Annotated in this window: 97 protein-coding genes, 5 tRNA genes and 8 pseudogenes (1 of these 110 cut by a window edge); 68 read left to right on the top strand and 42 right to left on the bottom strand. The window is 62.9% G+C overall.

The genetic code is table 11. The features are described 5' to 3' along the window. Positions 1–494, top strand: partial view of a histidine phosphatase family protein gene (locus ACF8MI_RS19970; protein ID WP_060498400.1) — the 3' portion only. The gene continues 46 nt to the left of window position 1, outside the view; the window shows 494 of its 540 coding nt (coding positions 47–540); the start codon falls outside the window, past its left edge; the stop codon is at positions 492–494. Positions 495–497: 3 nt separating this feature from the next. Here the strand turns inward: ACF8MI_RS19970 and ACF8MI_RS19965 are convergent, their stop codons facing one another. Further along, entirely contained in the window at positions 498–1,283 is a 786-nt protein-coding gene (locus tag ACF8MI_RS19965) for a sulfite exporter TauE/SafE family protein (RefSeq protein ID WP_012271535.1), read from the bottom strand. Between the two features lie 105 nt (positions 1,284–1,388). Next, entirely contained in the window at positions 1,389–1,982 is a 594-nt protein-coding gene (locus ACF8MI_RS19960; RefSeq protein WP_016714792.1) for a helix-turn-helix domain-containing protein, read from the bottom strand. A gap of 115 nt (positions 1,983–2,097) precedes the next feature. On the opposite strand from ACF8MI_RS19960, the gene ACF8MI_RS19955 reads away from it, so the two are divergent. The 3 genes from ACF8MI_RS19955 (at position 2,098) to ACF8MI_RS19945 (ending at position 4,760) form a co-directional block, all read left to right on the top strand. Continuing rightward, complete coding sequence (locus tag ACF8MI_RS19955; protein ID WP_060498399.1) at positions 2,098–3,234, top strand: FAD-binding oxidoreductase; 1,137 nt, start codon at positions 2,098–2,100, stop codon at positions 3,232–3,234. 12 nt (positions 3,235–3,246) lie between these two features. Next, positions 3,247–3,624: a RidA family protein gene (locus tag ACF8MI_RS19950; protein WP_060498398.1), complete on the top strand. Its 378-nt coding sequence runs from the start codon at positions 3,247–3,249 to the stop codon at positions 3,622–3,624. A 71-nt stretch (positions 3,625–3,695) separates the two neighbouring features. Continuing rightward, the gene (locus ACF8MI_RS19945) at positions 3,696–4,760 is read left to right on the top strand and encodes a hypothetical protein (RefSeq protein WP_060498397.1); all 1,065 of its coding nucleotides are present in this window, start codon (positions 3,696–3,698) and stop codon (positions 4,758–4,760) included. Positions 4,761–4,793: 33 nt separating this feature from the next. Here ACF8MI_RS19945 and mcpA (ACF8MI_RS19940) read toward each other — a convergent pair. From mcpA (ACF8MI_RS19940) to ACF8MI_RS19930, 3 genes and pseudogenes are all read right to left on the bottom strand, one after another. Further along, a pseudogene (mcpA, locus tag ACF8MI_RS19940) lies at positions 4,794–5,390 on the bottom strand (methyl-accepting chemotaxis protein McpA); the annotation flags it as partial. A gap of 258 nt (positions 5,391–5,648) precedes the next feature. Then, positions 5,649–6,680 (bottom strand): annotated as a pseudogene (gene mcpA / locus ACF8MI_RS19935) (methyl-accepting chemotaxis protein McpA); the annotation flags it as partial. Positions 6,681–6,822: 142 nt separating this feature from the next. Next, positions 6,823–7,701, bottom strand: coding sequence for a LysR family transcriptional regulator (locus tag ACF8MI_RS19930; RefSeq protein WP_060498395.1), 879 nt, complete (start codon positions 7,699–7,701; stop codon positions 6,823–6,825). A gap of 102 nt (positions 7,702–7,803) precedes the next feature. On the opposite strand from ACF8MI_RS19930, the gene ACF8MI_RS19925 reads away from it, so the two are divergent. Next, complete coding sequence (locus ACF8MI_RS19925) at positions 7,804–8,232, top strand: PACE efflux transporter (protein WP_060498394.1); 429 nt, start codon at positions 7,804–7,806, stop codon at positions 8,230–8,232. A gap of 19 nt (positions 8,233–8,251) precedes the next feature. Here the strand turns inward: ACF8MI_RS19925 and ACF8MI_RS19920 are convergent, their stop codons facing one another. The 5 genes from ACF8MI_RS19920 to ACF8MI_RS19900 form a co-directional block, all read right to left on the bottom strand. Continuing rightward, positions 8,252–9,313 (bottom strand): hypothetical protein, encoded by a 1,062-nt coding sequence (locus tag ACF8MI_RS19920; protein ID WP_200929243.1) that lies wholly within the window; start codon positions 9,311–9,313, stop codon positions 8,252–8,254. A 219-nt stretch (positions 9,314–9,532) separates the two neighbouring features. After that, entirely contained in the window at positions 9,533–10,201 is a 669-nt protein-coding gene (locus ACF8MI_RS19915) for a GntR family transcriptional regulator (protein WP_060498392.1), read from the bottom strand. Positions 10,202–10,217: 16 nt separating this feature from the next. Then, positions 10,218–10,922, bottom strand: coding sequence for a FadR/GntR family transcriptional regulator (locus ACF8MI_RS19910; RefSeq protein WP_104835180.1), 705 nt, complete (start codon positions 10,920–10,922; stop codon positions 10,218–10,220). A 44-nt stretch (positions 10,923–10,966) separates the two neighbouring features. After that, a complete protein-coding gene (locus ACF8MI_RS19905) occupies positions 10,967–12,280 on the bottom strand; it encodes a C4-dicarboxylate transporter DctA (RefSeq protein ID WP_016714783.1) in 1,314 nt (437 codons plus the stop codon). 228 nt (positions 12,281–12,508) lie between these two features. Next, on the bottom strand, positions 12,509–12,823 hold the full coding sequence (locus tag ACF8MI_RS19900; RefSeq protein WP_028699651.1) for a helix-turn-helix domain-containing protein: 315 nt from the start codon (positions 12,821–12,823) through the stop codon (positions 12,509–12,511). Between the two features lie 143 nt (positions 12,824–12,966). Between ACF8MI_RS19900 and ACF8MI_RS19895 the strand changes: the two are divergent. The 3 genes and pseudogenes from ACF8MI_RS19895 to ACF8MI_RS19885 form a co-directional block, all read left to right on the top strand. Beyond that, a pseudogene (locus tag ACF8MI_RS19895) lies at positions 12,967–13,371 on the top strand (PAS domain-containing protein); the annotation flags it as partial. Between the two features lie 789 nt (positions 13,372–14,160). Beyond that, a pseudogene (locus tag ACF8MI_RS19890) lies at positions 14,161–14,655 on the top strand (methyl-accepting chemotaxis protein); the annotation flags it as partial. Between the two features lie 13 nt (positions 14,656–14,668). Continuing rightward, positions 14,669–16,357, top strand: a complete 1,689-nt coding sequence (locus tag ACF8MI_RS19885; protein WP_200929244.1) for a bifunctional diguanylate cyclase/phosphodiesterase — start codon at positions 14,669–14,671, stop codon at positions 16,355–16,357. A gap of 22 nt (positions 16,358–16,379) precedes the next feature. Here the strand turns inward: ACF8MI_RS19885 and ACF8MI_RS19880 are convergent, their stop codons facing one another. Next, complete coding sequence (locus ACF8MI_RS19880) at positions 16,380–18,128, bottom strand: sigma-54-dependent Fis family transcriptional regulator (protein ID WP_200929245.1); 1,749 nt, start codon at positions 18,126–18,128, stop codon at positions 16,380–16,382. Between the two features lie 223 nt (positions 18,129–18,351). Here ACF8MI_RS19880 and ACF8MI_RS19875 point away from each other — a divergent pair, with 223 nt between their 5' ends. Genes ACF8MI_RS19875 through ACF8MI_RS19850 form a run of 6 tightly spaced genes read left to right on the top strand, consistent with a single transcriptional unit; the run spans position 18,352 to position 24,271 of the window. Beyond that, positions 18,352–19,446 (top strand): ABC transporter ATP-binding protein, encoded by a 1,095-nt coding sequence (locus ACF8MI_RS19875; RefSeq protein WP_200929246.1) that lies wholly within the window; start codon positions 18,352–18,354, stop codon positions 19,444–19,446. Further along, positions 19,446–20,543 (top strand): ABC transporter ATP-binding protein, encoded by a 1,098-nt coding sequence (locus ACF8MI_RS19870; protein WP_060498386.1) that lies wholly within the window; start codon positions 19,446–19,448, stop codon positions 20,541–20,543. Before ACF8MI_RS19875 ends, ACF8MI_RS19870 begins: the two co-directional genes overlap by 1 nt. Continuing rightward, positions 20,540–21,403, top strand: coding sequence for a carbohydrate ABC transporter permease (locus ACF8MI_RS19865; protein WP_016714776.1), 864 nt, complete (start codon positions 20,540–20,542; stop codon positions 21,401–21,403). Before ACF8MI_RS19870 ends, ACF8MI_RS19865 begins: the two co-directional genes overlap by 4 nt. Before the next feature lie 3 nt (positions 21,404–21,406). Further along, complete coding sequence (locus tag ACF8MI_RS19860; protein ID WP_392517730.1) at positions 21,407–22,207, top strand: carbohydrate ABC transporter permease; 801 nt, start codon at positions 21,407–21,409, stop codon at positions 22,205–22,207. Between the two features lie 12 nt (positions 22,208–22,219). Further along, positions 22,220–22,492 (top strand): DUF2160 domain-containing protein, encoded by a 273-nt coding sequence (locus ACF8MI_RS19855; protein WP_060498385.1) that lies wholly within the window; start codon positions 22,220–22,222, stop codon positions 22,490–22,492. A 39-nt stretch (positions 22,493–22,531) separates the two neighbouring features. Then, positions 22,532–24,271 (top strand): ABC transporter substrate-binding protein, encoded by a 1,740-nt coding sequence (locus ACF8MI_RS19850; RefSeq protein WP_060498384.1) that lies wholly within the window; start codon positions 22,532–22,534, stop codon positions 24,269–24,271. A gap of 184 nt (positions 24,272–24,455) precedes the next feature. On the opposite strand, the gene folD is transcribed toward ACF8MI_RS19850, so the two are convergent. After that, complete coding sequence (gene folD, locus ACF8MI_RS19845; protein ID WP_060498383.1) at positions 24,456–25,310, bottom strand: bifunctional methylenetetrahydrofolate dehydrogenase/methenyltetrahydrofolate cyclohydrolase FolD; 855 nt, start codon at positions 25,308–25,310, stop codon at positions 24,456–24,458. Between the two features lie 270 nt (positions 25,311–25,580). Here folD and ACF8MI_RS19840 point away from each other — a divergent pair. The 11 genes from ACF8MI_RS19840 (at position 25,581) to ACF8MI_RS19790 (ending at position 35,297) form a co-directional block, all read left to right on the top strand. Further along, positions 25,581–25,657: transfer RNA gene (locus tag ACF8MI_RS19840), tRNA-Arg, on the top strand. A gap of 40 nt (positions 25,658–25,697) precedes the next feature. Next, positions 25,698–25,773, top strand: a tRNA-His gene (locus tag ACF8MI_RS19835). 52 nt (positions 25,774–25,825) lie between these two features. Then, a tRNA-Leu gene (locus ACF8MI_RS19830) sits at positions 25,826–25,910 on the top strand. Positions 25,911–25,954: 44 nt separating this feature from the next. Further along, a tRNA-His gene (locus ACF8MI_RS19825) sits at positions 25,955–26,030 on the top strand. Positions 26,031–26,272: 242 nt separating this feature from the next. Beyond that, on the top strand, positions 26,273–26,572 hold the full coding sequence (locus tag ACF8MI_RS19820; protein WP_060498382.1) for a DUF6388 family protein: 300 nt from the start codon (positions 26,273–26,275) through the stop codon (positions 26,570–26,572). 247 nt (positions 26,573–26,819) lie between these two features. After that, complete coding sequence (gene tig / locus ACF8MI_RS19815) at positions 26,820–28,133, top strand: trigger factor (protein ID WP_104835176.1); 1,314 nt, start codon at positions 26,820–26,822, stop codon at positions 28,131–28,133. A gap of 91 nt (positions 28,134–28,224) precedes the next feature. Then, positions 28,225–28,866, top strand: coding sequence for an ATP-dependent Clp endopeptidase proteolytic subunit ClpP (gene clpP / locus ACF8MI_RS19810; protein WP_003259400.1), 642 nt, complete (start codon positions 28,225–28,227; stop codon positions 28,864–28,866). 108 nt (positions 28,867–28,974) lie between these two features. After that, positions 28,975–30,258, top strand: a complete 1,284-nt coding sequence (clpX, locus tag ACF8MI_RS19805) for an ATP-dependent Clp protease ATP-binding subunit ClpX (protein WP_003250242.1) — start codon at positions 28,975–28,977, stop codon at positions 30,256–30,258. Positions 30,259–30,422: 164 nt separating this feature from the next. After that, a complete protein-coding gene (gene lon / locus ACF8MI_RS19800) occupies positions 30,423–32,819 on the top strand; it encodes an endopeptidase La (RefSeq protein WP_025754403.1) in 2,397 nt (798 codons plus the stop codon). 152 nt (positions 32,820–32,971) lie between these two features. After that, positions 32,972–33,244, top strand: a complete 273-nt coding sequence (hupB, locus tag ACF8MI_RS19795; RefSeq protein WP_003250246.1) for a nucleoid-associated protein HU-beta — start codon at positions 32,972–32,974, stop codon at positions 33,242–33,244. A 181-nt stretch (positions 33,245–33,425) separates the two neighbouring features. Then, positions 33,426–35,297 carry a SurA N-terminal domain-containing protein gene (locus tag ACF8MI_RS19790; protein WP_200929248.1) on the top strand — a complete coding sequence of 624 codons (1,872 nt, stop codon included), beginning with the start codon at positions 33,426–33,428 and terminating at the stop codon, positions 35,295–35,297. A gap of 176 nt (positions 35,298–35,473) precedes the next feature. Here the strand turns inward: ACF8MI_RS19790 and ACF8MI_RS19785 are convergent, their stop codons facing one another. Next, the gene (locus ACF8MI_RS19785) at positions 35,474–36,514 is read right to left on the bottom strand and encodes a patatin-like phospholipase family protein (protein ID WP_060498379.1); all 1,041 of its coding nucleotides are present in this window, start codon (positions 36,512–36,514) and stop codon (positions 35,474–35,476) included. 180 nt (positions 36,515–36,694) lie between these two features. Between ACF8MI_RS19785 and ACF8MI_RS19780 the strand changes: the two genes are divergently transcribed. From ACF8MI_RS19780 to ACF8MI_RS19770, 3 genes are all read left to right on the top strand, one after another. Next, positions 36,695–36,973, top strand: a complete 279-nt coding sequence (locus ACF8MI_RS19780) for a lipoprotein (protein ID WP_003250254.1) — start codon at positions 36,695–36,697, stop codon at positions 36,971–36,973. A 14-nt stretch (positions 36,974–36,987) separates the two neighbouring features. Next, entirely contained in the window at positions 36,988–37,755 is a 768-nt protein-coding gene (locus ACF8MI_RS19775; RefSeq protein ID WP_060498378.1) for a CHAD domain-containing protein, read from the top strand. A gap of 86 nt (positions 37,756–37,841) precedes the next feature. Further along, complete coding sequence (locus ACF8MI_RS19770) at positions 37,842–38,639, top strand: acyl-CoA thioesterase II (protein WP_060498377.1); 798 nt, start codon at positions 37,842–37,844, stop codon at positions 38,637–38,639. A 118-nt stretch (positions 38,640–38,757) separates the two neighbouring features. On the opposite strand, the gene ACF8MI_RS19765 is transcribed toward ACF8MI_RS19770, so the two are convergent. The 3 genes from ACF8MI_RS19765 to ACF8MI_RS19755 form a co-directional block, all read right to left on the bottom strand. Further along, positions 38,758–39,126, bottom strand: a complete 369-nt coding sequence (locus ACF8MI_RS19765) for an Mpo1-like protein (protein WP_060498376.1) — start codon at positions 39,124–39,126, stop codon at positions 38,758–38,760. Positions 39,127–39,201: 75 nt separating this feature from the next. Further along, complete coding sequence (locus ACF8MI_RS19760) at positions 39,202–40,680, bottom strand: methyl-accepting chemotaxis protein (protein WP_060498375.1); 1,479 nt, start codon at positions 40,678–40,680, stop codon at positions 39,202–39,204. Between the two features lie 109 nt (positions 40,681–40,789). Continuing rightward, positions 40,790–41,587 (bottom strand): TatD family hydrolase, encoded by a 798-nt coding sequence (locus ACF8MI_RS19755; protein WP_060498374.1) that lies wholly within the window; start codon positions 41,585–41,587, stop codon positions 40,790–40,792. A gap of 157 nt (positions 41,588–41,744) precedes the next feature. Here ACF8MI_RS19755 and ACF8MI_RS19750 point away from each other — a divergent pair. From ACF8MI_RS19750 to greB, 4 genes and pseudogenes are all read left to right on the top strand, one after another. After that, positions 41,745–43,170: pseudogene (locus tag ACF8MI_RS19750) on the top strand (transglycosylase SLT domain-containing protein). A 113-nt stretch (positions 43,171–43,283) separates the two neighbouring features. Beyond that, the gene (locus ACF8MI_RS19745; RefSeq protein WP_019097176.1) at positions 43,284–43,721 is read left to right on the top strand and encodes a DoxX family protein; all 438 of its coding nucleotides are present in this window, start codon (positions 43,284–43,286) and stop codon (positions 43,719–43,721) included. A gap of 247 nt (positions 43,722–43,968) precedes the next feature. Continuing rightward, positions 43,969–44,277, top strand: coding sequence for a hypothetical protein (locus tag ACF8MI_RS19740; protein WP_060498372.1), 309 nt, complete (start codon positions 43,969–43,971; stop codon positions 44,275–44,277). 11 nt (positions 44,278–44,288) lie between these two features. After that, the gene (gene greB, locus ACF8MI_RS19735) at positions 44,289–44,762 is read left to right on the top strand and encodes a transcription elongation factor GreB (protein WP_060498371.1); all 474 of its coding nucleotides are present in this window, start codon (positions 44,289–44,291) and stop codon (positions 44,760–44,762) included. Positions 44,763–44,800: 38 nt separating this feature from the next. Here greB and ACF8MI_RS19730 read toward each other — a convergent pair whose 3' ends face one another. Both ACF8MI_RS19730 and ACF8MI_RS19725 read right to left on the bottom strand, forming a co-directional pair. Then, the gene (locus ACF8MI_RS19730) at positions 44,801–47,308 is read right to left on the bottom strand and encodes an ABC transporter permease (protein ID WP_156867201.1); all 2,508 of its coding nucleotides are present in this window, start codon (positions 47,306–47,308) and stop codon (positions 44,801–44,803) included. Then, entirely contained in the window at positions 47,308–47,991 is a 684-nt protein-coding gene (locus ACF8MI_RS19725) for an ABC transporter ATP-binding protein (protein ID WP_060498369.1), read from the bottom strand. Before ACF8MI_RS19725 ends, ACF8MI_RS19730 begins: the two co-directional genes overlap by 1 nt. A 10-nt stretch (positions 47,992–48,001) precedes the next feature. On the opposite strand from ACF8MI_RS19725, the gene ACF8MI_RS19720 reads away from it, so the two are divergent. The 3 genes from ACF8MI_RS19720 (at position 48,002) to ACF8MI_RS19710 (ending at position 50,048) form a co-directional block, all read left to right on the top strand. Next, complete coding sequence (locus ACF8MI_RS19720) at positions 48,002–48,607, top strand: arylesterase (RefSeq protein ID WP_060498368.1); 606 nt, start codon at positions 48,002–48,004, stop codon at positions 48,605–48,607. Between the two features lie 58 nt (positions 48,608–48,665). Further along, complete coding sequence (locus ACF8MI_RS19715) at positions 48,666–48,956, top strand: hypothetical protein (RefSeq protein WP_016714754.1); 291 nt, start codon at positions 48,666–48,668, stop codon at positions 48,954–48,956. Between the two features lie 114 nt (positions 48,957–49,070). Further along, positions 49,071–50,048, top strand: a complete 978-nt coding sequence (locus ACF8MI_RS19710; protein WP_060498367.1) for a L,D-transpeptidase family protein — start codon at positions 49,071–49,073, stop codon at positions 50,046–50,048. Between the two features lie 132 nt (positions 50,049–50,180). On the opposite strand, the gene oprI is transcribed toward ACF8MI_RS19710, so the two are convergent. Beyond that, positions 50,181–50,432: an outer membrane lipoprotei OprI gene (gene oprI, locus ACF8MI_RS19705; protein ID WP_003259780.1), complete on the bottom strand. Its 252-nt coding sequence runs from the start codon at positions 50,430–50,432 to the stop codon at positions 50,181–50,183. A 508-nt stretch (positions 50,433–50,940) separates the two neighbouring features. Between oprI and ACF8MI_RS19700 the strand changes: the two genes are divergently transcribed. Next, positions 50,941–51,222, top strand: a complete 282-nt coding sequence (locus ACF8MI_RS19700; RefSeq protein ID WP_016714752.1) for a GNAT family N-acetyltransferase — start codon at positions 50,941–50,943, stop codon at positions 51,220–51,222. 64 nt (positions 51,223–51,286) lie between these two features. On the opposite strand, the gene ACF8MI_RS19695 is transcribed toward ACF8MI_RS19700, so the two are convergent. Next, entirely contained in the window at positions 51,287–52,363 is a 1,077-nt protein-coding gene (locus ACF8MI_RS19695) for a 3-deoxy-7-phosphoheptulonate synthase (RefSeq protein WP_019097589.1), read from the bottom strand. Between the two features lie 232 nt (positions 52,364–52,595). Between ACF8MI_RS19695 and ACF8MI_RS19690 the strand changes: the two genes are divergently transcribed. The 3 genes from ACF8MI_RS19690 (at position 52,596) to cysB (ending at position 55,269) form a co-directional block, all read left to right on the top strand. Continuing rightward, positions 52,596–53,543: a putative 2-dehydropantoate 2-reductase gene (locus ACF8MI_RS19690; protein WP_060498366.1), complete on the top strand. Its 948-nt coding sequence runs from the start codon at positions 52,596–52,598 to the stop codon at positions 53,541–53,543. A gap of 124 nt (positions 53,544–53,667) precedes the next feature. Next, on the top strand, positions 53,668–54,165 hold the full coding sequence (locus ACF8MI_RS19685) for a universal stress protein (protein WP_104835167.1): 498 nt from the start codon (positions 53,668–53,670) through the stop codon (positions 54,163–54,165). A gap of 129 nt (positions 54,166–54,294) precedes the next feature. After that, positions 54,295–55,269: an HTH-type transcriptional regulator CysB gene (cysB, locus tag ACF8MI_RS19680; protein WP_010953293.1), complete on the top strand. Its 975-nt coding sequence runs from the start codon at positions 54,295–54,297 to the stop codon at positions 55,267–55,269. 100 nt (positions 55,270–55,369) lie between these two features. On the opposite strand, the gene ACF8MI_RS19675 is transcribed toward cysB, so the two are convergent. The 5 genes from ACF8MI_RS19675 to ACF8MI_RS19655 form a co-directional block, all read right to left on the bottom strand. Beyond that, positions 55,370–56,104, bottom strand: a complete 735-nt coding sequence (locus tag ACF8MI_RS19675; protein ID WP_060498365.1) for a phosphoadenylyl-sulfate reductase — start codon at positions 56,102–56,104, stop codon at positions 55,370–55,372. 78 nt (positions 56,105–56,182) lie between these two features. Next, positions 56,183–57,526, bottom strand: coding sequence for an aminodeoxychorismate synthase component I (gene pabB / locus ACF8MI_RS19670; RefSeq protein WP_200929250.1), 1,344 nt, complete (start codon positions 57,524–57,526; stop codon positions 56,183–56,185). Positions 57,527–57,650: 124 nt separating this feature from the next. Further along, positions 57,651–58,631 (bottom strand): alpha-L-glutamate ligase-like protein, encoded by a 981-nt coding sequence (locus tag ACF8MI_RS19665; RefSeq protein WP_060498363.1) that lies wholly within the window; start codon positions 58,629–58,631, stop codon positions 57,651–57,653. Further along, a complete protein-coding gene (locus ACF8MI_RS19660; protein ID WP_016714745.1) occupies positions 58,631–60,166 on the bottom strand; it encodes an inactive transglutaminase family protein in 1,536 nt (511 codons plus the stop codon). The genes ACF8MI_RS19665 and ACF8MI_RS19660 overlap by 1 nt, the downstream gene beginning before the upstream one ends. Positions 60,167–60,171: 5 nt before the next feature. Next, complete coding sequence (locus tag ACF8MI_RS19655) at positions 60,172–60,708, bottom strand: ATP-dependent zinc protease (RefSeq protein WP_060498362.1); 537 nt, start codon at positions 60,706–60,708, stop codon at positions 60,172–60,174. Between the two features lie 305 nt (positions 60,709–61,013). Here ACF8MI_RS19655 and ACF8MI_RS19650 point away from each other — a divergent pair, with 305 nt between their 5' ends. From ACF8MI_RS19650 to prpD, 6 genes are all read left to right on the top strand, one after another. After that, positions 61,014–61,730, top strand: a complete 717-nt coding sequence (locus ACF8MI_RS19650; RefSeq protein ID WP_016714744.1) for a GntR family transcriptional regulator — start codon at positions 61,014–61,016, stop codon at positions 61,728–61,730. Further along, the gene (gene prpB, locus ACF8MI_RS19645) at positions 61,727–62,617 is read left to right on the top strand and encodes a methylisocitrate lyase (RefSeq protein WP_016714743.1); all 891 of its coding nucleotides are present in this window, start codon (positions 61,727–61,729) and stop codon (positions 62,615–62,617) included. Before ACF8MI_RS19650 ends, prpB begins: the two co-directional genes overlap by 4 nt. Before the next feature lie 58 nt (positions 62,618–62,675). Further along, positions 62,676–63,803, top strand: a complete 1,128-nt coding sequence (gene prpC / locus ACF8MI_RS19640; protein ID WP_060498361.1) for a 2-methylcitrate synthase — start codon at positions 62,676–62,678, stop codon at positions 63,801–63,803. 159 nt (positions 63,804–63,962) lie between these two features. Next, a complete protein-coding gene (acnD, locus tag ACF8MI_RS19635; RefSeq protein WP_060498360.1) occupies positions 63,963–66,551 on the top strand; it encodes a Fe/S-dependent 2-methylisocitrate dehydratase AcnD in 2,589 nt (862 codons plus the stop codon). 13 nt (positions 66,552–66,564) lie between these two features. Continuing rightward, positions 66,565–67,755 carry a 2-methylaconitate cis-trans isomerase PrpF gene (prpF, locus tag ACF8MI_RS19630; protein ID WP_200929251.1) on the top strand — a complete coding sequence of 397 codons (1,191 nt, stop codon included), beginning with the start codon at positions 66,565–66,567 and terminating at the stop codon, positions 67,753–67,755. A 63-nt stretch (positions 67,756–67,818) separates the two neighbouring features. Beyond that, positions 67,819–69,303, top strand: coding sequence for a 2-methylcitrate dehydratase (gene prpD / locus ACF8MI_RS19625; RefSeq protein WP_200929252.1), 1,485 nt, complete (start codon positions 67,819–67,821; stop codon positions 69,301–69,303). 73 nt (positions 69,304–69,376) lie between these two features. On the opposite strand, the gene acnB is transcribed toward prpD, so the two are convergent. Next, positions 69,377–71,986 (bottom strand): bifunctional aconitate hydratase 2/2-methylisocitrate dehydratase, encoded by a 2,610-nt coding sequence (gene acnB, locus ACF8MI_RS19620; RefSeq protein WP_060498357.1) that lies wholly within the window; start codon positions 71,984–71,986, stop codon positions 69,377–69,379. A gap of 406 nt (positions 71,987–72,392) precedes the next feature. Between acnB and ACF8MI_RS19615 the strand changes: the two genes are divergently transcribed. Further along, a complete protein-coding gene (locus ACF8MI_RS19615; RefSeq protein ID WP_177337094.1) occupies positions 72,393–72,872 on the top strand; it encodes a DUF1289 domain-containing protein in 480 nt (159 codons plus the stop codon). Between the two features lie 128 nt (positions 72,873–73,000). Here the strand turns inward: ACF8MI_RS19615 and queD are convergent, their stop codons facing one another. After that, positions 73,001–73,357: a 6-carboxytetrahydropterin synthase QueD gene (gene queD, locus ACF8MI_RS19610; protein WP_060498355.1), complete on the bottom strand. Its 357-nt coding sequence runs from the start codon at positions 73,355–73,357 to the stop codon at positions 73,001–73,003. A 203-nt stretch (positions 73,358–73,560) separates the two neighbouring features. Here queD and ACF8MI_RS19605 point away from each other — a divergent pair, with 203 nt between their 5' ends. The 5 genes from ACF8MI_RS19605 to ACF8MI_RS19585 all read left to right on the top strand — a co-directional run bounded on the left by ACF8MI_RS19605 (position 73,561) and on the right by ACF8MI_RS19585 (position 77,575). Next, a complete protein-coding gene (locus ACF8MI_RS19605) occupies positions 73,561–73,869 on the top strand; it encodes a PepSY domain-containing protein (RefSeq protein WP_016714736.1) in 309 nt (102 codons plus the stop codon). Continuing rightward, entirely contained in the window at positions 73,869–74,183 is a 315-nt protein-coding gene (locus ACF8MI_RS19600; RefSeq protein ID WP_019097599.1) for a PepSY domain-containing protein, read from the top strand. Before ACF8MI_RS19605 ends, ACF8MI_RS19600 begins: the two co-directional genes overlap by 1 nt. Then, positions 74,184–74,852: a response regulator transcription factor gene (locus ACF8MI_RS19595; protein ID WP_019097600.1), complete on the top strand. Its 669-nt coding sequence runs from the start codon at positions 74,184–74,186 to the stop codon at positions 74,850–74,852. After that, positions 74,849–76,168 carry a sensor histidine kinase gene (locus tag ACF8MI_RS19590; protein WP_060498285.1) on the top strand — a complete coding sequence of 440 codons (1,320 nt, stop codon included), beginning with the start codon at positions 74,849–74,851 and terminating at the stop codon, positions 76,166–76,168. The genes ACF8MI_RS19595 and ACF8MI_RS19590 overlap by 4 nt, the downstream gene beginning before the upstream one ends. 252 nt (positions 76,169–76,420) lie before the next feature. Continuing rightward, a complete protein-coding gene (locus ACF8MI_RS19585; protein WP_060498284.1) occupies positions 76,421–77,575 on the top strand; it encodes an HPP family protein in 1,155 nt (384 codons plus the stop codon). Here the strand turns inward: ACF8MI_RS19585 and ACF8MI_RS19580 are convergent. Then, complete coding sequence (locus tag ACF8MI_RS19580) at positions 77,549–78,415, bottom strand: LysR family transcriptional regulator (RefSeq protein ID WP_060498283.1); 867 nt, start codon at positions 78,413–78,415, stop codon at positions 77,549–77,551. The genes ACF8MI_RS19585 and ACF8MI_RS19580 overlap by 27 nt on opposite strands. 178 nt (positions 78,416–78,593) lie before the next feature. Between ACF8MI_RS19580 and ACF8MI_RS19575 the strand changes: the two genes are divergently transcribed. After that, positions 78,594–80,483, top strand: coding sequence for a propionyl-CoA synthetase (locus ACF8MI_RS19575; RefSeq protein WP_104835159.1), 1,890 nt, complete (start codon positions 78,594–78,596; stop codon positions 80,481–80,483). A 65-nt stretch (positions 80,484–80,548) separates the two neighbouring features. Here the strand turns inward: ACF8MI_RS19575 and zapE are convergent, their stop codons facing one another. Beyond that, complete coding sequence (zapE, locus tag ACF8MI_RS19570) at positions 80,549–81,619, bottom strand: cell division protein ZapE (protein WP_156867152.1); 1,071 nt, start codon at positions 81,617–81,619, stop codon at positions 80,549–80,551. A 275-nt stretch (positions 81,620–81,894) separates the two neighbouring features. Here zapE and ACF8MI_RS19565 point away from each other — a divergent pair. Continuing rightward, a tRNA-Gln gene (locus ACF8MI_RS19565) sits at positions 81,895–81,969 on the top strand. Between the two features lie 111 nt (positions 81,970–82,080). Here the strand turns inward: ACF8MI_RS19565 and ACF8MI_RS19560 are convergent. Genes ACF8MI_RS19560 through ACF8MI_RS19550 form a run of 3 tightly spaced genes read right to left on the bottom strand, consistent with a single transcriptional unit; the run spans position 82,081 to position 87,208 of the window. Further along, positions 82,081–84,468, bottom strand: coding sequence for a response regulator (locus ACF8MI_RS19560; protein ID WP_104835156.1), 2,388 nt, complete (start codon positions 84,466–84,468; stop codon positions 82,081–82,083). 13 nt (positions 84,469–84,481) lie between these two features. Further along, a complete protein-coding gene (locus ACF8MI_RS19555; RefSeq protein ID WP_104835155.1) occupies positions 84,482–84,943 on the bottom strand; it encodes a response regulator in 462 nt (153 codons plus the stop codon). A 15-nt stretch (positions 84,944–84,958) separates the two neighbouring features. Beyond that, positions 84,959–87,208, bottom strand: coding sequence for an ATP-binding protein (locus ACF8MI_RS19550; RefSeq protein ID WP_164524368.1), 2,250 nt, complete (start codon positions 87,206–87,208; stop codon positions 84,959–84,961). Positions 87,209–87,462: 254 nt separating this feature from the next. On the opposite strand from ACF8MI_RS19550, the gene ACF8MI_RS19545 reads away from it, so the two are divergent. The 7 genes from ACF8MI_RS19545 to ACF8MI_RS19515 all read left to right on the top strand — a co-directional run bounded on the left by ACF8MI_RS19545 (position 87,463) and on the right by ACF8MI_RS19515 (position 93,804). Further along, complete coding sequence (locus tag ACF8MI_RS19545) at positions 87,463–87,990, top strand: spore coat U domain-containing protein (protein WP_060498277.1); 528 nt, start codon at positions 87,463–87,465, stop codon at positions 87,988–87,990. A 30-nt stretch (positions 87,991–88,020) separates the two neighbouring features. Continuing rightward, positions 88,021–88,557, top strand: a complete 537-nt coding sequence (locus ACF8MI_RS19540; RefSeq protein ID WP_060498276.1) for a spore coat U domain-containing protein — start codon at positions 88,021–88,023, stop codon at positions 88,555–88,557. Between the two features lie 18 nt (positions 88,558–88,575). Further along, positions 88,576–89,109, top strand: a complete 534-nt coding sequence (locus tag ACF8MI_RS19535; protein WP_060498275.1) for a spore coat U domain-containing protein — start codon at positions 88,576–88,578, stop codon at positions 89,107–89,109. A gap of 3 nt (positions 89,110–89,112) precedes the next feature. Continuing rightward, positions 89,113–89,616, top strand: coding sequence for a spore coat U domain-containing protein (locus ACF8MI_RS19530; protein ID WP_060498274.1), 504 nt, complete (start codon positions 89,113–89,115; stop codon positions 89,614–89,616). 40 nt (positions 89,617–89,656) lie between these two features. Beyond that, complete coding sequence (locus ACF8MI_RS19525; RefSeq protein WP_200929309.1) at positions 89,657–90,433, top strand: molecular chaperone; 777 nt, start codon at positions 89,657–89,659, stop codon at positions 90,431–90,433. Positions 90,434–90,541: 108 nt separating this feature from the next. Further along, positions 90,542–92,839, top strand: coding sequence for a fimbria/pilus outer membrane usher protein (locus ACF8MI_RS19520; RefSeq protein ID WP_104835473.1), 2,298 nt, complete (start codon positions 90,542–90,544; stop codon positions 92,837–92,839). After that, positions 92,836–93,804: a spore coat U domain-containing protein gene (locus ACF8MI_RS19515; RefSeq protein WP_060498273.1), complete on the top strand. Its 969-nt coding sequence runs from the start codon at positions 92,836–92,838 to the stop codon at positions 93,802–93,804. The genes ACF8MI_RS19520 and ACF8MI_RS19515 overlap by 4 nt, the downstream gene beginning before the upstream one ends. A gap of 163 nt (positions 93,805–93,967) precedes the next feature. Here ACF8MI_RS19515 and ACF8MI_RS19510 read toward each other — a convergent pair whose 3' ends face one another. From ACF8MI_RS19510 to ACF8MI_RS19500, 3 genes and pseudogenes are all read right to left on the bottom strand, one after another. Then, positions 93,968–95,116: a M14-type cytosolic carboxypeptidase gene (locus tag ACF8MI_RS19510; RefSeq protein WP_200929310.1), complete on the bottom strand. Its 1,149-nt coding sequence runs from the start codon at positions 95,114–95,116 to the stop codon at positions 93,968–93,970. A gap of 98 nt (positions 95,117–95,214) precedes the next feature. Continuing rightward, a complete protein-coding gene (locus tag ACF8MI_RS19505; protein WP_200929311.1) occupies positions 95,215–95,424 on the bottom strand; it encodes a hypothetical protein in 210 nt (69 codons plus the stop codon). 12 nt (positions 95,425–95,436) lie between these two features. After that, a pseudogene (locus tag ACF8MI_RS19500) lies at positions 95,437–95,820 on the bottom strand (MlaA family lipoprotein); the annotation flags it as partial. On the opposite strand from ACF8MI_RS19500, the pseudogene ACF8MI_RS19495 reads away from it, so the two are divergent. Then, a pseudogene (locus ACF8MI_RS19495) lies at positions 95,809–96,341 on the top strand (sensor histidine kinase); the annotation flags it as partial. The pseudogenes ACF8MI_RS19500 and ACF8MI_RS19495 sit on opposite strands and share 12 nt — an antisense overlap. Here ACF8MI_RS19495 and ACF8MI_RS19490 read toward each other — a convergent pair. The 4 genes from ACF8MI_RS19490 to ACF8MI_RS19475 all read right to left on the bottom strand — a co-directional run bounded on the left by ACF8MI_RS19490 (position 96,342) and on the right by ACF8MI_RS19475 (position 100,132). Beyond that, the gene (locus ACF8MI_RS19490; RefSeq protein WP_060498270.1) at positions 96,342–96,806 is read right to left on the bottom strand and encodes a nuclear transport factor 2 family protein; all 465 of its coding nucleotides are present in this window, start codon (positions 96,804–96,806) and stop codon (positions 96,342–96,344) included. It abuts the pseudogene before it with no gap. A 163-nt stretch (positions 96,807–96,969) separates the two neighbouring features. Then, a complete protein-coding gene (dkgB, locus tag ACF8MI_RS19485) occupies positions 96,970–97,773 on the bottom strand; it encodes a 2,5-didehydrogluconate reductase DkgB (RefSeq protein ID WP_104835147.1) in 804 nt (267 codons plus the stop codon). Positions 97,774–98,001: 228 nt separating this feature from the next. After that, complete coding sequence (locus tag ACF8MI_RS19480; protein ID WP_060498268.1) at positions 98,002–98,496, bottom strand: DUF934 domain-containing protein; 495 nt, start codon at positions 98,494–98,496, stop codon at positions 98,002–98,004. Further along, positions 98,480–100,132 carry a nitrite/sulfite reductase gene (locus tag ACF8MI_RS19475; RefSeq protein ID WP_060498267.1) on the bottom strand — a complete coding sequence of 551 codons (1,653 nt, stop codon included), beginning with the start codon at positions 100,130–100,132 and terminating at the stop codon, positions 98,480–98,482. Before ACF8MI_RS19475 ends, ACF8MI_RS19480 begins: the two co-directional genes overlap by 17 nt. Positions 100,133–100,345: 213 nt before the next feature. Here ACF8MI_RS19475 and ACF8MI_RS19470 point away from each other — a divergent pair, with 213 nt between their 5' ends. Continuing rightward, on the top strand, positions 100,346–101,419 hold the full coding sequence (locus ACF8MI_RS19470; protein ID WP_392517726.1) for an ABC transporter substrate-binding protein: 1,074 nt from the start codon (positions 100,346–100,348) through the stop codon (positions 101,417–101,419). Positions 101,420–101,685: 266 nt separating this feature from the next. Here ACF8MI_RS19470 and ACF8MI_RS19465 read toward each other — a convergent pair whose 3' ends face one another. After that, complete coding sequence (locus ACF8MI_RS19465; protein ID WP_012271636.1) at positions 101,686–101,904, bottom strand: DUF2970 domain-containing protein; 219 nt, start codon at positions 101,902–101,904, stop codon at positions 101,686–101,688. Positions 101,905–102,012: 108 nt separating this feature from the next. After that, positions 102,013–105,720, bottom strand: a complete 3,708-nt coding sequence (gene metH, locus ACF8MI_RS19460) for a methionine synthase (protein ID WP_060498265.1) — start codon at positions 105,718–105,720, stop codon at positions 102,013–102,015. 175 nt (positions 105,721–105,895) lie between these two features. Here metH and ACF8MI_RS19455 point away from each other — a divergent pair, with 175 nt between their 5' ends. From ACF8MI_RS19455 to ACF8MI_RS19435, 5 genes are all read left to right on the top strand, one after another. After that, the gene (locus ACF8MI_RS19455) at positions 105,896–108,196 is read left to right on the top strand and encodes a fatty acid cis/trans isomerase (RefSeq protein WP_060498408.1); all 2,301 of its coding nucleotides are present in this window, start codon (positions 105,896–105,898) and stop codon (positions 108,194–108,196) included. 108 nt (positions 108,197–108,304) lie between these two features. Beyond that, positions 108,305–109,339: an acyltransferase gene (locus tag ACF8MI_RS19450; protein WP_200929312.1), complete on the top strand. Its 1,035-nt coding sequence runs from the start codon at positions 108,305–108,307 to the stop codon at positions 109,337–109,339. Between the two features lie 58 nt (positions 109,340–109,397). Then, the gene (gene nfuA / locus ACF8MI_RS19445) at positions 109,398–109,982 is read left to right on the top strand and encodes a Fe-S biogenesis protein NfuA (RefSeq protein WP_060498263.1); all 585 of its coding nucleotides are present in this window, start codon (positions 109,398–109,400) and stop codon (positions 109,980–109,982) included. A 195-nt stretch (positions 109,983–110,177) separates the two neighbouring features. Continuing rightward, the gene (locus ACF8MI_RS19440; RefSeq protein WP_016714700.1) at positions 110,178–110,786 is read left to right on the top strand and encodes an SCO family protein; all 609 of its coding nucleotides are present in this window, start codon (positions 110,178–110,180) and stop codon (positions 110,784–110,786) included. Beyond that, positions 110,787–111,269 carry a copper chaperone PCu(A)C gene (locus ACF8MI_RS19435; protein ID WP_060498262.1) on the top strand — a complete coding sequence of 161 codons (483 nt, stop codon included), beginning with the start codon at positions 110,787–110,789 and terminating at the stop codon, positions 111,267–111,269. Between the two features lie 49 nt (positions 111,270–111,318). Here the strand turns inward: ACF8MI_RS19435 and ACF8MI_RS19430 are convergent, their stop codons facing one another. After that, on the bottom strand, positions 111,319–111,546 hold the full coding sequence (locus tag ACF8MI_RS19430) for a hypothetical protein (protein WP_003250422.1): 228 nt from the start codon (positions 111,544–111,546) through the stop codon (positions 111,319–111,321). Positions 111,547–111,948: 402 nt separating this feature from the next. Between ACF8MI_RS19430 and ACF8MI_RS19425 the strand changes: the two are divergent. Next, a pseudogene (locus ACF8MI_RS19425) lies at positions 111,949–112,618 on the top strand (MFS transporter); the annotation flags it as partial.

The raw sequence follows: 112,618 nt of genomic DNA, 5'->3' as shown, positions 1-112,618 counted from the left end.
CCCAGAAGGTCGGGCGCCTGCACCGGACAGATGACGGCATCTTGCCGTTAACGCAACAGCCCGACGCCATGCTGCCCGGCATGCAGCTGCTGGCTGCGCCAGAGCGGCGAGCCTGCGAGACGGCTACATGGCTGGCGGGGCAGGTGCAGGTCGAACCGGGCTTGGCCGATTGCGACCTGGGTCACTGGCAGGGGCTGGCGTTGAAGCAATTGCAGGCTGAGCAGCCTGGAGCATTGGCGCAATGGTTACAGGACCCGGCCAGTGCGCCGCACGGGGGGGAGTCGTTCGCCGCCCTGTGCCAGCGCCTGGCCGCCTGGCTGGCAGCCTTCGACAGGCCGGGCGATTGGCTGGCGGTGACCCACCCCATGGTCATGCGCGCTGTGTTGGTAGAGGTGTTGGGGTGCCCGATGAAGGCCAGCCAGCGTATCGACGTGCTTCCCCTGTCACGCCTGGATCTGAGTTTTACCGGGCAGTGGCGCCTGCGCCTGGAATGAGGCTCAGAACGCCAGCTTGTAGCCGATCAGCAGCAGCATCGCCGCCAGGCACGGGCGCAGTACGCGGTCGGAGATCCGCCCGGTGAGGTGGCTGCCCAGGTAGATGCCCGGCAGCGAGCCCAGCAGCAGGTAACCCAGCAGCGACCAGTCCATGTTGCCCATGCCCGCGTGGCCCAGCCCTGCTACCAGGGTAAGGGGCACGGCGTGGGCGATTTCGGTACCGACCAGGCGGCGGGTGACCAGGAACGGGTACAGCAGGAACAACGCCACAGTGCCCAGGGCGCCAGCACCGATGGAGGTGAGTGTGACCATTACCCCCAGCACAACGCCGGTGAGTACGGTGAGGATGTTCAGGCTGCGATCGCTGAGGTGGTAGTGGTCACCGGCATGACGGCTGGCAAAGGCCTGCAGGCGCGATTTGAACAGGATGGCCAGCGCGGTCAGGATCAGCACCACCGCCAGGCCTTGCTTGATGATGGCATTGAGCGCCGAGGTGTCGGTGTGCAGGGTGCTGAGGAACCACAGGGTCAGCGCAGCGGCGGGTACGCTGCCCAGGCTGAGCAGGCCGGTGATTTTCCAGTCGATGTTCTTCTGACGCGCATGCACCCAGACGCCACTGGCCTTTGTGATGGCGGCATAGAGCAGGTCGGTACCGACGGCCGTAGCCGGGTTGATGCCAAACCACAACAGGATCGGGGTCATCAGCGAGCCGCCACCGACGCCGGTCATGCCGACGATGAAACCCACGACCAGGCCAGCAATGGTGAAACCAAAAGAACCTACATCCATACGCTACTCGACTGCCCAACGTTGCCCGTTATCGGATGCAGCCAGCATATAGATTTTTTTATAGCCAAATAGACTTGTTCGTTATTAGGTTATAACCGAGGCGGCTTAACGATCCGTCATCACCACCATCACATGCGCATCGCCGCCGTCCTCGCTCTCGGACAGATAGATATGCCCCACCTGGCTGTCGAAATACGCCGTTTCCTGTGGCCCGATGCTCACCGCTTCGCCGGTTTCGAACTCGATGCGCACGCGCCCGCTCAGCACCAGGGCGAACTCTTGCCCGGGGTGGCGGATAAAGTCGTCGAACTGGCCGCGTTCACGGGCGATGATGCGGGCATAAGCCGGCGTCATACGCCGCTCGGGGAAGTCGCCGGCGATCGGGTGGTAGTCATAGGTGCCGGTCGAGTAGCCCGCTGCCGCCGGCAATGAATCGACCACCACGGTCACGGGCACCGGGGCGTTGACCGTGGCACCGGAGCGGAACAACTGGGCAATGTCGACATTCAGCGCCCGCGCAGCGGCGGCGAGCTTTTCATAGCTGACCGACACCTGTGCCAGCTCCATCTTCGACAAGGTGGACAGCGGTACGCCACTGGCTTCGGACAATTGCTTGAGGGTCATCTGGCGCGCCTTGCGCACCTGGCGCAGGCGCTGGCCGACTACGGCGCGGTCAAGCAGGGGTAGGGCAGCGGGCATTCAGCGTTCTCGGCATACGGCGTTGGTCGGGCATCTTACCTTGGACACTTGCGCATTTCTAAATTCTCATATATTAGAATTCTCATAAATGATAATTTGCTTGGCAGGAGCGTGCATGACCCCGATCTACGACACCCTGATCATCGGCGCCGGCATTGCCGGTGCCTCGCTGGGCTATCGCCTGGCTGACCAGCAGCGGGTGCTGCTGATCGAGCGCGAAGCACAGCCTGGCTACCATTCCACCGGGCGTTCGGCGGCCATGTTCATGGAGGCCTACGGCACTGCGCAGATCCAGGCGCTGACCCGCGCCAGCCGGGCCTTTTATGAAGCCCCGCCAGAGGGCTTCTGCGAGCACCCGCTGCTGGAGCCGCGCGGCTGCCTGTATGTGGCCAGCGTGGAGCAGCGCGAGCTGCTTGAGCAGGCCCACGCGCAGAACTTGGCCAATGGCACCGAGGTCAGCCTGCTTGACCGTGATGCCGCGCTGGCACTGGTCCCCAGCCTGCGCAGCGAAACCCTGGCGGGCGCAGTGCTGGAGCCGGGCGCGATGGACCTTGATGTGCATGCCTTGCACCAGGGCTTCTTGCGCGGTTATCGCGCTGCCGGTGGTGAGCTGCGCTGCAACGCCGAGCTGGTCCAGGCCGGGTATCTGGACAACCTGTGGCAGGTGGAATTGGCTGATGGCAGCCGTCTTCAGGCACGTCAGCTGGTCAATGCCGCGGGTGCCTGGGCGGACCGGGTGGCCGAGCAATGCGGTGTGGGGCGCATCGGCCTGCAACCGTGCCGGCGCAGTGCTTTCACCTTTCCTGGCCCTGCCGACCAGGACTTCGCCCGCTGGCCGGCGGTGATTGGTGTCGACGAAAGCTTCTACTTCAAACCCGACGCCGGGCAGTTGCTCGGTTCGCCTGCCAACGCCGACCCGGTAGAGCCGCAGGATGCTGCGCCGGAAGAGCTCGATGTGGCGTTGGGCATCTACAACATCGAAAACATGACCACCTTGACGATCCGCCGCCCCAGTCACACCTGGGCCGGGCTGCGATCGTTCGTTGCGGACGGCGACCTGGTGGTGGGTTTCGATGCACACGCCCCCGCGTTCTTCTGGCTGGCGGCGCAAGGTGGTTATGGCATCCAGTCGGCAGCGGGGGCTTCGCGCCTGGCCGCCGACCTGCTGCTTGGCCAGCCCCTGTGCTCCAGCCTTGTCAGCCAGGGCGTGGCGCCCGAGCGCCTGTCCCCAGCCCGTTTACAGCAACCTTGAAAGGAGCATCCCATGAGCAATGACATCCAGCGTTTCCCCAGCAGCCTGCCGTTCCCGTTTTCCCGTGCAGTGAAGGCCGGTGGTTTTCTGTTTCTCTCTGGCCAGGTGCCGATGAGCGCCAGCGGTGAAGTGGTGCGTGGCGACATCCAGGCCCAGACCCGCGCCGCCTGCGAGCGCATTGCCGAAAGCCTGGCGGCTTGCGGCGCGCGTTTCGACCAAGTGATAAAGGCCACGGTATGGCTGTCGGACATGAGCCACTTCGCCGGTTTCAACGAGGTGTACAAGGAGTTCTTCGGTGCCGCGTTGCCGGTGCGCTCGACAGTGGCCTCGGCGTTGGCGCTGGGGGTGGATGTGGAGATTGAAGTGCAGGCGTTTGTCGGCGATCTGTAACTGAGCGGAGGCCGCTCCCGCAAAAGCGATGCGGTGGCAGCAGGACAACAACAATAAATCCAGAGGTTCACATGCAAGAGCAGCTGAAGATTGCCGGCGCATTTGTCGGCGTGATCGTGGGGGCGGGCTTCGCTTCGGGGCGGGAACTGTTGTTGTTCTTTGTCGATTTTGGTGTGTGGGGGTTGGTGGGGGCACTGGTCAGTGCAGCCCTGTTTACCTTCCTTGGCATGGCCCTGGCCGGGTTGGGCAACCGCCAGCAGGCCACCTCGCACAAGGACGTGATACAGGCCATCTGCGGCCGCCACCTGGGCCTGTTCGTCGACTGGCTGATCACCTTTTTCATGTTCGCCGTCACGGTGGTCATGCTGGCCGGTGGTGGCGCGTTGCTGGAGCAGCAGTTCGGCATTCCGGCACTGACCGGCAGTGTGCTGGTGACGCTGGTGGTGGTGGCGATTGTGTGCCTGGACGTGCGCAAGGTGATCCTGGCCATCGGTGCCATCACACCGCTGTTGATCCTGGTGGCTTCGGCGATTGCACTGTACGCCGTGTTTACCCGTGCACAGAGCTTCGCCGCGCTCGACCAACTGGCCAGCCAGCAGCAGGCCGGTACCCGGCACTGGCTGTTGGGCGCGTTCCTGTATGTGTCGTACAACATCGTTGCCGGTGCGCCGATCCTGGCCATTCTGGGTGGTTCGGCCAAGGTCGAGAAAACCGCAGTGTGGGGTGGCCTGCTGGGTGGGGCGGCGCTGGGCGGCCTGATGCTGGTGATGAGTGCCGGGCTATTGTCGCGCCTGGACAGCGTGGCCGACTTGCCCATGCCGATGCTGTCGATTGCCAACGAAGTGTCACCGCTGCTGGGGGTGGTAATGTGCCTGATCATCTTCGGCATGATCGTCAACACGGCGGTGGGTACGATGTTTTCGTTCCTTTCGCGGCTGCTGCCGGCGGGCACGGCAACGTTCCGCTGGGGTTCGGTGATAACCGGGGTGGTGGCGTTTGGCTGCAGCCTGGTGGGGTTCATCAGTCTGGTGGGGGAGGTGTACCCGTTGTTTGGCTACCTGGGTTTCGTGCTGATGGCGGCGGTGTTGCTGGCCTGGGTGCGGCGGGGCAGGGCCACGAAAGCGGCTGTGGCATAAAAATGGGGCGCAGAGCGCCCCTCTTCGGGCCCATCAGATTCTGAAGCTGCCCACCAGCTGCTTCAAGCGCCCGGCCTGCTGGGCCAGCTGGTCGCAATGACGCAGGGTTTCGTTCAGGTTTTCCACGCCCTGCTGGTTCAGGGCGTTGATCTGGGTGATGTCCAGGTTGAGGCTCTCGACCACGGCGGTCTGCTCTTCGGTCGCGGTCGCCACAGACTGGTTCATGCCATCGATTTCGCCAATGCGCTGGGTCACGCTGGCCAGGCGTTCACCGGCCTGGTTGGCTACCTGCACGGTCTGCTCGCTGGACACCTGGCTGGTGTTCATGGTTTGCACCGCTTCGCGCGAGCCTACCTGCAGGCTGGTGATCATGCGGTGGATCTCTTCCGCCGACTCCTGGGTACGGTGTGCCAGGTTGCGCACTTCGTCGGCCACCACGGCAAAGCCACGGCCGGCTTCACCGGCACGGGCCGCCTCGATCGCGGCGTTCAGTGCCAGCAGGTTGGTCTGCTGCGAAATACCCTTGATCACGTCGAGAATCTTGCCGATTTCGTCGGTGCTGGCGTTGAGCGTTTCGATCTGCGCGCACGACTCGCTGATGCGCTGTGACAAGGCGGTCATGGCACTGATCGCCTCTTCCACCACTTCACGGCCGCCGTGTGCCTGCTCGCTGGCGCCGCTGGCATGCTGCGAAGCATCGGCGGCGTTGCGGGCGATTTCCTGGGTGGCGGCGCCCAGCTCGTTGATGGCTGCCGCGACACTGTTGGTGCGCATGCTTTGTTCTTCCGAGCCGGTGATCGACGCGTTGGATGCGCTGACCACCTTTTCCGACAGGTCGTGCACCAGGCGGGTGGCCGAGGACACTTCGCTGATCGAGGCATGGATGCGCTCGACGAAGCGGTTGAACGAGGTGGCCAGTTCGCCGAACTCGTCCTTGTTCTGCACGGTCAGGCGGCGGGTAAGGTCGCCTTCACCCTCGGCGATGTCGCGCATGGCTCGGCCCATGGCGGTCAGCGGGCTCATCAGCACCGGGATCAGCAGGCCGAGCAGGCCGGCGATGGCAGCCACGGCAATCAGCATGGCGATGATAGCCGAGGTACGGAACTGGCTGAGTGCGGCGTAAGCCTTGTCCTTGTCGATCGACAGGCCGATGTACCACTGCGCCGACGGCAGGCCGGCTACCGGGGCGAAGGAAATGATGCGGTCCTGGCCGTTGAGGGTGACATCCTGCAGGCCGGCGGCAATCCGCAGGTTGCTGCCAGGGTAGATGTCTTTGAGGTTCTTCATCACCTGCTCTTTGTCGGGGCTGACAATCACCTGGCCATTGGCGTCTGCCAGGAAGGCGTGGCCGATGCCGCCGAAGTCGACCGAGTTGATGATCTCGACCAGGGTGTCGAGGGTCACGTCACCGCCGACCACACCGATCAGCTCGCCGTTGCTTTTGCTCTTCACCGGGGTGGCGATGGTGACCATCAGGCCGCCGACCGCGCCTTGGTAGGGGGCGGTCAGCACGGTCTGCCCGGCGCTGGCGGCGGCGCCATACCAAGGGCGCTGGCGCGGGTCGTAACCGGCAGGCATCTGGGCGTCCGGGCGCTGGGTGAACGCACCGTTGGCCTGGCCCAGGTAAGTGAACAGGAAATTACGCGTGTAGGACGGCTGCTCGATCAGCCCGGTCAGGGTCTCGCCGGCACCTTGCTGGCCGATGTCCTGGGCCAGGTTTTCCAGCACCAGGATGCGCCCGCTCATCCAGTTCTGCACGCTGCTGGCGGTCAGTGCACCGGATTGCTGCACCGACGCTTCGATGTTCTGGCGGATGGTGTTGCGTTGCAGGTAGTCGTTGTAGAGCGTGAACAGGGCAAATGCCAGGACCACGACGCCGCAGGCGCTGAGCAGGATCTTGTGGCGAAATTTCAGGTTCATGTTTCGAGACCTTGAGCCAATGAGGGGAGGGCGCAGCGCGCTCATGACGCACTGCGGGGCCTGTCGACCGGGATATCGGCTAAAGGGCTAAAAGATTGAAGTACTTACAGGAAATTCTTATGGCCGTTTCGACAGACGGTAATCAACGGTTACTCAACTGCTGGATCAACAGCCGTGCGGCTTGCTGCAGCGGTTGTTGCTTGCGCCACAAGATGTGTACCGGCAACTGCAACTCGTTGCGTGTATTGCGAAAACCCAGGCGCACCAGGCGTCCGCTGGCGAGCAGCGGCGCAACCCGCGACAACGGCAGGTCGCCCCAGCCCAGGCCTGCTTCCACCATTTGCAACGCCAGGTCGAAGCTGTCGGTTGACCAGTGCGCTGCGCCGATCAGCGGGCGCGGGTCGGCCATTGGCAGGTCGCGGCTGCGCACCAGAATCTGACGCACCTGGGTCAGGTCTTCGAGGTAATGGATGCGCCCCTCGCGCAAGGCCGGGTGGGCCGGCGACAGGGTGGCCACCAGCGACTCCATGCCGATGTGCTGGAAGCCTCGGCGGGCGTCGACCTGCAGGCCTGCAAAAGCCACGCAGAGGTCGGCGCGGCCACTGTCCAGCAGGTTCAGGGCTTCTTCCTGCGGGGCGCTGAGCAGGGCGATATCCAGCAGCGGATGGCGTTCGCCAAGGCGTGCGATGGCCGCCAGCAGTGGCCGGTGGTCGATGTCTGGTACCACGGCCAGGGTCAGGCTGCTTTCCAACCCTTTTGACAGCTCCAGTGCGTGTACCTGCAGCAAACCCAATTGTTCGCCAATCAGTCTGGCGTGTGGTTCCAGGGCCAGGGCTTGGGCAGTTGGGCGAACCTCACGCGAACCACGTTCGAACAAGCTGTAGCCCAGTTCCGCTTCAAGGTTGCCGATAGCCATGCTCACGGCTGAAGGCACGCGCTTGAGGGCGCGTGCGGCAGCAGAAAACGAACCGCAGTCGAGCACGGCTAGAAAAAGCTGGATGTTGTCGCTGGAAAAGTTCATGGCAGCCTCCTGTCAGTAGATCTGACAGCTGCTAACTTTTGCTGTCAAGCATGGTGAAGCATGATCGCGCCCCATCGTTTTTGTCATTGGAGGTAACCCCGAGTGCAGGGATTGAAACGCAAGCTGGTCTACGTAACTTTTTATGAACTGATCGGGTTGTGCATGTCGACCCTCGGGCTGGCTTACCTGTCGGACACCCAGGCGTCGCATACTGGGCCGCTGGCGGTGATGATCACCACCATCGCCATGTTCTGGAACCTGGTTTACAACACCTTGTTCGAAGGATGGGAGAGGCGCCAGGCCAAGCGTGGGCGCAGTGTGGCGCGGCGGGTGGCGCATGCCATCGGCTTTCAGCTGACGCTGGTGGTGTACCTGATTCCGCTGATTGCCTGGTGGCTCGACATGACACTGGTGGAGGCGTTGCTGGTGGACATGGCGTTCATCGTGCTGGTGCCTTGCTACACCTTTGCCTACAACTGGGCGTTTGATCGGGTGTTCGGGCTGCCAAGTTCCGCGATGGCCGCTGCCTGATGTTTCTCCTGTGCCGCCCCTAAGGCGGCAGGCGAATGATCAAAGGTGCTTGCTGCTGCTTCACTTGCTGTTCTACCGGTTGCTCGACGGGCCGCGGCACACTGGCCAGCAAGCTGTCCTCAACCTGCCCCGACAGGTAGTACACCCCCGCCATGGCCCCGCTCTGGCGGTTTTCCATCAACTCCTGCCATTCCTGGTTCAGCGCCACGTTGAGGATCACCCGCAACTGTTCGACCATCTGCGGGTGATCGCGGTCATGGGTCATCATGCCGTAGCCGGCCGCCGCAATCGAAATCATCGCCCCCGCCACCTTGCCCACCGCCGACGCCACGGCACTGGCGATGCCGCGCGGGGCCAGGGTAGCGCCGAGCTTTTCGCTGGCCTGGGTGGCCACCGAGTTCAGCCCGACATCGGTTCTTCCGGGGCCTTTGCTGGCCTGCTCATGCAAGTGCTGGCGCATGGCTTGCCAGGCCGGTTGCTGGTCCAGCGACTTGGCCCGAAGCAGTTGATACAGGCTGGCATTACGCGCATCCGGCGGCCCCAGGTGGATGGCGGGGATGCGGTTGAGGCGCTGGCTGACCTGCTCGGGCGGCGCGTTGTAGCGGCTGATGATGGCGGGTAGCTGCTGGCCGAGCAGCTGCAGGTACAGCTCGCAGGCGCGGTCGCGGATGCCCTCGGGGTTGATCTGCTCGGCCACCGGTTCGATCACCCGCTCGTGGTATTGCTCCTGCAGGTACAGGGCCAGGCGCTTTTGCGCAGGTTCACGGCCTTCACCGCTGTCGAGCTTGTACCAGGCCACTTTGAGGGTGAGCCACTGCTGGGTCCAGTAACCGGTGAACCAAGGGATGAAGTCGCTTTCGGTGCGCTGTTGTACCTGCTCCTTCCATACCCGCATGGAGCGCCGGGCATAGTCGTTGGCCGAGCCGGCGGCGCCGACCGAAGCGTCGATCAGTTCCTGGTCGATGCGTTGCCAGGCGGCGGGCGTGAGCGCTGCGGGCGGTGGCGGGGCAGGCGGGCGCTTGCTCGCGCAGCCGGTCAGGGCCAACAGCAGGCACAGCAACAGAAGGACTCGAGCACTCACGCAACCGCCTCCCTGATAGAGGCTGGGGTGGTTCTCGTAGTATAGGGTGGGGTTGTTGGGGCTGCTGCGCTGGCCATCGCTCGCTCAGCACAGACATAAGTTTCTGTCGGGACGCAGTCTCTGTGGGAGCGGGCTTGCCCGCGAACACGGGCGAAGCCCGTGCCATCGACCGCGTCAGCTTCTTCGCGGGCAAGCCCGCTCCCACAGCGGAACGCTGATTCATTCCAGGTCGAGCTTTTCTTCCAGGCGGTCCAGGTGCTTGTGCATCAAATCCAGCGCGGCCTCGGCATCGCCTTGCTCCACGGCATCAATGATGGCCGCATGCTCTTCCCATGCACAGTGGTCGCAGCACGGTGATTCGTAGCGGGCGATGATCAGCGAGGTCATCGGCACCAGCCCATTGAGGAACCGTGCCAGCGGCGCATTGGCCGCCACCTGCGCCAGTTTCAGGTGAAACTCACCGCCCAGGCGGATCGCCGCGCAGCGTTCACCGCTTTCGTGGTGCTGGCGCTCGCGCTCTACCAGTTGCCGCAGCTGGCGCACCTGCGCCGGACGGGCGCGCTGGGTGGCCAGGGTAATCAGCGTGGTTTCGGCCAGGCGCCGGGCACTGAGCACCTGACGTGCCTGATCCGGGTCGGGCGCGGCCAGGTGCGCGGTGTGGCTGGGGCGCTGCACCACCACCTGCTGGTCGGACAGCCGCCCAAGCACACGACGAATCACGGTGCGACTGACACCAAAGGCATGGCCCAGCGCCTGCTCGGGCAGCAGCGCGCCCGGAGGCAGGCGCTGTTCGAGAATGGCGTCGAACAGCCGGGGGTAGATCTGCTCGGCCGACAGGCGGGTTTCGCCGGCCGCAAGCAGGGCGGGCAGGTGAGGGGCGGCGTTCATGGTCGCTCTCCTGGGGTCATGGATGCGGGTGTTCGTCCGGGATGTTCAGCGAAATGCCCATGCGCTGGCCTTCGGCGAGGATGTGCTGGCGCATCTGGGCACTGGCCTGGGCGCTGTTGCGTTCACGTATGGCACGTACCACTGCTTCGTTCTCCTTCAGCCGAGCCGCCAGGTGCTCGGGCGAGTTGCGCAGCATGTCGGCGCTCTGTTTCAGGGCATTGCCGGTCTGCTGCACAACGCTCTGGAAGATCGGGTTGGTGGTGAGCGCGAACAGCGCTTCATGGAAGGCGATGTAGGCCTTCACGCCGGCTTCGCTGTCATCGGCCTCCAGCGCTTCGCGCATGTCCATCAGGGTCAGGCGTAACTGGCCGATGTCCTGGCTGTTGGCCGATTGCGCCACCAGGCCAACGATGAAGGGCTCAAGGGTGTAGCGCAGTTCCAGTACGTCGGCCAGGCTGGCCGCAGCGCTGGTGTCGATGCCGGGTTCCTCGAGGGTGGCATCGGCGTCCAGTACCAGTACGCCCTTGCCTGGCAACGAGCGGACCAGGCCCAGGGTCTCCAGCACGGTCACCGCTTCGCGCAGGCTAGGGCGGCTGATGCCCAGTTGTTCGGCCAGCTCGCGCTGGCCCGGCAACATGTCGCCGCTGCGCCATTGGCCCCGGGCCAAGGCCTGGCGCAGTTTTTCCACCACTGAGTTGACGACGGTCGATGAGCTGATCACGGTTCGCTCCTGCAAGGGCCGGCATGATCGCCGGCCGCTCTGGTTCAGAATTCCTGTTGATGGTGCGTGTTGGGCTGTTTGCGCGGCGTGGGGGCAAAGCCGGGTTTGCCGTCGAGCACGTTCTGCGCGCGCTCCAGGTCAATGTCCTTTTCCCAGCGGGCGATGGCCACGGTGGCCACGCAGTTGCCAATCAGGTTGGTCAATGCCCGGCCGATGCCCATGAACCAGTCCACTGCCAGCACCAGCACCAGGCCAACCACCGGAATCGCGGGTACGGCGGTCAAGGTGGCGGCCAGGATGACCAGCGCCGAGCCTGGGATGCCGTGAGCGCCCTTGGAAGTCACCAGGGACACCAGCAGAATGGTCAGCAGGTCGGTCATTTCCAGCGGCGTGCCGGTGGCGTTGGCGATGAACACGATGGCCAGGGTCAGGTAGATGGAGAAGCCGTCGAGGTTGAACGAGTAACCCGTCGGGATCACCAGGCCGACGGTGGAGCTGCCAATGCCCAGGTGCTCCAGCTTGCGCATGATCTGCGGCAGCACGGCGTCGGAAGAGGCGGTGCCCAGCACGATGGTCAGCTCTTCACGCAGGTACTTGATGAGCGGCAACAGCTTCAGGCCCGACAGGCGCATGACCGTCCCCAGCACGATCAGCACGAAGCCGGCACAGGTCAGGTAGAACAGTGCGACCAGCCCGCCCAGGTGCTGCAGCGATTCCAGGCCGTATTTGCTGGTGGTGAAGGCGATGGCGCCGAACACGCCGATCGGCGCCAGGCGCACGATCATGCCCATGATGCGGAAGATCACATGGCTCAGCTCGTTGATCAGCCGCGAAATGCCGGCGGCCGAGTCACCCACCAGGTTCAGCGCACTGCCGAACAGGACCGAGAACAACAGCACCTGAAGAATGTTGTTGTCAGCGAAGGCACCGATCACCGAGGTGGGGATCAGGTCCATGAAGAACGCCGTGGCGCCGTGAATGTGCTGGCCGCGCTCGGCCAGGCCGTTGGCATCGGCGGTGGACAGCTGGTCCAGGTGAATGTTGGCACCGCTACCAATGCCACTGCTGAAGGCGAACACCAGGCCGATCACCAGCGCCAGGGTGGTCAGCACTTCGAAGTAGATCACTGACTTCAGGCCGATGCGCCCGACCTTTTTCAGGTCGCCCGCGCCGGAGATACCGCTGACCACCACGCAAAATACGATCAGGCCGATGAGCATCTTGATCAGCTTGATGAAGCCGTCGCCAAGGGGTTTGAGTTGCAGGGAAAGGTCGGGAAAGCTGAGACCGCAGGCGATGCCGAGGGCAAGGCCGAGCACGACTTGCAGGAAGATCGAACGCGAGCACCATTTGAGCATGGAATTGATCTCTGATCGGTGTCCTTGCTTCGGTAGCCGCACGGGGCGAAAGAGCGCAGGACTTAATTATTGTGGTCTTACCGGTTTGTTCAGCGCGAGGCCATAAAAGCGCGAAAAATCCGACTTTGCAAGGGTTTTCGGCCTTACCGGTCTGACCAGTTATGGGGCAATCTGGCCTGCCAGGCTCTACTTCAGTGCATGCCGTGAAGTGGGTAGGCGCGAATCAGTTCAGGGCTTGGCCAGTGCCTGCTCCACTGCTGCAATCAGCTTGCCAAGATCCTTGGGCGGGGCGTTGTGAATGACGCCGAACAGGTAGGCGCGCTGCTCCTCTTCGTCGTCCGGCTCGGCGAAGAAGTCCTTGGGTTTGACGCCCAGCACCTGAGCAAACGCCATGAGTGCATCGATGCTGGGGGTATAGGTACTGGTTTCGAAGCGGCTGATGGTCTTGGGATCGAAGCCGGTCCGTTCGGCCAGTTGTGCCTGGGTCAGGCCCGCCAGCTTGCGGTAGCGGCGCAGGGCGGTACCCAAAGCTGATCTCGTCATCACTTAATTCCCATTTAGAATCAAGAACTTAACGATATCTATCAGCATGGCGCAACGCCATGATTGATCACCTTTGTTTTATTTATGTGATGAATTTCGTAGAATTCAGTGCTTGACCGGTCAGTCATCGTCAACTTCCCTGTGTGGTTCGGCCTCGTGCCCCAACGGCGGGAAGCACATGTGCCATTTGGAGCGGATCGCTACGGATCGGTTCCGGTGGCTGTCGATGGGCTGGGTACCGGCACGTCAGTGAATGGAGTCTCATCGTGCGTCTCAACTTGCCGGTTACCCCGGTCGAGCAACGTTTTCCCCCTGATCAGCGGCTGATTTCTGCTACCGATACCGCCAGCCTGATCACCTACTGCAACCCCGAATTCGCCGCTATCAGCGGCTACAGCGAGGCCGAGCTGATCGGTAGCCCGCACAACCTGGTGCGCCACCCGGACATGCCGCCGGCGGTGTACGCGTTGATGTGGCGCTACCTGAAAGCTGGCAAGAGCTGGATGGGCATCGTCAAGAACCGTTGCCGTAACGGCGACTACTACTGGGTCAACGCTTACGTCACGCCGATCCTCGAAGGCGGGCGTGTGGTCGGCTACGAGTCGGTTCGGGTGTGCCCCACGCGTGAGCAGGTGGCCCGTGCCGAAGCCCTGTATGCGCGGCTGCGTAATGGCCAGGCGGCATTGTCGGTGCCGCGTCGGCTGAGCTTGCTGGCGCAGGCGCTGGCCTTGCCACTGGCGGGCGGGCTGCTGGCACTGGGTGTCAACCAGTTGTGGCCTGGCCTGGTGGGGCAGGGGCTGACCCTGGGGCTGTTCCTGGCCTACGGCCTGTGGGCACGCGATGCCCTTGGCCGGCAGTTGCAGCAGGTTGTGCAAGGCGCCGACGGTGCCTTCGCCGACCCGGTTGCAGCCTTGACCTACAGCGACTTGCCGGGTGCCGCCGGGCAACTGCAACTGATGCTGATCAGCGAAGAGGCACGCCTGAAAACCGCATTGACGCGGTTAAGCGACCTGGCCGGGCAAATGGCCGTGGCCGCCCACGATGCCGGGCAGCTGTCGCGCGGCACCGAGGCCGCGCTGCTGGAGCAACGCGCCGAAACCGACCTGAGCGCCACGGCGATGAACCAGATGGCCGCCTCCATCGGTGAAGTGGCCAACCATGTCCAGTTGACCGCCGCCGAGGCACACACCGCGCACCTGCTGGCCGAGCAGGGCAGCCAGGTGGCAGATGCCAGCGGTGCAGCCATTCGTACCTTGGCCAGCACCGTGACGCAGATCAACCAGGCGGTCAGCCAGCTGGCCGGTCAGACCGGTGCCATCGCGGAGGCTGCCGGAATGATCCGCGGCATTGCCGAGCAAACCAACCTGCTCGCCCTCAACGCAGCCATCGAGGCAGCGCGTGCGGGCGAGCAAGGGCGCGGCTTTGCCGTGGTTGCCGATGAAGTGCGGGCGCTGGCCGACAAGACCCGCCAGTCGACCCTGCATATCCAGGCCATCATCGATGCGCTGCGCAGTGGCGCCGAAGAAGCCGTGGCGATCGCCAGCCAGGGCATCGAAGGTGCCGAGCTGGGTGTTGCCCAGGTGCAGGAAGCGCGACAGGCGCTGCATGGCATTCGCGATGCGGTGCAGCGCATCAGTGACATGAGCCAGCAGATGGCGACCGCTTCGCAGCAGCAGTCGGCAGTGGCCGAAGACGTTTCGCGGCAGATCAACGGCGTAGCCGGTATTGCCCAGCACAGCGCCCACAGCGCCAACGTCGCCGCCTCGCGCGGCGCCGAACTGGAACAGGTGTGCGCCGGATTGCGCGCCCTGGTGGAGCGCTTCAACCGCTAAGGCAGGATGCTTTATGGATGATATCTATCGCGCGGCCGTGGACGCGGCCGCGATCTTTTCGGAAACCGACCTGCGTGGGAACATCACCTACGTCAACCAGCAGTTCTGCAGCATCTCGGGCTATAGCCGCGAGGAGCTGCTGGGTGCCAACCACCGCATCCTCAACTCCGGCCTGCACGAGCCGGCGTTCTTCGTTGGCATGTGGCGGGCCCTGGCCGCCGGGCGGGTGTGGAAGGGCGAGATCTGCAACCGGTCCAAGGACGGTTCGCTGTACTGGGTCGACAGCACCATGGTGCCCTTGGTCGACCCGCTGACCGGCCTGGTGCGCAAGTACGTGTCGATCCGCTTTGACGTCACCGAGAAGCGCCAACTGCTGCACACCTTGCAATGGCGGGTGGGGCACGATGTGCTCACGGGCCTGCCCAATCGCGCCTACCTGTCCGACCTATTGAATCAGGCCCTGGCCTACTCGCGGCGTGAAGACATCCCGCTGGCGGTGTGCATGCTCGACCTGGATGGCTTCAAGGCGGTCAACGACGGTTACGGGCACGCGGTGGGCGACCTGCTGCTGGTGGAAGTGGCCCAGCGCCTGAAGCGCATCCTGCGCGGGGGTGACGCCGTGGCCCGGTTGTCGGGCGACGAGTTCGTGCTGATCCTGCGCGACGTCGATGATGAGCGAAAGCTGCATACAGCCCTGCGGCGGGTTTTGCGGGCATTGGCGGTGCCCTGTGTGGTTCGGGGGCACACGCTGTCGCTCAGCGCCAGTATCGGCGTGACCCTGTACCCGCTGGATGACGAAGATGCCGATACCCTGGTGCGTCATGCCGACCAGGCCATGTATGTGGCCAAGCAGCGCGGGCGCAACCGGTATCACGTGTTCGACGTGTCGCAGGAGCAGGAGCTCAAGGCCACTCACCAGACAGTGGCGCGGGTGCGACGGGCCCTTAACAACCAAGAGCTTTGCCTTTACTACCAGCCCAAGGTCAACCTGCGCAGCGGCCAGGTGCTGGGCTTCGAGGGCTTGCTGCGCTGGCAGCGGCCAGGCCGTGGCGTGGTGCCGCCCGGCGATTTCCTGCCTTGGGTAGAGCAGACCGACCTGATCGTTGAGATCGGCGAGTGGGTGCTCGATCAGGCCTTGACCCAGTTGCAGGCCTGGCAGCAGCAAGGGCAGCCCTGGTCACTGAGTGTGAACATCGCCGCGCGGCATTTGCAGCGCAGTGACTTTGCCGAGCGCCTGCAGCAGCTGCTGGCAGCGTACCCGGCGGTGGACCCGGCCAGGCTGGACCTGGAAATTGTCGAATCCGTGGCCATCGACAACCTGCAGCACGTCAGCCGTTGTCTGGACGCCTGCCGCGCACTGGGCGTGCGCTTCTCGCTGGACGATTTCGGCACCGGCTATTCGTCGTTGAGTTACCTGAAACGCTTGCCGACCCAGACGATCAAGATCGATCAGTCGTTCGTGCGTGACATCCTCCATGATCAGGACGACCTGGCGCTGACAGCGGCGGTGATCGGCCTGGCCCGGGCCTTTGGCCGGGAGGTGATCGCCGAGGGGCTGGAGAGCGTCGAGCACGGCCGGGTGCTGATGGGGCTGGGCTGCGAGCTGGCGCAGGGGTACTGCATTGCCCGGCCGATGCCGGCCGGTGAAGTGCAAGTCTGGGCACAGGCTTACCGGCAACCGGTGCAGTGGCGTAATCCGTGAGTGGCCGTGCAGGTCAATAGATTCATCGCTCACGCAGCCGCTTGTAGAGGGTGGTCCGGCTGATCCCCAGGCCGCGCGCCACTGCTGACAGGTTGCCATTGGCGTGTTCAACCAGCGTCTGCAGGTCTACCGCATCGGTCGCCACCCGCACAGGCACTTGCAACTCGGCCAGAAACCCTGCAGGCAGGTGCTCGACGCCGACTGGCCCGTTGCCCGCCAAGGCCAGTGCCACCTGCAGCACACTGACCAGTTCGCGCAAATTGCCAGGCCAGGGGTGCTGATCGAGCAACTCGATAATGGCCGGGGGCAGCCGCGCCGGTTGCCCAGGCTCGCGGTAGCGGGCATGCACCTGGTCGATCAACTGCCGCCGGTCTGCACGCTCGCGCAGCGGCGGCAGCACCACTGTCAGCCCGGCAATGCGGTAGTACAAATCCTGACGAAAGCGCCCGGCACGCACCTCTTCGGCCAGGTCGCGGTTGCTTGCCGACACCACGCGGATATCCACCGCCACCGGTTCGCCGCTGCCCAGCGGCTGGATGCTGCGCGATTGCAACACGCGCAGCAGGCGGGCCTGGGTAGGCAGCGGCATGTCGCCGATTTCGTCGAGAAACAGGATGCCGTGGTCGGCCTTGCGGATCAGCCCCGGGTTGCCTTTGTGGTGGGCACCGGTGAACGCGCCTTTGTCGTAGCCGAACAGCTCCGACTCCACCAGTTCGGCCGGGATTGCCGCGCAGTTTACGGCGACCAAGGGCTTGTCGGCGCGGCTGCTGGCACGGTGCAGGGTTTCCACGAACACTTCCTTGCCCACACCGGTTTCACCCTGCACCAACACTGGAATGTCCTTTTCCAGCAGCAGGCCGGCCTGCACTCGCGCTTTTTCCAGGCGCGGCTCGCCGTTGTCAGGTTCAGGGCGGCGGGGCGTTTCGCGTGGCGGTTGCCACTGACAATGAAAGCGGTTGCGCCCGGTGGCCTGGAGGGCGAAGGGCTGTTGTCGGGGATGGCTGAGCAACTGCTGCAGGGGCAACTGGAACAGCTGCTCGATGTTCTGCTGCAGCGGGTTGCCGCCGAGCAGGCTGTCGGCCCGGTGGTTGGCGGCCAGCACCTGCCCATGCTCATCGAACACCAGCAGGCCGGCCCAAGGGCTGTCGAGGTTGTCGGAGGCGCTGTTGAAGATCAGTTGTGCATGCTGGTCGGCATGCGCGGCGAGGATCAGGCGGTTTTCCAGGCTCTGGCCCATCATGCGGACCAGGCCCAGTGTCTGGCTGGTCGGCAGATAGCCGTCGCTGGCCACGTCGAACACCCCGACCAGTTGCCGTGCAGCGTCGAACAGGGGGGCGGCGGCGCTGGACATGTAGCGGTTCTGGCGCAGGAAGTGCTCGTCCTGGCCGACGTGAATGGCCTGGGCACAAATCAGCGCGGTGCCCAAGGCATTGGTGCCAACGCCGCGCTCGTGCCAGTGGGCGCCGGCGCTGAAGCCATGCTGCTGGCGCGGCTCGATGAAACGCCGCGAACCCCAGCTGTCGAGCAGGCAGCCGCTGGCATCGGCCAGCATCACCAGGTAGCTGGCGTTGCCCAGCAGGTGTGCATATTGCGGCAGCACTTCCTCGCGGGTCAGGCGCAGCAGGGCCTGGCGTTTTTCCAGCAGTTCGCTGAGTTCGGCGCGGGTCAGGCAGTCGAAGTCCGGTGCGTGCTGCGGTTGCAAACCGTGATCGCGGCAGCGGGCCCAGGATGCCTGGATGAGCTGGGCGTGGGTCGAAGCGGATGCGGCCATGGGCCTGTCCTGTGTGGTTGTTGTTATGGGCGGACCGCTGTTCAGTGTTGTTCACGGGTGTTCATTGTCAAACCGGCAGGTGTTCAGTTGTTCAGTGATTGTGTTCACTTGTGAACCTCCGATTTGCGTGGCATGCCGCCCAGGCCCCGAGCCAGAGCATCGGGGAGCAACTGGCACGGAACTGGCTGTGCCTGGCAGACAACAACGACAAGAAGGCCATGCCATGTCCCTGGTGCTGGAGCAGGTCAGCCGCAGCGTCGACAACCAACCGTGGATCGTCGAGGCCTCGCTGCGTTTCGAACCTGGTTCGTTCAACGTGCTGCTGGGCCGCACCCTGGCTGGCAAGACCAGCCTGATGCGCCTGATGGCCGGGCTCGATTGCCCGGACCGGGGCCGGGTGCTGATGGATGGCCAGGACGTGACGGGTGTGCCGGTGCGCCAGCGCAACGTGTCGATGGTGTACCAGCAGTTCATCAATTACCCGACCTTGAGCGTGTACGAAAACATCGCCTCGCCACTGCGCCAGGCGCGCATGGCCGAGGCGGACATCCGCAGGCGTGTGCAGGAAACCGCCGAGATGTTGCGCATCGAAACCTACCTGCAGCGCCTGCCGCTGGAGCTGTCCGGCGGCCAGCAGCAACGCACGGCGATGGCCCGGGCGTTGGTCAAGGATGCCTCGCTGATCCTCTTTGACGAGCCGTTGGTCAACCTCGACTACAAGTTGCGCGAAGGCCTGCGCCAGGAGCTTCGCGAGCTGTTCGCGGTGCGCCACTGGATTGCTGTTTACGCCACCACCGAGCCCAACGAGGCGCTGGCGCTGGGCGGCACCACCACCCTTGTGCATGAGGGCCGTATCGTGCAAAGCGGTCCCTCCGCCGAGGTGTATCAGCGCCCGGGCAGTGTGCTGGCGGCCGAGCTGTTCTCCGAGCCGCCGATCAACCTGGTGCCTGGCCGTATCAGTGGCAACGAGGTGAGCCTGGCCCAGGCCGTGCATTTTGCCCGCAATGCCGACTTGCAGGCGCTTGCCGAAGGCGACTACCGCTTTGGCGTGCGCCCCAGCCATATCACCCTGGTGCCGGCCCACGACGATGACCTGGAACTGGCGGTGCTGGTGGAGCTGGCCGAGATCAGCGGTTCCGAAACCTTTCTGCATGTGCGCAACGAGCATTGGCGCATGATCCTGCACCTGCCCGGGGTGCACGAATACCAGGTGGACACGCCGATCCGCGTGTTCATCCCCACCCACAAGCTGTTCGTCTTCGACAGCGCCGGGGCCTTGGTGCAGGCCCCGGGGCTGCGCCAGGCAAGGAGAGGGTGATGGCTGAAATCCGCCTGCGCCAACTGGCGCACAGTTACAGTCGCCAGCCCGCCAGCGAGGCGGACTATGCCCTGCACGCGCTGGAGCATGTATGGGAGCAGGGCGGCGCCTACGCGTTGCTTGGGCCGTCGGGCTGCGGCAAGTCGACTTTGCTCAACATCATTTCCGGGCTGCTGACGCCGTCCCATGGCGAGGTGCTGTTCGACGGCAAACCGGTCAACCAGCTGTCACCGCAAGCGCGCAACATTGCCCAGGTGTTCCAGTTCCCGGTGGTGTACGACACCATGACGGTGTTCGACAACCTGGCCTTCCCCTTGCGCAACCAGGGGCTGGATGAAGCCCGGGTGCGTGCCCGGGTGGAAGAAATTGCCGAGGTGCTCGATCTGTCTGCCGTGTTGCGCAGGAAGGCGCGCAACCTCAGCGCGGACGAAAAGCAGAAAGTCTCCATGGGCCGCGGCCTGGTGCGCGATGACGTGTCGGCGATCCTGTTCGACGAGCCGCTGACGGTGATCGACCCGCACCTGAAGTGGAAGCTGCGGCGCAAGCTGAAGCAGATTCACGAGCAGTTCAATATCACCATGATCTACGTCACCCACGACCAGCTGGAGGCATCGACCTTCGCTGACAAGATCGCAGTGATGCACGGTGGCCGCATCGTTCAGTTCGGCACCCCGCGTGAGCTGTTCGAGCGGCCTCGGCATACCTTTGTCGGCTACTTCATCGGCAGCCCGGGCATGAACCTGATCGAGGTGCGCGCCGAAGCCGATGGGGTGGCGTTTGGTGATGTCCACCTGGCTTTGCCCGATGGCCTGCGCGAACGGCTGGCGGCAACGACAGGCGGGCGCTTGCAAGTGGGCATCCGGCCAGAATTCGTGCAGCTGTGGGACAGCCCGTTCGATGACGCCATCCCCGCACGCGTCCTGGATATCGAAGACCTGGGCACCTACCGCATCGTCACCATCGAAGCAGGCGGTGTCGCGCTGAAGGTGCGCCTGGGCGAGGACCGCCCGTTGCCTGTGGATCAGGCCTGGGTCAGCTTCCCGGCGCAGTGGTTGATGCTGTACGTCGACGATGTGCTGCTGGAGGCCGGGCCATGAACAAAGTGCCGAACAACAAGGCCTGGTGGCTGGTGCTGCCGGTGTTCCTGCTGGTGGCGTTCAGCGCGGTGGTACCGATGATGACCGTGGTCAACTACTCGGTGCAGGATATTTTCGACCAGTCCAACCGCTACTTCGTCGGTGCCGACTGGTACCGCCAGGTGCTGCGCGACCCGGCGTTGCATGACGCGCTGCTGCGCCAGTTCATTTATTCCGCCTGCGTGCTGCTGATCGAGATCCCGCTGGGCATCGGCATTGCCCTGACCATGCCGACCAAGGGGCGCATGGCGTCGGTGTGCCTGATCGTCATGGCCATCCCGCTGCTGATCCCGTGGAACGTGGTGGGCACCATCTGGCAGATCTTCGGCCGTGCCGACATCGGCCTGCTTGGCGCTACCCTGGCCAAGCTCGGGGTCAGCTACAATTACGCCGGCGACCCGTTCGACGCCTGGCTTACGGTGCTGGTGATGGACGTATGGCATTGGACGTCACTGGTGGCACTGCTGTGCTATTCGGGCCTGCGCGCCATCCCTGACGTGTACTACCAGGCCGCGCGTATCGACCGTGCTTCGGGCTGGGCGGTGTTCCGCCATATCCAGCTGCCCAAGCTGAAGAACGTGCTGCTCATCGCGGTGATGCTGCGCTTCATGGACAGCTTCATGATCTACACAGAGCCGTTCGTGCTGACCGGTGGCGGGCCGGGTAACGCCACCACTTTCCTCAGCCAGACCCTCACGCGCATGGCCGTGGGGCAGTTCGACCTGGGCCCGGCGGCGGCGTTCTCGCTGGTGTACTTCCTGATCATCCTGCTGGTGTCGTGGCTGTTCTACACAGCCATGACCCATGCCGACAAGGACTAGCCCATGAGCACGCGCAAAACGCTGGCCTTGCTGCTTTATTTCTTTTTCCTGCTGGTGCCGATCTACTGGCTGCTGAACATGTCGTTCAAGAGCAACACCGAAATCCTGGGCGGCCTGACCCTGTGGCCGCAGGCATTCACCCTCGACAACTACCGGGTGATTTTCACCGATGCCAGCTGGTACAGCGGTTACATCAACTCGCTGTACTACGTGTGCCTGAACACGCTGATTTCGTTGCTGGTGGCGCTGCCGGCGGCCTATGCCTTCTCGCGCTACCGCTTCCTAGGCGACCGGCACCTGTTCTTCTGGCTGCTGAACAACCGCATGGCGCCCCCGGCGGTGTTCCTGCTGCCGTTCTTCCAGTTGTACTCGTCGATCGGCCTGTTCGACACCCATATTGCTGTTGCCCTGGCCCATTGCCTGTTCAACGTGCCGTTGGCAGTGTGGATCCTGGAGGGTTTCATGTCGGGCGTGCCAAAGGAAATCGACGAAACGGCCTACATCGACGGCTACAGCTTTCCGCGCTTCTTCATGAAGATCTTCATTCCGCTGATTGGCTCCGGTATCGGCGTGACGGCGTTTTTCTGCTTCATGTTTTCCTGGGTCGAGCTGCTGCTGGCGCGCACCCTGACCTCGGTGAATGCCAAGCCGATTGCTGCCGTGATGACCCGCACCGTGTCGGCCTCGGGTATCGACTGGGGGGTGCTGGCGGCGGCGGGGGTGCTGACCATTTTGCCGGGCATGCTGGTGATCTGGTTCGTGCGCAACCATGTGGCCAAGGGCTTTGCCCTGGGCCGGGTGTGAGGAGGGCAACGCATGGAATGGATGGCCTGGACCTTGCCGACGGCGCTGTTCTTCGCCGCCGTTGGCGTGCTGCTGCTGGGCATGACCCTGCTTGAGCTGCGCCGCCCTTGCGTGGCGCGGCGGGGCTTCTTGCCGCTGGTCACCAGCCGGGGTGACCGCTTGTTCATCGGCCTGCTGGCCAGCGCCTACCTGCATTTGCTGGTGGTTGGCGTCAGCGAGTGGCCGTTGTGGGTGGCCTCGCTGCTGTCGCTGGCGTGGCTGGTGGTGGTGCTGCGCTGGGGCTGAGCGAGCGGCCCTGTGGAATAACAGAAACGGGAGATCACAATGTTCGATAACAAGCACAAGACGCGACATTTGACCCTGGCCGCGTTGCTGGTGCTGACCAGCGTGCATGGCACAGCCTGGGCTGACCAATACGAGGATGCAGCGAAGAAGTGGCTTGGCAGCGAGTTCAAGCCTTCGACGCTGACCCCGGAACAGCAGATGGCCGAGATGAAGTGGTTCATCAAGGCCGCAGAGCCGTTCCGTGGCATGAAGATCAACGTGGTGTCGGAAACCATCACCACCCATGAATACGAGTCCAAGGTGCTGGCCAAGGCCTTCAGCGAAATCACCGGCATCCAGCTGACCCACGACCTGCTCCAGGAAGGCGACGTGGTGGAGAAACTGCAGACACAGATGCAGTCGGACAAGAACATCTACGACGGCTGGGTCAACGACTCCGACCTGATCGGTACGCACTTTCGCTACGGCAAGGTGGAATCGATCACCGACCTGATGGCCAACGAAGGCAAGGACTACACCTCGCCGACCCTCGACCTGAAGGACTTTATCGGCATTTCCTTCACCACTGCACCGGATGGCAAGGTCTACCAGTTGCCCGACCAGCAGTTCGCCAACCTGTACTGGTTCCGCGCCGACTGGTTCGAGCGGCCGGAGCTTAAAACCAAATTCAAGGAAAAGTACGGCTACGAGCTGGGTGTGCCGGTGAACTGGTCGGCCTATGAAGACATTGCCAAGTTCTTTACCGAAGACGTCAAGGAAATCGACGGCAAGCGCGTCTATGGCCATATGGACTACGGCAAGAAAGACCCGTCGCTGGGCTGGCGCTTCACGGATGCCTGGTTCTCCATGGCCGGCGGTGGCGACAAAGGGCTGCCCAACGGCCTGCCGGTGGATGAATGGGGCATTCGCGTGGAGGACTGCCACCCGGTGGGCTCCAGTGTCACCCGTGGCGGCGACACCAACGGCCCGGCCGCTGTATATGCCACCCAGAAGTACGTGGACTGGATGCGTGCCTATGCGCCCAAGGAAGCGCAGGGCATGACCTTCTCCGAGGCGGGGCCGGTGCCGGCGCAGGGCAACATCGCCCAGCAGATCTTCTGGTACACCGCGTTTACCGCCGACATGACCAAGCCCGGATTGCCGGTGGTGAATGCCGATGGCACACCGAAGTGGCGCATGGCGCCCTCGCCGAAGGGGCCTTATTGGGAGGAGGGGATGAAGCTGGGCTATCAGGACACGGGTTCGTGGACGTTCTTCAAGTCCACCCCCGAGAAGCAACGCCTGGCAGCGTGGCTGTATGCCCAGTTCGTCACCTCCAAGACGGTGTCGCTGAAGAAGACCATCGTCGGCCTGACGCCGATTCGTGAGTCGGACATCAACTCCCAGGCCATGACCGACCTCGCGCCCAAGCTCGGTGGGCTGGTCGAGTTCTACCGCAGCCCGGCACGGGTGCAGTGGACGCCCACTGGCACCAACGTGCCGGATTATCCGCGCTTAGCGCAGCTGTGGTGGAGCCACATTGCCGAAGTGGCCAGTGGCGAGAAGACCCCGCAGGAAGCGCTGGATGGCCTGGCGCGGGACCAGGACCGCATGATGGAACGTTTGCAGCGGTCCAATGCCCAGGCCACCTGTGCGCCCAAGCTGAACCCGGAGAAGGATGCCCAGTACTGGTTCGACCAGCCCGGTGCACCGAAACCGAAGTTGGCCAACGAGAAGCCCAAGGGCGAGACAGTCAGCTACAACGAGCTGTTGAAGTCGTGGGAGGCGGCCAGGAAGTAATTGGCTGAGTACCACGTTGGCTTCTTCGCGGGCTCGCCCGCACACAGGTACTGCATCGCTCTCAAGGGGAGTGGGGTTCCTGTGGGGGCGGGCAAGCCCGCGAAGAGGCCAGCAAGGCCAATGCATGAACCACAGGCAAAAAAAACGGCACCTGCCAGAGGTGCCGTTTTCATTTCACGCCGACTTACTTGTGCAGCTCTTCCGCCGCATACAGCGTGTTTTCCAGCAGGCAGGCACGGGTCATCGGCCCGACGCCACCCGGCACCGGCGTGATCCAGCCGGCACGTGGCAGGGCGGTCTCGTAGACCACGTCGCCGACCAGCTTGCCGTCTTCCTGGCGGTTGATACCCACGTCGATGACGATAGCGCCTTCCTTGACCCACTCACCCTTGACCAGGCCCGGCTTGCCGGCAGCCACGACCACCAGGTCGGCGCGCCCGACATGGCCAGCCAGGTCCTTGGTGAAGCGGTGGCAGACGGTGACGGTGCAGCCGGCCAGCAGCAGTTCCATGGCCATCGGGCGACCCACGATGTTGGACGCGCCGACGATCACTGCGTTCATGCCGTACAGGTCCTGACCGGTGCTTTCCAGCAGGGTCATGATGCCTTTCGGCGTGCACGGGCGCAGCAGCGGGATGCGCTGGGCCAGGCGGCCGATGTTGTATGGGTGGAAACCGTCCACATCCTTGTCCGGGCGAATGCGCTCGAGCAGCAGCGAGGCGTCCAGGTGCGCCGGCAGCGGCAACTGCAGCAGGATGCCGTCGACAGCCGGGTCGTCATTGAGGCGGTCGATCAGCTCGGTCAGGGCCTGCTGCGAGGTTTCGCTGGGCAGGTCGAACGCCTGCGAAATGAAGCCGACCTCTTCGCAGTCCTTGCGCTTGTGCGAGACATAGACTTGGGAGGCGGGGTCGGTGCCGACCAGGATCACTGCCAGGCCCGGCGTACGCAGGCCTTGCTGGCGACGCTCCACGACACGTTGAGCGATCTGCTTGCGCAGGTTGGCGGCGATCGCCTTGCCATCGATTAGGTGTGCAGTCATAGACGCGTGATTAACCATCGAGAAGGAAACAATAAAGAGCGCGCATTCTCGCACGACACGGCCCACGGGCAAAGGCGGGTGGTCGGGCAAATCCCCTAACCCCTTAAATAATTTAAATTTTTTTTAAAAAGGTGTTGACGAGTTACAGGGTCGACTATAAGATTCGCCGCACTTGTCGGGCACAGCCTAGCACTGGTTGGCTAAGTCGGGCAGAATGAGTGGTTTAGCAGTTATCTGTTAAGGTCTCGTTCGGTTAGGCTTCAAGCTTAAGCGCCCGTAGCTCAGCTGGATAGAGCATCCGCCTTCTAAGCGGATGGTCGCAGGTTCGAGTCCTGCCGGGTGCGCCATTAGGCAGCTTTGGCACGCAAGTAGCTGTAATGCAATATGGTGGGCGTAGCTCAGTTGGTAGAGCGCTGGATTGTGATTCCAGTTGTCGTGGGTTCGATTCCCATCGTCCACCCCATATTCTTCAAGGGCGCCTCGATAGCATCTGGCGCCTTTGTTTTAAGCGTTACGCGGACGTGGTGAAATTGGTAGACACACTGGATTTAGGTTCCAGCGGCGCAAGCTGTAAGAGTTCGAGTCTCTTCGTCCGCACCATGCTTCTGTAAGGTTGTACCGCAACATCGCAAGACTGCAATATGGTGGGCGTAGCTCAGTTGGTAGAGCGCTGGATTGTGATTCCAGTTGTCGTGGGTTCGATTCCCATCGTCCACCCCATATTCTTGAAAAGGCGCCTTGATCGTGAGATCGGGCGCCTTTTTGTTTTGGGGTTGTGGTGGTGTGGATGCCTTGGGTGCCCTGGCGCTCGATCTCGCAGGCGCTGAAAATGTCATGGCGAACCACCTTCCGGCCAAATCGCATCCCCGCCCCTTGTAATCCTCTAGTGACACCCCAATAAAAGCTGTTAGATTTCAGCCGGTTGAAACACCGGCCTGTTTGACAGGCAGAGGAATAGCCCGATGATTGCAAAAGAAGCCCGTCAGGCCCTGGCGCTGCAGCGCTTTGCCGAAGCCAACCCGCAGCTGCTCGAGGAGATCCGCGAGCTGGATGCGCGCGAACAGGCCCAGCAGATCGAGTGGGCGTTCGAAGATGCCGCCGACGAGCAGGGCATTCAGCCTTGGGAGCTTGCGCTGCAACTGATCGCCGAAACCCCGGAGCAGCTGCAGGCCATGCGCCTGGAAACGCACCGTGACGTGGCCGAGGCGCTGGGGATGGAATGGGAAGAGTACTGCCAGTTCAACGAAATCGACCCTGAATAAAGGAAGCGAAATCGTTGTTGGCAGTTGTTTGACAAGGTATTTCGGCTGTAGGGCGCCCCGGGTGTCGTGCGGCCCTTATTGAAACAGGCCTGGCGGTGCGCCGTGCGGGCCTTGAAAGTTAATCGACCGGCGTGGTTTCCCGTCGTCCCGAGTGGGGTGACTTCTGCTGCGCGACTCACTAGAATGCTTGCCCTTGATTCTGGAGTCGGGCTAACGCCGGCTAACGTCTGTGCAACGAGGAATATCCATGCAAGTTTCTGTTGAAAACACTTCCGCTCTCGAGCGCCGCATGACCATCGCCGTTCCGGCCGAGCGCGTCGAGAACGAAGTCAACAAGCGTCTGCAACAGACTGCCAAGCGCGCCAAAGTTGCCGGCTTCCGCCCAGGCAAGGTGCCAATGAGCGTGATCCGTCAGCGCTTCGAGGCCGATGCCCGTCAAGAGGCTTTCGGTGACCTGGTCCAGGCTTCCTTCTACGAAGCCATCGTCGAGCAGAAGCTGAACCCGGCTGGCGCTCCGGCTGTAGAGCCCAAGTCCTTCGAAAAGGGCAAGGACCTGGAATTCGTCGCCATCTTCGAAGTGTTCCCTGAGTTCACCGTTGCCGGCCTGGAGTCGATCAACGTCGAGCGCCTGAGCGCCGAAGTGGCTGACGCCGACCTGGACAACATGCTGGAAGTGCTGCGCAAGCAGAACACCCGCTTTGAAGCCGTTGAGCGCGCCGCGCAGAACGACGACCAGGTCAACATCGACTTCGTTGGCAAGGTTGACGGTGAAGTGTTCGCCGGTGGTTCGGCCAAGGGCACCCAGCTGGTACTGGGCTCCGGCCGCATGATCCCGGGCTTCGAAGACGGCCTGGTTGGCGCCAAGGCTGGCGAAGAGCGCGTTGTCAACGTGACCTTCCCAGAGGACTACCAGAACCTGGACCTGGCTGGCAAAGCCGCCGAGTTCACCATCACCGTCAACAGCGTTGCCGCCCCTGTGCTGCCAGAGCTGAACGAAGAATTCTTCGCCCAGTTCGGCATCAAGGAATCGACCCTGGAAGGCTTCCGCGCCGAAGTTCGCAAGAACATGGAGCGTGAACTGCGTCAGGCGATCAAGACCAAGGTCAAGAACCAGGTCATGGACGGTCTGCTGGCCGCCAACCCGATCGAAGTGCCAAAAGCCCTGCTGGAAAACGAAGTCAACCGTCTGCGCGTGCAGGCTGTTCAGCAGTTCGGTGGCAACATCAAGCCAGAGCAACTGCCAGCCGAGCTGTTCGAAGAGCAAGCCAAGCGCCGTGTTGTGTTGGGCCTGATCGTTGCTGAAGTGGTCAAGCAGTTCGAACTGAAGCCGGACGACGCCAAGGTTCGCGAAATGATCGAAGAAATGGCTTCGGCTTACCAAGAGCCTGAGCAGGTCATCGCCTGGTACTACAAGAACGACCAGCAACTGAACGAAGTGCGTTCGGTTGTGCTGGAAGAACAAGTTGTAGATACTGTTCTGCAGAAAGCGACTGTGACCGACAAGTCGGTCTCGTACGAAGATGCCGTTAAACCAGCACAGGCTCCTGCCGAAGCTGAGTAATACGGTTCTCTCGTAGGAAACCCCCACAAGCCAGCCTTCGAGCTGGCTTGTGCGTATTCAAGCCATGACTATTTGGGAGTGAGCGCAGGACATGTCCCGCAATTCTTATATTCAGCAGAGCTCTGACATCCAGGCCGCAGGCGGCCTGGTCCCGATGGTTATCGAGCAGTCCGCCCGTGGCGAACGCGCTTACGACATCTACTCGCGCCTGTTGAAGGAGCGTGTAATTTTCCTGGTCGGCCCGGTAGAGGACTACATGGCCAACCTCGTCGTTGCGCAACTGCTGTTCCTTGAGGCTGAAAACCCGGACAAGGATATCCATCTGTACATCAACTCGCCGGGTGGCTCCGTCACCGCCGGCATGTCGATTTACGACACCATGCAGTTCATCAAGCCGGACGTTTCGACCATCTGCATCGGCCAGGCCTGCAGCATGGGCGCCTTCCTGCTGGCTGCCGGTGCCAAAGGCAAGCGTCACTGCTTGCCGAACTCGCGCGTGATGATTCACCAGCCGTTGGGCGGCTTCCAGGGGCAGGCGACCGATATCGAGATCCATGCCCAGGAAATCCTCAATATCAAGGCCCGTCTGAATGAGCTGCTGGCCTACCACACCGGCCAGGACCTCGAGACTATCAAGCGCGACACCGAGCGTGACAACTTCATGAGCGCCTCGCGCGCGGCCGAGTACGGCCTGATCGACTCGGTCTACGACAAGCGGCAACTGGCCTCCTGAACCGGGGTGCCAGAGCAGGTAGGTGCGCAAAGCGCCTACCTGCGGACTTGAAAAAGCCCGCAATTGCCTTCATCTTGTGTTGCAAGCCTACCGGATTGGATCGATCGAATGACTGACACCCGTAACGGCGAGGACAGCGGCAAATTGCTTTATTGCTCCTTCTGCGGCAAAAGCCAGCACGAAGTGCGCAAACTGATTGCCGGGCCCTCGGTATTTATCTGCGACGAGTGCGTCGACCTGTGCAATGACATCATCCGTGAGGAGGTGCAGGAAGCCCAGGCCGAGAGCAGCGCGCACAAATTGCCTTCGCCGAAAGAAATCAGCGGCATCCTGGACCAGTACGTCATTGGTCAGGAGCGCGCGAAGAAGGTGCTGGCCGTAGCGGTGTACAACCACTACAAGCGCCTGAACCAGCGTGACAAGAAGGGTGACGAAGTCGAACTGGGCAAGAGCAATATCCTGCTCATCGGGCCGACCGGCTCGGGCAAGACCCTGCTCGCCGAAACCCTGGCACGCCTGTTGAACGTACCGTTCACCATTGCCGACGCGACCACCCTGACCGAAGCCGGTTATGTGGGTGAGGACGTCGAGAACATCATCCAGAAGCTGTTGCAGAAGTGCGACTACGACGTGGAAAAGGCCCAGATGGGCATTGTCTACATCGACGAGATCGACAAGATCTCGCGCAAGTCGGACAACCCGTCCATCACCCGTGACGTTTCGGGCGAGGGCGTGCAGCAGGCGTTGTTGAAACTGATCGAAGGCACCGTGGCTTCGGTTCCGCCGCAAGGTGGCCGTAAACACCCGCAACAGGAATTCCTGCAGGTTGATACCCGCAACATCCTGTTCATCTGTGGTGGTGCGTTCTCGGGCCTGGAAAAGGTTATCCAGAACCGCTCCACCAAAGGTGGTATCGGTTTTGGCGCCGAAGTGCGCAGCAAGGAAGAGGGCAAGAAGGTTGGCGAGTCCCTGCGTGAGGTCGAGCCGGACGATCTGGTCAAGTTTGGCCTGATACCGGAATTCGTCGGCCGTCTGCCGGTGCTGGCGACCCTCGACGAGCTGGACGAGGCTGCGCTGATGCAGATTCTCACCGAGCCGAAGAATGCCCTGACCAAGCAGTACGCCAAGCTGTTCGAGATGGAAAGCGTCGACCTCGAGTTCCGCAGTGACGCACTCAAGGCCGTTGCCCGCAAGGCCCTGGAGCGCAAGACTGGCGCCCGTGGCCTGCGTTCGATCCTCGAAGGCGTGCTGCTCGACACCATGTACGAGATCCCTTCGAAGAAGGATGTCAGCAAGGTGGTGATCGATGAGAGCGTCATCGAGGGTACCTCGCAGCCGCTGATGATCTACGAGAACAGCGAGCCGCAAGCCAAGGCCGCGCCAGACGCCTGATTCAGGCAAAGGCCGGTTCACGGTTGCAAGCAAGGAGGGGGCCTACGGGCCCCTTTCTGCTTTTCCTGCGCTAGCGCTTGTAATTTCCCAAGCGTGCCCCCACATTAGGTCCAAGCATCATTTCCACCGGTTTCCGGCCATAAGGCCGCTGTAGAGGCGAAATCATGAAGACCACCCTCGACTTGCCTCTTTTGCCATTGCGCGATGTCGTTGTTTACCCGCACATGGTTATCCCGCTGTTCGTGGGGCGCGAAAAATCCATCGAGGCCCTTGAGGCCGCGATGACGGGCGAAAAGCAGATCCTTCTGCTGGCCCAGAAAAACCCGGCCGACGACGACCCCGGCGAGGACGCCCTGTACCGCGTCGGTACCGTGGCCACCGTGCTGCAACTGTTGAAGCTGCCTGATGGCACCGTCAAGGTGCTGGTCGAAGGCGAGCAGCGTGGCGCTGTCGAGCGTTTCACCGAAGTAGAAGGGCACATCCGTGCCGAAGTCTCCCTGATCGACGAAACCGACGCCGCCGAGCGCGAGTCGGAAGTGTTCGTGCGAACGTTGCTGTCGCAGTTCGAGCAGTACGTACAACTGGGCAAGAAGGTCCCTGCCGAAGTGCTGTCTTCGCTGAACAGCATCGAAGAGCCAGGGCGTCTGGTCGACACCATGGCCGCCCACATGGCCCTGAAGATCGAACAGAAGCAGGAAATTCTCGAAATCGTCGACCTGCCAACCCGTGTCGAGCACGTGCTGGCGCTGCTGGATGCCGAAATCGACCTGCTGCAGGTCGAAAAACGCATTCGCGGCCGGGTCAAGAAGCAGATGGAGCGCAGCCAGCGCGAGTACTACCTGAATGAGCAGATGAAGGCCATTCAGAAAGAACTCGGCGATGGCGATGAAGGCCACAACGAAGTCGAAGAGCTGAAAAAGCGCATCGAAGCCGCTGGCCTGCCCAAGGATGCCCTCACCAAGGCCCAGGCCGAGCTGAACAAGCTCAAGCAGATGTCGCCAATGTCGGCCGAGGCCACCGTGGTGCGTTCGTACCTCGACTGGCTCGTGCAGGTGCCGTGGAAGGCCCAGAGCAAAGTGCGCCTGGACCTGGCCAAGGCCGAGGAAATTCTCGATGCCGACCACTATGGCCTGGAAGAGGTCAAGGAACGCATCCTCGAATACCTTGCCGTGCAAAAGCGCGTCAAGAAAATCCGTGGCCCGGTGCTGTGCCTGGTCGGCCCTCCCGGCGTTGGCAAGACCTCGCTGGCCGAGTCGATAGCGGCCGCTACCAACCGCAAGTTCGTGCGCATGGCCTTGGGTGGCGTACGTGACGAAGCCGAAATTCGTGGTCACCGCCGCACCTACATTGGCTCCATGCCAGGCCGTCTCATCCAGAAGATGACCAAGGTGGGCGTGCGCAACCCGCTGTTCCTGCTCGACGAAATCGACAAAATGGGCAGCGACATGCGTGGCGACCCGGCCTCGGCGCTGCTGGAAGTGCTCGACCCGGAGCAAAACCACAACTTCAACGACCATTACCTGGAGGTTGACTACGACCTCTCGGATGTGATGTTCCTGTGCACCTCGAACTCGATGAACATCCCGCCGGCGCTGCTCGACCGTATGGAAGTCATCCGCCTGCCGGGCTACACCGAGGACGAGAAGATCAACATCGCGGTCAAGTACCTGGTGCCCAAGCAGGTCAAGGCCAACGGCTTGAAGAAAGAAGAGCTGGAAGTCGACGTTTCGGCGATCCGCGACATCATCCGTTATTACACCCGCGAAGCCGGTGTGCGGGGCCTGGAGCGGCAAATCGCCAAGGTCTGCCGCAAGGTGGTCAAGGAACATACCGGGCAGAAGCAGGTCAAGGTCAAGGTGGCCAGCGAGCAGCTGGAACACCTGCTGGGCGTGCGCAAGTTCCGCTACGGCCTGGCCGAGCAGCAGGACCAGATCGGCCAGGTCACCGGCCTGGCCTGGACCCAGGTGGGCGGCGAACTGCTGACCATCGAAGCCGTGGTCATCCCCGGCAAGGGCCAGCTGATCAAGACCGGCTCGTTGGGCGATGTGATGGTCGAGTCGATCACTGCCGCACAGACCGTGGTGCGTAGCCGCGCCCGCAGCCTGGGTATTGCCGCCGACTTCCACGAGAAGCATGACGTGCATATCCACATGCCGGAAGGCGCTACGCCGAAGGATGGGCCAAGTGCCGGTATCGGCATGTGCACCGCGCTGGTGTCGGCGCTGACGCAGATTCCGGTGCGCGCCGATGTGGCCATGACCGGCGAAATCACCCTGCGTGGCCAAGTGCTGGCCATTGGCGGGTTGAAGGAAAAACTGCTGGCGGCACACCGTGGAGGGATCAAGACGGTGATCATTCCCGAGGAGAATGTTCGCGATTTGAAGGAGATTCCTGAAAATATCAAACAGGATCTGCAGATCAAACCGGTCAAATGGATTGACGAAGTCCTGCAAATTGCGCTGCAATACGCCCCGGAGCCCTTGCCAGATGTGGCTCCGGAGATTGTCGCGAAAGATGAAAAGCGCGACGGCGATGCTAAGGAAAGAATCAGCACGCATTAGTAGTTTTTAGCTGGGGGGCTTTCCTTGACAGTTTTTTCGGGGCCTTGCTATAAAGCGGCACGCTATTGTCATCAGGCCACCCAGCGCACGTTTCATAAGCTTTTCATTACATACTTAGAAACAAACTCAATAGAGAAATAAGGGGACTTAGAGTGAACAAGTCGGAACTGATTGACGCTATCGCCGCATCTGCTGACATCCCGAAAGCTGTAGCCGGCCGTGCGCTGGACGCAGTCATCGAATCCGTCACCGGCGCCCTGAAGCAAGGTGACGATGTGGTACTGGTTGGCTTCGGTACCTTCTCGGTCAAGGAGCGCGCCGAGCGCACCGGCCGTAACCCGCAAACCGGCAAGGCGATCAAGATCGAAGCCGCCAAGGTTCCAGGTTTCAAGGCAGGCAAAGGCCTGAAAGACGCCGTCAACTAAGTCGTCTTTCAGCCGGACCCGGCCTGGCCTGGTCCGAGCACGGTGATGGCGGGGCGCAAACGTTCCCGCCTGACACGTTTGCTAAGCAAAGGCGCATCCTCGGATGCGCCTTTCTTTTATCAGGATTCTACCCACGCTCCGCGGTTGTCGACGCAGTGGTACAGCCGTTTCTGGGGGACGCATGCTGCAAAATATCAGGGACAATTCACAAGGTTGGATTGCCAAGACCATCATCGGCCTTATCGTCGTGTTGATGGCGTTGACCGGCTTTGAAGCCATTTTCCAGGCCGCCACCCATAGCCAGGACGCCGCCAAGGTGAACGGCCAGACCATCAGCCAGAATGAGCTGAGCCAGGCCGCCGACATGCAGCGCCGTCAGCTGATGCAACAGTTGGGCAAGGATTTCGACCCGGCGCTGCTGGATGACAAATTGCTGCGTGAAGAGGCCCTCAAGGGCCTGATCAGCCGCAAGCTGCTGCTGCAAGGCGCCGAAGATGCCAAGTTCGCCTTCTCCGAGGCCGCGCTGGATCAGGTGATCCTGCAGACGCCGGAATTCCAGGTGGACGGCAAGTTCAGTGCTGACCGTTTCGACCAGGTCATCCGCCAGATGGGCTACGGCCGCATGCAGTTCCGTGACATGCTCGCCGAGGAAATGCTCATCGGCCAGCTGCGCACCGGCCTGGCCGGCAGCAGCTTCGTCACCGACCAGCAGGTGGATGCTTTCGCCCGCCTGGAGAAGCAGACCCGCGACTTCGCTTCCCTGACCTTCAAGGCCGACCCGGCCTCGGTCAAGGTCAGCGACGAAGAGGTCAAGGCGCACTACGACCAGCACGCCAAGGAGTTCATGTCGCCTGACCAGGTGGTGATCGACTACATCGAGCTGAAGAAGTCGGCGTTCTTCGACCAGGTCAACGTGACCGACGAAGAGCTCAAGGCTCAGTACGAGAAGGACATCGCCAACCTCGCGGAACAGCGCCATGCCGCGCACATCCTCATCGAGGTCAACGACAAAGTCACCGATGCCCAGGCCAAGGCCCGTGCTGAAGAGATTGAGCAGCGTCTGGCCAAGGGTGAAGACTTTGCCGCATTGGCCAAGGAATTCTCTCAGGACCCTGGCTCGGCCAACAACGGTGGTGACCTCGGCTTCGCCGGCCCGGGTGTGTACGACCCCGCCTTTGAAGAGGCGCTGTACAAGCTGCAGGAGGGCCAGGTATCGACCCCGGTACGCACCGAGTTCGGCTACCACCTGATCAAGCTGCTGGGCGTGCAAGCACCGGAAGTGCCGAGCTTCGCCAGCCTGAAGGACAAACTGACCCGCGACCTGAAGATCCCGTTGGTCGAGCAGCGCTACGTCGACGCCAGCAAGCAGTTGCAGGATGCGGCCTACGAGGCCTCCGACCTGGCTCAGCCGGCCCAGGACCTGAACCTCAAGGTGCACACCTCCGCAGCCTTCGGCCGCGAGGGTGGTGAAGGCATCACTGCCAACCGTTCGGTGGTACAGGCTGCGTTCTCAGAAGAAGTGCTGGACGAAGGTGCCAACAGCACCGCCATCGAGCTCGACCCGGAAACCACCGTGGTACTGCGTGTCAAGGAGCACCGCAAGCCGGAGCAACTGCCGCTGGAGGCCGTGGCCAAGAACATCAGCGAGCAGCTGGCCAAAGACAAGGCGACCGCCGAACTCAAGGCCAAGGCAGACAAGCTGATTGCCGGCCTGCGTGATGGCTCCATCGCACCGGGCAGCGTGCATGAAGGGCAGGGCTGGAAGGCCTATGAGGCTGTTACCCGTGGCGAGGACGGTATTGACCCGGCCGAACTGCAGGCACTGTTCCGCCTCGGCAAGCCGCAGGCCAAGGACAAGCCGGTTTACGGCAGCGTAGTGCTGCGTGACGGTAGCCTGGTGGTGCTGCAGCTCAAGGGTGTTAACGAAGGCGCTACCGCCACCGACGAAGAGAAGCAGCAGATCCGCCGCTACCTCGCGTCGCGTGCTGGCCAGCAGGACTTTGCGGCTTATCGCAAGCAGCTGGAAGCCAATGCAGACATCACCCGTTACTAAGGTGATCGTTGCATGAAGAAACAGGCCGCCTCGTGCGGCCTGTTTCATTTGTGTCGCCTGTAGCGGCCTCTTCGCGGGCAAGCCTGCTCCCACAGGATAACCACAAGCCTGAATACTGTGGGATCCCTGTAGGAGCAGGCTTGCCCGCGAAGAGGCCGCTACAGGCGCTATAGAACTTACCGTTTCACTCCCTCGTAATTATCGAGCGTATCCCGCGCAATCTCCCGCCCCAGGGCAATCAGCTCCGGCGCCTTGTAAAACTCGAAAAACCGGCACACCCGCTTGGGCACGTTGATCAGTACATCCGGTGGATAGCCGGCGATCTTGTACTGCGCCAGCGAGGTTTGCATCACTTCGAAGCTCTGGTTGATCAAATCCAGCAGCGAAGCCGGCCCCACGTTGTCAATGATGAACGAGCCGGTCGCCGACTTGGGCGCCCCTTCGCGCTCGGGGGCCGCTGCCGGTTGCTGGCCTTCCGGGTTGGCGGCATCTGCCAGCCACGGGTTCGGCGGCGCCAGCCCTTCGGCAACGATCTCCTTTTCGATGCGTATCAGCTCCTCTGCCGGCTTGCGCCGGAACGGCAGGCGAGAGCCCAACGAGCTCAGCAGGGAGTCAAAACGCATCTTGAACGCCGCCGGGCGCTCGATCACCGGCAATTGATACTGCTTCTGGTTGGTGGCGTTGAGGTTGACCGCGATGATCAGGTCACAGTGGCTGGACACCACCGGCACGATCGGTAGCGGGTTGAGGATGCCGCCGTCTACCAGCATGCGATTGCCCTGCATCACTGGCGTGAACAGGCTGGGGATGGCCGCCGAGGCGCGCATGGCCTGGTGCAGGCAACCCTCCTGAAACCAGATTTCCTGCTGGTTGGTGAGGTCGGCGGCAACCGCCGTGTAGGGGATGCGCAGTTGTTCGATGTTGATCTCGCCGACGATCTTGCGGATCTGTCCGAACACCTTGTCGCCACGAATGGCGCCGAGGCGAAAGCTCACGTCTACCAGGCGCAGTACATCCAGGTAGTCGAGGCTCTCGATCCAGTTGCGGTAGTCTTCCAGCTTGCCGGCGGCGTAGATGCCGCCAATCACCGCCCCCATGGAGCAACCGGCGATGCAGGCGATGTCGTAGCCCCGGCGCTCGATTTCCTCAATCACGCCAATGTGCGCATATCCCCGGGCGCCGCCCGATCCCAATACCAGTGCCACGCGTTTACTCATGAACATTCCTCGGGCCGTGCAACCATGGTCCTACAATGCACCCTTGGCGGCCTGTGCTTCAATGTAGATCGCGCTGAGCTACTGTGATAATGCTGGCCACGCAAAGTTGGCTGGGCCGGGCACTTTTCAGTTGCCCGGGCGTCGAACAGCCACCGTTTTTTTACCATTGAGGTCATACCGATGAAAGCCTGGATCTGCCTTCCACTGATTGCCCTGGCCTTGGCAGGCTGCGCGGGCAAGACGGCCTACCGTGACAGCTGCGCCACCCAGCTGGATGCCGCCTGGAAGGAGCTGGACCTGGCCAAGGCCGAAGGCTTTGCCGGTGCCGTGAGCTACTCAAAAGCCTTGTCGCTGCTGACCGGCGCGAAGACCCAGCAGCAGTTCGAAGGCTACGAAAGCTGTACCCGCAAGGCTGAGAAGGCGCGGTTCTACATTCGTGAGTCTCGCGCCGGGCGCTGACCGAGGAGCGTCTTATGTCTGCCATGCTCGATCATGTAGTTGCCCAGATGCTGGCCGTGCAGGTACGCCTGCTGGCGTGTCGCGAGCGCCTGGCTGCCAATACCGACAGCGAGGCGCTGCATGACCTGCGTATCACCTTGCGCCGTCTGCGCAGCCTGCTCAGGCCCCTGCGCGGGCTGCCTGGCGTGGAACAGCTGGAGGATGCCGCCAGGGCCTTGGGTACCCTGACCACGCCGCTGCGCGATCGTGAGGTGCTGGCAGCCGAACTGATCGGGCGCGGCCACGTCGCGGTCGGGCAGCGGCGCCTGGAAGGGCGGGACAGGACCTTCGCCAGTGTCGCTGCCAGCCCGCAGCTGGCGCGTGTGTTGGCGATTGTCGACGCGTTTCCGTTGTTTCTGCGGGCAGCCGGCCGCGAGGGGCTGACCCGGTCACTGGGCAAGCGCATCGACAAGCGCCTGGTCAAGCAGTGGCGTACATTGCGCAAAGCCTTGCAGGATCCGGCTCACGACCGTCACCGCCTGCGCTTGCTGATCAAGCGTGCGCGCTATGGCGATGAAGCGTATCCACAGCTTGATCACGCCGGGAAAAAGCTGCAGCGCTTGCTGAAAAAGGCGCAGGGCGACCTGGGGGGCTGGCATGACCGCCTGCAGTGGCTGCTGCAGGCGCGCGACCATGCAGACCTCGCCCCCTGCCAGGCCGACTGGGAGCAAGAGTTGCACGAAGCCGAGCGCCAGTCGGACGTGACGCTGGATGCCTTGTTGCAGGCACTGGCGCGGCGTTAGCCCGAACAATGACCGATATGCGGGCTGATCGCCCAGGGTTTGCTGGCTAGGATGGGCCGACCCTTTCTACAGGCAGGAGTCGGCCCATGAATTTCAACCAACTACTCGACGCTGTGCGAGCCAACCCGCAAGCCGTCAGCATCCCCCCCAGCTGGGCCCAGGGCCGCGCTGCCTTTGGCGGGCTGATGGCGGCCATGGTCTATGAGGCCATGCGCCTGAAGCTCACCGACAGCCGCCCGGTGCGCTCGCTGGCCATCAGCTTCGTAGCGCCTGCGGCCGCGGACGTGCCAATTCGCTTCGAGGTGGAGGTGCTGCGTGAAGGCAAGGCTGTCAGCACCTTGCTGGGCCGCGCGGTCCAGGATGGCCAGGTGGTGACCTTGGTGCAAGGCAATTTCGGCGCGGGGCGGCCATCTGTGGTCGATGTACCGGCATTACCGGCCATGGAAATGAAAGCGCTTGAAGACGCCGCACCCGAACTGCCCTACATCAAGGGCGTCACACCCGAGTTCATGCGCCATGTTGCCTTGCGCTGGGCGGTGGGCGGGTTGCCGTTCAGTGGCAATCAGTCGCGCAAGATGGGCGGTTGGGTGCGGTTGCGGGATGTGGCAGAAGACCAGGTCAATGAAGCACACCTGCTGGCGCTGGTCGATGCCTGGCCGCCGAGCCTGATGCCGTTTCTCAAGCAACCGGCTGCAGGCAGTACGCTGACCTGGACCATCGAGTTCATCCAGCCTACGGCGAAATTGTCGACCTTGGACTGGTGCCGCTATTGCGTGGAAACCGAACATGCGCGGGACGGGTATGGGCATGCGGCGGCCGCCCTTTGGACGGCAGAGGGCGAGTTGCTGGCCCTGAGCCGACAGACCGTGACCGTATTTGCCTGATCACCCCTGGGAGCACTGCGCGCTCCTTTCGCGACGCAAGGCCGCTCCCTCAGGGACTGCGCGATTCCTGTGGGAACGGCCTTACGTCACGATTGGGCTGCAAAGCAGCCTCTTGGCATCAATGCCGGTGTTTATGCCGCTCCCGCCAGGCCTTCCACCACGCCCCGCTCAGCACAAAGCGTGGAAAGGTAATGAACTGCTCGGTCAGCAATCGCTGCACGGCGTCCTGACGATTGGCGAACGGCTCAGGCTGCTCGGCTTCCAGCCGGTGCCCCTGGCGCTGCAAGCCAAGCCCCGCAATCAGGGCGATCACGCCAACAGCAATCTGCCCCAGGTCCAGGGCGAACAGGCCGGACAGAACCAACAGCGCGCCAAGGATGAACAGCGGCACGGCAATCAGGTGCAGCACCAGGTTAGCCGGGTGGCGGTGGTTATGGTGGTAGCCACGCCATTGCCAGGCGGGCAGGTTGGGCAGACGCTTGCTCATGGGCATTTCCTCACAGTCGTGCCCAAAGCTTAGTGCGGCCCCCGGGCGGGGGCCAATCGAGGCTGGCTATGGTGACTATAGCTTGAGCTGGCCAATGGCCTTGCTGAGTTCGCCGGCCAGGGTCGCCAGTTCGCTGCTGGTGGTGGCCGAGCCCACCGTCTGCTGCACGGTCTGCTCGGTGACATCGCGGATGCTCACCACGGCGCGGTTCATTTCCTCAGCCACCTGGCTTTGTTGCTCGGCGGCCACGGCGATCTGGGTGTTGCTTTCGCGCATCTGCGCCACTGCGCCGGTAATCTCGGCCAGCGCTTCGCCGGCCTCCTGGGCTTGTCGCACGCAGTCGTCGGCTTTGTAAGAGCTTTCCTGCATGAACTCCACCGCATCGCGGGTGCCCGATTGCAGGGCCGAGACCATGGTGGTGATTTCGTCGGTAGAGGTTTGCACGCGCTTGGCCAGGTTGCGCACCTCATCGGCCACCACGGCAAAGCCGCGCCCCAGGTCGCCAGCACGCGCCGCTTCGATGGCAGCGTTGAGCGCCAGCAGGTTGGTTTGCTCGGCGATGCTGTGGATCACGCTGACCACGCCGTTGATCTTCTGGCTGTCGTCGGCCAGCTGGCGAATCATTTCGGCAGTTTGCTGCACGCCGCTGGAAAGCCCGGAAATCGAGTCCTGTACCCGGCTGACCACCTCTTTGCCACTGCCGGCCAAGGTGTCGGCGGTTTGCGACAGGTCGCGGGTGGCGCCGGCATGCTGGGCGATGTGGTGTACCGTCGCCGACATTTCGTTGATGGCGGTGGCGGCCTGGTCGGTTTCGCTTTGCTGGCCGAGCATGCCGTGGCGCACGTCGCTCATGCTGGCGGCCAGGCGTGCGGCGCCGGAGTCCAATTGTGCCGCCGTGTGGGCGACCGTGCTGACGACCCGGTGGTAGGTGGCCTGCATGGCATTGAAGGCCCCGGCCATCTGGCCGACCTCGTCGCCGCAGGCCAGCGGCACGCGGGCAGCCAGGTCACCGGTTTTCTCCACATGCAGCATCACGTCTTTCAAGGTGTTGAGCTGGCTGAGCAGGAAGCGGATCAGCAACTGCGAAGCGCCAAGCATGGCCAGCATCAGGATCAGCACGCACACCGCGTAGTTACTGAAGCGGTCGAAGAACACCTGGCGCAGGCTTGGCGACTGGGCCACCACGGCCACGTGCTGGTCACCGTTGCGCAGCACCTGTGCGCCGCGCAGCGGGTTTTCTCCGAGGACCCAGGCGCCTGGCAGTTCGACCCAGCCTTGGGCGTTGCGCAGGGGGTCGAGCGCCTCACCGGCGAACGTCGGCGTTTGCCCCGCAGGCCAACTGATGACATTGGCAAGGCGGGGCAGTGCTTGCCCAGCCGGCCAGGCGGCTATCAGCTGGGCCTGCGCGGCCGCCTGGGCCTGCGCGGCCTCGGCGCGGGCGCGTTGCTCCAGATGCACGGCGTAGAGCACCAGCAGTAAGGTCGTGACAAAGGCCACCGCGTTGACGGCCCAGAATTTGTACTTCAGGGAAACGTTGCTAAGCCAGGCACCCATGGGCAGGTCTTCTCTGAGTTGAGCGGAAACAATATTGGCAAGGTGCCATCATTGTGCCTGTATCTACTCAGCAAGATGTTGATACATATCAACGGCCCGAACGCAGGGCTCAGGGAAGCTGGAAGAATGCCCGCGCCGTTGCGGTGGTATGGGCAGCCGTATGCTCGGTTGATTCGCCCCGGTGCAAGGCGACCTCACGCAGGACCTCTGGCAAAAACGCCGGCTCGTTGCGCCCGTTCTTCGGCTTGGGCCGAAGGCTGCGTGGCAGCAGGTAGGGGGCGTCGCTTTCCAGCATCAGCCGGCCTTCGGCAATGTTGCCTACCAGCGGGTGCAGATGAGTGCCACGGCGTTCGTCGCAGATCCAGCCGGTAATGCCGATGTGCAGGTCCATGTCCAGGTAGGCGAACAGCGCCTCGCGTTCGCCGGTAAAGCAGTGCACCACCGCGCCGGTCAGGTGGTCGCGGTAATCCTTCAGGATTGCCAGCAAACGCTCGCTGGCATCGCGCTCATGCAGGAACACCGGCAGGCGCAGTTCCGCAGCCAGGGCCAGCTGGGCTTCCAGGGCTTTTTCCTGCAGCGGGCGAGGGGAGAAGTCGCGGTTGAAATCCAGGCCGCATTCGCCCACCGCACGCACGCGCGGCTCATTCAGCAGTTGGCGCAACTGGCGCTCGCTACTGGCATCCCAGGCCTTGGCATCGTGAGGGTGTACGCCTGCCGTGGCGAACAGGTGCGCGCCGCTGTTATCCAGCTGCTGGCACAGCTCCAGTGCCTGCTCGCTGACCGCCAGGCTGGTGCCTGTCAGCACCATTTGCGTTACACCGGCTTCAAGCGCGCGCTCGACAATGGCTGCCTGCTGGTCGTGGAAACTGCTGTTGGTCAGGTTGACGCCGATATCGATCAGTTGCATGGTGCTATCTCGTGCCGCGGGGCGGCCAGCATAGCAAAAACCGCGTTTTTCTGAAAAAACCAAGAACTTCATGCTGTTGCCGTGGTCTTTTACCGTCATTTCTCACTTGGCGGTGCAAGCCATGGATGCCGCCCACCGACCACGGACACGTTTTCGCATGCTGCGATGCTGGCTCACCTTCCTGTTCACGCTCGGGCTGACGATTGGGCTGACCCTGCCCGGTGCCGCCCATGCGCGCGCGCCGGGGCCGCAGCAGAATATGCCGCCTGCCAAGGTGCGCGACCTACAACAGATCCGCTCCAGCCAGGTGCTGCGGGTGTTGGTCAATCAAAGCCGTAACAGCTCAGGCGAGGTCAAGGGTGAGCCGGTCGGTATCGAATACTATCGCCTGCGCGCCCTGGAGCATTACCTCAATGCCCGTGCCGCCGATGGCCAGGAGATTCAACTCAAGCTCATCCCACGCGCCAAGGAACAACTGCTGGGCGCACTGGCTCGCGGCGAGGGTGACCTGGCAGCGCCGGGCGAGCTGCTTGACCCCGGCACCGTGCGCGGCGTCAGCAGCAGTGCGCCAATTCTCGACCAAGTGCCGCTGACGCTGGTGGGGCGCAAGGGCGAGCGAAGCTTCAGCAAGGTCGAACAGCTTTCCGGGCGTACCGTGGCCTTGACCAGTGCCAGTGCCGCCGGGCCGCTGATCCAGCAGGCCAACCAGCAACTGGCCCTGCGCAAACGGCCGCCGATCAAGGTGGAGTGGGTCGACTCAACGCTGGCGGTAGAGGATGTGCTGGAGATGGTGCAGGCGGGCATCTATCACCTGACAGTGGTCGAGCAACCCATTGCCCGGCGCTGGGCGCGGGTGATGCCACGCCTGCGCCTGGACACCCGGGTGCACCTGGGGGCGCCGCAGGCCATGCGTTGGTATGTAGGGCGCGATGCACCGCAATTGCTGGCCACGGTCGACCGTTTCCTGCAGGGCTACCGTGCACCGGACAACCAGGATGCAGGATGCCGCCTTCGAGCGCATCTACCGCCGCCAGTACCGGGTGCACAACCCGTTGGCCAGCAAGGATCGTCAGCGCCTGGCCTCGGTGCGTGCAGTGCTGCAGAAGCATGGCCAGGCGCAGCAGATCGATTGGCTCAACCTGGCCGCGCTGGCCTTCAAGGAGTCCACCCTCAACCCGGCCGCGCGTGGCACTGGCGGTGCCCACGGCTTGATGCAGATAACGCCTTCGGCGGCCCAGCGGGTAGGGGTGAGCAACACCGCCACGGTAGATGGCAATGTACAAGCCAGTGCCCGTTACCTGGCGCTAATCCGCCGCAAGTTCTTTGCCAGCCCCAAGATCAACGAGCGTGAACGCATGGCCTTTGTACTGGCGGCCTACAACCTCGGCCCCGAGCGGGTCCAGGCCATGCGTGCCGAGGCCCGGCGGCGTGGCCTCAATGGCAACCAGTGGTTCTTCCAGACCGAGCGCATTGCCATGGAGCAGGTCGGCATGGGGCCGGTCAACTTCGTCAATAGCGTCAACAAGTACTTCCTGGCGTTCAACCGCGAGCGTGCGGTGCTGGAGCGCGTAGCAAAGCGTTGATAAATCGATTTTATAGATTGTTATGTTGGGGTTTTTGCGATTTTCATATCTATTGAATTGATTATGATAGCGCCCATCCCAACACAACTTCTCCGCTTCAAGGACGCTTCGACATGAACAACACGACCCTCAACGCCCTGTTCTCCACCCGCGCCGGCGCTGGCCTCAGCGTTATCCGCATCCTGGTTGGCATCATCTTCATGGCGCATGGCGCGCAAAAACTGTTCGGCCTGTTTGGCGGTTATGGCCTGGAAGGTACCGGCCAGTGGATGGAAAGCATCGGCCTGGCGCCGGGTTACCTGATGGCCTTGCTGTCCGGCAGTGCCGAATTCTTCGGCGGCCTGGCCCTGGTGATCGGCCTGCTGGCCCGCCCGGCGGCTCTGGCGCTGACCGTGACCCTGGTGGTGGCGATCTTCTCGGTGCATATCGGCAACGGCCTGTTCATGTCCAATAACGGCTATGAGTTCGCCCTGGCCCTGCTGGCGGGCACTGTCGCCGTCATGATCGAAGGCGCTGGCCGCTTCTCGCTGGACCGCCTGATCGCCCGGTAACCCGCTGCAAGCTTTGAGCTACAAGCCGCAAGCAAGAGCGGGCCAATACTCGGCCTGCTTTTGCTTGCGGCTTGTAGCTTGCAACTTGTGGCTCATCGCTCTAGCATACCGCCTGCGCCGATTTAAACAGCTACTTGCGGGGCGCAGGAAAGCCCCCATCCGGGTTATCCGAAATACCGCTAAAGCGCTGGTTCGGTGACGCCTCCCACCGCTGCCCAGCGGGATTCGCGAGGCGGAGAGAAGCTCCATGAGTTGCCCACGTACCAGTGTCTGTTTAAGCCCATTGCCTGCCAACCAGGCGTCCCGCACACCGCGCATTCTGCTCGGCGGCCAGCATCAGCCCACCCTTTTGCGTCACCTCGAAGGCCTGTCCCGGCGCAAGGGCCAGGCACGCGCGTTTCTGATTCAGTTTGCCGAAACCGGCTGCCGCCTGGCGCAGTACGGCAATGACCGTTTTGACCTGGCCGTCATCCAGGCTCCGGCGCAGGATGAGGCCGCAGACGTTATTGGCCACCTCACCCGTATCGCGCGCCAAGGCCTGATTACCCGCCGTTAAGGAGTGCGCTGTTGAGCACCAACATCATTACCACGGAAGGCCATGAGGCGCTGAAGAAAGAGCTGGACCACCTGTGGCGGGTATATCGCCCGGAGATCACTCAGAAGGTTGCCTGGGCGGCATCCCTGGGGGATCGCAGCGAAAACGCCGACTACCAGTACAACAAGAAGCTGCTGCGCGAAATCGACCGCAGGGTGCGTTATCTGCGAAAGCGTCTTGAAGATGTGAAGGTGGTGGCTTATTCGCCGCAGCAGGAAGGCAAGGTGTTTTTCGGCGCCTGGGTCGAGATCGAGAATGATGATGGCGAGGCCATGAAGTTTCGCATTGTCGGTTATGACGAAATCTACGGGCGCAACGACTACATCTCGATCGATTCGCCCATGGCCCGTGCCTTGTTGAAGAAGGAAGAGGGCGATGAGGTGGTGGTGCATACACCTACCGGTGAAGCGACCTGGTATGTGAGCAGCATCAGCTACGGACAGTGATTATGGGTTGCCTGTACCGGCCTCTTCGCGGGTAACCATCAGCTCTCCCGCAAAACCGCCAGCGGGCTCGCATTCAATGCCCGCCGCGTCCCCAGCACCCCCGCGCCTCCCACCAGCAGCGCCCCCGCCAGCGGCAACACAAGCAGCCAAGGATGCGGGCTCCACTGCAAATCGAAGGCATAGCGATACAGCACCAGGGTAATCAGTTCACAACCCACTGCCGCCAACAGCCCACTGGCCGCACCCAGCAAACCGAACTCGATACGCCGCGCCTTCACCAGCAATGGCCGCGCCGCCCCTAGCGCACGCAGCAAGGCGCCTTGGCGAATGCGTTCGTCCAGCGTTGCCTGCAAGCCGGCGAACAGCACCGCCAGCCCGGCCGCCAGCACGAACAGCAGCACATACTCCACCGCCAGGGTCACCTGGGCGAGGATGCTGCGCAACTGGTCGAGCAAGGCGTCCACCTGCAGGATGGTCACCGCCGGAAATGCCCGCGACAGCGCCACCACATCCAGGTCGTGGCCGGGTGCCAGGTAGAAACTGGTCAGGTAAGTGGTCGGCAACCCCTGCAGCGTGCCGGGCTGGAAGATCATGTAGAAGTTCGGCTGGAAGCTGTCCCAATGCACGCTGCGCAGGCTGCTGACCCGGGCCTGGCGCTGCTGGCCGCCGATGTCGAAGGTCAGCAGGTCGCCGATGTGCAGTTTCAGGCTGGTGGCCAGTTCCGCTTCCACCGAAACACCGGGAATTTCGCTGTCGGCCGGCAAGGCTTGCCACCAACTGCCAGCAGTGAGTTGATTGCCTTCGGGCAGTTCGGCGGCCCAGGTCAGGCTAAGGTCTCGCTGCACGGCGCGTTCACCCGCCGAGTCTTTGCTGACAACTTGCTGCACTGGCTGCTCGTTGATTTGCACCAGGCGCCCGGGCGTAACCGGGTAAAGCGGCGCCGAGGCTGCATTGACCTGGTGCAGGCGTTGCGCGAACGGTTCGCGGTCATCCGGCAGGATGTTCAGGGCGAAATGGTTGGGTGCATCCTTGGGCAGTTGGGCTTGCCAGGTGTCGAGCAGTTCGGCGCGCAGCAGGGCGACCAGGGCCATGGCCAGCAAGATCAGGCCGAAGGCCAGGGCCTGGCCGGCGGCGGCCGTGGGGTGACGCAGCAGCTGGCCCAACCCCAGGCGCCAGGTCAGCGGTGCGCCGGCCAGCAACTGGCGCAGGCTGCGCAAACCGAGCAACAGCAGGCCGCCGAGCAACAATGCGGCGACCAGACCGCCACCGAGCAGGGCGAAGGTGAGCAGCAGGTCAAGGCTCAGCCGCCACATGATCAGGCCCAAGGCAAACAGCGCGGCGCCATACACCAGCCAGCTGCTGGGCGGTATCGGCAGCAGGTCGCGGCGCAGCACCCGCAGCGGGGGCACCTGGCCCAGTGCAGCGATCGGCGGCAGGGCGAAACCGGCCAGTGCCACCAGCCCGGTACCGATGCCGGCCAGGGCGGGTACGATACCTCCAGCAGGCACCACGCTTGGCAACAGCCCCTGCAGCAGGCGGAACAGGCCCAGCTGGGCCAGCCAGCCGAGCAGGGCACCGGCCAGGGCGGCGACCAGGCCGAGCATGGCCATTTGCAGGCAATACAGTCCCAGTGCCTGACGGCGCGACAGGCCCAGGCAGCGCAGCAGGGCGCTGGCGTCCAGGCGGCGTGCGGCATAGCGGCTGGCCGACAGGGCCACGGCCACGCCCGCCAGCAGTACCGCCACCAGGCTGGCCATGTTCAGGTAGCGTTCGGCCTTGCCCAGTGCGCCGCCGATCTGCTGGTTGCCATCGCGGGTGTCGCGCAGGCGCTGGTTGGCGGCCAGGTCTTTTTCAACGGCCTGGCGGTATTGGGCCAGAGCCTCGGTATCGCCACGCCACAGGTCGCGGTAGGTAACCCGGCTACCCGGCTGAATGACGCCAGTGGCCTCGAGGTCGGCCAGGTTCATCATCACCCGGGGGGTAAGGCTGTAGAAGTTGTTGGCGCGGTCAGGTTCGTAGGTCAGCACGCGGCTCATGCGCAGGGTTTTCATGCCCACGTCGATGCTGTCGCCAATCGCCAGCCCCAAGGCGGCCAGCAGGCGGGGCTCGACCCATGCCTCGCCAGGTGCCGGGCCGCCGCCTGGGGTTTCCTCGGCATAGGGTGCCGCTGCGCTGCGTACTTGCCCACGTAGCGGGTAGGCGCCATCGGCAGCCTTTACACTGGACAGCTGGATGCCATTGTCGCCGCCTACCACGCTGGTGAATTCGACCAGCTGTGCATGGCGCAAGCCAAGTGCCGTGCCGGTATCGATCTGCTGTGCACGGGCCGGGGCGCTGCCCTGCAGCACCAGGTCGGCGCCCAGGAATTCACTGGCGCGCAGCTGCATGGCGCCGTTGAGGCGGGCGCCGAAATAGCCGATGGCGGTGCTGGCCGCCACGGCCACCAGCAGGGCAAAGAACAACACGCGTACTTCGCTGGCGCGAATGTCGCGCAGCAGCTGGCGCAGGGCCAGGCCGCACAGGCGGGACAACGGCATGTGGGTCATCAGGCCTCCACCGGGGCCACCAGGCGCCCCGCGTCCAGGCGGATCTGGCGGCGGCAGCGCCGGGCCAGGCGTTCGTCATGGGTGACGAGCACCAGGGTGGTACCGCGCTCCTTGTTCAGCTCAAACAGTAAATCGCTGATGCGCTCGCCCGTGTGGCTGTCGAGGTTGCCTGTGGGCTCGTCGGCAAACAGCACCGCCGGTTGTGCCGCGAAGGCGCGGGCGATAGCAACCCGCTGCTGCTCACCGCCCGACAGTTGACGGGGCGTGTGGCTCAGGCGCTTGCCGAGGCCGACCCGTTCCAGGAGGGTGCGCGCATGTTCGCGGGCATCCCGGCGGCCGTCCAGCTCCAATGGCAGCATCACGTTTTCCAGGGCGTTGAGGCTGTCGAGCAGCTGGAACGACTGGAACACGAAGCCCACATGTTCGGCGCGCACGCGGGCGCGCTGGTCTTCATCCAGGGGGCCCAGGTCATGGCCGGCAAGGATGACCTGGCCGGCGCTGGGCTGATCGAGGCCGGCAAGCAAACCGAGCAGGGTCGACTTGCCGGAGCCCGAGGCGCCGACGATAGCCAGGCTGTCGCCTTGGGCCAGGTCGAGGGAGAGTGCGTGAAGGATGGTCAGGTCACCTTCCGCGCTGGAGACCACTTTGCTAAGGTTCTGCGCAACGAGAATGCTGGGGCCCATGGAGAATCCGATGCGAGTGTGGTGGTTGAGTGCCGGTCTGGCCCTGTATTGCCTGGCCCAGAGCGCGGCGGCGGGAACACTGCTGGTTGTTGGCGATAGTATCAGCGCCGGTTTTGGCCTGGATAGCCGCCAGGGTTGGGTCTCTTTGTTGCAGACCCGGCTCAAGGACGAAGGTTTCGACGATAAAGTGGTCAACGCCTCGATCAGCGGTGACACCAGTGCAGGTGGCCAGGCGCGGCTACCGGCGCTGCTTGCAGCCCATAAACCGAGCTTGGTGGTGCTGGAGCTGGGCGGTAACGATGGCTTGCGTGGGCAGCCGCCTGCGCAATTGCAACAAAATCTTGCCTCGATGATTGAAAGCGCGCGCCAGGCCGGCGCCAAGGTGGTGCTGCTGGGCATGCGCCTGCCGCCCAATTATGGCGTGCGCTATACCACCGCATTCGCCAAGGTGTATGAACAGCTGGCGGCGGATAAACAGGTGCCATTGGTGCCGTTTTTCCTCGAAGGAATAGGGGGCGTGCCTGAGTTGATGCAGGCCGATGGCATCCACCCGGCCCAGGGTGCCCAGCAGCGTTTGCTGGAAAATGCCTGGCCGGCGATAAAACCCTTGCTCTGACGCTTTAAACGGGGCCGGCTTTCGGCTAATGTTGCGCCCCCCGTTTCGAGTGCCCCCGATGCCGCGCCCTGCCTGGTCCCTGTATGCCTACCAACTGATCGAGCCTGATGAGCAGCTCGACCTGTTCGCCTGCCAGGAAATCCGCGTTCACCTGGTGGCTCGCCAGCTTGAGCTGGGCGTGCCGGTAGACCGCACCTTGTGCGGCGGCCTGCTGCCTGCGCAGCCGCGCTGGTCGGCCGTGCCGCGCGCCATCTACCGTGACAGCCGCCTGTGTGACCTGTGCCGTGCCATCCTCGATGCCCAGCGGCGCGGCATGCGCCCGGTCTGGCCAGAGCTGCAGGCCAGCTGAACGGCAAGCACCTTTCATCATCTGAAACGCTTGCATGGGCGCCAATGCCTCCCGCTTGCATCAAGGCGGGTGTACAATCGTTCCTCTTGACCTATCTTTCGAAGGATTTACCGGATGTTGCCGCGCTTTCCTGCCGTCACCCGTAGCCTGTCCCTGGCCGCCCTGCTGGTAGCGGGCCCCGCTGCTGCGCTGGAATTGCCACTGCCACCGCCCGGTGAAGACATCGTCGGCCAGGTGCATACGATCAAGGCCAAGTACGAGGACACGTTCGCCGATATCGGCACCGCCAACGACCTCGGCTACCTGGAAATGATCGCCGCCAACCCGGGCGTCGACCCGTGGCTGCCGGGCGCCGGTACCGAGATCATCCTGCCGACCCGCTACATCCTGCCGCCGGGCCCGCGTGAAGGTATCGTCATCAACCTGGCCGAGTACCGTCTGTATTACTTCCCGAAAGGTCAGAACGTAGTGCATACCTTCCCGCTGGGTATTGGCCGTGAGGGGTGGGGTTCGCCGATCGCCAACACCAAGATCACCGCCAAGACGCCGAACCCGACCTGGACGCCGCCTGCCTCCATCCGTAAAGAACACGCCGCAGACGGTGACATCCTGCCGGCTGTGGTGCCGGCAGGTCCGGATAACCCGCTGGGGCCGTTCAAGTTCACCTTGGGCGTACCGGGCTACCTGATCCATGGGTCGAACAAGAAGTTCGGCATCGGCATGCGTACCAGCCACGGTTGCTTCCGCATGCTCAACAACAACGTGTTGGAACTGTCGAAGATGGTGCCGGTCGGTACGCCGGTACGCATCATCAACGAGCCCTACAAGTTCGGTATCAGTGGCGGCAAGGTCTATCTGGAGGCGCACACGCCGCTGGACGACCAGGGTAACCCGTCGGTGGTCGACAAACACACTGCGGTTATCAACGCTTTGCTCAAGCGGGAAGACCTGGCCAACAACCTGCGCATGAACTGGGACATGGTGCGTGACGTGGTGGCTGCAGAAGATGGCATGCCGGTAGAAATTGCCGTGCCGGTGCAAAACCAGGGCAATGCGCCGATGGTGACGAGCATACCGCCCGAACTGCAGTAAGGTTTTCGCGACACACCCGGGCCCGCCTTAGTGCGGGCCTTTTCGTATCTGCGTGACGCGTTTGCCTTGTTTGCAGGCAATAAAAAAGCCGACCCACAAGTGGGTCGGCTCCATAACAATCCGTGAGGATTATTACTTGCGGCTGGCTTTGTCCAGCATACGCAGGGCGCGCTCGTTGGCTTCGTCAGCGGTCTGCTGAGCCTTCTGAGCGGCTGCCAGTGCATCGTCAGCCTTACGGTAGGCTTCGTCAGCACGAGCTTGAGCGCGAGCTGCTGCGTCTTCAGTCGCAGTCAGACGAGCTTCGGTTTCTTTGGATACGCTGCTGCAACCGGTAGCCAGAACTGCGGCCAGAGCCAGAGCAGAGAATTTCAGAACGTTGTTCATCGTGTTCCCCTTCAAGGACTTTCTATTAAATAGCCATCTCTCAGGAAAAGAGAAACTGGCCGGCGTACATAGTACCCATTACTTGTAGTAAGTAAACTGACTGAGCGCAAGAACTGCAAAAAAAATGTTGCTTGACGCCGTGCCGACAAGATTTGCGACGCGTGTGTGAAAAAAACGTGCAGGGCTCGCAAGCGGTTGTACTACAGGAACTTTTTTGTTGAACTAAGGGTGACTTTAACTGTCCTTCGACGTCTTAAGCCCTACAACATCCGGTGGCTGTTGAACGTGCAGGGAAGAGTCGCTTTCCGGGCATTTTCGCCATTTTTAGCCGCTACCACCTTGAGCAATCCCGTTTACGGCGCCTACTATCTTGTGAGTGCCAGAGAATCCGAACGATTGCAATCGTCCAGAGGTCGAAGGGGCAACAGGTGGCATAGAGGATTCTGTGCCGGATAAACCACCATCGGTGAAGGTATGGGTCTGCCGAGAAGACCTGCGAGGAGTAGTGATGAGCGAAGCGCTGACCATCCACCATGACCAGGCCGGTCATCAGTTCGAGACCAACGTGGACGGTCATCGTGCCTATCTGACGTACATGGATCTGGGCAAGCAGACGCTGGACATCTATCGCACCTTCGTGCCGAACGCCTTGCGGGGCCGCGGGATTGCCGCCGCGTTGACCGAGCAGGCCTTGGCGTACGCCGAACAGATGGGCTACACGGTCATTCCGTCCTGCTCGTATGTGGAACGCTACATGGAGCGTCAGCAGCGGCATTCCAGCAAGGCCTGAGCTGCCGAAAGGCAGCAGATACAAAAACGCCGGGCAATGCCCGGCGTTTTGTTTATTGCAATGCTCAGCCGCGCTTACGCTGCGGTAGCACGTCCTTCAGCTTGGTACGCATGCTGCGCAGGGTTTTCTCGGTAGCCGACCAGTCGATGCAGGCATCGGTGATCGAGACGCCATACTGCAGCTCTTCCAGGTTTTTCGGGATCGACTGGCAGCCCCAGTTCAGATGGCTCTCGACCATCAGGCCGATGATCGACTGGTTGCCTTCGAGGATCTGGTTGGCAACGTTCTCCATCACCAGCGGTTGCAGGGCCGGGTCCTTGTTGGAGTTGGCGTGGCTGCAATCGACCATGATGTTGGCCTTGATCCTGGCTTTGGCCAGGTCCTGCTCGCACAGGGCGACGCTGACCGAGTCGTAGTTCGGCTTGCCGTTGCCGCCGCGCAGTACCACGTGGCCGTAAGGGTTACCCTTGGTGGTGACGATCGACACGCCGCCTTCCTGGTTGATGCCAAGGAAGCGGTGTGGTTTGGACACCGACTGCAGGGCGTTGATGGCAACGGTCAGGCCGCCGTCGGTGCCGTTCTTGAAGCCGACCGCCGAAGACAGGCCCGAGGCCATCTCGCGGTGGGTTTGCGATTCGGTGGTGCGGGCACCGATGGCCGACCAGCTGATCAGGTCTTGCAGGTATTGCGGCGAAATCGGGTCGAGCGCCTCGGTGGCGGTCGGCAGGCCCATCTCGGCCAGGTCCAGCAGCAGCTGACGGCCAATGTGCAGGCCGTCCTGGATCTTGAACGAGTCATCCAGGTACGGGTCGTTGATCAGGCCTTTCCAGCCCACGGTGGTGCGTGGCTTTTCGAAGTACACGCGCATGACCAGGTACAGCGTATCGGACACTTCTTCGGCCAGCACCTTCAGGCGCTCGGCGTACTCGTGGGCGGCCTTGATGTCGTGGATGGAGCAAGGGCCGACCACGACGAACAGGCGATGGTCCTTGCCGTCGAGAATATTGCGCACCACTTCACGGCCGGCAGTCACGGTCTGCAGGGCCTTGGCGCTGAGGGGGATTTCCTTCTTGAGCTGATCGGGGGTGATCAGGGTCTCGTTGGAGGCAACGTTCAAGTCATCGATCGGTAAATCAGCCATCGTGTTACTCGTCAGGTCACGGGTGCCGGCCGCCAGCTATCCCCGTGCGGCCCAGCAGCAAGAATATTCGCAGCGGGGAGCCGAACCTTAGCGCGTTACAGGTGGCGCGACAATGGGCTTGGCCCAGTCATTGTGGGGTTTTTCCCTGATCAAGTGCGTTGAGCGCGAATGGGCTGCCCAGCGCTGCGTAACCTGTGTAAAAAGAGGGCTGACTTTATACTCGGAGATCGGCATGCATCCGCACACCCCTCGCATCGGAATCATCGGCAGTGGCGCCATCGGCGGCTTCTATGGGTTGATGCTGGCCCGGGCCGGTTTCGATGTGCATTTTCTGTTGCGCAGCGAGTACCAGGCCGTCAGTGAGCAAGGGCTGACCCTGGACAGTGATGTGCATGGTGCGTTGCAGATGCAGGTACAAACCTATGCCAGTGCCGCCGACATGCCGCCTTGCGACTGGTTGCTGATCGGTGCCAAGGCCACCAGCAATGATCAGCTGGCACCGCTGATCGTGCAGGCCGGCGCATCCGGCGCCAAGGTTGTACTGCTGCAGAACGGTCTGGGCGTGGAGGAGCAATTGCGCCCGGCCTTGCGTAGCGACATGCACCTGCTGGGCGGCCTGTGCTTTATCTGTGTCAACCGTCATGCGCCAGGCGTGATCCGCCATCAGGCACTCGGAGCTGTCAACCTGGGTTACCACAGTGGGCCGGCAAGTGATGGCGGTGCTGCGCTGGTCGGTGAGGGGGTGGCGTTGTTCAAACGCGCGGGCATCGATTCGCAGGCCATGCCAAATCTCGACTCGGCGCGCTGGCAGAAGCTGGTGTGGAACGTGCCCTACAATGGCCTGTCTGTGCTGCTGGGGGCCAGCACCACGCCGCTGATGGCAGACAGCCACAGCCGTGATCTCATCCAGGCATTGATGGCCGAGGTGGTGCAGGGCGCCGCAGCCTGTGGCCACGTGTTGCCCGAGGGCTATGCCGAGCACTTGTTCCAGGTGACCGAGCGCATGCCCGACTACTGGCCAAGCATGTATCACGACCATACGTTCAAACGCCCACTGGAATTGCAGGCCATCTATGCCGAGCCGCTGGCCCGTGCGCGTGCGGCAGGCTGCTGCTTGCCGCGTATGGAAATGCTCTATCAGTCGCTGAGCTTCCTCGACAGCAACCACCGGCCTCACTGAGGGCGGCACTGACCTCGGCTGGGCGCTTCAGCCCGCGCCAGTAGCGCGCCGGACGGCAAAGCGTGCATCCGGCGCGCTGCTAAGCTGAAGCTTGCTCTGCCGCTGCGGCAGTCGAGGAGGTCGAATGATCCGCTCTATGCTGTACGCCACCGACCTCGGTGTCTACGCACCTTTTGTGATGCAACACGCGCTGGCCTTGGCGCGTACGTTCAATGCCGAGTTGTATGTGATCCATGCAGTGGAACCCATGGGGCAGTTCGCCGAATCCCTCCTGCAAAGCTACCTTGATGAGCAGACGCTCGACCAGTTGCACAGCCAGGGCGTGAACACGGTGATGGCCAACATCGAGCAGCGCGTGCTGGAAAACTTTCGTGATGAGCTGGGCGAGGAGGCCGACCTCGCGGTGATCAAGGCGGTGCGGGTGCGCCAGGGTGACCCCGCGCAGGTAATCCTTGACCAGACACAACGGTTGAGTGTCGACCTGCTGATTTTCGGCAGCCACAGCGCCGGTGCCGGCGTGGATGTGCCCCTTGGGCGAACGGCGGTTCGGCTGCTGCAGCTGTCACCGGTGCCGGTGTACATGGTGCCGTTGGCGCAGCACTTGGGGCGTAGGAAAGCATGAAGATGGCTGTAGGCTGTTTCCGGGGGGCATGTAACAAAATTGTTCTAGATTTATTTCCAGAACCACTAATATAGTTATATATCGTCGCTGCCTGCTGCCGCGGACTCATCGCTGAACCGAGGGGAACCTATGAAGCTTCAACAACTGCGCTACATCTGGGAAGTGGCGCACCATGACCTCAACGTCTCCGCGACGGCGCAGAGCCTGTATACCTCCCAGCCAGGTATCAGCAAGCAGATCCGCCTGCTCGAAGACGAACTGGGTGTTGAAGTCTTTGCGCGTAGCGGCAAGCACCTGACCCGCGTCACGCCGGCCGGCGAGCGCATCATCAATACCGCTGGCGAAATCCTGCGCAAGGTCGAAAGCATCAAGCAGATTGCCCAGGAGTTCTCTAACGAGAAGAAGGGCACGCTGTCCATCGCCACTACCCACACCCAGGCGCGCTATGCCTTGCCGCCGGTGATCAGCAGCTTCATCAAGCAGTACCCGGAAGTGTCCCTGCACATGCACCAGGGGTCGCCCATGCAGATCGCCGAGATGGCAGCAGACGGCACGGTAGATTTCGCCATCGCCACCGAGGCCCTGGAGCTGTTCGGCGACCTGATCATGATGCCGTGCTACAAGTGGAACCGTTGCGTGGTGGTGCCGCAGGGTCACCCGCTGGCCAAGCTGCCGAAACTCACTCTGGAAGCGGTTGCCGAATACCCGATCGTTACCTATGTGTTCGGCTTTACCGGGCGCTCGAAGCTGGACGAAGCGTTCAACCACCGCGGCCTCACGCCGAAAGTGGTGTTCACTGCGGCCGACGCCGACGTTATCAAGACCTATGTGCGCCTGGGGCTGGGCGTGGGTATCGTCGCGGGCATGGCTGTGGATGCCAAGCTCGACAGTGACCTGGTGGCGCTGGATGCCAGCGAGCTGTTCGAGGCCAGTATCACGAAGATCGGCTTCCGCCGTGGCACCTTCCTGCGTGGCTTCATGTGCGACTTCATCGAGAAGTTCGCCCCGCACCTGACCCGCGAAGTGATGGCCAAGGCCATTCAGTGCCATAACAAGCAGGAGCTGGAAGAGCTGTTCGAAGGTGTCGAACTGCCGGTGCACTGAAAGCAGCTACGAGCTTTAAGCTGCAAGCTTCAAGAAAAGGCAGTCCATCTACGGGCTGCTTTTTTCTTGTGGCTTGCAGCTTGTAACTTAAAGCTCCTTATCAGGCCTTGCTGATCAGGTTGCCCGCGTGCAACCCGCATTCCTTCTGTGTCGACTCTTCCCACCACCAGCGCCCCTCGCGCTCATGCTGATTCGGCAGTACCGGCCGGGTGCAAGGCTCGCAGCCAATGCTGATGAAGCCTCGTTCATGCAGGCTGTTGTACGGCAGCTCAAGCATGCGGATATAACCCCACACTTCCTCGCTGCTCATCTGCGCCAGCGGGTTGAACTTGTACAGCGTGCGCTCGGGTGTGGAGAAGGCGCTGTCGATTTCCAGTGCCGCGACCTGGCTGCGGGTGCCCGGGCTCTGGTCGCGGCGCTGGCCGGTTGCCCAGGCGCGCACGCTAGCCAGCTTACGGCGCAGCGGTTCGATCTTGCGGATGCCGCAGCACTCGCCGTGGCCGTCCTTGTAGAAGCTGAACAGGCCCTTTTCTTTCACGAACGGGTCAAGCTTGTCGCGGTCCGGGCTGAGGATTTCGATTGGCAGGTTGTACTGCTCGCGAACCTGGTCGATGAACCGGTAGGTCTCCGGGTGGAGTCGGCCGGTGTCGAGGCTGAACACCTTGACCTGCTTGTTCAGCTTCCAGGCCATGTCGACCAGCACCACGTCCTCGGCGCCGCTGAAAGAAATCCACAGGTCATCGCCAAAGTGCTCGAAGGCAAGCTTGAGGATGTCCTGCGGGGACTTGTTGGCATAGGTCGCGGCCAGGGCGGCGACGTCGAAGGGTTGGCTCATCAGGCGGTTTCCATCTTGGCTGTGGCGCTGTGCGCTCGTAGTAAGGTGATGGTAACAAAAAACGCGGGCTAGACGGACTCACAAGCCCTGCAAGGTCTGCATCAACACCCGCACTTTGGCGATCGACTCTTCATATTCGGCTTGCCATTCGGAGTCGGCCACGACCGCGCCGCCACCCCAGCAGCTGACCTGGCCGTCTTTGACCAGCAGGCTGCGAATGGCAATCGAGCTGTCCATCTCGCCGCGCACATCCACATACAGCAGCGAGCCGCAGTACAGCGCCCGGCGCGCGGGTTCCAGCTCGTCGATGATCTGCATGGCGCGAATTTTCGGCGCGCCGGTGATCGAGCCGCCGGGGAAGCTGTCGCCGATCAGGTCCAGGGCATCCTTGTCGTTGGCAAGCTGGCCAGTGACACTGCTGACCAGGTGATGGACGTTGGGGTAGCTCTCCAGGCTGAACAGCTCCGGTACTTTCACCGAGCCGATTTCGCAGGTGCGCCCCAGGTCGTTGCGCAGCAGGTCGACGATCATCAGGTTTTCCGAGCGGTCCTTGGGGCTGCGCAGCAGCTCCTCGGCATTGCGTGCGTCTTCACCTGGGTCGCTGGCGCGCGGACGGGTGCCTTTGATTGGCCGGGTTTCCACCTGGCCCTGGCTGACACGGATGAAGCGCTCGGGCGAGAAGCTCAGCAAGGCGCTGCCGTCAGCCAATTGCTGGTAGCCGGAAAACGGCGTGGGGCATGCCTTGCGCAGGGCCTGGTAGGCTCGCCAGGGGTCGCCCTGGCAGGGGGCGCGGAAGCGTTGAGTCAGGTTGATCTGGTAGCAGTCACCGGCCTGGATGTAGCGCTGTACCTGGTCGAAAGCGGCTTTGTACTGTTCCGGCTGCAGGTCACCCGCCATTGGGGCGAGCAACTGGAAATCACCGGTTTCGGTGCAGCTACTGCCTTCGAACAGGCTGATCAGGCGTTCTCGCTCGTCGCTTGCCAGGCTCGGGTGGAACACCAGCTGGCTGGTGCCGTGCAGGTGGTCGCTGACCAGTGCCCAAGCGTAGAGGCCCAGTTGCGCGTCAGGTAGGCCGAGGTCGTCCACAGCCAGGCTTGGCAGGTGTTCCAGTCGGCGGCCGAAGTCGTAGCTCAGGTAGCCGATCAGGCCACCGGCAAAGGGCAGCTCAACGCCCTTGGGCAAGCTGGCGTGGCCCAGTTGCGCCAGGCCGGCACGCAGACGCTGAAGGAATGCGCGGCCGTCTTCATCGAACTGTGCTTGCAACTGTTGCAGCGGCCAGGCGCTGAGCAGGTCGAAGCGACCGCGTTCGGCGCCGGGGCGGGCGCTGTCGAGCAGGATCGCGCCGGGGGCCAGGCGCAGGCGGGCGAAATAGGCAGCAGGGTCGGGCTGGTAGGGCAGGGGGTGCAGCGTACAGGTCGGCATCAGTGTGGACGGCGATGTAAAAGCGAGGAGGGCGATTGTAGACCTGTGTAGGAAAAGCGCCTAGCACTGGGCGCGACATTCAACATTGTGTTTTATGCAGGGACCGCACAGCGGTCCCAAGATTTCAGCGGTTAGGCACGTGCCCGAACAACCCCTGCGCTACACGAACGCGCTGTTCGGCATCTTCGGTAATGCCGTCCTTCGCCAGTGCTTCGATGTGCGCTTCGATGGCATGGGTGCGCTGGGTCAGGCCGCAGTCGTTGGCAATCTGGATGTTCAGGCCCGGGCGGGCGTTAAGTTCCAGAATCAGCGGGCCTTTGTCCTGGTCCAGCACCATGTCCACGCCAATGTAGCCCAGGCCGCACAGCTCATAGCAGCCGGCCGCCAGCTTCATGAAGCCGTCCCAGTTCGGCAGTTGCACGCCGTCCACCGCATTGGTGGTGTCCGGGTGCTTGCTGATGATGTTGTTCAGCCAGGTACCGCGCAGGGTCACGCCGGTGGCTAGGTCGACACCCACGCCGATGGCGCCCTGGTGCAGGTTGGCCTTGCCGCCGGACTGGCGGGTCGGCAGGCGCAGCATGGCCATGACCGGGTAGCCCATCAGCACGATGATGCGGATGTCCGGCACGCCTTCGTAGCTGATGCTCTTGAAGATCTGGTCGGGGGTGACCCGGTATTCGATCAGTGCGCGGTCGCGGTGGCCGCCCAGCGAGTACAGGCCGGTGAGGATGCTCGAAATCTGGTGCTCGATTTCCTCATGGCTGATGATCCTCCCCGACACGGTGCGGTAGCGGTCCTCGAAGCGGTCAGCGATGACCAGGATGCCATCACCGCCGGCACCCTGCGCCGGCTTGATGACGAAGTCGCTGCGCCCGCCAATGATCTGGTCGAGCTTTTCAATCTCTTTTTCGGTCTCGATGATGCCGTACATTTCCGGCACATGGATGCCGGCCGCCAGGGCACGCTCCTTGGTGATGATCTTGTCGTCGACGATCGGGTACAGGTGGCGCTTGTTGTACTTCAACACGTAGTCCGCGTTGCGCCGGTTGATACCCATGATGCCCCGGGCCTCCAGGGCTTTCCACGTCTTGATCAGGCCAAACATCAGGCGTCAGCCTTCTTCAGGAATGCCTTGAAGCGCACGAGCTCGGTGAGGCGGTAGCCGCGGTAGCGGCCCATCGCCAGCATGAAGCCCACCAGGATCAACAACACGGCAGGGAAGGTGAACACGAAGTACACCAGTTCCGGCACCATCATCAGCAGGTGCGCAAGCGATGCGGCGAACAGGGTGCCGATGGCCACTTTCATGGCATGGCCACCGCCACGTTCTTCCCAGGTAATGGACAGGCGTTCGATGGTCATGGTCAGGATCACCATCGGGAACAATGCCACCGACAGCCCGCGCTCCAGGCCCAGCTTGTGGCTGAACAGGCTGATGGCGGCGATCAGCACCACGACAAAGGTGAGTACCACCGACAGGCGCGGCAGCATCTGCAGCTTGAGGTGTTCCAGGTACGAGCGCAGTGACAGGCCCAAGGCCGTGATGACCGTGAACAGCACGATGCCGAAGCCCAGCTGGGTCTCGCGGAAGGCCAGGGCGATCAGCACCGGGGTGAAGGTGCCCAGGGTCTGCAGGCCGATCAGGTTGCGCAATACCAGGATCACCAGCACGCCGATCGGGATCATCACCATGATCATGAAGGTTTGCTGGGTTTGCAGCGGCAAGCCGTACAGCGAGTATTCGAGGAAGTCGGCGTCGGTGTTCTCGTCGGTCAGCTTGGCCAGGCGGATGGCGTTCATCTCGCTGTTGTTCATGCTGAAGGTGACGTTGGCCTTCTTGCCGCCATCGACGGTAATCAGGTTGTCGTCACCGGTCCACCACAGCAGGCGGTCGCTGGGCAGGCCCTGCTCGCCGGTGTCCGGGTTGAAGTACAGCCAGTCGTTACCGTTGAAGCTGCGCAGCCACAGCTCAGGGGTTTGCGGGGTATCGGCCACCAGGCGGATGGTGTGCACCTTCTCCATCGGCACATGGGCGATCGACAGCAGCAGGTCGATGATCTGGGCCTTTTTCATTGGCGAGGTGTCGCCGGCCAGCAGCAGCTTGACGTTGTCGTCGTTGAGGTTGTTGACCCGCTTGATGGTCTCGCTGACGAAGGTCTCGACGTCGGCGGAGTGCTGGCGAATCGGCGCCATCAGGGCTTCGGCGGCAATCTTCTCGGGGCCTTCGATCGCCAGGCTGTCACGGAAGGTCGGGCCTTTGACGGTGGTCTTCTCGTTGCTGTAGCGCTTGGTCAGCACCAGGCGGTAGTACAGGGTCTGGTTGCCGCTGGCGCGGCGGGCCGACCAGGTAACCTTGCGGTTGCCGTCGGCGCGGTTGACGCTGACCCCGTAGTTGTTGGAGATGAAGCTCTCGTTAAGGCTGACGTAGTCGCGGTTCAGCGGTGGCACGAACATCTGCACCTTGACCGGGTCCTTGGTGCTGGCCACGAACTCGACCTTGGCGTCGATGTTCCACAGGTCGTCGGTTTCATCCTCGGTCACCGGGATGCCGAGGAAGAAGATCTGATAAGCCGTGACCGCCACGCCCAGTAGCACCAGGACGGTGATCAGGACTTTCAGATGGAGGGTAAGAGAGCGCATCGGGATTACTCTGCTTTGGGAGCGTCGGTGGCACAGGCAGGTTTGCCGGCCGCATATTTAAGGCTTGGGTCGACCAGCGCGTCGAAGTGCTTGAGCGCCTCGGAGCCGATCAGCAGCGGGAACTGGAACGCGCTGCGGTCGGTGAGGTTGACTTCGATGGTGCGCATGGCCTGGCCCAGGCAGATTTCGAGTTCGATGACCGGGCGGGCGGTATAGGCCTTGCCCGATTCGGCATCATAGTCGCCGGCCCGGCGCTTGATCTTGCTCACGCGTGCCAGTGGGCGCTCGATCGGGTGCGAGTGCGCCGCATCGATGGCCAGGTAGAAGCGCACCCAGCTTTCGCCGTTGCGCTTGAAACGCTTGATGTCGCGGGCGCTGAGCGATGCGGTCTTGGCACCGGTGTCGAGCTTGGCGGCCACTTCCAGGTCCAGGTCGCCCAGGCGGGCGTATTCGTTGAGACCATACACGGTCTTGCCCGCCGCCTGGCCAAGGGCCGGTAGCAGGGTGAGGTATAGCAGCAATAAAACGGGTGTAAGTCTCATAATCCTGGCGCGGTGCGGTGCAAGGTTCGGGCTATGTTAAGGGCAAGGCGACTGGCAACGACTGCGCAAGCTTCCTCGTTTATCTGTCAACAAGCATGAATGGATGACAGACAGGCTATCCATACCCCATCGGAGGCGCGGCATTCTATCACGCCGACGTCTTGACGCCAGCGGTGCGCGATCTGACAGCATCGAGAGGGTGATAGTTCGTTCTTAGATGATTGTCGACAATATTCATTTTGTCTTTGACTTGGAGGGCTCTGTTCGTTAATTTCTGGCGAAGAGTTTTTCAAGGTGTCGACAATATGCAGGACCTTTCCACCCCCAGCCCGGTGCAGGCAGACGAAACGGAAACCCTTTCCGAAAACGTCTTCCGGCGCATCCAGGCGGCCATCGTCAAAGGTGAAATCGCCCCTGGCAGCAAGATCTCCGAGCCGGAGCTGGCGCGCACCTATGGCATCAGCCGCGGGCCGCTGCGCGAGGCCATTCACCGCCTTGAAGGCCAGCGCCTGCTGGTGCGCGTGCCGCATGTGGGGGCGCGGGTTGTGTCACTCAACCACGCCGAGCTGATCGAGCTGTATGAAATCCGTGAATCGCTCGAAGGCATGGCCTGCCGGCTGGCCGCCGAGCGCATGAGCCAGGCAGACATCGACGAGCTGCGCCGGGTGCTCGACACCCACGAGCGCGATGCCGCGTTCCAGGCCGGCCTGGGTTATTACCAGCAGGAAGGCGACTACGACTTCCATTACCGGATTATCCAGGGCAGCGGCAACCAGACCCTGGTCAAGATGCTGTGTGGCGAGCTGTACCAGCTGGTGCGCATGTACCGCATCCAGTTCTCGGCCACGCCCAACCGCCCACGCCAGGCGTTTTCCGAGCACCACCGCATTCTCGATGCCATCGCCGACCGTGACGGCGAACTGGCCGAACTCCTGATGCGCCGCCACATCGGCGCGTCCAAGCGCAATATCGAGCGTCACTACCTGGACGCCCACAACAACAGCCCACGAGGTGAGAAATGACTGTGAAGAGCACCCCCGGTCAGCGTTTCCGCGATGCCGTTGCCGCTGAGCACCCGCTGCAGGTGGTTGGCACCATCAACGCCAACCATGCCCTGCTGGCCAAGCGCGCCGGCTTCAAGGCCATCTACCTGTCCGGTGGCGGCGTGGCCGCCGGCTCCCTGGGCCTGCCGGACCTGGGCATCAGTGGCCTGGACGACGTGCTCACTGACGTGCGCCGTATCACCGACGTGTGCGACCTGCCGTTGCTGGTGGATGTCGACACCGGCTTCGGTGCCTCGGCCTTCAACGTTGCCCGCACCGTGCGTTCGATGAGCAAGTTCGGTGCTGCCGCCATCCATATCGAGGACCAGGTGGGCGCCAAGCGCTGTGGTCACCGCCCGAACAAGGAAATCGTCAGCCAGCAGGAAATGGTCGACCGCATCAAGGCCGCCGTCGATGCCCGCACTGATGACAGCTTCGTGATCATGGCGCGTACCGATGCCCTGGCCGTCGAAGGCCTGAACGCGGCCCTGGACCGTGCCGAGGCCTGTATCGAAGCGGGCGCCGACATGATCTTCCCGGAAGCCATCACCGAACTGCAGATGTACAAGACGTTCGCTGACCGGGTGAAGGCACCGATCCTGGCCAACATCACCGAGTTCGGCGCCACGCCGCTGTACACCACCGAAGAGCTGGCCTCGGTTGACGTGTCGCTGGTGCTGTACCCGCTGTCGGCGTTCCGTGCCATGAACAAGGCAGCCGAGAATGTGTACACCGCGCTGCGCCGCGACGGCACGCAGAAAAACGTGATCGACACCATGCAGACCCGCATGGAGCTCTACGATGCCATTGGTTACCACGCCTTCGAGCAGAGCCTCGATGCGCTGTTTGCCCAGAAGAAGGGCTGAGCAACACCCCGAATTAGCCAGAAAGCATCCATAACAAATTCAAGAAAGGAGAATCACCGTGGCCGAAGCAAAAGTACTCAGTGGTGCAGGCCTGCGCGGCCAAGTGGCTGGCCAGACCGCACTGTCGACCGTGGGCCAGGCCGGTGCCGGGCTGACCTACCGTGGTTATGACGTGCGTGACCTGGCGGCCGGTGCCGAATTCGAAGAAGTCGCCTACCTGCTGCTGTACGGCGAGCTGCCAACCCAGGCCGAGCTGGCGGATTACAAGCGCAAGCTCAAGGGCCTGCGTGACCTGCCGCAAGCACTGAAGGAAGTGCTGGAGCGCATCCCGCGTGACGCTCACCCGATGGACGTGATGCGCACGGGTTGCTCCGTGCTGGGCACCCTGGAGCCCGAGCTCACCTTCGAGGCCCAGCGCGACAAGACTGACCGCTTGCTGGCACTGTTCCCGGCCGTGATGTGCTACTGGTACCGCTTCACCCATGAGGGTGTGCGCATCGATTGCACCAGCGACGAAGACACCCTCGGTGGCCACTTCCTGCACCTGCTGCATGGCAAGAAGCCGAGCGCGCTGCACGTCAAGGTGATGAACGTGTCGCTGATCCTCTACGCCGAGCACGAGTTCAACGCCTCGACCTTCACTGCCCGCGTCTGTGCCTCGACCCTGTCCGACCTGTACTCCTGCGTCACCGCTGCCATCGGCTCGCTGCGCGGCCCGCTGCACGGCGGTGCCAATGAGGCGGCCATGGAGCTGATCGAGCGTTTCCAGAGCCCGCAGGACGCCACCGCCGAGCTGCTGCGCATGCTGGAGCGCAAGGACAAGATCATGGGCTTTGGCCACGCGATCTACAAAGAGTCCGACCCGCGCAACGAGGTGATCAAGGGCTGGTCGAAGCAGTTGGCCGACGAAGTGGGTGACAAGGTGCTGTACCCGGTTTCCGAAGCCATCGACAAGACCATGTGGGAGCAGAAACGCCTGTTCCCCAATGCCGATTTCTACCATGCTTCGGCGTACCACTTCATGGGCATTCCGACCAAGCTGTTCACCCCGATCTTCGTCTGCTCGCGCCTGACCGGCTGGGCGGCGCATGTCTTCGAGCAGCGCGCCAACAACCGCATCATCCGCCCGAGTGCCGAATATGTCGGCGTCGAGCAGCGCCAGTTCGTGCCGATCGAACAGCGCTGAACAGAAATAGAGAGGCAACCCGTTTCCCCTGTGGGAGCGGGCTTGCCCGCGAATGCGCCCGACCGGGCAACAGCGGAGCACCTGCTGACGCATGCGCGGGCAAGCCCGCTCCTACAAGGGTGCGGCGGAGCTTTCCGAATCCTTGACCGAGCCTGAACAATGAATACTGCATACCGCAAAAACCTGCCAGGCACCGACCTGGACTACTTCGATGCCCGTGCGGCGGTCGAGGCGATCAAGCCCGGCGCCTACGACGGCCTGCCATACACCTCCCGCGTGCTCGCCGAAAACCTGGTGCGCCGCTGCGATCCGGCCACCCTCGATGCCTCGCTGAGCCAACTGATCGAGCGCAAGCGCGACCTCGACTTCCCTTGGTTCCCGGCCCGCGTGGTGTGCCACGACATCCTCGGCCAGACCGCGCTAGTCGACCTGGCCGGCCTGCGTGATGCCATTGCCGACAAAGGCGGTGACCCGGCCGCGGTCAACCCGGTGGTGCCGGTGCAGCTGATCGTCGACCACTCGCTGGCCGTCGAGTGCGGTGGCTTCGACCCGCAGGCGTTCGAAAAGAACCGCGCCATCGAAGACCGCCGCAACGAAGACCGCTTCCACTTCATCAACTGGACCAAGAAAGCGTTCAAGAACGTCGACGTGATCCAGCCGGGCAACGGCATCATGCACCAGATCAACCTGGAGAAGATGTCGCCAGTCATCCACAACGACCGTGGCGTGGCCTACCCGGACACCTGCGTCGGCACCGACAGCCACACGCCCCATGTCGACGCCCTGGGCGTAATCGCCATAGGCGTCGGCGGGCTGGAAGCCGAGAACGTGATGCTGGGCCGTGCCTCGTGGATGCGCCTGCCGGAAATTGTCGGCGTCGAACTGACCGGCAAGCTGGCACCGAACATCACCGCCACCGACCTGGTGCTGGCCCTGACCGAGTTCCTGCGCAAGCAGAAAGTCGTTGGCGCGTACCTGGAGTTCCATGGCGAGGGTGCCCGTGCCCTGACCTTGGGCGACCGCGCCACCATCTCCAACATGGCCCCGGAATACGGCGCCACTGCAGCCATGTTCGCCATTGACCAGCAGACCATCGATTACCTGCGCCTGACCGGTCGCGAAGAGCAGCAGGTCAAGCTGGTCGAGACCTACGCCAAGGCCGCCGGCCTGTGGGCCGACAGCCTGGGCGCCGCCGTCTACGAGCGCACCCTGAGCTTCGACCTGTCGAGCGTGGTGCGCAACATGGCCGGGCCGTCCAACCCACACGCACGCGTGGCCACCAGCGACCTGGCGGCCAAAGGCATCGCCGGCAGTTGGGAAGAAGTACCGGGGCAAATGCCTGACGGCGCGGTGATCATCGCCGCCATCACCAGCTGCACCAACACCAGCAACCCGCGCAACGTGATTGCCGCAGGCCTGCTGGCGCGCAATGCCAACAAGCTGGGCCTGGCCCGCAAACCCTGGGTCAAGTCGTCGCTGGCACCGGGCTCCAAGGCCGTGCAGCTGTACCTGGAAGAGGCGGGGCTGGAGAAGGAGCTGGAGCAACTGGGCTTTGGTATCGTCGCCTTTGCCTGCACCACCTGCAACGGCATGTCCGGCGCCCTGGACCCGGTAATCCAGCAAGAAATCATCGACCGCGACCTGTACGCCACCGCCGTGCTGTCGGGTAACCGTAACTTCGACGGGCGTATCCACCCGTATGCCAAGCAGGCCTTCCTGGCGTCCCCGCCACTGGTGGTGGCCTATGCCATTGCCGGCACCATCCGCTTCGATATCGAGAAGGATGTGCTGGGTGTGGTCGATGGCAAGGAAATCCGCCTCAAGGATATCTGGCCGAGCGATGAAGAGATCGACGCCGTGGTGCGTGCTGCGGTCAAGCCAGAGCAGTTCCGCAAGGTGTACATCCCGATGTTCGCCATCGAGGAAGACCGTGGACCGAAGGTGGCGCCGCTGTACGACTGGCGCCCGATGAGCACCTACATCCGCCGCCCGCCCTATTGGGAAGGTGCCCTGGCCGGTGAGCGCACCCTGCGCGGCATGCGCCCGCTGGCGGTGTTGCCGGACAACATCACCACCGACCACCTGTCGCCGTCCAACGCCATCATGCTCGACAGTGCCGCTGGCGAGTACCTGGCGAAAATGGGCTTGCCGGAAGAAGACTTCAACTCCTACGCCACCCACCGTGGCGACCACCTGACCGCCCAGCGTGCCACCTTCGCCAACCCCAAGCTGTTCAACGAAATGGTGCGCAAGGAAGACGGCAGCGTAAGGCAGGGTTCGCTGGCGCGTATCGAGCCGGAAGGCAAGGTCACCCGCATGTGGGAAGCCATCGAAACCTACATGCAGCGCAAGCAGCCGCTGATCATCGTGGCCGGCGCCGATTACGGCCAGGGTTCGTCCCGTGACTGGGCGGCCAAGGGCGTGCGGTTGGCGGGTGTCGAGGCGATCGTGGCCGAAGGCTTCGAGCGCATTCACCGTACCAACCTGGTGGGCATGGGCGTGCTGCCGCTGGAGTTCAAGCCGGGCACCGACCGCAAGACCCTGGGCCTGGACGGTAGCGAGACGTATGACGTTCTGGGCGCGCGTACGCCGCGGGCGACTCTGACCCTGATGGTTACCCGCAGCAATGGTGAGCGCCTGGAAGTGCCGGTGACCTGCCGCCTGGATACCGCCGAGGAAGTGTCGATCTACGAGGCGGGTGGCGTGCTGCAGCGTTTTGCCCAGGACTTCCTCGAAGCAACCGCTTGAACAGGACTTGAACATGGCACATGTACCGCAAGTAAAAATCCCCGCCACCTACATCCGTGGCGGCACCAGCAAGGGTGTGTTCTTCCGCCTGCAAGACCTGCCCGAGCAGGCGCAAATCCCGGGGCCGGCCCGCGATGCGCTGCTGTTGCGGGTAATCGGTAGCCCCGACCCTTACGGCAAGCAGATCGACGGCATGGGCGGTGCCACCTCCAGCACCAGCAAGACCGTGATCCTGTCGCGAAGCATCAAGCCCGGGCATGATGTGGACTACCTGTTCGGCCAGGTCAGTATCGACAAGGCGTTTGTCGACTGGAGCGGCAACTGCGGCAACCTGTCTGCGGCGGTCGGTTCGTTCGCCATCAGCAGTGGCCTGGTGAGCGCGGCGCGCATTCCACGCAACGGTATCGCCACGGTGCGCATCTGGCAGGCCAACATCGGCAAGACCATCATCGCCCATGTGCCGATCACCGAAGGTGAAGTGCAGGAAACCGGCGATTTCGAGCTGGACGGGGTGACCTTCCCGGCGGCCGAGGTGCAGCTGGAGTTTCTCGACCCGGCAGCCGACGAAGACGGTGACGGCGGTTCGATGTTCCCGACCGGTAACCTGGTCGATGAGCTGGAGGTGCCGGGCGTAGGCACGTTCAAGGCCACCCTGATCAACGCCGGCATTCCTACCATCTTTGTCAATGCGGCCGATATCGGTTGCACCGGTGCTGAACTGCAGGATGCCATCAACGGGGACCCTCAGGCGCTGCTGCGCTTCGAGACCATTCGCGCTTACGGTGCCGTGCGCATGGGCCTTATTGAAAACGTCGACCAGGCAGCCGGACGTCAGCACACACCAAAAGTGGCGTTCGTTGCGCCGCCGAGCACCTACACTGCGTCCAGTGGCAAGGCGGTGCAAGCGGGTGATATCGACCTGCTGGTGCGCGCCTTGTCCATGGGTAAGCTGCACCATGCGATGATGGGGACGGCTGCGGTGGCGATTGGCACTGCGGCGGCCATTCCGGGCACGCTGGTCAACCTCGCGGCTGGCGGGGGGGAGCGTAGCGCCGTGCGTTTCGGCCACCCCTCGGGCACCTTGCGGGTCGGGGCCGAGGCGCGTCAGGTGAATGGTGAGTGGACAGTGACCAAGGCAATCATGAGCCGCAGTGCTCGCGTGCTGATGGAGGGCTGGGTTCGCGTGCCTGGCGATAGCTTCTAACGCACCAATGGCGCTCGGCTTCAAGAGGGGCTGCACAGCAGCCCCCTTTCACAGGAGCTGCATATGAGCGCCAACGTTGACCTGAACGACCGCCCGGACTACGACCGAGTGCTGCAAACCCTGGCCGACTACGCCCTCGGCTACCGGGTCGATTCCGCCGAAGCCCTCGACACCGCACGCAACTGCCTGATGGACACCTTGGGCTGCGGCCTGCTGGCCCTGCGCTTTCCCGAATGTACCAAACTGCTCGGTCCTCAGGTTGAAGGCACGTTGGTGCCCAATGGTGCCCGCGTCCCCGGTACCGCCTACCGGCTCGACCCGGTCAAGGCGGCCTGGGACATTGGCTGCACCGTGCGCTGGCTGGATTACAACGACACCTGGCTGGCAGCCGAATGGGCTCACCCCTCGGACAACCTGGGCGGTATCCTGGCCGTTGCCGATCACCTGTCGCAGAAGCGTGTGGCCGCTGGTGAAAAACCGCTGCTGATGCGTGATGTGCTCGAAGCCATGGTCATGGCCCATGAGATCCAGGGTGTGCTGGCACTGGAAAACGCGTTCAACCGTGTCGGTCTCGATCATGTCATTTTGGTGAAAGTGGCCTCGACTGCCGTGTGCGCCAGGTTGATGGGCGCCAACCGCGAACAGATGCTCTCGGCGTTGTCCCATGCCTTCGTCGATGGCCAGGCCCTGCGCACCTATCGGCATGCGCCCAATGCCGGCTCACGCAAGTCCTGGGCGGCGGGTGATGCGTCCAGCCGTGGCGTGCGCCTGGCCGATATCGCCCTGCGCGGTGAGATGGGCGTACCGGGTGTGCTCACGGCCCCACAGTGGGGCTTCTACGACGTATCGTTCAGCCATACCAACAAGGACCTGGCGCTCAAGCCCGCCGGGCAGTACGAACTGCGTCTGCCTCAGGCCCTGGGCAGCTACGTGATGGAAAATGTGCTGTTCAAGGTCAGCTTCCCCGCCGAATTTCACGCCCAGACTGCCTGCGAAGCGGCGGTCACCCTGCACCCACGGGTGCGTAACCGCCTGCATGAAATCGACCGCATCGTCATCACCACCCAGGAGTCGGCAATCCGCATCATTTCCAAGAGCGGCCCGCTGGCCAATGCCGCTGACCGTGACCACTGTTTGCAGTACATGGTGGCAGTGCCGTTGATCTTCGGGCATCTGGTGGCGGAGCACTATGAAGACACCTTCCATGCCAACCACCCCAGCATCGACCGCCTGCGCGAGAAGATGGAAGTGGTGGAAGACCCGCGCTTCAGCCGCGAGTACCTCGAGCCGGACAAGCGCTCGATCGCCAATGCGCTGCAGGTGTTCTTCACGGATGGCAGCAGTACCGAGCAGGTGGTGGTGGAATACCCGATCGGGCACCGGCGGCGGCGAGGGGAGGGCATACCCCTGCTGGAGGCCAAGTTCAGGGCCAACCTGGCAACGCGGTTTGCGCGGCAGCGGTGTGGGGAGGTGCTGGAAGTGTGCAAGGACCAGCAAATGCTGGAAGCGATGGCGGTGCACCGCTTTGTGGATTTGTTCGTGATCTGAGCGGGTGTGAGCAGGCAAATGAAAAAGCCCCGGCATCGCTGCCGGGGCTTTCTTTTACAGCGTGTAACTCAGCTTACGCCTGAACCACCGGGATCTTGGCGTTGGCTGCCGCTTCGCGGAACTCGGCGATCTGGTCGAAGCTCAGGTAGCGGTAAACGTCGGCAGCCATGCTGTCGATGTCTTTCGCGTACTGCATGTACTCTTCGACGGTCGGCAGCTTGCCGATGATCGAAGCGACAGCAGCCAGCTCGGCCGATGCCAGGTACACGTTGGTGGCGTCGCCCAGACGGTTCGGGAAGTTACGGGTCGAGGTGGAGACCACGGTCGAACCGGTCTGAACACGTGCCTGGTTACCCATGCACAGCGAGCAGCCTGGCATTTCCATGCGCGCACCGGCCTTACCGTAGATGCCGTAGTAGCCTTCTTCGGTCAGCTGGTGGGCGTCCATCTTGGTTGGCGGGGCCAGCCACAGACGGGTCGGAATACCGCCCTTGACCTTTTCCAGCAGCTTGCCGGCAGCGCGGAAGTGACCGATGTTGGTCATGCACGAGCCGATGAACACTTCGTCGATCTTCTCGCCCTGTACCGAAGACAGCAGGCGGGCATCGTCCGGGTCGTTCGGCGCGCAGAGCACAGGCTCTTTGACGTCGGCCAGGTCGATTTCGATGATTTCGGCGTATTCGGCATCGGCGTCGGCCGACAGCAGCTCAGGCTTGGCCAGCCAGGCTTCCATGGCCTGGGCGCGGCGCTCCAGGGTGCGGGCATCGCCGTAGCCTTCGCCGATCATCCAGCGCAGCAGGGTGATGTTGGACTGCAGGTACTCGGCGATGGCCTTCTCTGGCAGTTTGATGGTGCAACCGGCAGCAGAACGCTCAGCCGAGGCGTCGGACAGCTCGAAGGCTTGCTCGACGGTCAGTTCGTCCAGGCCTTCGATTTCCAGGATGCGGCCGGAGAAGGCGTTTTTCTTGCCTTTCTTCTCGACGGTCAGCAGGCCTTGCTGGATGGCGTAGTAAGGGATCGCATGCACCAGGTCACGCAGGGTGATGCCAGGTTGCAGTTTGCCCTTGAAGCGCACCAGGATCGACTCTGGCATGTCCAGCGGCATGACGCCGGTGGCAGCGGCGAAGGCTACCAGGCCGGAACCGGCCGGGAACGAGATGCCGATCGGGAAGCGGGTGTGCGAGTCGCCACCGGTACCCACGGTGTCAGGCATCAGCATGCGGTTCAGCCAGCTGTGGATGATGCCGTCGCCCGGGCGCAGCGACACGCCGCCACGGGTGCGGATGAAGTCTGGCAGGGTGTGGTGGGTGGTGACGTCGATCGGCTTCGGATAGGCCGCGGTGTGGCAGAACGACTGCATGACCAGGTCAGCGGAGAAGCCCAGGCAAGCCAGGTCTTTCAGCTCGTCACGGGTCATCGGGCCAGTGGTGTCCTGGGAGCCGACGGTGGTCATCTTAGGCTCGCAGTAGGCACCCGGGCGCACGCCCTGGCCTTCTGGCAGGCCACAGGCACGGCCGACCATCTTCTGCGCCAGGGTGAAGCCCTTGCCGGTGTCGGCAGGCTGCTCTGGCTTCTTGAACAGGTCCGATGGGCCCTGGCCCAGCTCGGCGCGTGCTTTTTCGGTCAGGCCACGGCCGACGATCAGCGGGATGCGGCCGCCAGCGCGGACTTCATCCAGCAATACTTCGGTTTTCAGCGCGAACTCGGTAACCAGCTCGTCGCTGCCGTGGCGGCGCACTTCACCTTTGAACGGGTACACGTCGATGACGTCGCCCATGGCCAGGTTGGTGCAGTCGAATTCGATCGGCAGGGCGCCGGCGTCTTCCATGGTGTTGTAGAAGATCGGGGCGATCTTGGTGCCGAAGCAGAAGCCGCCGGCGCGCTTGTTCGGCACGTACGGGATGTCGTCACCGAAGAACCACAGCACCGAGTTGGTGGCGGATTTACGCGACGAACCGGTACCGACCACGTCACCGACGTAGGCAACCGGGAAGCCTTTGGCCTTGACGGCTTCGATCTGGGCCAGCGGGCCGACCGAACCTGGCTGCGACGGCTCGATGCCGTCACGGGCCATTTTCAGCATGGCCAGGGCGTGCAGCGGGATGTCAGGGCGCGACCAGGCGTCCGGGGCAGGGGACAGGTCGTCGGTGTTGGTCTCGCCAGGCACCTTGAACACGGTCAGGGTGTACTTGTCGGCGATGGCCGGGCGCGAGGTGAACCACTCGCCGGCAGCCCAGGACTCCAGCACGGCCTTGGCGTGGACGTTGCCCGCCTTGGCTTTTTCGGCCACGTCGTGGAAGGCATCGAACATCAGCAGGGTGTGCTTGAGCTGTTCGGCCGCGACGGCGCCCAGTTCGGCGTCATCCAGCAGTGCGACCAGCGTTTCGATGTTGTAGCCGCCCTGCATGGTGCCCAGCAGTTCGGTGGCGTGCTTGCGGTCGATCAGTGGCGACTTGGCTTCGCCCTTGGCGACGGCGGAGAGGAAAGCAGCCTTGACGTAGGCAGCTTCGTCGACCCCTGGCGGTACGCGGTTGGTGATCAGGTCTACGAGGAAGGCTTCTTCGCCGGCCGGCGGGTTTTTCAGCAGCTCGACCAGGCCTGCAGTTTGTTCGGCGTTCAGCGGCTGGGGCACGATACCCAGGGCGGCACGCTCTTCGATGTGTTTGCGGTAGGCTTCAAGCACAGTTATTTCCCTCATCAGTGGTCCCTAAAGGGGGTCCGGGACGCTCATCCAGCATTCCATGCACCCATGCGCTGCTACGGCTTTGTGGGCCGCCCAGCCAGGGTCGCAAAGAATCCTTACAGAAGCTGCTTTCAAAGTTTTACGCCTGCAGAACGGGGAGCTGATGAGGGCTGGCGCGGGCATGCGAGGGGTGCATGGCCCGGGCCAACGCCGTTCTACCGGATTAACTGTGCTCGTGACGCTTTGAAAACAGCTTCCAACGGACATTGTTGCCTTTGAAAAGGCGGGATGATTCTACGGCAAAAAAAGCCTGAAGGTAAGGCGCAGAAGATGACTTTAACGAGTGACCCTGGTTAGACAAAGGGCTAACATGGGGCCGTGTTCCACCGCCAAGCTGTTGTTTTTCATGTCCAACAAGTCCATCAAGACCCCTTGTGTCGGCCTGTGCTCCACGGTGTACGGAGACACGGTGTGCCGTGGCTGCAAGCGCTTCCACCACGAAGTGATCAACTGGAACGGCTACGACGACGCGCAGAAGCGCGCGGTATGGCTGCGCCTTGAGCAGTTGCTGGTGCAGGTGATGATGGCCAAGCTGGAGGTGTTCGACAAAGGCTTGCTGCGCCAGCAGCTGGAACAGCGCTCCATCCGCTTTGTCGAGCAGCAGTCGGCGTATTGCTGGGCGTACCAGTTGATTGCCCGTGGGGCGCGGATGATCCGGGACCTTGAGGCCTATGGCATGGTCTTGCTGCCAGAGTTCCGTGACTGGGAACTGCCGCAATTGCGCGATGCCATCGACCGCGAATTCTTCCTGCTTTCAGAAGCGCATTATCAGCGCTACATCGCGCCAAGTTTCCTGCGTGATGCCTTGCAGTCGGGGCAAGGCTGAAACTATTTGATAAAGCTGCTGGCCTCTTCGCGGGCAAGCCGGCTCCGACAGCATTACCACTGCTCTTGATGGCGTGATGTACCTGTGGGAGCGGGCTTGCCCGCGAAGAGGCCAGTGAAGCGACCGAATCAGTCGCCGGTGTATTCACACCCGCTGGTGCAGGTTTCGTGGATGCGCACCTTCGACAGCTCTGGCATCAGCGGTTTGACCTGCTCCCAGATCCACTTGGCGATCACTTCACTGGTGGGGTTTTCCAGGCCCGGGATGTCGTTCAGGTAGTTGTGGTCCAGCTTGTCATAGATTGGCTTGAAGATCGCCTTGACCTCGGCGAAGTCGCGAATCCAGCCGGTGTGCGGGTCCAGCGGGCCGGTCAGGTGCAGGCCGACCTTGAACGAATGGCCATGCAGGCGGCCGCATTTGTGCCCTTCAGGGACGTGGGGCAGGCGGTGAGCCGATTCGAATGTAAATTCCTTGAAGATTTCCACGCTGTCATAACTCTGTGCGAATCAATAATGCTCGCAGTCTACCAGCATGCCCGCTACAAGGCTTGCAGGTGTTCATGCAACCGCCCGGTGGTGTGGTCTTGACCTGAGCTATCATGGCGCCAGCTGTTTTCAGGTTGAATTAAGGACCGGTGGTTAATCTTAACCCCGTAGACAACTTGCACAGTTCTCAGGAGAGAAGAACGATGAAAACCTTGACTGCCCTGTTCACCGCCGCCGCCCTTGCCCTGGGCGCCAATGCCGCCTTCGCCAAGGACGTACAGCCTGACGAAGTGGTCAAACTGGTCAACGCCAAGACCATTAAGTCGCTCGACGAGCTGAAAGCCACCGCCGTGGCCAAGCACCCGGGCGCCACTGTCACCGATTCGGAGCTGGAAGACGAGTACGGCCGCTACATCTACAAGGTCGAATTGCGTGACACGCAGAACGTAGAATGGGACGTGGCGCTGGACGCCAAGACCGGTGAAGTGCTGAAGGACGAGCGGGACAACTGATGATTCACTTACCGCGGCCAGCGCGCTACCTCGCGCTGGCGCTGCTGGCCGTGTGTTCGCTGGCCGCCGCCCGCGACCTTGACCAGGACGAAGCCCTGAAGCTGCGCCAGAAGGGCGTCATCCTGCCGCTCGAACAGTTGCTGGAAACCGCCCTGGGGCGTTACCCCGGAGCGCGTTTGCTGGAGGCCGAGCTGGAAGAGGACGACGATCGCTACGAATATGAAGTCGAACTGCTGACGGCGGACGGTGTGGTGCGCGAGATCAAGCTCGATGCCAGCACCGGCGCCTTGCTCAAAGACGAGGAAGACGACTGAATGCGCCTGTTGCTTGTCGAGGACAATGTACCGCTGGCCGACGAGCTGACCACCGGCCTGCAGCGCCAGGGTTATGCCGTGGACTGGCTGGCTGACGGCCGCGATGCGGTGTACCAGGGCCAGAGCGAGCCCTACGACCTGATCATCCTCGACCTTGGCCTGCCGGGCTTGCCGGGCCTGGACGTGCTGGCCCAGTGGCGTGCCGCCGGCCTGGCCACGCCGGTGCTGATCCTTACCGCCCGTGGCTCGTGGGCCGAGCGTATCGAAGGGCTGAAAGCCGGGGCTGATGACTACCTGAGCAAACCGTTCCACCCGGAGGAGTTGCAACTGCGCATCCAGTCGCTGCTGCGCCGTGCGCGTGGTCTGGCCAATCAGCCAACACTGGAAGCTGCCGGCCTGCACCTGGATGAAAGCCGCCAGTGCGTGAGCCGTGATGGCGTGGATGTGCAGCTGACCGCCGCCGAGTTCCGCCTGCTGCGCTACTTCATGCTGCACCCGCAGCAGATCCTGTCCAAGAGCCACCTGGCCGAGCACCTCTACGACGGTGAAACCGAGCGGGATTCGAACGTGCTGGAAGTACACGTCAACCACTTGCGCCGCAAGCTGGGCCGCAGCGTGATCGAGACCCGGCGCGGGCAAGGCTATATCTACGCGGGGAGCACCGGGTGAAGTCGATCCAGGCGCGTTTGAGCCTTGGCCTGGTCGCGGTGCTGGTGGTCGTCGGCGTGGTCCTGGCGCAACTGACCTTGTGGTTGTTCGAAGCCGGCCTGCAGCGTTACCTGGAAAACGGCCTGCGCAAGGAAAGCGAGAACCTGCTGGTGGCGCTGGTGCGCGGGCCATCCGGCCTGCAGCTGGATGAGCGCCGCATCTCGGCGGCGTATCAGCGGCCTTTTTCCGGTTATTACTTCCGTATCGATTTCGACAAAGGCACCTGGCGCTCACGCTCGCTGTGGGACCTGGACATGCCCAAGCCAGCTGCGCCAGGCCTTTCCGACAGCCATGAACTCGGCCCGGAAGGGCAGCAACTGCTAGCCCTGCGCGCTGACTACCGGCGCCTGGGCCAAGACATCTCCATCAGCGTCGCGCAGGATTACTCGCCGGTGCGTGAGGGCTTTCGGCGCATGCAGCAGATCGGCCTTGGCATGGGCCTGGTGGCACTGATTCTGGTGTTGGTGCTGCAGCGCATGACCGTAACGCGTTCGCTGCGGCCGTTGGAACGGGCGCGCCAGCAGATCGCCCAACTGCAGCAAGGCCAGCGGTCACAACTGGATGCCGAGGTGCCCAGCGAGCTGGCCCCGTTGGTGGGGCAGATCAACCACTTGCTCAGCCATACCGAAGACAGCCTGCGCCGTTCGCGCAATGCTTTGGGTAACCTGGGGCATGCACTGAAGACGCCGTTGGCGGTGCTGCTGAGCCTGGCGTCCAGCGAGCGCCTGAAGGACTTGCCCGAGGTGCGGGCGCAGATGCGTGAGCAGCTGGAGCAGATTCAGCAGCGGTTGGCGCGCGAACTGAATCGCGCGCGGTTGGCGGGTGATGCCTTGCCCGGTGCGCAATTCGATTGCGATGCCGAACTGCCGGGGTTGCTGAGCACGTTGGGCATGATCCATGGGGAAGGGCTGCTGCTGGCCAGCGATGTGCCCCCCGGGTTGCTGTTGCCATGGGACCGTGAGGACTTCCTGGAGTTGCTGGGCAACCTGCTGGACAACGCCTGCAAGTGGGCCGACAGCGAAGTGCGCCTTGGCATTGAGCCGAACGCCGAGGGCTATCAGGTATGGGTCGATGATGACGGCCCGGGGATTCCCGAGGGCCAGCGGCAGCAGGTGCTGGAGCGCGGTTCGCGGCTGGACGAGCAGGTGGACGGGCACGGCCTGGGGCTGGGCATCGTGCGCGATATCGTCGAGGCCTGGGGTGGGCGGCTGGCCTTGCTGGAGAGCCCGCTGGGTGGGCTTCGCGTCAATATCGACCTGCCGCGCAAGGCCCGATAATGCCGGGGCCGAGATCCCCTGTGGGAGCGGGCTTGAGGATGATCAGTACTGCAAAAAAATTGCAGTACAGCCGCATTTTTTTGAATTAGCCCAATCTCCCCCCTCCCGGCAAAATCCCGTTCACGAAACCCTGCGCTTTCCATCTCTCCACGGACGGAGCCCCTTGTGGTATTGCACGCGCAATACGAGGCCCAGGCCACCTCGGCTGGGCTTTCTTTTTAATCAGAAAAACCAAAGATTCCGACTACTCAAATGCCTGCCTCGCGTTCCGAAAGTCGTCTGCAGCGGCTGTTGCCGGCGCCCCTGAATATTCCCCCAAAAGAATGGCTGCGTGCCGCTATCGGTGCGTTGCTCGGCCTGTTCCTCGCCGGCTGGCTGACCAGCATCGCCTATGGCCCCGGTATCGCCCTGCACCTGCTTGGCCCGCTGGCCGCCTCGGCTGTGCTGGTGTTCGCCGTGCATTCCGGCCCACTGGCCCAACCCTGGCCGGTGCTGGGCAGCTATGCCCTGGCGGGCGCGGTCGGCCTGGCCATGCGTGAAGGCTTCGGCCCCGAGCTGTGGGTGGCCGCTGCCGCCCTGGGCATCTCGCTGCTGGTGATGTGCCTGCTGCGCTGCCTGCACCCACCGGGTGGCGGGGTGGCGGTGAGCGCCGTGCTGGCTGACTCAGGGCTGAACGCCATGGGCGACCACCTGCTGGAGCCGGTGCTGCTCAATGCGTTGATCCTGGTGGCGGTGGCGATTGTCTACAACCGCTTGACGGGCGTGCGCTACCCGAAAGGCGCGGTGCCGCGCAAAGACCTGCACCACACCCATGACCCGCTGCCCGGCGAGCGGGTGGGCATCCGCAGTGAAGACCTGGACCAGGCCCTGGAACAGCTGGGCGAGTTCGTCGACGTCACCCGTGACGAGCTGGAGCGCATCATCCTCGCCACCGAGCAACACGCCCTGCAGCGCAGTCTCGGCGGTATTACGGCGGCCTCGGTGATGTCCCGCGACGTGCAGTTCGCCACGCCCGACACCACCCTTGAACAGGCCTGGAAAATGCTCGCCAGCTACCACCTGAAAACCCTGCCGGTGTTACAGCACGGCAAACTGGTGGGCATCGTCAGCCTCAGCGACCTGGTTGGCCCGGCGATGCAGCGCGGCCGTTTCAGCTGGCGCGGGCTGTTTGGCCGCAAGGCGGTGCGCATGGAGCAGGTGATGAGCCGGCGGGTGGTGAGTGTCAGCAGTCAGCACCCGTTGGAGCACCTGCTGCCACTGTTGTGCGAACAGGGCTTGCACTGCCTGCCGGTGCTCGACGCCGACCAGCTGGTGGGGGTGATTACCCAGACTGACCTGATTGCCGGCCTCAAGCGCCATTTGCTCAGCAAAGCCGAGGCGTCAGATAACCGGGTCCCAGCGCTGTGACCAGTCGCTGGCGCCTGCAGCTACAAGTCGGCGCAAGATAGCGAAGGCCTGTTGAAGGGCTTCGCTGTCGTGTTCGCGTGGATACACCAGGAAGGTTGGGTAAGTGAACTCTGGCGCCTGTGGTACCCGCTCGAACACACCGCTGTCCAGGTATGCCTGCACCACACGCGTGCGAAAGTAACCGCTGCCACCTTGGTCGAGAATGAACTGCAAAGCCAACGGGCCGAGGTTGAAGCTTAACGCCGGGCGCGCGCAATCGGGCAGGGCGGCATCGTGCCGGCGGCGGAAGGCCTCGCCCCAGTCGATGTAGATGTACGGTTCGGGTTGGTCGACGCGGCGCACGCGGATCAGTTTTTCTTCCATCAACTGTTCCACCTGCAAACCCGGCCCGTAGGTCGGCTGGTACACCAGTGCAGCGTCCAGCAGGCCCATCTCGACCTTGCGCAGCAGCGACTCGCCGTCGCTCACTTCGCTGCGTATGGCGTGGCTGGGCAGTTCACGGTGCAGGGCAGTGACCCAGTCAAGCAACATCGGGTTACCCAGGCTGACTTCTGCCCCCACATGCAGCACCTGCTGGCAGCCTTCAGGCAGCGGCAGGTCGCGCCGCGCTGCTTCCCAGGTTTGCACCAGCTGGTTGGCATAACTGACAAAGGCCTCGCCGTCGCTGGTCAGGCTGGCACCGTTGCGGCTGCGCACGAACAGCTGGCAGCCCAATTGCTGCTCCAGGCGCTGCACCCGGGCGGTAATGGCCGTCTGTGACACGAACAGGCGCTCGGCAGCGGCGACCAGGCTGCCGCAACGCACGATTTCCAGAAAGGTTCGGGCCTGTTCGATATCCATGGGCTGCTCGGTGGCTGAGGGGTGGCCTATTCTAGAGGCTTTGCACCGTTAGGGGCGCTTTTGCGTTGTCTGCAAATTTGCAGGTCGGTTGTGACTTTAGTCCCATGGCGGCGCTGTTGTAGCGGTCCATACTCAAGGTTCGCCCTTCAATAACAACAAGTACCGGGTTCCTTTCGCTATGAGCTATCAGCACAGCTACGCCCATTCCATTTCCGACCCTGCCGCATTTTGGGCGGAACAGGCCGCGCACCTGGCCTGGCACCGCAAGCCTGCCCTTACCCTGCAAGACAACGCCGACGGTACCCACCGCTGGTTCGCCGATGGCCGCCTGAACAGCTGCTACCTGGCCCTCGATCACCAGATCGAGCAGGGTCGTGGCGAGCAGCTGGCACTGATTTACGACTCGCCGGTGACGGGCGTGCAGCAGGCTTACACCTACAACCAGTTGCGCGACGAAGTGGCGCGCCTAGCCGGCTTGCTGCGCCAGTTGGGGGTCAACAAGGGCGATGGTGTGATCATCTACATGCCCATGGTGCCGCAGGCGGCCATGGCCATGCTGGCCTGCGCGCGCATTGGTGCGGTGCACTCGGTGGTGTTCGGTGGCTTTGCCGCCAACGAGCTGGCCCTGCGCATCGATGACGCCCGGCCGACGCTGTTGCTCACGGCATCCTGCGGGCTGGAGTTCGACCGGGTGATTGCTTACAAGCCGCTGGTCGACCGTGCCCTGCAACTGGCCCGGCACCAGCCGCGCAATGTGCTGGTGCTGCAACGGCCGCAGGCGCAAGCTGAACTGCAGCCAGGCCGCGACCTGGACTGGCAGGCGGCACTGGCCGGCGCCACGCCGGTCGCCCCGGTCGAACTGGATGCCGGTGACCCGCTTTACATCATGTACACCTCGGGTACCACCGGCAAACCCAAGGGTATCGTCCGGGAAAACGGCGGTAATGCTGTGGCGCTGTGCTATGCCATGCGCCATATCTATGGCATGCAGGCCGGCGATGTGTGGTGGGGCATTTCCGACGTGGGCTGGGTGGTCGGCCATTCGCTGATCGTTTACGGGCCGCTGATGAGCGGCTGCACCACGGTGTTCTACGAAGGTAAGCCAATTCGCACCCCGGACGCCTCGGCCTACTGGCGGGTGGTGGAGCAATACAACGTCAATGCGCTGTTCTGTGCGCCCACCGCCATGCGTGCCATCCGCAAGGAAGACCCGGAGGGCGAGCTGATCCGCAAGCACGACCTCAGCTCGCTGCGCCAGCTGTTCCTGGCGGGTGAGAAGCTCGACTCAAGCACCCATGAATGGCTGGAGCGGGTCAGTGGCAAGCCGGTGCACGACCATTGGTGGCAGACCGAAACCGGCTGGCCGGTCACTGCGCCCTGCGTCGGGCTGGAAGGCAGCGCGGCCAGGCCGGGCTCAAGCAACCGGGCGGTACCGGGCTACCATGTGCGTGTCGTGGATGACGAAGGCCACTTGCTGGGGCCTGATCAGCAAGGCTCGATTGTCATTGCGCTGCCGTTGCCGCCCGGGTGCAGCCAGACGCTATGGGGCGACCACGAGCGTTACTTGCAGGCCTACCTGCGCACCTATCCGGGTTACTACCACACAGGCGATGGCGGCTACCTGGACGATGATGGCTTTGTCTACATCATGGGGCGCACGGATGACGTGATCAACGTGTCCGGGCACCGGCTTTCCACCGGCGAAATGGAGGACCTGGTGGCCTGTCACCCGGCGGTGGCCGAGTGCGCGGTGATTGGCGTGCACGACGAGATCAAGGGGCAGGTGCCGCTGGCGCTCGTTGTGCTCAAGGACGGCGAGGGCATCAGCGAGGCGCAGTTGCTGGTGGACCTGGTGGGCAGCGTGCGCGAGGCAATCGGCCCGCTGGCCTGTTTCAACCGGGTTCGGCGGGTGAAGCGTTTGCCTAAAACGCGTTCGGGGAAGATCTTGCGGGCGGTGCTGCGCAAGATTGCCGATGGGCAGGAGTATGTGCCGCCCTCGACCCTGGATGACCCTGCGGTGCTGGGGGAGATCGAGGCGGTGCTGGCGGATCTGCCCAGGGCGTGTTGATGAGCTGACGGTTCTGGCCTCTTCGCGGGTTTACCCGCGAAAAGGCCGTTTCAGGCAATGTCGATCTAAAGGGCTACCTGGTGCAGTTGCCCCAACCGGCTGCGGGTTCGCATCAGGTCGGCAAGCGGCCCGCCCAGGCTCTCTTCCAGCGGTCGCTTGCCAATCACCGTCACTTGGCGGTCCTGGTCATACAGCACATCCACCAGGTTCACGAAGCGCTGCTGGGCTGCCAGCGAACATTCCGCCAGGTCATCCAGCCCATCAATGATCCACTCATCGTACTGCTGCGCCAGCACCAGGTAGTCGATCACCGCCGTGGCCTTTTCGCACAAGTCGTCAAACCCGAGCACCACCCGCCGGCCCTCGATGGCCAGTGCGCGTAAGGGGCGCTTGTTCACCTCCAGCATCACCGGCTGTTCGCGGGGCACGTTCAGCGCCAGGCGCTGCGCGGCATCGCCTGGCCACACATAATGGCCCTGGGTGAAACGCTGGTGCTCGCGGTTGGCCGGCAGGCTGCGAAAATCCATATCGCCGCCTACCTCCAGCACTTCCATGGCGCTGTTGATCAGGCGGATCACGGGCAGGAAACGCTCGTGGTACAGCGGGTTGGGCAGCAAGCCTTCAGGGGCGTAGTTGGAGGTCACCAGCAGGAACACGCCACGGGCGAACAAGGCGTTGAACAACCGGGTGAGCAGCATCGCATCGCCAATGTCATGCACATGGAACTCATCGAAGCACAGCACCCGGCAATCGCCCACCAGGTCATCGAGTGTGGCACCCAGTGCATCGTCCAATGCCCGGTGGCGGTGCATGCCCTGGTGCAGGCGGGCAAAGAAGTCATGAAAGTGCAGGCGCAGTTTGGCGTCCACCGGCACCGCCTGGAAAAAGCCATCGAGCAGCCAGCTCTTGCCGCGTCCCACCGACCCGTACAGGTAAAGGCTGCGTGGCTGCCCCTGTTCGAGCTGTGCCAGTTGTGTGGCCATGCACTGGATCACCCGTCGCTGGCCATCACTCAGCTGGTAACCCCGGCTGCGGGCTTTGTCCTCGAACCAGTCGAGCAGTTCACTGTGGTTGGCTTCGGCGCCACGCAGGCGTTGGCCAAGCTGGCGAAGTGGGGCGGGGATCCAGGCAGACAAATGCACAGCTCCTTGGGCGATGGCGGGGCAGCGTGCAGCTTGCCCGAGGGCGGCCATTTTGGCCAATACAGAAAGTGGCCGGCAATGATCGCTTCATGCGATAGGTCTGGCATCAGCGTGGGGGAATATGACTAACTCGCTGTTTTCTGGCAATTTTTTTTCATTAGGGGCTTCACAGATCAAAACTTTGTTGTTAAAGTGCCGCGCATTCCAAGACAACAACCCAGTTGTCACTCAGTTGGAATTGTCAGAGCAGCAAACGCTGCATCCGATACAGGGGCGTCGCCAAGCGGTAAGGCAGCAGGTTTTGATCCTGCCATGCGTTGGTTCGAATCCAGCCGCCCCTGCCATTTTCCAGATTCAAACGTATATCACCCGGTGCTTAGGAAAATGAGCGCTGGGTTTTGTCGTTTTTGTCGTTTTTGCGCGATGTTTGTAGAGCGGCCGTGTGCCGCTCTCAACTAACCTGCAATCCCCAGCATTTCATTCAGCACCCTGGCCAGTTCATCCGCCTGCACGGGTTTCTGGATCACCACGCTGCCCGGTAAATCCAGCCCTTGCAACTCCGCATAGCCAGTTAGAAACACCACCGGCAGGTGCGGGTAGCGGTCACGGGCCGCCAGCGCCAACTGCGCGCCGTTGAACTCGGGCATGGCGAAGTCGGTAAGCAGCAGGTCGATTTCCCCATCCAGCAGGGCCAGGGCCTGTTCGCCGCTGTGCGCCTGGCGCACCTGGTAGCCGTACTGGCGCAACACGTCGCCCAGCATGTCGCGCACCAGGTGGTCATCATCCACCAGCAGTACCGTACGGTTGCAGCCGCTGTCGCTGACCGACTGCCTGAGCAGCGGTACGGCCGGTTCGCTCATGGCCTGCTCCTTGACCGCCGGCAGATACACCGCCACTTGCGTGCCACGGCCAGGTACGGTGTCGATGCGCACGCCGCCCCCGGACTGTTTGGCAAAGCCGAACACCTGGGCCAGGCCAAGACCGGAGCCCTTGCCGATGTCCTTGGTGGTAAAGAACGGCTCGAACACCTTGGCCAGCACGTCTTCGCTCATGCCACAGCCGGTATCGCGGATGCTCAGCATCACATACTCCCCAGGCTCCGGGTCTTCGGGGCGCTGCGGGCGGGTATCGATGCGGGTGTTGCGAGTGGTCAGGGTCAGTTGGCCGCCATCGGGCATGGCATCGCGGGCATTGATCGCCAGGTTGAGGATGATCATTTCGGTCTGGGTAGGGTCGGTCAGGGCCTGCCACAGGGCCGGGTCCAGGTCCAGGCGTACCGAGACGTTACCGCCCAAGGTGCGGCTTAACAGTTCTTGCAGGCCGGCCAGGGTGCGATTGAGGTTCAGCGGCACGGGTTCCAGGCGCTGACGGCGGGAAAACGCCAGCAGCTGTGAGGTCAGCTTGGCGCCACGCTCGCCGGCTTCGCGGATGTGGGTGAGGCGCGCGCGGGCTTTGTCCAGGTTGGCCTTGGCCAGGTCGCGCTCGAGAAAGCTGGCGCCGGTGAGGATGACCGTCAGCAGGTTGTTGAAGTCGTGGGCCACGCCTGCGGTCAGCTGGCCGACCGCTTCCAGCCGCTGCATCTGTTGCAGCGCCGCCTCGATGCGTTCGCGCTCGTTGATCTGCTCGCGCAGGCGCGTGTTGGCTTCTGCCAGGCCAAGGGCGGCTTCGCGCTCGCTGGTAATGTCGCGCGCCACCACGTACAGCAAGGTGTCTTCGGGCACCACTACCCACGAGAGCCAGCGCTGCTGCCCACCGGCGTGCTGGATGCGCCCGACGAAGCGGGCACTGGTGCGGCCGTGGGCGAGGGCGGCCAGCTCGGTAAGCAACAGTTCCTGGTCGTGCTCGGGCAGCAGGTGCAGCAAGGAGGACTGGCTCAGACGCTCGCGGGAGAAGCCCAGGCTGGCTTCCCAGGCGGGGTTGAGTGCGACTGGGGTCAGGTCTTTGTTGAGCACGGCCAGCAGGTCCTGCGACAGCTCCCAGGCGCGGTCGCGTTCTCGGGTGCGGCGCTCCACCCGCTCGCCCAGCATCTCGTTGAGCTGGCGCAGCGCCTGGGTGGCCAGGCGCTGGGTGTGGATGTCCTGCAGTACGCCGGAAAAACGCACGCACTGGTCGTTGACGAACTGGCACTGGCCGCTGCTAAGCAACCAGCGTGGCTCCAGCCCGTTGGGTTGGGCAATACGGAACTCGACCCGGTAGTGGCCGCCGCTTTCCGGGCGCATGGCGTGCTCCACCGCCTCGCGCACCAGTGGCAGGTCGTCGGGGTAGATACCGGCGTAGAACACGTCAAGGCTCATTTCGGTGCTGGTGGGCAGGCCGAACAACGTCTTGCAGCGGTCGTCCCACAGCAGCAAGCCTTCTTGCGGGCGCAGGTCCCAGGTGCCCATGCCGGCGGCGTCGATGGCGATGCGGGCACGGGCTTCGACATCTGCCAGTGCCTCTTCGGCGCGGCGCCGTCGCTGGCGTTCCTGCACCTCGGTCAGGGCCCGGCGCACGGCCTTGGGCAGCAGCGGCAGGTTTTTTTTCAGCACGTAGTCGGTGGCGCCGAGGCGGATCATTTCCACCGCGTGCTCTTCGCCATAGATGCCGGACAGGAAAATGAACGGTATGTCTGGCGCCAGGCGCTGGGCGATGGCCAGCACCTCGGTGCCGGACGAGCCTGGCAGCACGCAGTCGCACAGGATCAGGTCATAGTGGGCCTCACGCAGGGCGTGTTCGACACCCGCATGGTCGAACACCAGCCGGTGCTGCACATTCAGCCCGCTGCGCTCCAGGCGCATCAGGGTCAGCTCGGCGTCCATCGCGCTGTCTTCGACCATCAGTATTTTCAACGGCGTTTGCTGCATCGTTGCGGAGGCCTCAGTTGCTACCGCGACGGTTTAGCCGCAGTGAGCCGGGTGGCGGTTCGTTGAGCACTGCCCAGAATACCCCGAGGTCGGAGATGGCGGCGACGAATTCCTTGAACTCCACCGGTTTGACCACGTACGCGTTCACCCCCAACTCGTAGGCGCGCAGCAGGTCGGGCTCCTCCCGTGAGGAGGTCAGCATGACGGTGGGGATGCTGCGCAGTTCGGGTGTGGCACGTACTGCCTTGAGCACTTCCAGGCCATCGACCTTCGGCAGTTTCAGGTCCAGTAGCAGCACGGCAGGGTTGCCGTCATCGCGATCGGCATAGGCATTGCGGCGCAGCAGATAGTCCAGGGCATCGGCGCCGTCGCGCAGCACGATGACTTCGTTGGCCAACTGGCTGCGCTCCAGGGCCAGCAGCGTCAGCTCCAGGTCCCTTGGGTTGTCTTCGACCAGCAGGATGGGTTTGAGCATGGTGATAGTGGTGCCTCAGGTGGATGCGGGGTGGTGCGGCAGGGTGAAGTGGAAACTGGCACCTTGGTCGATCTGGCCAGTGGCCCAGACCCGGCCCTCATGGCGCTCGATGATACGGCGCACGCTGGCCAGGCCAATCCCGGTGCCTTCGAAGTCCTCCATGCGGTGCAGGCGCTGGAACACCCCGAACAGCTTATTGGCGTAGGCCATGTCGAAGCCTACGCCATTATCGACGATGATGATTTCGATTTCGTCAGGGTGCTGTACCGCGCGGATGCCAATGTGCGCCGGATTACGGCCACGCGTGTACTTGATGGCATTGGCGATCAGGTTGTGCAAGGCCATGTTGATGAATGCCGGGTCGCCAATCACCTTGGGCAGTGCAGCGATGTCCCAAACGATTGCACGGCCTTCGTAATCCGGTGCCAGCTCGCTGCGAATCGCATCGACCAGCGTGTTGAGGTCGACGTCGGACAGGCGCAAGGCCGAGCGGCCCATTTGCGAGAAGTTGAGCAGGTTGTCCACCAGGCTGCCGGCGAAGTGCGCTGCTTCTCCGATATGCTGAAGGTAGCGCTTGCCGCGTTCGCTCAAGCCCTGGCCTTCGATTTCGCCGAGGAGTTCGGTGTAGCCGGCGATGTGCCGCAAGGGGGCGCGCAGGTCGTGGGACACGCTGTATGAAAATGCTTCAAGCTCCTTGTTCGAACGGCGCAACTCGCCTGCCAGTTGCGCCAGCTCTTCGGCCTTGCGCAACACAATGCCCAGCACGGCGCTGCGCAACTCCATCACGCCCTCGATCACCAACGGGTCCCAGGGCTCGCAGTAGTCGCGCAGTTCTTCCTGCCAGCGTTCGAAGCTGTGCCGCGGGTCGAGGTTGCCCTGCGGCCCGGCCTGCTTGGTCGGCTGGCCAGCCCAGTTCACCGTGCGCACCTGCTCGGGACGGAACCACAGCAGGTAGTGCGAGTGGATCTGCGAGATGGCCACCGCCAGCACACCGCCTGCATGGGCGGCCAGTTCGGGCAGGTCGGTGATGTCACGGCGCAGGTTGTCGCTGTGGAACACGGTGTCTGCACCGCGCTGGCCAAGCCAGTGCACCAGCGCGGTCACCTGGGCTTCGGGCGGGGTTTTGCCGATCAGGTCGCAGCGTTCGGCCGAGATCACGGCGGCGCCTTGGGCGCCGGCAAAGGCCAGCAGCACATGGGGCAGGTCGCGCAGGCCATCGCTGACGCTGTCATGGTCGGCCATGGACGAGATCATGCGCACGATGTGTTGGCGCAGCGCCAGCAGCGTGCGTGTGCTGCCATGCGCCTCGCGGGACTCGATCTGCAGCGACAGCACGCTGGCCAGCAGCTCGCTGGCCGTGCGGGTACGCAGGTCCACCGCACGCGGCTGCTGATGGTGGCAGGACACCAGCCCCCAGAGCTCACCGTCGACCACGATCGACAACGACATCGAGGCTAGCGTGCCCATGTTGCGCATGTATTGCAGGTGCACCGGTGACACGCTGCGCAGCGCAGCAAAACTCATGTCCAGTGCCTTGCCGGTACGCGGGTTGGTGGTCGGCAGCAGGGGCGAGGGTTGGTAGTTGGCGTCTTCGATCACGCGGATGCGGTTCACCCGGTACAGCTCGCGCGCCTGGCGCGGGATGTCGGCAGCCGGGAAGCATAGGCCCAGGTAATGGGGGTAGCCCGGGTCGGCCACCTCGGCCAGCACCTGGCCGTTGCCATCGGCATCGAAACGGTACGCCTTGACCCGGCCAAAACCGGTGATGCGCTTGAGTTGCAGCACTGTTTGCTGCAGCAGGTCTTCAAGGCTGCTGGCCAGCTGAAGGCTGCCAACGAAGCTGCGCACCAGCGGGTAGTAGTCGCTTTGCCCGGCCAGGTCCGGTGGCAGGCGTGGGGGTTCGAGCTCGGCGACCAATACTTCGTCGTGACAGTGCACCAGCAAGTGCAACGGGGTGCTGAACGGCGCGCCCGGGCGCAAACGCACGTCGCCAATGTGGAAAGGGAAAATCTCATCGTCGGGTAACCGCGCGAGCTGCGCGCGCAGGTCAAAACCGTCGCTGACCAGGTGTGTGAAGTGGCAACCGATCAGCTCCCGGGCCGGCAAGCCCAGCCAGTGCTCGACATTTTCACTGGCCTGCAGCACGCACAGGTCGGTGGCATCCAGCACCAGCAAGAAGCCGTGGGGCTGGATGCTGCTCGGCACGTGGATCGGTTCCCGGGCGCAGCGTTCCATGGCTTCTGCCAGCGTGTTGTCTGCAGTCATCAATGAAAACGCTCCTGTCTTGTCCGTCCCTGTATGGCACAGGATGAAGTTGTTTCACCCTATCAGAATATTGGCAGTTTGACCGGCCTCTGGCCATTGGAGGCACTGGGTCGCGAGGGGTTCTACGCGAGGCTGGTTTTTTTTGACAGGGCGGTATCGCTTTGTCGCTAATACAAAAAAATGGCTTGCTGCCACCACGGTCGCGCTGCCTCGCTGCTACGCTCAATTCAGGACGTAACGACAAGGATAATAAGGTGACGGAGCGCTTGGTGGCCGTGCTGTTGGGCCTGTTGTTCAGCGGCAGTACCGTGGCAGCGGATTTTCTCGTGGAAGTGCGGGTACTGGTGCAGCGTGGCTGCATGCTGGTGACCCAGGCACGCGATGCGGGAGCCCAGGCGCTGGGGCGGATCGACCTGGGTGCGACGGCGCGTCTGGACGGCCCTGGCGCGCCTTTGAGCGGGGTTCTGCTGAGCCAGCGCCCGCCGCGCCTGGAGTGCAACCCGGGCACCCCTTATCAAGTGCGCGTCGACGGCGGCCAGCATGGCGGCGTTGGCGAACTGCGTTACCTGGCCAGCGACGACCGCACGGCCCGGCCCATACCTTATCGCTTGTACCGCGATGCTGCCTGGCGCGACCCCTTGGAGGTTGGCGTGGCCCAGTCGGCGCGGGTGCCAAGCAGTGGCTCGGTCGAGCTGCCGCTGTATGCGCGTGTCGACAAACTGGCCTGGGTGCCGGATGCAGGGCTGTACGCCGACCTGCTCAAAGTCACGGTCACCTGGTAGGGATATCACCATGCACAAGGACGCGATGCCATGAAGCGCACTTCGATCCTGTTGCTCACCCTGGGGCCACTGCTGGTACCCGGTAGCACGGCGCATGGCAGCACCACCGGCTTCATCCAGGCGAGGCTGGTCATCAGCGCGGCCTGCCAGATCAGCAGCAACGAAACGCAACCGGCCGTGCTTGGCAACCCGGGTGTACTGGACTTTGGCGAGCGCGGCCCGAACTGGGACCAGCCGCTGCGTAGCCGGGTTGACGAAGCGAGCGGCGAGGGCAGCCTGCAGATCAGCTGCACACCCGAGGTTCGGGCCTTCAACGTACGGATCAATGGTGGCCTGAATGGCGATGATGGTATTCGCCGCCTGAGCAACGGCCGTGAACTGATCCCTTATCAACTGGCGGTCGACCCGGGCGGCAATAGCCGCTACGTCATCGGCCAGGCACGCGCTTTCACCATCAACAGCGCCCGGCAGATCCCGATTCCCATCTACGGTGTGGTAGTGGCGCAACCCCGCGCGCTGCCGGCCGGGCTGTACCGCGACACCCTGAGAGTGACCCTGGACTGGTAACTACGCAAGGAGACTCCGATGCGAACGAACCTTTCATGCTGCATGCTTGCAGGCCTCGGCCTGGCGCTGGCCTCTCCGGCACAGGCCGCCACGGTGACCGGGAGCATTACCTCGACGTTGACCCTGATTGCCGCATGCCAGGTCAATGGCGGTACGGCGACATCAGGGCTGAATTTCGGCGCGCTGAACTTCGGCACCGTGGATGCCTTGTTCACCAGCGCCAATGCTCAGGTACAGAGGAGTGGTGGCGGTGCCATGAGCATTCTGTGCTCGGCGGGTGCGATCCCTGTGATCAAGGTGCGCGCCGGCCTGCATGATGGCCAGTCGAGCGGGGGGACGCGGGCGCTTGCCGATGGCGCTGGCAATTTTGTGCCCTACGACCTTTATACCGACTCCGGTGCTTCGAACTTGCTGGCGATCGACGGCACCATCACGTTACCAACCAGCACCGGCGCGGCCCAGACGGTCAATCTTTACGGCAGGGCGGTGGGCAAGGCCGGTTTGCCACCCGGGACCTACACCGACACGATTTCGGTTGAGCTGTCGTTCTGAGCCATGCGCCGCTGGTTGACGTGGGGCCTGACCGGTACCGGCCTGTTGCTGGCCACCCCGCTGAGTGCGGTGACCACCAGCACCTTCACGGTGACGGCTCAAATCGTTGCCGGCTGCCTGGTGATGGGCGGCGTCACCAACTACGGGGCGCTGGACTACGGCACGCAGTCAGCGTTGTCCACCAGCACACTCAGCACTTCGCTGGGCGGCAGCACGGTGACGTTCCAGTGCACGCCAGGCGTGGCCATGAGCATGAGCCTTGACGGGGGGCAGAACAGTGCCAGCGGCACACGCAACCTCAAGCGTGCGAGCGGGGCACAATTGCTGGCCTACCAGTTGTACCGGGACGCGGCCTTCAGCCAGAGCCTGGGGATCGGCCAGAGCGTGGCCGTGAGCTATTCCGACCCGACGGCGATCAAGCTGCCGGTGTACGGGCGGGTCCAGCTGACCGGCACCCTGCCGGCAGGGACCTACACCGATGTGGTGCAAGTGACGGTGACCTGGTAGACGCCAGCGCCAGCAACGACAAGTGTCTAAGGAGAGCTGCATGCGGGAAGGCGCGAAGTGGGCGCATGGATTGATCGGATTGTTGTGGCTGGCAAGCTTGCCGGCAGGGGCGGCGACGTCGGTGCTGATCTGGCCGATCGACCCGGTGCTGGAAGCCGACCAGAAGGCCGGTGCCCTGTGGCTGGAAAACCGTGGCACTGCGCCGGCCAACTTGCAGGTGCGCGTGTTTGCCTGGCGCCAGGGTGATTACCAGGAGCAGTTCCAGGCGCAGCGCGAAATCATAGGCAGCCCGCCGGTGGCCAACATTGCGCCGGGGCAAAAGCAGCTGATCCGCCTGACCCGCACCGGCCCCTCGCCAGCCGGCCAGGAGCAGGCCTACCGCATCATCATCGACGAAATCCCGTCCGCCCTCCCTGTCGAAAAGGCCGAGCCTGGCGCAACAGCGGCCATCCGCCTGCAGATGCGTTACTCGGTGCCTTTGTTCGTCTACGGCGAGGGGCTGTGGGGCAAGGCCGACTCCGAGGGCAAGCGTAATGTCGAGGGTGTGGGCAAGCCGCAGCTCAGCTGGCGCCCCGTGACCGTGCAGGGCAAACCCTACGTTGAGCTGCGCAACACGGGCCCGGTGCATGCGCGCCTGACCGATGTGGTGGTGCAGCAAGGCAGCCAGAGCAAACCGTTGGCCGAGGGCTTGCTGGGCTATGTACTGCCAGGTGCCAGCATGCGTTGGCCGGCACCCGTGGCGCCCGGCAGCACCAGCGTGCTCAAGGGGCGGGTCAACGGCCAAGGCTCGGCGGACGCCATCCGCCAAGGCCAATGAGCCAGCAACTGAATGCAGTGCATGGGCCAGGGAGGACCCGGCAATGGTTGGAAACCGTGTGTGAAGTGGCTGACGGCGATGACGCACCGCTGGTGCCTGGGGCTGGCCGTGGTCAGCCCTGGGCTGGCGCTGGCCGACGGCCTGCCCCCGCCGCCCACGGAGATGTCCGCCATCGCCGATGCCACGCTGTACCTCGACCTGCTGGTGAACCAGATGCCCAGGGCTGAACTGGTGCCGGTGCAGCAGCGGGCCGGGCAGTTGTACCTGGACAGCGAGGTATTGCGCGCGGCGGGCATCTCGCTGCCGGGCAACCCTCAGGGCGAAGTGGCCCTGGAGCGCATCGTGGGGTTGCATACCGACTACGACAGCCAGAATCAACGCCTGCTGCTGCAGGTGCCGCCAGCCTGGCTGCCAGACCAGCAGCTGGGCGACCGCAACCTGTACCCGGCCAGCGATGCCCGCAGCAGTTTCGGCGCCTTGTTCAACTATGACCTGTACCTGAATGACACCGACGACGGCGGCACCTACCTGGCTGCCTGGAACGAGCTGCGCCTGTTCGACAGCTGGGGCACCTTTTCCAGCACCGGGCAGTGGCGCCAGTCGTTCAATGGCGTACAGGCGGACGCCACGCGGCAAGGCTTCATGCGCTACGACACCACCTGGCGCTTCACCGACGAGCAGCGCCTGCTGACGTATGAGGCGGGTGATTTCGTGACCGACGCCTTGCCCTGGAGCAGTTCGGTACGCGTGGGCGGCTTGCAGTTGTCACGTGACTTTGGTGCGCGCCCCGACCTGGTCACTTACCCGTTGCCAGCGTTCGCAGGGGAGGCGGCAGTACCAACGTCGCTGGACCTGTTCATCAACGGCTACAAATCCAGCACTACCGAGCTACAGCCAGGCCCTTACACCTTGACCAACGTGCCCTTCATCAATGGCGCGGGTGAGGCGGTGGTCGTTACTACCGATGCGCTGGGCCGGCAGGTGTCGACCACCTTGCCGTTCTATGTAACCAGTAGCCTGCTGCAGAAAGGCCTGTCGGATTATTCGGTGGCCGCAGGCAGTTTGCGCCGTGATTACGCCGTACGCGATTTCGCATACGGCCCAGGCGTTGCGTCGGCCAGCTTGCGTTACGGCGTCAGCGACAGCTTCACCCTGGAAACCCACGCCGAAACCGCTGAGTCGCTGGCATTGGGTGGCCTGGGCGGCAACATGCGGCTGGGCAACTTCGGCGTGCTTAACGCCGCGTTGGCGCAAAGCCGGTTTGACGGTGACAAGGGCCACCAGGTCGCCTTGGGTTATCAGTACAACAGCCAGCGCATTGGCTTCAGCTACCAGCGCCTGCAACGCCATGGGGACTATGCCGACCTGACCCGGGTCGATGCCCCGGACATGCAACTGAGTAAAAGCAGCGAGCAGGTCACCCTCAGCCTCAACCTGAACGAGTATGGCAGCGTCGGCGCCGGTTACTTCGATGTGCGCGCCGGTGATGGCACGCGTACCCGGTTGATCAACCTGAGTTACAGCAGGCCGCTGTGGGGCAGCAGCAGTGTGTACCTGTCGGCCAACCGCGAGGTGGGCGACAGCCAGTGGGCGGTGCAGGCGCAGTTGGTAATCCCGTTCGACCTGCATGGCACCCTGGCGCTGGGCATGGAGCGCAGCAAGGAAGGCGAGCGCCTGCAACGGGTCAACTACAGCCGTGCGGTGCCGGTAGGTGGCGGTGTTGGTTACAACCTGGGGTATGCCGCAGGCAGTGATCGCGATGCCTACCGCCAGGCCGACGTCACCTGGCGCCTGCAGTCGGTGCAGCTGCAGGCTGGTGTGTATGGCAGCAGCGGCGGAATGACCCGCTGGGCCGACGCCAGTGGCTCGCTGGTGTGGATGGACGCCGGGCTGTTTGCCGCCAACCGCATCGACGACGCCTTTGTGGTGGTCAGCACGGCGGGGTATGCCGATGTACCGGTGCGCTACGAAAACCAGGAAGTCGGCCGCACCGATGCCAAGGGGCACTTGCTGGTGCCGTACAGCAGCGGTTACTACCGGGGCAAGTACGAAATCGACCCCATGAACCTGCCGCCGGATGTCCTCGCATCGGACGTAGAACAGCGCGTGGCGGTACGCCGGGGCAGCGGCTACTTGCTGGAGTTCCCGCTCAAGCGCGTGATGGCGGCCAGCGTTGAGCTGGTGGACGCAAACCAGCAGGTACTCAAGTTGGGCAGCCGCGTTACCCACGAGCAAAGTGGCGGCCAGGCGGTGGTGGGCTGGGACGGCCTGGTCTATCTGGAGAACCTGTCGCCGCACAACCGCTTGCAGGTAGAGATCGAAGGGGGCGGGCATTGCGAGGTGGAATTCGACTTGCCGCAAGCACAGGGCTCGGTCCCCTTGATTGGCCCGTTGGTGTGTAAATGAAGGCCGGCTGGGGAGGGTTGTGGGCGGGCGCCATGCTGTTGTTGGCGGGCTCGTCCTGGGCCAAGTGCACGTCAGTGGCCACCTTGCCAGCGGCGTTTGGTGCGCTTAACTCGACCCAGGTGCGCGGCACGTCACAGTCGGCGTCCAGCGCCAACTCGGGGTTGCAGTGCAACGGCTCGGTGCTCAGCGTGCTCAGTAACACCGACTCCTTTGTGATAAAGATCACTTCCACCACCAGCGGCCTGGTAGGGCCAACCGGCGATGTCATCCCCTACACGCTGTATGCCGACGCCACCACCACCTATCCGATCGCCCGTGGCACGCCCTTCGAATTCAGGACCACCGGCATCCTCGATTTGCTGGGCTTGCTCAACGGTACGCCCAAGGCTGTTCCGATCTACATGCGCACTCAGACCGGCGCTAATGTTGCAGCGGGGCTTTATCAGGAAACTCTCAATGTCGAGTGGACCTGGAAGTACTGCGATGGGATTGGCCTTGGCGGTTTATGCATAGGGTATGACCAAGGTAGCGATTCCAAACCCATGACAGTGAGCCTGACGGTGACCAACGATTGTCAGATCACCACCCCCAACATCAGCTTCAGCAGTGCGCCGGTGGTGTCGGGGTTCGGTACGGTAAGCCAGGGTATCAACGTGTCGTGCACCAAGGGCAGCAGTTACACGGTGGGGCTGGATGACGGGCAGAACGTGTCCGGTGGGCGGCGGCGAATGAAGTCATCGGCCAACAATTACCTGGCCTACGACATTTTCAAGAGTGCAGGGACGGTGCGCTGGGGATCGTCAGGGGCGGCGCGACGTGCCAGTGCCGATGCGGACGTGAATCCAGGGGCGGGTACCGGCACTGGGAGCCAGGTGTTCAACTATAACGCCAAGGTCTACACGGACCAGGCTACGCCGCCAGCGGCGACCTATTCCGACAGTGTGATACTGGATGTGCAGTTCTGACTGAGCCTGACGCGGTTTTCTGTTGCGGCAACGGTTTTGAGGGTTTGCGCGATCACTGTGGGAGCGGGCTCGCCCGCGAACAGCGGCGAAGCCGGTGCCATACACCGCGTCGTATTCTTCGCGGGCAAGCCCGCTCCCACAGGATGTGACGTCAGTCTGCCCGTTAGCGCAAATCGCCCACCATCTTCGCCAATGTCTCCAGCACCGCCCCGGCGAGTGCCTTCGACCGCGCCCCCGACCACCCGGTAACCGCATCGGGCGCGTCATCATGGTCCTTGAACGGCATCTCCAGGGTAAGTGACAGGCAGTCATGCGCCATGCCCACCGCGTTGCAGGCCAGCGTGGTATTGGCCTGCCCTGGCTCGTCACGGGTATAGCCATGCACGGTCTGGAAGTCCCGGGTCAGGCTGCACAAGGTGCTGCGGAACTGCTCCTCCAGCGTTGCCAGGCGTGGCGAGTAGCCCGGGTTGCCCTCGCAGGCGGCGGTGAATACGTGGGGGATCTCTTCATCGCCGTGTACATCGATAAAGGCATCCACCCCGTACTGCTTCATCTGCGCCTGGGCAAAGAACACCTCCGGGGTCAGCTCGACGCTGGCGTCCTGCCAGGCGCGGTTGAGGTCCTTGCCCTTGAAGTTGGTGCGCAGGTGGCCGAGGAAGGCGCCGTCCGGGTTCATGTTGGGGATCAGGTACAGGTCGGCCTTGGCCAGCAACTGCTGGATCACTGCATCGTTGGCCTGCAGGCGATCGATTACCCCTTCCATGAACCATTCGGCCATGTGCTCGCCCGGGTGCTGTTGGGCAATCAGCCACAGCTTGCGCTTGCCGATGGCGCCATCGCCGGCGCGCAGCAGCGGAATGTCGCGGCCCTGTACGCTTCGGCCGCTGGCCAGCAACTCGACCCCTGGCAACTGGCGAGCACGTTCGATCAGCTGGTTGTGACGGGCGCGCGGGTAGGGCTCGAAGTAGGCGAACCAGATCTGCTCCTGCTCTGCTTTCACTTCGAACGACAGCGCCGTGCCGTCGAACTGACTGGGTACGCGGAACCAGGTGTTCTGGTCATAGCTGGCCACTGCGTTGTAGCCGCTCCAGGCATTTTTGTACGAGGAGCCCGATGCGTTGTCGAGGCTGAAGCGATGAACCTGGCCCGGGGTCAGCCCACTGACCTTGAAGTGGAACCACTGGTATTGGCCGCTGTGGGTGTCGGGGCGGATGGCCAGGTGCACCTGGGCCGGGTTGCTGGCGTCCAGCACCTGAATGTTGCCGGAATCGAAAGCGCAGTCGATCTGCACGGGGGACAGCGTCACGGTCATGGGCCGGGTTCCTTATCGGGCGTTGTTGTAGGAGTACTGTACACGGCTTGGCAGGGGTGCTGCGCGATATCAAGGCCAATCGGGCGGCGGTAAGCCTTTTAGCGTTCGTGCCTGGCCATCCAGCGCAGCAATGCCGCAATCGATATGCTGCGGTGAGCCTCGTATCGGTAGGGCTTGCCTTCGGCGCTGTAGCGCTCCCGATACCGGCTAAGGACCAGGTTACGGCCATCAGCCGATAGCCGCGCCTCCAGTTCATGCCGCAACACGGGTTGCCGGGCGGCACCTTCCAGGCGCCGGAGCAGCAGCATGGCTGCCTGGCATCATTCATGGCCGGTTGCCTCCGGGCAATGGGCTTGCCACGTTCCAGGTTTGCCTGCCTTGCCCTCTGCCACCAGGTTGCTGCGCTGCTGGGCGGTGTAGTCGCGCATTGCCAGGTAGTAGTCGGGCCAGGTATGCAGCAGATCGGTCAACGGCAGGGCGGCGGCGCGCCCATTCACGATGTGCCCGGCAGTGGCCACGGTCGTGAGGGTGGCAACCGTATCGCTGTTATCGCCGAACGGGTCCACGGCCATGCTCAACACCTTGCCGGTAGCGTCGCGCACGTTGTGCGTACCCAGCAGTGGCAGCTCGATGATGGGGCCATTGGCGATGCCCCAGACCCCGAAGGTCTGGCCAAAGTCTGAACGGTGCTGGCTCAGCCCCAGGCCAAGTTGTTTCAGGACGTTGACGAGATGCAGGCCATGGTCGATGCCGCGCTGGCGTTTTTCCGTGATGACGCGCGGCTTGAACCGACCACCGTGTTCGACCTGGGCGAGCTGCTGCTGACCGTGGTGGACGACTTCAAGGATGCGGGCGTGGAGGTTCGCCTCAGCGGGCCGCGCCGCTGTGTTTACACCGGGCGGCCCGTGGGCATCAAGCGGGTGCTGGTCAACCTGATCGACAATGCCGCGAAGTACGGTTGCGAACCCACGGTGGTCTTGGCAGTAACCGCCAGGCAGATAGAGACTACCGTGCAGGATCGCGGGCCGGGCATCGCGCCAGACCTGCAGGAGCAGGTATTCGTGCCGTTTTACCGTATTGAAGGCTCACGTAACCGCGACACGGGCGGTGTGGGGCTGGGCCTGCCCGCCGCAGGGCCATCGTGCTGGAACAAGGTGGCAGCCTGACACTGAGCAACCGCCTCGATGGCGGTTTGCAAGCCAAGGTCACGCTGCCACTGGGTTGATCAGAGCCCCAGCTCGCTGAGCCCGGGGTGATCATCCGGGCGCCGGCCCAGCGGCCAGTGGAACTTGCGCTCGGCTTCGCTGATGGGGTGTTCGTTGATGCTCGAATGACGGTTCTGCATCAGTCCGTCGTCGGCAAACTCCCAGTTCTCGTTGCCGTAGGCGCGGAACCATTGGCCGCTGTCGTCGTGGTATTCGTAGGCGTAGCGCACGGCAATGCGGTTGCCGGTGAAGGCCCACAGTTCCTTGATCAGGCGGTATTCCAGTTCGTGGTGCCATTTACGGGTCAGAAACGCTTCGATCTCGGCACGGCCACGGGGGAACTCGACGCGGTTGCGCCACACCGTGTCCGGGGTGTAGGCGAGCGCAACCTTGGCCGGGTCGCGGCCGTTCCAGCCATCTTCGGCCAGCCGGACTTTTTCGATGGCACTTTCGCGGGTGAAGGGTGGAAGGGGTGGGCGGGACATCGGTGTACTCCTCGAGTCGTTTGGCTTGTAGCAGGTTAGCTGCCGCTGCCTGGACAGAGAATGGATGTGCCGGGCACTTCATAATTGCGGTGCGTGAAACAGTACTGAGGTGTAGTGCCCAGGTGCTGCCCTTGTGTAACCCCTGCACAAGGGCGTACCCCGGTCAGTCCCAGGCCGGTGCCAGGCCGTCTGGGCTGACTTCGCGGCCATTGCGTTCGAGCGTGGCGATGCGTGCCATGTCGTCTGCGTCCAGCTTCAGGTCTCGGGCAAGCAGGTTGCTGGCCAGGTTTTCACGCTTGGTCGACGACGGGATGACCGCATAGCCCAACCGCAAGGCCCAGGCCAGGGCCACTTGGGCGACAGTAGCCTTGTGCTTCGCGGCAATCTCGGCCAGTACCGGATCCTTCAGCACCTTGCCGTAGGCCAGGGTCATGTAAGAGGTGACGGTGATGCCCTGTTCCTTTAGGAACGCGGTCAGCTTGCCGTTTTGCAGGTAAGGGCTGAGTTCGATCTGGTTGGTAGCGATTTCGCCTTTGCCGACCACCTCGATGGCCTGGCGGGTCAGCTCGATGTTGAAATTGGACACACCGATCTGGCGTGTCAGGCCCAGTTTCTTCGCTTCGGCCAGTGCGGTCATGTATTCGCGCAGTTCCACCCCGTTGCCCGGCGCTGGCCAGTGGATCAGCAGCAGGTCGACATAGTCGGTACGCAGTTTGCTCAGGCTGTCGCGCAGGCTGGGGATGAGCGTGTCGGCGGCGTAGTTGTCCACCCAGATCTTGGTGGTGATGAACAGCTCGCTGCGTGGCACGCCGCTTTCGGCAATCGCTTGGCCAACGTCAGCTTCGTTCTTGTAGATTTGCGCGGTGTCGATCGCCCGGTAGCCCAGCGCCAGGGCCGACTTGACCGAATCGATGACGGCCTGGCCGGTGAGGCGGAAGGTGCCGAGGCCGAAAGAGGGAATGCTCATGAATCTGCTCCTGGTGAGTGGGGAATAGCATTGAGCCTGGTCGCTCAACGTCGATCTCATTGGGTATAGGTGCAGTGTGCGGGTTTCGGTGCGCCGGATTAAGGCAGGGCAGGGCCAAGGTCATTTGATTCACAGTCAAGAATCGGTGGCCAAGTTGTGACTGCGTCAGGGGGCAGGAAACGAAACGGCCCGCCATGGAGGCGGGCCGTCAGGCATTGCAGGTGACGATCAGCGGCGGCGGAACAGCGGCAGCGGCTCGTCGGTGGCGGCCTGGTAGGTCACCGAAAAGTCCTTCAGGCTTTGCAGTGCGTCTTCCGGGTCCTTGTCGGCACGGATGGCGAATGCATCGAAACCGCAGCGGGCCATGAAGAACAGCTGGTCGCGCAGCACGTCGCCAATGGCGCGCAGCTCGCCCTTGAACTTGTAGCGGTCACGCAGCAAGCGCGCATTGGAGTAGTTGCGCCCGTCGGTGAAGGCCGGGAAGTTCAGCGCGATGACCTGGAAGTGATGCACGTCTTCGCCGATTTCTTCGGCTTCTTCGTCGCTGTCCAGCCAGATGCCCAGGCCGCCGTCGCGCGCCTTGAGCACATGGGCGTGGTCACGCCACAGTTGCAGCGGGACGATGTAGTCGTCGCAGTTGGTCAGCTCGTCAAAGGACGTTTCCTTGGGCAACAAGTGCCAGGTTTCGTCGACGATCTGGTTGTTCTTAATGATTCGCTGCATAGACGCGTTCCTTGAAGGGGTCGATGCCGATACGCTGGTAGGTGTCGATGAAACGCTCTTCCTCGGTGCGTTGCTCGACATACACGGCGATCAGCTTCTCGATCACATCGGCCATGTCATCCTGGGCGAAGGACGGGCCGAGGATCTTGCCCAGGCTCGCGCCACGCGCGGCGTTGCCGCCCAGCGACACCTGGTAGAACTCCTCACCCTTCTTGTCCACGCCGAGGATGCCGATGTGGCCCACGTGGTGGTGGCCGCAGGCGTTCATGCAGCCAGAGATGTTCAGGTCGATTTCACCGATGTCGAACAGGTAGTCCAGGTCGTCGAAACGGCGCTGGATGGATTCGGCGATCGGGATCGACTTGGCGTTGGCCAGCGAGCAGTAGTCACCGCCCGGGCAGCAGATGATGTCGGTCAGCAGGCCGATGTTCGGCGTGGCGAAGCCGCCTTCGCGCAGCTCCAGCCACAGCGCGTGCAGCTGGCGCTGCTCGACGTCGGCGAGGATGATGTTCTGCTCGTGCGAGGTGCGCAAGAAGCCGAAGCTGTACCGCTCGGCCAGGTCGGCCACGGCGTCCAGCTGTTTGTCGGTCAGGTCGCCCGGGGCAACGCCGGTCGGCTTGAGCGACAGGGTCACCGCCACGTAACCCGGGCGCTTGTGGGCGCGGGTGTTGCGCGAACGCCAGCGGGCGAAGCCTGGGTATTCGGCGTCCTGGGCGGCGTAGTCGACGTTGTCGAGGGCCAGGTAGTCCGGGTCGACGAAGTGGCGCGACACGCGCTGGACTTCATCTTCGGTCAGGGTGGTGCTGCCGCCACGCAGGTGGACCATTTCGGCCTCGACCTTCTCGGCGAACACTTCCGGGGTCAGGGCCTTGACCAGGATCTTGATCCGAGCCTTGTACTTGTTGTCACGGCGACCGTAACGGTTGTACACGCGCAGGATGGCGTCCAGGTAGCTGATCAGGTCTTGCCACGGCAGGAATTCGTTGATGAACGAGCCCACCACCGGGGTACGGCCCAGGCCACCGCCGACCAATACACGGAAGCCCAGCTCGCCGGCAGCGTTGCGCACCGGCTCCAGGCCGATGTCGTGCACTTCGATGGCGGCGCGGTCTTCCTGCGAGCCGTTGATGGCGATTTTGAACTTGCGCGGCAGGTAAGCGAATTCCGGGTGGAAGGTGGTCCACTGACGGACGATCTCGCACCACGGGCGCGGGTCGATGATTTCGTCTGCGGCCACACCCGCGAACTGGTCGGTGGTGGTGTTGCGCAGGCAGTTGCCGCTGGTCTGGATCGCGTGCATCTGCACGGTGGCCAGCTCGGCGAGGATGTCCGGGATGTCTTCCAGCGCCGGCCAGTTGTACTGCACGTTCTGGCGGGTGGAAATGTGGGCATAGCCCTTGTCGTAGTCGCGAGCGATCTTGGCCAGGGTGCGGACCTGGGTGGCGTTCAGCTGGCCGTACGGCACGGCGACACGCAGCATCGGCGCGAAACGTTGGATGTAAAGGCCGTTCTGCAGGCGCAGAGGGCGGAATTCTTCTTCGCTCAGCTCCCCGGCCAGGTAGCGGCGGGTCTGATCACGGAACTGCTTGACGCGGTCCTCGATGATCCGCTGATCGTACTCGTCGTATACGTACATATAAGTCCTGTCTCAGGCATGCAGCTATTCGCGCGCACGGCCGCGCACTCCGGTACGGAGCCGTGGAACGATATCAGGTTGCGGTTATGCGCTAAAGTGATGTTTTAGCATATGAAAAGAACCAAATGGACTATGTGAGACTGACTGCCATTTGTGCCTTGGGCGAGGCAGGGCGTTTATAATCCGGTGTTTGCTTCGCAGAGATGTGACCCTATGCTCAAGGCCCTGTGCCAAAGCTTGTGTCTAGCCCTGCCGCTGGCGGCAAGCGCGCAGCCATCGGTGGTTTTCCTCAACCCGGGGCTGTCCACCGAGACGTTCTGGACCAGCTACACCCGCTTCATGCAGGCCGCCGCAGATGAGCTGGGCATGACCCTCAGGGTGGAATACAGCGAGCGCCGCGCCGACCTGGCCCTGACCCAGGCCCGGGCGATCCTGAGTGGGGCGCAGCGGCCGGATTACCTGGTGCTGGTCAACGAGCAGTACGTCGCGCCCGAAGTGCTGCGCCTGTCGCGTGGCACGGGGGTGAAACTGCTGTTGGTCAACAACGGCCTGACGGCCAGCCAGGTTCGCAGCATTCAGGCCCAGCCCGACAAGTATGCCGAGCCGCTGGGCACCTTGATGAGCAACGACGAGCAGGCGGGCTTCCAGATGTTGCACCAGATGGTCGCGCAACTGCCGCACGACGTCGGGGCGGTGGACCTTGTGGCGTTTGCCGGGGTCAAGACGACCCCGGCCTCGCAGCTGCGCGAGGAGGGCATGCGCCGTGCGCTGGCCGACTTCCCTCAGGTGCGCCTGCGCCAGGTGGTGTATGGCGGCTGGAGCCGCCAGCGCGCCTACGAGCAGGCGCAGCAGTTGCTGGAGCGCTACCCGGCCACGCGTCTGGTGTGGTCGGCCAATGACGAAATGGCCTTTGGCGCCATGCAGGCGTTCGAAGCCGCCGGGCGCAAGCCGGGGCGCGATGTGCTGTTCAGCGCGGTCAACAGTTCGCCCGAGGCCTTGCGCGCGCGTATCGACGGGCGCCTGAGCGTTTTGATGGGCGGGCACTTTACCCTGGGTGGCTGGGCCATGGTGATGCTGCACCACGACGCACACGGGCTGGCGCTGAACCGCGATGGCCTGCGCGAGCACAGCGTGCCGGTGCTGCAGTTGATCGACCAGGCCAAGGCCAGGCGTTGGCTGAAACTGCTGGAACGGGACGACTACGGTGTCGATTTCCAGCGTTACAGTGCCGAAGGGCGGCCGTCTGGCTACCAGTATCCGTTTCTGACGGCACCGGTCGAATATTGAAAGACCCTGCTTGAGGAAAGGGCATTGCTCGTCTTAACTGCTGGTGGTGAAGTGCATTCCCATAACCACTACAAGAGGCAATGCAATGGGAAACTCAACCAAGGTCCGCAAAGCTGACAGCAGCGTCGATGCCTGGGCGATCCTCTGCCTGATCGTGTTGGTGGTGGTCACTGCCGTGTATTGGGTCAGCCACCAGTAGACCTGTTCTCAAGACCGTGAAGCCGTCCGAGCGCCTGCGGGAGGGAATCCTGCAGGCGTTTTCATTTCTAGCGGGCGGTAAGGTGCAAGGCCAGTTGCACCAGGCCGATCAGGACGGCAATGAACACCAGGGTGAACAGCGTCCCCAGTGCGATGAAATGGCTGGCTTTGCCGTGGGTAAAGTCGCGGGCGCGGTTCTTGCCGCTTTGCACGCCGAAGGCGGCGGCGAGAATGCTGTGTAGCATCTGCCAGAAGGTAGGCGGTTTGCCCTGGCTGGAATCGTCCATGGTGGCTCCTGAAGAATCAGAGGCAATCAGGGACAGTGTAGGCAATGGCTATGGGGTTGCCTGTGCCGGCCTCTTCGCGGTTTTACCCGCGAAGAAGCCAGCGCGGTGTTAGCTGTCGTACCCGAGGTTAGGCGCCAGCCAGCGCTCGCTCACGCTCACATCCTGGCCTTTACGCGCGCTGTAGTTCTCGATCTGGTCCTTGTCCACCTTGCCCACGGCAAAGTATTGCGCCTGCGGGTGGGCAAAGTACCAGCCGCTGACCGCCGCCGCCGGGAACATCGCGAAGTGCTCGGTCAGGAACACGCCGCTCGGCCCGGTTTCGCCAATGGCGGTGCCATCGAGCAGGCGGAACAGGGTTTCCTTCTCGGTGTGGTCGGGGCAGGCCGGGTAGCCCGGGGCCGGGCGAATGCCGCTGTACTGCTCCTTGATCAGCGCCTCGTTGTCCAGCTGCTCGTCGCGGGCATAGCCCCAGTGCTCTTTACGCACCTGTTCGTGCAGCCACTCGGCGCAGGCTTCGGCCAGGCGGTCGGCCAGGGCCTTGACCATGATCGAGCTGTAGTCGTCGCCTTTGTCCTGGTAAGCCTTGGCCACTTCCTCGGCACCGATGCCTGCCGTGGTGATGAACCCGCCCACATAGTCGGTGACGCCGCTGGCTTTTGGCGCGACGAAGTCGGCCAGCGACCAGTTGGGCTTGCCGTCAGGCTTGATGGTTTGTTGGCGCAGGTGGTGCAGGGTGGCCAACGGCTGGCCATCCTCGCCGTACACCTCGATGTCGTCATCGGCGACCTGGTTGGCTGGCCAGAAGCCGAACACCGCGCGGGCGCTGATCAGCTTCTCGTCAATCAGCTTGTCGAGCATCTCTCGGGCATCCTTGTACAGCGCCGTGGCCGCCTCGCCGACCACTTCGTCGGTGAGGATGCGCGGGAACTTGCCGGCCAGGTCCCAGGAGATGAAGAACGGGGTCCAGTCGATGTATTCGGCCAGGGTGCGCAGGTCGATGTCTTCCAGCACCTTGACGCCGGTGAAGGAGGGCACCGCTGGCTGGTAGCTGGCCCAGTCGTATTGCGGCTTGGCGGCGATGGCCTGGCTGTAGCTCAGGCGCTCGGTGCGGGCGCTGCGGTTGGCGGTGCGCTCGCGTACTTCCACGTATTCCTGGCGGGTTTTCTCGACGAAGCCCGGCTTGAGTTCCTTGGACAGCAGCTGGGTGGCAACGCCTACCGCACGCGAGGCGTCGGTAACGTAGATGACCGCATCGTTGCTGTACTTCGGCTCGATCTTGACCGCAGTGTGCGCCTTGGAGGTGGTAGCGCCGCCGATCATCAGTGGCAGCTCGAAGCCCTGGCGCTGCATTTCACGGGCAACGTGCACCATCTCGTCCAGCGACGGGGTGATCAGGCCGGACAGGCCGATGATGTCGCACTTCTGTTCGCGGGCGGTTTGCAGGATTTTTTCGGCTGGCACCATCACGCCGAGGTCGACGATGTCGTAGCCGTTACAGCCCAGTACCACGCCGACGATATTCTTGCCGATGTCGTGGACGTCGCCTTTGACCGTGGCCATCAGGATCTTGCCCTTGGCTTCCGGCTTGTCGCCTTTTTCGGCCTCGATGAACGGGATCAGGTGCGCCACGGCCTGCTTCATCACGCGGGCCGACTTGACCACCTGGGGCAGGAACATTTTGCCCGCGCCGAACAGGTCGCCGACCACGTTCATGCCGTTCATCAGCGGGCCTTCGATCACTTCGATCGGGCGTGCGCACTGCTGGCGGCATTCCTCGGTGTCTTCGACGATGAACGCGGTGATGCCTTTGACCAGCGCATGCTCCAGGCGTTTTACCACCGGCAGCGAGCGCCATTCTTCGTTTTCCACTTCTTTGGTGGCGCCGCCGCCCCGGTAGTCGTCAGCGATCGCCAGCAGGGCGTCGGTGCCGTGCGGGGTGCGGTTGAGTACCACGTCCTCGACTTTTTCGCGCAGTGCAGCCGGGATTTCGTCGTAGATTTCCAGCTGCCCGGCGTTGACGATACCCATGGTCAGGCCGTTCTGGATCGCGTGGTACAGGAACACCGAGTGAATCGCCTCACGCACCGGGTTGTTGCCACGGAACGAGAACGACACGTTGGACACACCGCCCGAACTCAGCGCGTGGGGCAGGTGATCGCGGATGTAGGCACAGGCCTCGATGAAATCGACGGCGTAGTTGTTGTGCTCTTCGATACCGGTGGCGACGGCGAAGATGTTCGGGTCGAAGATGATGTCTTCCGGCGGGAAGCCCACTTCGTTGACCAGAATGTCATAGCTGCGCTGGCAGATTTCCTTCTTGCGCGCGGCGGTGTCGGCCTGGCCGACCTCGTCGAAGGCCATCACCACCACGGCAGCGCCATAACGCTTGCACAGGCGGGCGTGGTGCTTGAACTGCTCGACGCCTTCCTTCATGGAAATGGAGTTGACGATGCCTTTGCCCTGGATGCACTTGAGGCCCGCTTCGATCACGTCCCACTTGGACGAGTCGATCATGATCGGCACGCGGGAAATGTCCGGCTCACCGGCGATCAGGTTGAGGAAGCGGACCATGGCGGCCTGGGAGTCGAGCATCCCTTCGTCCATGTTGATGTCGATCACCTGGGCGCCGGCCTCGACCTGCTGCAGGGCGACTTCCAGCGCTTCGGTGTAGTTCTCTTCACGGATCAGCCGGGCGAACTTGGCGGAGCCGGTGATGTTGGTGCGCTCGCCGACGTTGACGAACAGCGACTGGCGGTCGATGGTGAACGGCTCCAGGCCCGACAGGCGGCAGGCCTTGGCGATTTCCGGGATCTCACGCGGCTTGTACTTGGCCACGGCTTCGGCAATGGCCTGGATGTGGCCTGGGGTGGTACCACAGCAGCCGCCGATGATGTTCAGGAAGCCGCTGGCGGCGAACTCCTCGACCACCGCAGCCATTTCCGCCGGGGTCTCGTCGTATTCACCGAAGGCGTTCGGCAGGCCGGCGTTGGGGTGGGCCGAAACATGAGTGTCGGCTTTGGTCGCCAGCTCTTCCAGGTACGGGCGCAGGTCCTTGGCGCCGAGGGCGCAGTTCAGGCCCACGGAAATCGGCTTGGCGTGGCGCACCGAGTTCCAGAACGCTTCGGTGGTCTGGCCGGACAGGGTACGGCCGGAGGCGTCGGTGATGGTGCCGGAGATCATGATCGGCAGTTCGACGTTGTCGTCCTCGAACACTTGCTGCACGGCGAAGATCGCCGCCTTGGCGTTGAGGGTGTCGAAGATGGTTTCGATCAGGATCAGGTCGGCGCCGCCCTCGATCAGGCCGCGGGTGGCCTCGATGTAGTTTTCGACCAGCTCATCGAAGGTGACGTTGCGGTAGCCAGGGTCGTTGACGTCCGGGGAAATCGAGCAGGTGCGGCTGGTAGGGCCGAGCACGCCGGCAACGAAGCGCGGCTTGTCGGGGGTTTCCAGGGTCTTGGCGTCGGCCACCTGGCGGGCGATGCGCGCGCCTTCGACGTTCAGTTCGTAGACCAGCGACTCCATGCCGTAGTCGGCCTGGGAAATCTGCGTGGCGTTGAAGGTGTTGGTTTCGAGAATATCGGCGCCGGCATCCAGGTAGGCTTTCTCGATGGCGGCGATCACGTCCGGGCGGCTGAGCAGCAACAGGTCGTTGTTACCTTTGACATCGCTTGGCCAATCGGCGAAACGCGTGCCACGATAGTCGTGTTCCTCGAGACGGTAGCTTTGGATCATAGTACCCATGCCGCCGTCGAGGATCAGGATGCGCTCTTTGAGTGCGTTCTGGAGTGCTTGGAGACGAGCGCTGCGGTCGGACATAGGAACTACCTGGTCGGGCAAATATCAGAAGGTGCGGAATCATAGCAAAGCTGCGCGGTTTTTACGCACATCGCCCATTTGCATGAAAACTGCTCATGTTGTTGGCGCGATTACCAGCACCCAAGGACGACCAGGCACAATCGTGATGGCTTTCAAGAACCAGGACTTTTCGCACATGGTGCATCGTATCCTTGCCGGCGCCTTCGCCCTGCTCATCAGCGGCGCGGTGTTCGGGCAAGCCCCCCACTCGAGCCCGGCTATTTCCTACACCCGGGACATTCAACCGATCTTCACCGAGAAGTGTGTAGCCTGCCACGCCTGCAACGACGCGGCCTGCCAACTTAAGCTGGAAAGCCCCGAAGGCGCGGTGCGCGGAGCCAGCAAGGTCCCGGTTTATGAGGGCGATCGCAGCAAGGCGGTGCCCACCACGCGGCTGTTCTACGACGCCCACAGCGAAGAGCAATGGCGCAAGAAGGGCTTCTACTCGGTGCTCGACAACCAGGGCAGCCAGGCCGCACTGATGGCGCGCATGCTGGAACTGGGGCACAAGACCCCGCTCACGCCCAACGCCAAGTTGCCCGAGGACATCGTCCTGGGCCTGAGCCGCAACAACATGTGCCCGTTGCCCCATGAATTCGACGCCTATGCTGGCGCCCACCCCAAAGAAGGCATGCCGTTGGCGGTGACCGGGCTGACCGACAAGGAATACGACACCATGCGCCGCTGGCTGGCGGCCGGTGCGCCGGTGGAATACCAGCCGATCAAGCCGAGCGAAACGGAAGCCAGACAGATCGCTGATTGGGAAGAACTGCTCAACCGCCCGGGTTCCACCGAGGCGCTGGTCGGCCGCTGGCTGTACGAGCACCTGTTCCTGGCGCACATCTACTTCGTTGGCGGCGAGCAGGGCCACTTCTTTCAGTGGGTGCGTTCACGCACGCCGAGCGGCCAGCCGGCCGACATCATTGCCACGCGCCGTCCCAACGACCCGCCGGGCACCGACTTCTACTATCGGTTGATCCCGGTGCAGGGTGTGATCGTGCACAAGACGCACATCACCTACCCGATGGGGCCGCAGAAACTCAAACGGGTGAAGCAGCTGTTCTATGCCGGCGACTGGCACGCCACCGCACTGCCGGGTTACGGCCCGCGTCACCGGGCCAACCCGTTCGAAACCTTCGAGGCGATCCCGGCAGTGGCGCGTTACCAGTTCATGCTGGATAACGCCGAATACTTCGTACGCACCTTCATCCGGGGCCCGGTGTGCCGTGGGCAGATCGCCACTGACGTGATCCGCGATAACTTCTGGGCGCTGTTCCAGGAGCCGGCCTTCGACCGTTACATCACCGACGCCAAATACCGTGGCGAGGCCACGCCGCTGCTGGCCATGCCGGGCCAGATCGATGACGTGGGCAGCGTGCTGAGTCTGTGGCACGCCTACCGCGACAAACGCAACGAGTACGAAAAGCTGCGCCGTGACGCCTACGCCGACATGCCGGCACCGGGCTGGTCGACCTTGTGGGCCGGTAACGACAACGCGTTGCTGAGCATCTTCCGCCACTTCGACAGCGCCTCGGTGAGCAAGGGCCTGATCGGTGACGTGCCGTTGACCGTGTGGTTGTTCGACTACCCGTTGTTCGAGCGCACCTATTACCAGTTGGCGGTCAACTTTGACGTGTTCGGCAATGTTTCGCACCAATTGCAGACGCGCCTGTATTTCGACCTGATTCGCAACGGTGCCGAGGTCAACTTCTTGCGCCTGATGCCGGCCGACCAGCGCAAGGCGATCCTGGGTGATTGGTACCAGAACAGCGGCAAGGTGAAGATGTGGATGGACTATGAGGACATCGACACCGACACCCCGAGTGGCATCCAGCTTGACCCGCGCAACCCCAAGCGCGACTTTGGCCTGAAGCTGTTGCAGCGCACCGGCAGCCTGAATGCCACGCCCGACCCGATCAACCGCTGCCAGGGCGCGTTCTGCTCACGGCCGCAGATGAGCGAAGAGTTCCGCAATGCCGAGCAGTCGCTCAGCCGCCTGGTGTCGCGCCCCGCTGCGGGGCTGAAGGTAATCAACCAGCTGCCCGAGGCAACCATGCTGCGTATCGAAGGGCAGGGCGGCCAGCGCCAGGTGTACAGCCTGCTGCGCAACCGTGCGCACAGCAACGTGGCGTTCCTGCTGGGTGAGGCGTACCGCTATCAGCCGGGGCTGGATACCTTGACGTTGGCCCCGGGCGTGCTCAGCAGCTACCCGAACTTCATCTTCAACATCCCGACCAAGGATGTGGCGGAGTTCGTCGAGGACATGGAGTATGCGAAAGATGACCCGGCGAAGTTCGAGCGCATCGTCATGCGCTGGGGCGTGCGCCGTAGTCACCCTGAGTTCTGGCGTTACTTCCATGACTTGAACAGCTTCATCAAGGAGACCCAGCCGGTGGAGGCGGGGGTGCTGGACATGAACCGCTACGAGAACCTCTGATCGGGTAGGCTGACCTTTCCGAGTACCCTGCGGTCGGACAGGTTGGGTGGTCTGGGAGCTGTCATAGGCTCCCAAGGCCTCAACGCACCGGCAAGCGCAGGGTACTTCATGCTGTATTCGCTTCAGGCACTGCGGGCGTTCGCCGCCTGGGTGGTGGTCTGCCACCATTTCATGCAGATCTTCTTCGACTTCCACGCCACCGGCCCCATTGGCCAACTGCTTACCGACCGTGGCGCCGTAGGCGTCGACATCTTCTTCGTCATCAGCGGGCTGGTCATCTACCTGTCGACCCGCGACAAAACCATCGAACCGCGCCAGTTCCTGCTCAATCGGGTGCTGCGTATTGTGCCGGCCTACTGGTTCTACACCGCGTTGATGGCCCTGTTGCTGCTGGCTTTTAGCCAATGGATGCCACATCAGGTGTTCGCCTGGCATCATCTGGTCTTGTCGATGCTGTTCATCCCGGCAGAAAACCCCGGAGGCTATGGCCTGTACCCGACCCTGAACGTGGGTTGGACGCTGAACTTCGAGATGTTCTTCTACCTGCTGTTCGGCCTGGCCTTCCTGGTGCGCCAGCGTCATCACCTGTTGCTGGTTACCGCGGCCTTGTTGCTGGCCAGCGAGGTGCTGGGCCGGCTGGGTGTGCTAAGCCGCTTCTACAACAACGACATCATCTACGAGTTCTTGCTCGGCATCGGCCTGGGCGTGCTGTATCGCCGTGGGCTGATCCGGCAAGGGCGGTGGTTGCCGGTGGGCGTGCTGGTTGTGGCGGGCCTGGCCATTTATCACCTGGATGCGTCCCAGCGCTTGCTGCATTGGGGCCTGCCGAGCGCCATGATCGTGATGGCCTTCATCGCGCTGGAGCCGCTTTTTCAAGGCAACCGGCTGCTCAAGGCCTTGGGGGACTGCTCGTATTCGGTGTACCTGGTCCATGTGCTGGTGCTGTACGCCGGCTGGTTCGCCAGCCAGCGCCTGCAGTTGAACCCGTATCTGGTGTTTGCCCTGTGCGTGCCGTCCATTGGACTAATGTCGTGGTTCAGTTACCAGTGGCTGGAGCGGGGGCTGTACCGGCGCATGCAGGCCTGGCTGGCGGCGCCACGCGGGGCGGCCCCTGAATATGCGCTTTCCCGAGTCAAATACTAGGACTTTGTTCAATGAGCGGGTTGGCGTACACTTGGCGGCAAGTCTGTGAGGAACCTACATGAGCGCTATAACCATTACCGACGCCGCCCATGACTACCTGGCCGATCTGCTCTCCAAGCAGAATACGCCTGGCATCGGCATTCGCATTTTCATCACCCAGCCGGGCACCCAGTACGCCGAGACGTGCATTGCCTACTGCAAGCCGGGCGAAGAGAAGCCTGACGACACCGCCGTGGGTCTGAAGAGCTTCACCGCTTACTTGGATGCGGTCAGCGTGCCGTTCCTGGAAGACGCACTGGTTGACTACGCCACCGACCGCATGGGTGGTCAGCTGACCATCAAGGCGCCTAACGCCAAGGTGCCGATGGTCAACGATGACAGCCCGATCAACGAGCGCATCAACTACTACCTGCAGACCGAGATCAACCCGGGTCTGGCCAGCCACGGCGGCCAGGTCAGCCTGGTGGACGTGGTTGACGACGGCATCGCCGTGTTGCAGTTCGGTGGTGGTTGCCAAGGCTGCGGCCAGGCCGATGTCACCCTGAAGGAAGGTATCGAGCGCACCCTGCTTGAGCGTGTTCCGGAATTGAAGGGCGTGCGTGACGTGACCGACCACAGCCAGAAAGAGAACGCCTACTACTAAGCCAAAGGCGGCTCTCTAGCAACAAAGTGTTACGGTTTCAACCCCTGCGACAACAGGCCGCAGCCCGTATTCAAAGGGTTGCAGGCCTTCCCCGCCTTGGTCGGGTAGAACCCCTTGGGGTGTCATGCCAGAATGCCCCGGTTTTTCAGCCGGCCCATCCCGAGGGCCGGCACCTTCCCTGTAAAGGATGGTTTCATGAATGATCTATATACCCGGCGCGCAGTTGTCGCCGGGATGGGCGTTCTCGGGCTTGGCCTGCTGGCAGGCTGCAGCCCGGCCCGGGGGCTCGAGTTCAAGTACGGCAAGAACATGAGCAACGAAATCCTCGGGCGCAAGTTCAGTCTCAAAGACCCGCAAGGTAACGTGCGCACCCTGTCGAGCTTCTACGGCAGCATGCCGATGGTGTTCTTCGGCTTCACCCAGTGCCCGGCCGTTTGCCCGACCACCCTGGCGCGTGCGGCGCAAATTCGCAAGTTGCTGCGTGGCCGTGACCGTGACCTGTTCCAGGTGGTGTTTATCACCCTGGACCCGGAACGTGACACGCCCGAAGTGCTCGATGCCTACGTCAAAGCCTTCGACCCCACGTTCACCGCACTCACGGGCACCCCCGAGGAAATCGCGGCGGTGGCCAAGGAGTTCAAGGTGTTCTACGAAAAGGTTCCGGCCGGCGACACCTACACCATCTCTCACTCGTCCACCAGCTACGTCTACGATACGCGTGGCACCCTGCGCCTGAGCCTGGGCCATTCCCTGAACGCCAAGGAATGTGCCGAAGACCTGGTCACCCTGATGGAGATCTGCTGAATGTCGATGCAACCGATCAAACGCGGCCTGGCTGCCCTGGCACTGATGGGCCTGGCCCTGCCAGCCCTGGCCCAGACCACCGTGAGTGAGGCCTGGGTGCGTGCCAGCGTGCCGCACCAGCAGTCCACCGGTGCGTTCATGACCCTCACCGCCAGCAGCGACAGCAAGCTGGTGAGCGTGGCTTCGCCTGTGGCCAAGACCGTGCAGGTGCATGAGATGACCATGAACGGTGACGTGATGGGCATGCGTGAGGTGAAGTCTGTCGAGCTGCCGGCTGGCAAGGCCGTCACCCTCGACCCGAATGGCCTGCATGTGATGCTGATGGGCCTGAACAATCAGGTGAAGGAAGGCGAGAAAGTGCCACTGACCCTGACCATCGAAGATGCCAAGGGCGGCAAGGAAACCGTGGACGTGCAGGCTGAAGTGCGTGCGCTCAACGCCGAGGCCGGCGGTGGGCATGACCACATGCACATGAAGCACTGACCGATCAAAGGGCCGCGTTTAGCGGCCCTTTTCTTTTCAGCCGTACCCTTCAGCTACGAAAGCGCGGCAGCGGCCTGTCGAGGGTCAGCGACGTCAGCGTCTTGCGGACCTGGGCTTCGTCGGCCTCCAGCGCCTTGAGGCTTGCGCGGATCTTGCCGGCGGCGGGCACATCGCCCTGCCGGTCGATCCAGTCGGCAATCTCCTTGCAGGCACTGCTCAGGCAGGCCTGGCGCTGGTTCATCAGCGACAGAAGGGTGGTGAGCTCTCTTTCGGACATGGCAGGATCCTCCCATTCAGCCTTGTCAGTGTAGCAGAGGGTTGGCGGGGCTCCTGATGGCTTTGCAGAAGGTGCCGAGGCCGCCAAAATCACTACTCTGTCGTTTAAGTAACACACAGTTACTTATCTGCAAGAGTAAACACAGTGTTTAAAGTGGATGCCGCTACGTCGGCAGCGGCACGAATTTTTGCGAGCTGACGAGATGTGCTGAGCCGTTCTGTCGCGCGGCTGGGCAGCGGCAGGTCTGATTGCGTCAATAGTGAGTGAGCGTAGGCGTATTCGGAGCCTCACTATTGGCTGTGCTGGCAGCGCCTGTGTTGTTACAACTTTGGCGTTGAGCCCAGCCGCGGATGAGCTCTAGATTCAGTTGCTCTATACCGCTGGCTGAGGAAAGCAACGATTATGCAGGCGTTGAGTCTTAACTCCGGAACGCGTTCACTGGCATTGGGCTATTGCTTTTCCAAGTGTGGTGAATTTGCCTTCGAAGCGGCATTTGCCGTGACCATCGTGCTCATCACCGAGGCGGATTTGTTGTTGATTGGCGTCGCGTATTTCTTCCGCTACTTGCCGAGCATGGTGTTTTCTCCCTTGGCTGGTTGGCTGGCAGATAACGCTGATAAGAAGCGAACGCTGTTGCGGTCGAGGCGGTCAAATGCCTTCTGGCACTTGCCTTCTTTGCCCTGTTCAGTTGGTTCACGCCGACATTGCCCGTGTTGGTGGCTTTCGCGATGGTCATGACTGCGCTTGAATGTCTGTATGTGCCTACGTTTCGCGCATACTTTCCGGATCTCGCCGAAAAGAGCCAACTGGCTTCAGTCAACAGTAGTATTCAGGTGATCGAAGATGCAGCCTCGATTATCGGGCCGCTGGTGTTTTCGGCCTGCGTGTTGCTTTTATCTCGCGATGCAACCTTTTTGTTCTTTGCGATATGCCTGGTGTTGTCTTTTATTTCCATTGCTACCGTGGGGCCTTCCAGCCAAGGCGTCCGTCAGGCATTCGATGGGCGTGCCATATTTAGCGATACCGTGCGCAGCGTGAATCAGCTCAAGGCCAGCAATGTCCCGCTATTTGC

The organism is Pseudomonas sp. yb_9 (genome assembly GCF_043103635.1).
GTDB lineage: Bacteria > Pseudomonadota > Gammaproteobacteria > Pseudomonadales > Pseudomonadaceae > Aquipseudomonas > Aquipseudomonas monteilii.
The sequence above is the reverse complement of the archived record's forward strand: the minus strand, read 5'-3'. Positions and strand labels throughout refer to the sequence as shown.

Bases quoted from the DNA above. Each gene is read 5' to 3' on its own strand.
- ACF8MI_RS19585 (WP_060498284.1), top strand. From the start codon at position 76,421: ATGCCTGCCTCGCGTTCCGAAAGTCGTCTGCAGCGGCTGTTGCCGGCG.
- ACF8MI_RS19450 (WP_200929312.1), top strand. From the start codon at position 108,305: ATGCTGTATTCGCTTCAGGCACTGCGGGCGTTCGCCGCCTGGGTGGTG.
- ACF8MI_RS19695 (WP_019097589.1), bottom strand. From the start codon at position 52,363: ATGGCTGATTTACCGATCGATGACTTGAACGTTGCCTCCAACGAGACC.
- prpD (WP_200929252.1), top strand. From the start codon at position 67,819: ATGAGCGCCAACGTTGACCTGAACGACCGCCCGGACTACGACCGAGTG.
- ACF8MI_RS19650 (WP_016714744.1), top strand. From the start codon at position 61,014: ATGCAGGACCTTTCCACCCCCAGCCCGGTGCAGGCAGACGAAACGGAA.
- ACF8MI_RS19510 (WP_200929310.1), bottom strand. From the start codon at position 95,116: ATGACCGTGACGCTGTCCCCCGTGCAGATCGACTGCGCTTTCGATTCC.
- ACF8MI_RS19765 (WP_060498376.1), bottom strand. From the start codon at position 39,126: ATGAGCAAGCGTCTGCCCAACCTGCCCGCCTGGCAATGGCGTGGCTAC.
- ACF8MI_RS19885 (WP_200929244.1), top strand. From the start codon at position 14,669: ATGGATGATATCTATCGCGCGGCCGTGGACGCGGCCGCGATCTTTTCG.
- ACF8MI_RS19580 (WP_060498283.1), bottom strand. From the start codon at position 78,415: ATGGATATCGAACAGGCCCGAACCTTTCTGGAAATCGTGCGTTGCGGC.
- ACF8MI_RS19440 (WP_016714700.1), top strand. From the start codon at position 110,178: ATGAATGATCTATATACCCGGCGCGCAGTTGTCGCCGGGATGGGCGTT.
- ACF8MI_RS19475 (WP_060498267.1), bottom strand. From the start codon at position 100,132: ATGTACGTATACGACGAGTACGATCAGCGGATCATCGAGGACCGCGTC.
- ACF8MI_RS19900 (WP_028699651.1), bottom strand. From the start codon at position 12,823: ATGACGAGATCAGCTTTGGGTACCGCCCTGCGCCGCTACCGCAAGCTG.
- ACF8MI_RS19725 (WP_060498369.1), bottom strand. From the start codon at position 47,991: ATGGGCCCCAGCATTCTCGTTGCGCAGAACCTTAGCAAAGTGGTCTCC.
- ACF8MI_RS19860 (WP_392517730.1), top strand. From the start codon at position 21,407: ATGAGCACGCGCAAAACGCTGGCCTTGCTGCTTTATTTCTTTTTCCTG.
- ACF8MI_RS19615 (WP_177337094.1), top strand. From the start codon at position 72,393: ATGTCCAACAAGTCCATCAAGACCCCTTGTGTCGGCCTGTGCTCCACG.
- ACF8MI_RS19600 (WP_019097599.1), top strand. From the start codon at position 73,869: ATGATTCACTTACCGCGGCCAGCGCGCTACCTCGCGCTGGCGCTGCTG.
- ACF8MI_RS19875 (WP_200929246.1), top strand. From the start codon at position 18,352: ATGTCCCTGGTGCTGGAGCAGGTCAGCCGCAGCGTCGACAACCAACCG.
- ACF8MI_RS19470 (WP_392517726.1), top strand. From the start codon at position 100,346: ATGCTCAAGGCCCTGTGCCAAAGCTTGTGTCTAGCCCTGCCGCTGGCG.
- ACF8MI_RS19720 (WP_060498368.1), top strand. From the start codon at position 48,002: ATGCGAGTGTGGTGGTTGAGTGCCGGTCTGGCCCTGTATTGCCTGGCC.
- clpX (WP_003250242.1), top strand. From the start codon at position 28,975: ATGACTGACACCCGTAACGGCGAGGACAGCGGCAAATTGCTTTATTGC.
- ACF8MI_RS19915 (WP_060498392.1), bottom strand. From the start codon at position 10,201: ATGAACGCCGCCCCTCACCTGCCCGCCCTGCTTGCGGCCGGCGAAACC.
- ACF8MI_RS19905 (WP_016714783.1), bottom strand. From the start codon at position 12,280: ATGCTCAAATGGTGCTCGCGTTCGATCTTCCTGCAAGTCGTGCTCGGC.
- ACF8MI_RS19480 (WP_060498268.1), bottom strand. From the start codon at position 98,496: ATGCAGCGAATCATTAAGAACAACCAGATCGTCGACGAAACCTGGCAC.
- ACF8MI_RS19530 (WP_060498274.1), top strand. From the start codon at position 89,113: ATGCGCCGCTGGTTGACGTGGGGCCTGACCGGTACCGGCCTGTTGCTG.
- ACF8MI_RS19550 (WP_164524368.1), bottom strand. From the start codon at position 87,208: ATGACTGCAGACAACACGCTGGCAGAAGCCATGGAACGCTGCGCCCGG.
- ACF8MI_RS19490 (WP_060498270.1), bottom strand. From the start codon at position 96,806: ATGTCCCGCCCACCCCTTCCACCCTTCACCCGCGAAAGTGCCATCGAA.
- ACF8MI_RS19455 (WP_060498408.1), top strand. From the start codon at position 105,896: ATGGTGCATCGTATCCTTGCCGGCGCCTTCGCCCTGCTCATCAGCGGC.
- ACF8MI_RS19780 (WP_003250254.1), top strand. From the start codon at position 36,695: ATGAAAGCCTGGATCTGCCTTCCACTGATTGCCCTGGCCTTGGCAGGC.
- ACF8MI_RS19605 (WP_016714736.1), top strand. From the start codon at position 73,561: ATGAAAACCTTGACTGCCCTGTTCACCGCCGCCGCCCTTGCCCTGGGC.
- ACF8MI_RS19700 (WP_016714752.1), top strand. From the start codon at position 50,941: ATGAGCGAAGCGCTGACCATCCACCATGACCAGGCCGGTCATCAGTTC.
- ACF8MI_RS19960 (WP_016714792.1), bottom strand. From the start codon at position 1,982: ATGCCCGCTGCCCTACCCCTGCTTGACCGCGCCGTAGTCGGCCAGCGC.
- ACF8MI_RS19675 (WP_060498365.1), bottom strand. From the start codon at position 56,104: ATGAGCCAACCCTTCGACGTCGCCGCCCTGGCCGCGACCTATGCCAAC.
- ACF8MI_RS19775 (WP_060498378.1), top strand. From the start codon at position 36,988: ATGTCTGCCATGCTCGATCATGTAGTTGCCCAGATGCTGGCCGTGCAG.
- ACF8MI_RS19690 (WP_060498366.1), top strand. From the start codon at position 52,596: ATGCATCCGCACACCCCTCGCATCGGAATCATCGGCAGTGGCGCCATC.
- ACF8MI_RS19515 (WP_060498273.1), top strand. From the start codon at position 92,836: ATGAAGGCCGGCTGGGGAGGGTTGTGGGCGGGCGCCATGCTGTTGTTG.
- ACF8MI_RS19575 (WP_104835159.1), top strand. From the start codon at position 78,594: ATGAGCTATCAGCACAGCTACGCCCATTCCATTTCCGACCCTGCCGCA.
- prpF (WP_200929251.1), top strand. From the start codon at position 66,565: ATGGCACATGTACCGCAAGTAAAAATCCCCGCCACCTACATCCGTGGC.
- ACF8MI_RS19465 (WP_012271636.1), bottom strand. From the start codon at position 101,904: ATGGACGATTCCAGCCAGGGCAAACCGCCTACCTTCTGGCAGATGCTA.
- ACF8MI_RS19955 (WP_060498399.1), top strand. From the start codon at position 2,098: ATGACCCCGATCTACGACACCCTGATCATCGGCGCCGGCATTGCCGGT.
- ACF8MI_RS19430 (WP_003250422.1), bottom strand. From the start codon at position 111,546: ATGTCCGAAAGAGAGCTCACCACCCTTCTGTCGCTGATGAACCAGCGC.
- ACF8MI_RS19965 (WP_012271535.1), bottom strand. From the start codon at position 1,283: ATGGATGTAGGTTCTTTTGGTTTCACCATTGCTGGCCTGGTCGTGGGT.
- ACF8MI_RS19855 (WP_060498385.1), top strand. From the start codon at position 22,220: ATGGAATGGATGGCCTGGACCTTGCCGACGGCGCTGTTCTTCGCCGCC.
- ACF8MI_RS19870 (WP_060498386.1), top strand. From the start codon at position 19,446: ATGGCTGAAATCCGCCTGCGCCAACTGGCGCACAGTTACAGTCGCCAG.
- ACF8MI_RS19715 (WP_016714754.1), top strand. From the start codon at position 48,666: ATGCCGCGCCCTGCCTGGTCCCTGTATGCCTACCAACTGATCGAGCCT.
- ACF8MI_RS19820 (WP_060498382.1), top strand. From the start codon at position 26,273: ATGATTGCAAAAGAAGCCCGTCAGGCCCTGGCGCTGCAGCGCTTTGCC.
- ACF8MI_RS19865 (WP_016714776.1), top strand. From the start codon at position 20,540: ATGAACAAAGTGCCGAACAACAAGGCCTGGTGGCTGGTGCTGCCGGTG.
- ACF8MI_RS19880 (WP_200929245.1), bottom strand. From the start codon at position 18,128: ATGGCCGCATCCGCTTCGACCCACGCCCAGCTCATCCAGGCATCCTGG.
- ACF8MI_RS19950 (WP_060498398.1), top strand. From the start codon at position 3,247: ATGAGCAATGACATCCAGCGTTTCCCCAGCAGCCTGCCGTTCCCGTTT.
- ACF8MI_RS19505 (WP_200929311.1), bottom strand. From the start codon at position 95,424: ATGCTGCTGCTCCGGCGCCTGGAAGGTGCCGCCCGGCAACCCGTGTTG.
- cysB (WP_010953293.1), top strand. From the start codon at position 54,295: ATGAAGCTTCAACAACTGCGCTACATCTGGGAAGTGGCGCACCATGAC.
- tig (WP_104835176.1), top strand. From the start codon at position 26,820: ATGCAAGTTTCTGTTGAAAACACTTCCGCTCTCGAGCGCCGCATGACC.
- ACF8MI_RS19535 (WP_060498275.1), top strand. From the start codon at position 88,576: ATGCGAACGAACCTTTCATGCTGCATGCTTGCAGGCCTCGGCCTGGCG.
- ACF8MI_RS19660 (WP_016714745.1), bottom strand. From the start codon at position 60,166: ATGCGCTCTCTTACCCTCCATCTGAAAGTCCTGATCACCGTCCTGGTG.
- ACF8MI_RS19945 (WP_060498397.1), top strand. From the start codon at position 3,696: ATGCAAGAGCAGCTGAAGATTGCCGGCGCATTTGTCGGCGTGATCGTG.
- ACF8MI_RS19740 (WP_060498372.1), top strand. From the start codon at position 43,969: ATGAGTTGCCCACGTACCAGTGTCTGTTTAAGCCCATTGCCTGCCAAC.
- ACF8MI_RS19710 (WP_060498367.1), top strand. From the start codon at position 49,071: ATGTTGCCGCGCTTTCCTGCCGTCACCCGTAGCCTGTCCCTGGCCGCC.
- ACF8MI_RS19655 (WP_060498362.1), bottom strand. From the start codon at position 60,708: ATGAGACTTACACCCGTTTTATTGCTGCTATACCTCACCCTGCTACCG.
- folD (WP_060498383.1), bottom strand. From the start codon at position 25,310: ATGACTGCACACCTAATCGATGGCAAGGCGATCGCCGCCAACCTGCGC.
- oprI (WP_003259780.1), bottom strand. From the start codon at position 50,432: ATGAACAACGTTCTGAAATTCTCTGCTCTGGCTCTGGCCGCAGTTCTG.
- ACF8MI_RS19850 (WP_060498384.1), top strand. From the start codon at position 22,532: ATGTTCGATAACAAGCACAAGACGCGACATTTGACCCTGGCCGCGTTG.
- dkgB (WP_104835147.1), bottom strand. From the start codon at position 97,773: ATGAGCATTCCCTCTTTCGGCCTCGGCACCTTCCGCCTCACCGGCCAG.
- ACF8MI_RS19665 (WP_060498363.1), bottom strand. From the start codon at position 58,631: ATGTTTGGCCTGATCAAGACGTGGAAAGCCCTGGAGGCCCGGGGCATC.
- nfuA (WP_060498263.1), top strand. From the start codon at position 109,398: ATGAGCGCTATAACCATTACCGACGCCGCCCATGACTACCTGGCCGAT.
- ACF8MI_RS19760 (WP_060498375.1), bottom strand. From the start codon at position 40,680: ATGGGTGCCTGGCTTAGCAACGTTTCCCTGAAGTACAAATTCTGGGCC.
- ACF8MI_RS19730 (WP_156867201.1), bottom strand. From the start codon at position 47,308: ATGACCCACATGCCGTTGTCCCGCCTGTGCGGCCTGGCCCTGCGCCAG.
- ACF8MI_RS19745 (WP_019097176.1), top strand. From the start codon at position 43,284: ATGAACAACACGACCCTCAACGCCCTGTTCTCCACCCGCGCCGGCGCT.
- metH (WP_060498265.1), bottom strand. From the start codon at position 105,720: ATGTCCGACCGCAGCGCTCGTCTCCAAGCACTCCAGAACGCACTCAAA.
- ACF8MI_RS19595 (WP_019097600.1), top strand. From the start codon at position 74,184: ATGCGCCTGTTGCTTGTCGAGGACAATGTACCGCTGGCCGACGAGCTG.
- ACF8MI_RS19555 (WP_104835155.1), bottom strand. From the start codon at position 84,943: ATGCTCAAACCCATCCTGCTGGTCGAAGACAACCCAAGGGACCTGGAG.
- ACF8MI_RS19560 (WP_104835156.1), bottom strand. From the start codon at position 84,468: ATGCAGCAAACGCCGTTGAAAATACTGATGGTCGAAGACAGCGCGATG.
- ACF8MI_RS19785 (WP_060498379.1), bottom strand. From the start codon at position 36,514: ATGAGTAAACGCGTGGCACTGGTATTGGGATCGGGCGGCGCCCGGGGA.
- clpP (WP_003259400.1), top strand. From the start codon at position 28,225: ATGTCCCGCAATTCTTATATTCAGCAGAGCTCTGACATCCAGGCCGCA.
- ACF8MI_RS19755 (WP_060498374.1), bottom strand. From the start codon at position 41,587: ATGCAACTGATCGATATCGGCGTCAACCTGACCAACAGCAGTTTCCAC.
- ACF8MI_RS19930 (WP_060498395.1), bottom strand. From the start codon at position 7,701: ATGAACTTTTCCAGCGACAACATCCAGCTTTTTCTAGCCGTGCTCGAC.
- pabB (WP_200929250.1), bottom strand. From the start codon at position 57,526: ATGCCGACCTGTACGCTGCACCCCCTGCCCTACCAGCCCGACCCTGCT.
- ACF8MI_RS19435 (WP_060498262.1), top strand. From the start codon at position 110,787: ATGTCGATGCAACCGATCAAACGCGGCCTGGCTGCCCTGGCACTGATG.
- ACF8MI_RS19540 (WP_060498276.1), top strand. From the start codon at position 88,021: ATGAAGCGCACTTCGATCCTGTTGCTCACCCTGGGGCCACTGCTGGTA.
- ACF8MI_RS19790 (WP_200929248.1), top strand. From the start codon at position 33,426: ATGCTGCAAAATATCAGGGACAATTCACAAGGTTGGATTGCCAAGACC.
- ACF8MI_RS19685 (WP_104835167.1), top strand. From the start codon at position 53,668: ATGATCCGCTCTATGCTGTACGCCACCGACCTCGGTGTCTACGCACCT.
- ACF8MI_RS19525 (WP_200929309.1), top strand. From the start codon at position 89,657: ATGCGGGAAGGCGCGAAGTGGGCGCATGGATTGATCGGATTGTTGTGG.
- lon (WP_025754403.1), top strand. From the start codon at position 30,423: ATGAAGACCACCCTCGACTTGCCTCTTTTGCCATTGCGCGATGTCGTT.
- ACF8MI_RS19770 (WP_060498377.1), top strand. From the start codon at position 37,842: ATGAATTTCAACCAACTACTCGACGCTGTGCGAGCCAACCCGCAAGCC.
- prpB (WP_016714743.1), top strand. From the start codon at position 61,727: ATGACTGTGAAGAGCACCCCCGGTCAGCGTTTCCGCGATGCCGTTGCC.
- acnD (WP_060498360.1), top strand. From the start codon at position 63,963: ATGAATACTGCATACCGCAAAAACCTGCCAGGCACCGACCTGGACTAC.